The sequence below is a fragment of the Paraburkholderia sp. J11-2 genome (genome assembly GCF_905220185.1).
In the GTDB taxonomy this organism is placed as follows: Bacteria; Pseudomonadota; Gammaproteobacteria; order Burkholderiales; family Burkholderiaceae; genus Paraburkholderia.
The window spans coordinates 1-115,343 of record NZ_CAJMYY010000014.1 but is presented as its reverse complement, the minus strand read 5'-3'; the positions used below and the strand labels follow the sequence as shown (position 1 = coordinate 115,343).

Annotated in this window: 97 protein-coding genes and 1 pseudogene (1 of these 98 running past the window's edge); 49 read left to right on the top strand and 49 right to left on the bottom strand. The window is 61.7% G+C overall.

From position 1 onward, the window contains the following. From U5A57_RS20545 to U5A57_RS20525, 5 genes are all read right to left on the bottom strand, one after another. Positions 1-1,249, bottom strand: partial view of an IucA/IucC family protein gene (locus U5A57_RS20545; protein ID WP_415774648.1) — the 5' portion only. The gene continues 644 nt to the left of window position 1, outside the view; the window shows 1,249 of its 1,893 coding nt (coding positions 1-1,249); the start codon lies at positions 1,247-1,249; its stop codon lies off the left edge, out of view. 21 nt (positions 1,250-1,270) lie between these two features. Next, the gene (locus tag U5A57_RS20540) at positions 1,271-1,870 is read right to left on the bottom strand and encodes a GNAT family N-acetyltransferase (RefSeq protein ID WP_321913505.1); all 600 of its coding nucleotides are present in this window, start codon (positions 1,868-1,870) and stop codon (positions 1,271-1,273) included. Further along, positions 1,860-3,083: an MFS transporter gene (locus U5A57_RS20535; protein WP_321913504.1), complete on the bottom strand. Its 1,224-nt coding sequence runs from the start codon at positions 3,081-3,083 to the stop codon at positions 1,860-1,862. Before U5A57_RS20535 ends, U5A57_RS20540 begins: the two co-directional genes overlap by 11 nt. Further along, entirely contained in the window at positions 3,080-4,435 is a 1,356-nt protein-coding gene (locus U5A57_RS20530; protein WP_321913503.1) for a lysine N(6)-hydroxylase/L-ornithine N(5)-oxygenase family protein, read from the bottom strand. The genes U5A57_RS20535 and U5A57_RS20530 overlap by 4 nt, the downstream gene beginning before the upstream one ends. Before the next feature lie 498 nt (positions 4,436-4,933). Then, positions 4,934-5,401, bottom strand: coding sequence for a YaiI/YqxD family protein (locus U5A57_RS20525; protein WP_321913502.1), 468 nt, complete (start codon positions 5,399-5,401; stop codon positions 4,934-4,936). A 186-nt stretch (positions 5,402-5,587) separates the two neighbouring features. Between U5A57_RS20525 and arcD the strand changes: the two genes are divergently transcribed. Continuing rightward, positions 5,588-7,051 (top strand): arginine-ornithine antiporter, encoded by a 1,464-nt coding sequence (arcD, locus tag U5A57_RS20520; RefSeq protein ID WP_321913501.1) that lies wholly within the window; start codon positions 5,588-5,590, stop codon positions 7,049-7,051. Between the two features lie 35 nt (positions 7,052-7,086). On the opposite strand, the gene U5A57_RS20515 is transcribed toward arcD, so the two are convergent. Together U5A57_RS20515 and U5A57_RS20510 are read right to left on the bottom strand one after the other, a co-directional pair. Continuing rightward, complete coding sequence (locus U5A57_RS20515) at positions 7,087-7,677, bottom strand: dimethylsulfonioproprionate lyase family protein (protein ID WP_321913500.1); 591 nt, start codon at positions 7,675-7,677, stop codon at positions 7,087-7,089. Positions 7,678-7,713: 36 nt separating this feature from the next. Continuing rightward, a complete protein-coding gene (locus U5A57_RS20510) occupies positions 7,714-8,640 on the bottom strand; it encodes a LysR substrate-binding domain-containing protein (RefSeq protein WP_321913499.1) in 927 nt (308 codons plus the stop codon). 219 nt (positions 8,641-8,859) lie between these two features. Here U5A57_RS20510 and U5A57_RS20505 point away from each other — a divergent pair, with 219 nt between their 5' ends. The 11 genes from U5A57_RS20505 to U5A57_RS20455 all read left to right on the top strand — a co-directional run bounded on the left by U5A57_RS20505 (position 8,860) and on the right by U5A57_RS20455 (position 22,528). Next, the gene (locus U5A57_RS20505; protein ID WP_321913498.1) at positions 8,860-10,119 is read left to right on the top strand and encodes an aromatic ring-hydroxylating dioxygenase subunit alpha; all 1,260 of its coding nucleotides are present in this window, start codon (positions 8,860-8,862) and stop codon (positions 10,117-10,119) included. A 52-nt stretch (positions 10,120-10,171) separates the two neighbouring features. Then, complete coding sequence (locus U5A57_RS20500) at positions 10,172-11,263, top strand: hybrid-cluster NAD(P)-dependent oxidoreductase (RefSeq protein ID WP_321913497.1); 1,092 nt, start codon at positions 10,172-10,174, stop codon at positions 11,261-11,263. Between the two features lie 550 nt (positions 11,264-11,813). Next, positions 11,814-13,103, top strand: coding sequence for a glycine betaine/L-proline ABC transporter ATP-binding protein (locus tag U5A57_RS20495; RefSeq protein WP_321913496.1), 1,290 nt, complete (start codon positions 11,814-11,816; stop codon positions 13,101-13,103). Further along, positions 13,100-13,981, top strand: a complete 882-nt coding sequence (locus U5A57_RS20490; protein WP_321913495.1) for a proline/glycine betaine ABC transporter permease — start codon at positions 13,100-13,102, stop codon at positions 13,979-13,981. Before U5A57_RS20495 ends, U5A57_RS20490 begins: the two co-directional genes overlap by 4 nt. 77 nt (positions 13,982-14,058) lie before the next feature. Next, entirely contained in the window at positions 14,059-14,940 is an 882-nt protein-coding gene (locus U5A57_RS20485; RefSeq protein ID WP_321913494.1) for a glycine betaine ABC transporter substrate-binding protein, read from the top strand. Between the two features lie 100 nt (positions 14,941-15,040). Continuing rightward, the gene (glyA, locus tag U5A57_RS20480) at positions 15,041-16,336 is read left to right on the top strand and encodes a serine hydroxymethyltransferase (protein ID WP_321913493.1); all 1,296 of its coding nucleotides are present in this window, start codon (positions 15,041-15,043) and stop codon (positions 16,334-16,336) included. Between the two features lie 74 nt (positions 16,337-16,410). Further along, entirely contained in the window at positions 16,411-17,298 is an 888-nt protein-coding gene (locus tag U5A57_RS20475) for a dihydrodipicolinate synthase family protein (RefSeq protein WP_321913492.1), read from the top strand. A 9-nt stretch (positions 17,299-17,307) separates the two neighbouring features. Beyond that, a complete protein-coding gene (locus U5A57_RS20470; RefSeq protein WP_321913491.1) occupies positions 17,308-18,639 on the top strand; it encodes an FAD-binding oxidoreductase in 1,332 nt (443 codons plus the stop codon). A 17-nt stretch (positions 18,640-18,656) separates the two neighbouring features. Further along, positions 18,657-20,150 (top strand): aldehyde dehydrogenase, encoded by a 1,494-nt coding sequence (locus U5A57_RS20465; RefSeq protein WP_321913490.1) that lies wholly within the window; start codon positions 18,657-18,659, stop codon positions 20,148-20,150. A 211-nt stretch (positions 20,151-20,361) separates the two neighbouring features. Next, entirely contained in the window at positions 20,362-21,363 is a 1,002-nt protein-coding gene (locus U5A57_RS20460; RefSeq protein WP_321913489.1) for a LysR substrate-binding domain-containing protein, read from the top strand. 64 nt (positions 21,364-21,427) lie between these two features. Next, the gene (locus U5A57_RS20455; RefSeq protein WP_321913488.1) at positions 21,428-22,528 is read left to right on the top strand and encodes a GlxA family transcriptional regulator; all 1,101 of its coding nucleotides are present in this window, start codon (positions 21,428-21,430) and stop codon (positions 22,526-22,528) included. Positions 22,529-22,576: 48 nt separating this feature from the next. Here the strand turns inward: U5A57_RS20455 and fghA are convergent, their stop codons facing one another. Genes fghA through frmR form a run of 4 tightly spaced genes read right to left on the bottom strand, consistent with a single transcriptional unit; the run spans position 22,577 to position 25,463 of the window. Further along, a complete protein-coding gene (gene fghA, locus U5A57_RS20450) occupies positions 22,577-23,419 on the bottom strand; it encodes an S-formylglutathione hydrolase (protein ID WP_321913487.1) in 843 nt (280 codons plus the stop codon). Positions 23,420-23,426: 7 nt separating this feature from the next. Beyond that, positions 23,427-24,002 (bottom strand): S-(hydroxymethyl)glutathione synthase, encoded by a 576-nt coding sequence (gfa, locus tag U5A57_RS20445; RefSeq protein ID WP_321913486.1) that lies wholly within the window; start codon positions 24,000-24,002, stop codon positions 23,427-23,429. Positions 24,003-24,024: 22 nt separating this feature from the next. Continuing rightward, positions 24,025-25,134, bottom strand: a complete 1,110-nt coding sequence (locus U5A57_RS20440) for an S-(hydroxymethyl)glutathione dehydrogenase/class III alcohol dehydrogenase (protein WP_233888494.1) — start codon at positions 25,132-25,134, stop codon at positions 24,025-24,027. Positions 25,135-25,190: 56 nt separating this feature from the next. Further along, on the bottom strand, positions 25,191-25,463 hold the full coding sequence (gene frmR, locus U5A57_RS20435; RefSeq protein WP_028221606.1) for a formaldehyde-responsive transcriptional repressor FrmR: 273 nt from the start codon (positions 25,461-25,463) through the stop codon (positions 25,191-25,193). A gap of 163 nt (positions 25,464-25,626) precedes the next feature. Between frmR and U5A57_RS20430 the strand changes: the two genes are divergently transcribed. The 3 genes from U5A57_RS20430 to U5A57_RS20420 all read left to right on the top strand — a co-directional run bounded on the left by U5A57_RS20430 (position 25,627) and on the right by U5A57_RS20420 (position 27,810). Then, complete coding sequence (locus U5A57_RS20430) at positions 25,627-26,688, top strand: patatin-like phospholipase family protein (RefSeq protein ID WP_321913485.1); 1,062 nt, start codon at positions 25,627-25,629, stop codon at positions 26,686-26,688. Positions 26,689-26,716: 28 nt separating this feature from the next. Continuing rightward, positions 26,717-27,340, top strand: a complete 624-nt coding sequence (locus U5A57_RS20425; RefSeq protein ID WP_321913484.1) for a hypothetical protein — start codon at positions 26,717-26,719, stop codon at positions 27,338-27,340. A 173-nt stretch (positions 27,341-27,513) separates the two neighbouring features. Continuing rightward, positions 27,514-27,810: a hypothetical protein gene (locus U5A57_RS20420; protein WP_321913483.1), complete on the top strand. Its 297-nt coding sequence runs from the start codon at positions 27,514-27,516 to the stop codon at positions 27,808-27,810. Here the strand turns inward: U5A57_RS20420 and U5A57_RS20415 are convergent, their stop codons facing one another. Both U5A57_RS20415 and U5A57_RS20410 read right to left on the bottom strand, forming a co-directional pair. Beyond that, a complete protein-coding gene (locus tag U5A57_RS20415) occupies positions 27,811-29,694 on the bottom strand; it encodes a PAS domain S-box protein (protein ID WP_321913482.1) in 1,884 nt (627 codons plus the stop codon). Beyond that, on the bottom strand, positions 29,694-30,815 hold the full coding sequence (locus U5A57_RS20410; protein WP_321913481.1) for an ABC transporter substrate-binding protein: 1,122 nt from the start codon (positions 30,813-30,815) through the stop codon (positions 29,694-29,696). Before U5A57_RS20410 ends, U5A57_RS20415 begins: the two co-directional genes overlap by 1 nt. 287 nt (positions 30,816-31,102) lie before the next feature. On the opposite strand from U5A57_RS20410, the gene U5A57_RS20405 reads away from it, so the two are divergent. The 5 genes from U5A57_RS20405 (at position 31,103) to U5A57_RS20385 (ending at position 34,287) form a co-directional block, all read left to right on the top strand. Beyond that, positions 31,103-31,411, top strand: a complete 309-nt coding sequence (locus tag U5A57_RS20405) for a hypothetical protein (protein WP_321913480.1) — start codon at positions 31,103-31,105, stop codon at positions 31,409-31,411. A gap of 124 nt (positions 31,412-31,535) precedes the next feature. Beyond that, positions 31,536-33,050, top strand: coding sequence for a histidine kinase (locus U5A57_RS20400; RefSeq protein ID WP_321913479.1), 1,515 nt, complete (start codon positions 31,536-31,538; stop codon positions 33,048-33,050). After that, positions 33,025-33,657 (top strand): response regulator transcription factor, encoded by a 633-nt coding sequence (locus tag U5A57_RS20395; protein WP_321913478.1) that lies wholly within the window; start codon positions 33,025-33,027, stop codon positions 33,655-33,657. Before U5A57_RS20400 ends, U5A57_RS20395 begins: the two co-directional genes overlap by 26 nt. Positions 33,658-33,826: 169 nt before the next feature. Beyond that, a complete protein-coding gene (locus U5A57_RS20390) occupies positions 33,827-34,033 on the top strand; it encodes a hypothetical protein (RefSeq protein ID WP_321913477.1) in 207 nt (68 codons plus the stop codon). A gap of 41 nt (positions 34,034-34,074) precedes the next feature. Then, positions 34,075-34,287, top strand: a complete 213-nt coding sequence (locus tag U5A57_RS20385) for a hypothetical protein (protein ID WP_321913476.1) — start codon at positions 34,075-34,077, stop codon at positions 34,285-34,287. A 24-nt stretch (positions 34,288-34,311) separates the two neighbouring features. On the opposite strand, the gene U5A57_RS20380 is transcribed toward U5A57_RS20385, so the two are convergent. The 3 genes from U5A57_RS20380 to U5A57_RS20370 form a co-directional block, all read right to left on the bottom strand. After that, on the bottom strand, positions 34,312-34,695 hold the full coding sequence (locus tag U5A57_RS20380) for a hypothetical protein (protein WP_321913475.1): 384 nt from the start codon (positions 34,693-34,695) through the stop codon (positions 34,312-34,314). Positions 34,696-34,944: 249 nt separating this feature from the next. Next, positions 34,945-37,263 carry a sigma-54 dependent transcriptional regulator gene (locus U5A57_RS20375; protein ID WP_321913474.1) on the bottom strand — a complete coding sequence of 773 codons (2,319 nt, stop codon included), beginning with the start codon at positions 37,261-37,263 and terminating at the stop codon, positions 34,945-34,947. 154 nt (positions 37,264-37,417) lie between these two features. Beyond that, a complete protein-coding gene (locus tag U5A57_RS20370; protein WP_321913473.1) occupies positions 37,418-38,449 on the bottom strand; it encodes an AraC family transcriptional regulator in 1,032 nt (343 codons plus the stop codon). A 114-nt stretch (positions 38,450-38,563) separates the two neighbouring features. On the opposite strand from U5A57_RS20370, the gene U5A57_RS20365 reads away from it, so the two are divergent. Together U5A57_RS20365 and U5A57_RS20360 are read left to right on the top strand one after the other, a co-directional pair. Beyond that, a complete protein-coding gene (locus U5A57_RS20365; RefSeq protein ID WP_321913472.1) occupies positions 38,564-38,782 on the top strand; it encodes a hypothetical protein in 219 nt (72 codons plus the stop codon). A 251-nt stretch (positions 38,783-39,033) separates the two neighbouring features. Next, positions 39,034-41,172 (top strand): beta-glucosidase family protein, encoded by a 2,139-nt coding sequence (locus U5A57_RS20360; RefSeq protein ID WP_321913657.1) that lies wholly within the window; start codon positions 39,034-39,036, stop codon positions 41,170-41,172. 47 nt (positions 41,173-41,219) lie between these two features. On the opposite strand, the gene U5A57_RS20355 is transcribed toward U5A57_RS20360, so the two are convergent. Beyond that, the gene (locus tag U5A57_RS20355) at positions 41,220-41,990 is read right to left on the bottom strand and encodes a hypothetical protein (RefSeq protein WP_321913471.1); all 771 of its coding nucleotides are present in this window, start codon (positions 41,988-41,990) and stop codon (positions 41,220-41,222) included. Positions 41,991-42,379: 389 nt separating this feature from the next. On the opposite strand from U5A57_RS20355, the gene U5A57_RS20350 reads away from it, so the two are divergent. Together U5A57_RS20350 and U5A57_RS20345 are read left to right on the top strand one after the other, a co-directional pair. Further along, a complete protein-coding gene (locus U5A57_RS20350; RefSeq protein WP_321913470.1) occupies positions 42,380-51,949 on the top strand; it encodes a YDG domain-containing protein in 9,570 nt (3,189 codons plus the stop codon). A gap of 62 nt (positions 51,950-52,011) precedes the next feature. Further along, complete coding sequence (locus U5A57_RS20345) at positions 52,012-53,712, top strand: ShlB/FhaC/HecB family hemolysin secretion/activation protein (protein WP_321913469.1); 1,701 nt, start codon at positions 52,012-52,014, stop codon at positions 53,710-53,712. 31 nt (positions 53,713-53,743) lie between these two features. Here U5A57_RS20345 and U5A57_RS20340 read toward each other — a convergent pair whose 3' ends face one another. From U5A57_RS20340 to U5A57_RS20330, 3 genes are all read right to left on the bottom strand, one after another. Beyond that, positions 53,744-54,262, bottom strand: a complete 519-nt coding sequence (locus U5A57_RS20340) for a hypothetical protein (RefSeq protein WP_321913468.1) — start codon at positions 54,260-54,262, stop codon at positions 53,744-53,746. Positions 54,263-54,378: 116 nt separating this feature from the next. After that, positions 54,379-54,894, bottom strand: coding sequence for a hypothetical protein (locus tag U5A57_RS20335; protein WP_321913467.1), 516 nt, complete (start codon positions 54,892-54,894; stop codon positions 54,379-54,381). Positions 54,895-54,913: 19 nt separating this feature from the next. Beyond that, complete coding sequence (locus U5A57_RS20330) at positions 54,914-55,687, bottom strand: DUF2092 domain-containing protein (RefSeq protein WP_321913466.1); 774 nt, start codon at positions 55,685-55,687, stop codon at positions 54,914-54,916. A 416-nt stretch (positions 55,688-56,103) separates the two neighbouring features. On the opposite strand from U5A57_RS20330, the gene U5A57_RS20325 reads away from it, so the two are divergent. Both U5A57_RS20325 and U5A57_RS20320 read left to right on the top strand, forming a co-directional pair. After that, positions 56,104-56,472, top strand: a complete 369-nt coding sequence (locus U5A57_RS20325; protein ID WP_321913465.1) for a response regulator — start codon at positions 56,104-56,106, stop codon at positions 56,470-56,472. A gap of 515 nt (positions 56,473-56,987) precedes the next feature. Then, entirely contained in the window at positions 56,988-57,593 is a 606-nt protein-coding gene (locus U5A57_RS20320; protein ID WP_321913464.1) for a response regulator transcription factor, read from the top strand. Positions 57,594-57,867: 274 nt separating this feature from the next. Here the strand turns inward: U5A57_RS20320 and U5A57_RS20315 are convergent, their stop codons facing one another. Then, positions 57,868-58,278 carry a hypothetical protein gene (locus U5A57_RS20315; protein WP_321913463.1) on the bottom strand — a complete coding sequence of 137 codons (411 nt, stop codon included), beginning with the start codon at positions 58,276-58,278 and terminating at the stop codon, positions 57,868-57,870. A 32-nt stretch (positions 58,279-58,310) separates the two neighbouring features. After that, the gene (locus tag U5A57_RS20310; RefSeq protein WP_321913462.1) at positions 58,311-59,768 is read right to left on the bottom strand and encodes a DUF1254 domain-containing protein; all 1,458 of its coding nucleotides are present in this window, start codon (positions 59,766-59,768) and stop codon (positions 58,311-58,313) included. 360 nt (positions 59,769-60,128) lie between these two features. Here U5A57_RS20310 and U5A57_RS20305 point away from each other — a divergent pair, with 360 nt between their 5' ends. Both U5A57_RS20305 and U5A57_RS20300 read left to right on the top strand, forming a co-directional pair. Continuing rightward, on the top strand, positions 60,129-61,172 hold the full coding sequence (locus U5A57_RS20305; RefSeq protein ID WP_321913461.1) for a hypothetical protein: 1,044 nt from the start codon (positions 60,129-60,131) through the stop codon (positions 61,170-61,172). A 106-nt stretch (positions 61,173-61,278) separates the two neighbouring features. Next, positions 61,279-62,412, top strand: a complete 1,134-nt coding sequence (locus U5A57_RS20300; protein WP_321913460.1) for a transporter substrate-binding domain-containing protein — start codon at positions 61,279-61,281, stop codon at positions 62,410-62,412. A 92-nt stretch (positions 62,413-62,504) separates the two neighbouring features. Here U5A57_RS20300 and U5A57_RS20295 read toward each other — a convergent pair whose 3' ends face one another. Together U5A57_RS20295 and U5A57_RS20290 are read right to left on the bottom strand one after the other, a co-directional pair. Then, positions 62,505-63,029, bottom strand: coding sequence for a hypothetical protein (locus tag U5A57_RS20295; RefSeq protein ID WP_321913459.1), 525 nt, complete (start codon positions 63,027-63,029; stop codon positions 62,505-62,507). Between the two features lie 9 nt (positions 63,030-63,038). After that, positions 63,039-65,093 carry an alkyl/aryl-sulfatase gene (locus U5A57_RS20290; RefSeq protein WP_321913458.1) on the bottom strand — a complete coding sequence of 685 codons (2,055 nt, stop codon included), beginning with the start codon at positions 65,091-65,093 and terminating at the stop codon, positions 63,039-63,041. A 325-nt stretch (positions 65,094-65,418) separates the two neighbouring features. Here U5A57_RS20290 and U5A57_RS20285 point away from each other — a divergent pair, with 325 nt between their 5' ends. The 3 genes from U5A57_RS20285 (at position 65,419) to U5A57_RS20275 (ending at position 69,168) form a co-directional block, all read left to right on the top strand. Continuing rightward, positions 65,419-66,831: a DUF2252 domain-containing protein gene (locus U5A57_RS20285; RefSeq protein WP_321913457.1), complete on the top strand. Its 1,413-nt coding sequence runs from the start codon at positions 65,419-65,421 to the stop codon at positions 66,829-66,831. A 380-nt stretch (positions 66,832-67,211) separates the two neighbouring features. Beyond that, positions 67,212-67,904 carry a DUF1223 domain-containing protein gene (locus U5A57_RS20280; protein WP_321913456.1) on the top strand — a complete coding sequence of 231 codons (693 nt, stop codon included), beginning with the start codon at positions 67,212-67,214 and terminating at the stop codon, positions 67,902-67,904. A 40-nt stretch (positions 67,905-67,944) separates the two neighbouring features. Beyond that, positions 67,945-69,168: a lactonase family protein gene (locus U5A57_RS20275; RefSeq protein ID WP_321913455.1), complete on the top strand. Its 1,224-nt coding sequence runs from the start codon at positions 67,945-67,947 to the stop codon at positions 69,166-69,168. Positions 69,169-69,238: 70 nt separating this feature from the next. Here U5A57_RS20275 and U5A57_RS20270 read toward each other — a convergent pair whose 3' ends face one another. The 3 genes from U5A57_RS20270 to U5A57_RS20260 are packed head-to-tail and all read right to left on the bottom strand — an operon-like array spanning position 69,239 to position 73,464. Next, the gene (locus U5A57_RS20270) at positions 69,239-70,630 is read right to left on the bottom strand and encodes an FAD-binding oxidoreductase (RefSeq protein ID WP_321913454.1); all 1,392 of its coding nucleotides are present in this window, start codon (positions 70,628-70,630) and stop codon (positions 69,239-69,241) included. Positions 70,631-70,669: 39 nt separating this feature from the next. Then, positions 70,670-71,974 carry an MFS transporter gene (locus U5A57_RS20265; protein WP_321913453.1) on the bottom strand — a complete coding sequence of 435 codons (1,305 nt, stop codon included), beginning with the start codon at positions 71,972-71,974 and terminating at the stop codon, positions 70,670-70,672. A gap of 59 nt (positions 71,975-72,033) precedes the next feature. Further along, complete coding sequence (locus U5A57_RS20260; protein ID WP_321913452.1) at positions 72,034-73,464, bottom strand: sulfatase-like hydrolase/transferase; 1,431 nt, start codon at positions 73,462-73,464, stop codon at positions 72,034-72,036. A gap of 144 nt (positions 73,465-73,608) precedes the next feature. Here U5A57_RS20260 and U5A57_RS20255 point away from each other — a divergent pair, with 144 nt between their 5' ends. The 3 genes from U5A57_RS20255 to U5A57_RS20245 all read left to right on the top strand — a co-directional run bounded on the left by U5A57_RS20255 (position 73,609) and on the right by U5A57_RS20245 (position 76,349). Further along, a complete protein-coding gene (locus tag U5A57_RS20255; RefSeq protein WP_321913451.1) occupies positions 73,609-74,544 on the top strand; it encodes a LysR family transcriptional regulator in 936 nt (311 codons plus the stop codon). Between the two features lie 676 nt (positions 74,545-75,220). Continuing rightward, on the top strand, positions 75,221-75,763 hold the full coding sequence (locus U5A57_RS20250; RefSeq protein WP_321913656.1) for a glycine zipper domain-containing protein: 543 nt from the start codon (positions 75,221-75,223) through the stop codon (positions 75,761-75,763). 64 nt (positions 75,764-75,827) lie between these two features. Further along, a complete protein-coding gene (locus tag U5A57_RS20245; protein ID WP_321913450.1) occupies positions 75,828-76,349 on the top strand; it encodes a hypothetical protein in 522 nt (173 codons plus the stop codon). Between the two features lie 139 nt (positions 76,350-76,488). Here U5A57_RS20245 and U5A57_RS20240 read toward each other — a convergent pair whose 3' ends face one another. The 5 genes from U5A57_RS20240 to U5A57_RS20220 form a co-directional block, all read right to left on the bottom strand. Beyond that, positions 76,489-77,754: a leucine-rich repeat domain-containing protein gene (locus U5A57_RS20240; protein ID WP_321913449.1), complete on the bottom strand. Its 1,266-nt coding sequence runs from the start codon at positions 77,752-77,754 to the stop codon at positions 76,489-76,491. Between the two features lie 251 nt (positions 77,755-78,005). Then, positions 78,006-78,203 carry a hypothetical protein gene (locus tag U5A57_RS20235; RefSeq protein WP_321913448.1) on the bottom strand — a complete coding sequence of 66 codons (198 nt, stop codon included), beginning with the start codon at positions 78,201-78,203 and terminating at the stop codon, positions 78,006-78,008. A 169-nt stretch (positions 78,204-78,372) separates the two neighbouring features. Then, the gene (locus U5A57_RS20230; RefSeq protein ID WP_321913447.1) at positions 78,373-79,641 is read right to left on the bottom strand and encodes an RNA polymerase sigma factor; all 1,269 of its coding nucleotides are present in this window, start codon (positions 79,639-79,641) and stop codon (positions 78,373-78,375) included. Beyond that, positions 79,638-80,009: a YciI family protein gene (locus U5A57_RS20225; RefSeq protein WP_321913446.1), complete on the bottom strand. Its 372-nt coding sequence runs from the start codon at positions 80,007-80,009 to the stop codon at positions 79,638-79,640. Before U5A57_RS20225 ends, U5A57_RS20230 begins: the two co-directional genes overlap by 4 nt. 157 nt (positions 80,010-80,166) lie before the next feature. Further along, the gene (locus tag U5A57_RS20220) at positions 80,167-81,633 is read right to left on the bottom strand and encodes a hypothetical protein (protein ID WP_321913445.1); all 1,467 of its coding nucleotides are present in this window, start codon (positions 81,631-81,633) and stop codon (positions 80,167-80,169) included. A 555-nt stretch (positions 81,634-82,188) separates the two neighbouring features. Here U5A57_RS20220 and U5A57_RS20215 point away from each other — a divergent pair. Further along, on the top strand, positions 82,189-82,536 hold the full coding sequence (locus U5A57_RS20215) for a hypothetical protein (RefSeq protein WP_321913444.1): 348 nt from the start codon (positions 82,189-82,191) through the stop codon (positions 82,534-82,536). Positions 82,537-82,569: 33 nt separating this feature from the next. Continuing rightward, positions 82,570-83,028 carry a hypothetical protein gene (locus U5A57_RS20210; RefSeq protein ID WP_321913443.1) on the top strand — a complete coding sequence of 153 codons (459 nt, stop codon included), beginning with the start codon at positions 82,570-82,572 and terminating at the stop codon, positions 83,026-83,028. A gap of 417 nt (positions 83,029-83,445) precedes the next feature. Here the strand turns inward: U5A57_RS20210 and U5A57_RS20205 are convergent, their stop codons facing one another. From U5A57_RS20205 to U5A57_RS20185, 5 genes are all read right to left on the bottom strand, one after another. Then, positions 83,446-84,000 (bottom strand): GNAT family N-acetyltransferase, encoded by a 555-nt coding sequence (locus U5A57_RS20205; RefSeq protein ID WP_321913442.1) that lies wholly within the window; start codon positions 83,998-84,000, stop codon positions 83,446-83,448. A 431-nt stretch (positions 84,001-84,431) separates the two neighbouring features. Beyond that, positions 84,432-84,827 (bottom strand): chemotaxis response regulator CheY, encoded by a 396-nt coding sequence (gene cheY / locus U5A57_RS20200; protein ID WP_321913441.1) that lies wholly within the window; start codon positions 84,825-84,827, stop codon positions 84,432-84,434. Between the two features lie 547 nt (positions 84,828-85,374). After that, positions 85,375-86,400, bottom strand: a complete 1,026-nt coding sequence (locus U5A57_RS20195; RefSeq protein WP_321913440.1) for a hypothetical protein — start codon at positions 86,398-86,400, stop codon at positions 85,375-85,377. Further along, positions 86,400-87,743, bottom strand: coding sequence for a glycosyltransferase (locus U5A57_RS20190; protein ID WP_321913439.1), 1,344 nt, complete (start codon positions 87,741-87,743; stop codon positions 86,400-86,402). The genes U5A57_RS20195 and U5A57_RS20190 overlap by 1 nt, the downstream gene beginning before the upstream one ends. Positions 87,744-87,814: 71 nt before the next feature. Further along, positions 87,815-88,576, bottom strand: a complete 762-nt coding sequence (locus U5A57_RS20185) for a M48 family metallopeptidase (protein WP_321913438.1) — start codon at positions 88,574-88,576, stop codon at positions 87,815-87,817. A gap of 654 nt (positions 88,577-89,230) precedes the next feature. Here U5A57_RS20185 and U5A57_RS20180 point away from each other — a divergent pair. Genes U5A57_RS20180 through fabI form a run of 4 tightly spaced genes read left to right on the top strand, consistent with a single transcriptional unit; the run spans position 89,231 to position 94,551 of the window. Next, positions 89,231-91,621, top strand: coding sequence for a DUF3141 domain-containing protein (locus U5A57_RS20180; RefSeq protein WP_321913437.1), 2,391 nt, complete (start codon positions 89,231-89,233; stop codon positions 91,619-91,621). Continuing rightward, complete coding sequence (locus tag U5A57_RS20175; RefSeq protein WP_321913436.1) at positions 91,618-92,556, top strand: phosphate acetyltransferase; 939 nt, start codon at positions 91,618-91,620, stop codon at positions 92,554-92,556. Before U5A57_RS20180 ends, U5A57_RS20175 begins: the two co-directional genes overlap by 4 nt. A gap of 4 nt (positions 92,557-92,560) precedes the next feature. Beyond that, positions 92,561-93,739 (top strand): acetate/propionate family kinase, encoded by a 1,179-nt coding sequence (locus tag U5A57_RS20170; protein WP_321913435.1) that lies wholly within the window; start codon positions 92,561-92,563, stop codon positions 93,737-93,739. A 29-nt stretch (positions 93,740-93,768) separates the two neighbouring features. Next, complete coding sequence (fabI, locus tag U5A57_RS20165; RefSeq protein ID WP_321913434.1) at positions 93,769-94,551, top strand: enoyl-ACP reductase FabI; 783 nt, start codon at positions 93,769-93,771, stop codon at positions 94,549-94,551. A 313-nt stretch (positions 94,552-94,864) separates the two neighbouring features. Here fabI and U5A57_RS20160 read toward each other — a convergent pair. Beyond that, positions 94,865-95,042: pseudogene (locus tag U5A57_RS20160) on the bottom strand (integrase); the annotation flags it as partial. A 519-nt stretch (positions 95,043-95,561) separates the two neighbouring features. Here U5A57_RS20160 and U5A57_RS20155 point away from each other — a divergent pair. The 3 genes from U5A57_RS20155 (at position 95,562) to U5A57_RS20145 (ending at position 97,953) form a co-directional block, all read left to right on the top strand. Further along, the gene (locus U5A57_RS20155) at positions 95,562-95,990 is read left to right on the top strand and encodes a hypothetical protein (protein WP_321913433.1); all 429 of its coding nucleotides are present in this window, start codon (positions 95,562-95,564) and stop codon (positions 95,988-95,990) included. A 256-nt stretch (positions 95,991-96,246) separates the two neighbouring features. Further along, positions 96,247-97,110 carry an ion transporter gene (locus U5A57_RS20150; protein WP_321913432.1) on the top strand — a complete coding sequence of 288 codons (864 nt, stop codon included), beginning with the start codon at positions 96,247-96,249 and terminating at the stop codon, positions 97,108-97,110. An 84-nt stretch (positions 97,111-97,194) separates the two neighbouring features. After that, positions 97,195-97,953 (top strand): TerC family protein, encoded by a 759-nt coding sequence (locus tag U5A57_RS20145; RefSeq protein WP_321913431.1) that lies wholly within the window; start codon positions 97,195-97,197, stop codon positions 97,951-97,953. Between the two features lie 458 nt (positions 97,954-98,411). Here U5A57_RS20145 and U5A57_RS20140 read toward each other — a convergent pair whose 3' ends face one another. Then, on the bottom strand, positions 98,412-98,852 hold the full coding sequence (locus U5A57_RS20140; protein WP_321913430.1) for a potassium channel family protein: 441 nt from the start codon (positions 98,850-98,852) through the stop codon (positions 98,412-98,414). A 427-nt stretch (positions 98,853-99,279) separates the two neighbouring features. Between U5A57_RS20140 and U5A57_RS41695 the strand changes: the two genes are divergently transcribed. Continuing rightward, positions 99,280-100,032, top strand: coding sequence for a hypothetical protein (locus U5A57_RS41695; RefSeq protein ID WP_415774647.1), 753 nt, complete (start codon positions 99,280-99,282; stop codon positions 100,030-100,032). Positions 100,033-100,135: 103 nt separating this feature from the next. Here U5A57_RS41695 and U5A57_RS20130 read toward each other — a convergent pair whose 3' ends face one another. The 3 genes from U5A57_RS20130 to U5A57_RS20120 form a co-directional block, all read right to left on the bottom strand. Continuing rightward, the gene (locus U5A57_RS20130) at positions 100,136-100,375 is read right to left on the bottom strand and encodes a hypothetical protein (protein WP_321913428.1); all 240 of its coding nucleotides are present in this window, start codon (positions 100,373-100,375) and stop codon (positions 100,136-100,138) included. Between the two features lie 308 nt (positions 100,376-100,683). Then, positions 100,684-100,785, bottom strand: coding sequence for an ion channel (locus U5A57_RS20125; RefSeq protein ID WP_321913655.1), 102 nt, complete (start codon positions 100,783-100,785; stop codon positions 100,684-100,686). Positions 100,786-101,212: 427 nt separating this feature from the next. Beyond that, complete coding sequence (locus U5A57_RS20120) at positions 101,213-102,121, bottom strand: YihY/virulence factor BrkB family protein (protein ID WP_321913427.1); 909 nt, start codon at positions 102,119-102,121, stop codon at positions 101,213-101,215. 721 nt (positions 102,122-102,842) lie between these two features. Between U5A57_RS20120 and U5A57_RS20115 the strand changes: the two genes are divergently transcribed. Further along, on the top strand, positions 102,843-103,256 hold the full coding sequence (locus U5A57_RS20115; RefSeq protein ID WP_321913426.1) for a hypothetical protein: 414 nt from the start codon (positions 102,843-102,845) through the stop codon (positions 103,254-103,256). A 168-nt stretch (positions 103,257-103,424) separates the two neighbouring features. On the opposite strand, the gene U5A57_RS20110 is transcribed toward U5A57_RS20115, so the two are convergent. The 4 genes from U5A57_RS20110 to U5A57_RS20095 all read right to left on the bottom strand — a co-directional run bounded on the left by U5A57_RS20110 (position 103,425) and on the right by U5A57_RS20095 (position 108,665). After that, positions 103,425-103,907 (bottom strand): hypothetical protein, encoded by a 483-nt coding sequence (locus U5A57_RS20110; protein WP_321913425.1) that lies wholly within the window; start codon positions 103,905-103,907, stop codon positions 103,425-103,427. 1,223 nt (positions 103,908-105,130) lie between these two features. Then, positions 105,131-106,405 (bottom strand): APC family permease, encoded by a 1,275-nt coding sequence (locus U5A57_RS20105; protein WP_321913424.1) that lies wholly within the window; start codon positions 106,403-106,405, stop codon positions 105,131-105,133. A gap of 628 nt (positions 106,406-107,033) precedes the next feature. After that, the gene (locus tag U5A57_RS20100; protein WP_321913423.1) at positions 107,034-107,558 is read right to left on the bottom strand and encodes a helix-turn-helix transcriptional regulator; all 525 of its coding nucleotides are present in this window, start codon (positions 107,556-107,558) and stop codon (positions 107,034-107,036) included. A 3-nt stretch (positions 107,559-107,561) separates the two neighbouring features. Next, a complete protein-coding gene (locus U5A57_RS20095; protein ID WP_321913422.1) occupies positions 107,562-108,665 on the bottom strand; it encodes a helix-turn-helix transcriptional regulator in 1,104 nt (367 codons plus the stop codon). Positions 108,666-108,922: 257 nt separating this feature from the next. On the opposite strand from U5A57_RS20095, the gene U5A57_RS20090 reads away from it, so the two are divergent. Both U5A57_RS20090 and U5A57_RS20085 read left to right on the top strand, forming a co-directional pair. After that, positions 108,923-109,900, top strand: coding sequence for a transporter (locus U5A57_RS20090; RefSeq protein ID WP_321913654.1), 978 nt, complete (start codon positions 108,923-108,925; stop codon positions 109,898-109,900). Between the two features lie 1,292 nt (positions 109,901-111,192). Beyond that, positions 111,193-111,981, top strand: a complete 789-nt coding sequence (locus tag U5A57_RS20085; RefSeq protein WP_321913421.1) for a hypothetical protein — start codon at positions 111,193-111,195, stop codon at positions 111,979-111,981. Between the two features lie 43 nt (positions 111,982-112,024). Here the strand turns inward: U5A57_RS20085 and U5A57_RS20080 are convergent, their stop codons facing one another. Together U5A57_RS20080 and U5A57_RS20075 are read right to left on the bottom strand one after the other, a co-directional pair. Beyond that, complete coding sequence (locus tag U5A57_RS20080; RefSeq protein ID WP_321913420.1) at positions 112,025-112,201, bottom strand: hypothetical protein; 177 nt, start codon at positions 112,199-112,201, stop codon at positions 112,025-112,027. A 386-nt stretch (positions 112,202-112,587) separates the two neighbouring features. After that, positions 112,588-112,725: a hypothetical protein gene (locus U5A57_RS20075; RefSeq protein ID WP_321913419.1), complete on the bottom strand. Its 138-nt coding sequence runs from the start codon at positions 112,723-112,725 to the stop codon at positions 112,588-112,590. Between the two features lie 450 nt (positions 112,726-113,175). Here U5A57_RS20075 and U5A57_RS20070 point away from each other — a divergent pair, with 450 nt between their 5' ends. Beyond that, positions 113,176-113,934: a hypothetical protein gene (locus tag U5A57_RS20070; RefSeq protein WP_321913418.1), complete on the top strand. Its 759-nt coding sequence runs from the start codon at positions 113,176-113,178 to the stop codon at positions 113,932-113,934. Between the two features lie 648 nt (positions 113,935-114,582). Further along, the gene (locus U5A57_RS20065) at positions 114,583-114,837 is read left to right on the top strand and encodes a hypothetical protein (protein ID WP_321913417.1); all 255 of its coding nucleotides are present in this window, start codon (positions 114,583-114,585) and stop codon (positions 114,835-114,837) included. A gap of 95 nt (positions 114,838-114,932) precedes the next feature. Here the strand turns inward: U5A57_RS20065 and U5A57_RS20060 are convergent, their stop codons facing one another. After that, positions 114,933-115,295, bottom strand: coding sequence for an HdeA/HdeB family chaperone (locus U5A57_RS20060; protein WP_321913416.1), 363 nt, complete (start codon positions 115,293-115,295; stop codon positions 114,933-114,935). Positions 115,296-115,343 lie beyond the last annotated feature (48 nt).

Below are 115,343 nucleotides of genomic sequence, written 5' to 3'. Positions count from 1 at the left end.
GCGCCGCGCCGTGGCGGTCCGTATGCAGCAGCGCGGCCATGGTCATGAGCCGCTGGCCTTCTCCGGCGAGGTTCAGCGGATTCTCGCGCCAGAGCGCCGAGAACATCTTCTTGTAGGGGCTATCCGCCTGCACGGCCGCTTCGTAATAACGATTTCGAAAGCCGATGGACGCGACTTCACGCAGGATAGTGAACCCTTGGTCCTGCAGATACGGGTCGCTCGCTACCAGGCCCTTGATGTAGTCGTTGATGGCGGGCGTGCCCGACATGTAGTACGGCGAGAGGCCGCGCATGAAGCCCATGTTGAGAATCGAGAGTGACGTTTTCACATAGCGCTTCGAACGATCCGAGAGATTGAAAAACGTGCGGATCGACTGCTGGGCCGAATAACGGTCGTCGCCGTAGCCGAGGCAAATGATGCGATGGGTCGCGACATAGCTTGCGAACGCGATCGAAAGCTTGTTGAACCACTGCCATGGGTGCGCCGGCATCAGCCGATAGTCGTCGAAGTCCACGCCGCGCGCTTCGACCGTCGAGCGAAAGCGCGCGATGGTTTCCGTGCCCAGTTCTTCTTCCATCAGCTGTTCGTAATCGAGGTCGGCGGCGCTGTGGAACGCGGCGTTCTCTTTGTGCACGGCGAGCCAGACGACCTGGACCGGCGAGCCTGCCTCGGGAGCGAATGCGCGATAGTCGCCTGCGTCGAAGCCGAGCCGTCCGTTGTTGGCGACGAAGCCCGGATGGCCTTCGCTCATGGCGGTTTCAATCGCCTGGAAGTCGGCATTCAGGAGTTCGGGCGTGTTCGGGCCGTCCTTCACGGCTTTGTAGGCGGCGCCATACAGCGTGCTGCTGATTTCATCGAGGTAGATGGGCAGCATTTCCTCCTTGATGCCAAGCCGCGCTTTCACGTCGAGAATGAAGGCGAGCGCGTCGAGCGGTTGAGGCGAACCATCCTGCGAACACACGATCGTTTCGGCGCGAATGCTCCAGTGGCGCAGCGCGAGCAGGCGCGCGTCGAACGTGTAGACGCGCGTGCCGTCGTCGGATTCGAGCGCATAGCGAGCGTAGTGCTCGCCGGGGGCGTCGCCCACGCGCTGCGGCTCGACAATCAACTCGTGCGCGTACTCGGCAATGGCCTTGCGTACCAGCATGCGGTTTGCGCGCTGCCAGACTTCGGGGGTGAGGTGGGCGGCGGCCTCGTGGGGCGCGAGGAGAATGTGTTGCATGGAAGCCTGAGCTGCGACGTGATTCATGATGCGATGTCCTTATTGAATTTAGTGATCCTGCGTAATGGCTGCGTAAAAATCAGCGCGCGTGCAAAACGCGAGCGAGGCGATCTTTTCGCGGAACGCGACGTCCTTCGTGTAGACGAAGCCCATCGCACGATTCAGGGCGTGGATGCGTGCGTTGCGCGCATCGGGCTCGACAACGACGCGTTGGGCGCCAAGGCGCTCGAACAGGAACGCCATGAGCGTTTCGAACACGTGGCGGGTATAGCCGGACCTTCGTATGGCGGCGGGCCCGACGAACAGGTGCATGCCGAGATCGCCCGTACGCACGTCGTAGTGACCGCCAATCTCTTCGTGCGCCGGGTCGTAGCTTTCGAACAGGAAGGCGGGCGCGCCATCGTGCAGCCCGAGCCAGGCGCGTGCGTGCCCCGAGTCCTCGATAGCCTGATAGAACGCGGCCACGTCCGCCACGCTCTTGTCGCGCATGTTCCAGAATGCCGCGCGTTCTTCGACGAACCAGCGGTGCAGCGTGGGCGCGTCGCGTTGCGCGTCGAGCGCCCGGATATGAAAGGCCTCTGGCCTGGCGATGCGTGCAGCCGCGACATGACGCAACGCGACTTCGTCGGCAGCGATTTCAGTTCGCACGAGCGGTGACTCCTGTTTCGGCAATCGGGTTGGAGAGGGCGGCGCCTTGGGCGCGTGGCAGGGCGAGCAGCCAGACGCTCGCGAGCGCCGTGACAATGAGGCCTGCTGAGGCCACGAAGAACGGTGCGCGCAAGCCGGCTTCATCGACAATGGCGCCGGCCGCGAACGAGGCCAGCAGCACACCAAGGTTCTGGAAGAAGTTGATGACGCTGTAATCGGCGGCATAGGAGGCGGGCGTGCTCAGTGCGAACATCGTCACGTCGAGCTTCACGACAATCTGGAACAACGCCCAGCCGAACATCACGCGACCCACGACGATCCACAGCGGCGCTTCCACGCCTTGCAGCAGCATGCCGGCGGTGCAGAGCAGCAGGTTCGCGAGCATGTGGTCGGGCACGCGTTTGCCTTGCGCGGCGAGCCGCTTGTTCAGGCGCAGCGCGACGAGCGCAACCATGCCGGGAATGGCGAACACGAGCCCCGGAACCAGCTCGCCGGGTGCATGGGTGACCGCCTGCCAGTACGACGCCATGAACGGGCGGATGAGATAGACACAGAAGTCGAAGGCGAGCATGAGCAGGGCGAGGCACAGGATCGGCATGCGCGCACGCAGGCCCGGCTTTGACTGGGCATCAGCGGATTCGCCGGCAAACCGGCAGCGCCGCGCAATGCCATGCGTGCGGATCAGCGCAAAGCAGATCGCCATCTGCACGAAGTCGCCTGCGGCCATCGCGAAGATGCAGTGATGCGCGTCCCAGACCTGCATGACGAAGCCGCCCGCCACTGCACCCGCAATCGCGCCGAAATGCACGACCACGGAAAGCACGCCGATGGTATGCGCGTGCGATTCTTTCGCTTCGAGCCGCATCATGTACGGGTACATCAGCAGATAGCTGCTTTTGCACATGAACATGGCAAGCGAGAGCACCCAGAAGAGCGCCACCGTGGGCGCGAAATAGCTGGCCACCGAGAGCACGCCCGCGGCACATTGCGTGTAGACGAGCAGATGCATGGCGTCGAGCCGCTTCGCAATGCGCGCCCAGAGCGGCAGCGTGAGCATCACGACGATCGAGATGAACGCCACGTAAGCGCCCGCATGCACTGGGCTCGTCACGCCATAGCGCGCCGCGAAGAATTGCGGGTAGAACGGAATCAGGATTGCGTCGCTGATAACGGCAAAGGTCGTCATCAGGATGATCGTGCTGCGCAGCTTCATTGCGCCTCCAGCGGCACTTTCACGAACGCTTCCGTGTCGGGCACCGAGAAGTCCTGCAGCGCGATGCGCCGCTCGATCTTGTAGTGTTCGACACCGGTCAGCTCGCGCAGAATGCAGGAGTTGCGATAGCAGCTCATGCCAAGGTCGGGGTTGGTCAGCCCGTGGCTGTAGAGCCCCGCGTTTTGCACGAAGATCTCGCGCCCGCTCACGTCGATCGCATAGTTGCGCGAGAGGCGGTAGCGCCCTTTGTCGTCCCAGCGAATGCGGGCGCGAATGCCGTCGATGAAGCCGGGCACATTTTGCCCATAGCCGGTCGCGAAGATCGCACCGTCGGTGATATGCGTGTATTGCACGCCCTCGTCGCGCTGGACGAAGCGCAGGTGAAAGCGGTCGTCTACGCGGTCGTAGTGGCACGCGCTCAGCTCGGAATTGGTGATGAGGCGCGCGCTGTTGCTGCCGCGGCTGCGCCGGTCGTCGAGCAGGTCGTAGATCTGGTTGATGAGCGAGGCGTTGACGCCTTTGTAGAGACTGTCCTGCTTGGCGATGATGTTTTCGCGCACACCGACCGGCAGGTTGTAGAAGTAGTCGATGTAGTCGGGCGAGATCATTTCCAGCGTAAGCTTCGTGTTCTCCATCTGGAAGAAGCGTGGCGAGCGTGTGATCCACGTGAGCGAGTAGTCGTGCTCGTCGCTCTCCTTGAGCAGGTCGTAGAAGATCTCGGCGGCGCTCTGGCCGCTGCCGATCACGGCGATCGAACGCTTTTGCTGCAACTCGGTTTTGCGCGTGACGTAATGTGCGCTATGGATGCAGCGCTCATGCAGCTCGCCGCAACACGGCGGCAATTGCGGCACCGAGCCCACGCCGATCACGAGACGCAACGCGCGATGCGTGAACGGCTGCCCGGTGCGAGTGTGCCGCCCGCTCACCACGTAGTAGCCGTGCTGGGCATCGTATTCAACGTGCTCCACACTCGAGCCGAACGCGATGCTCGAAAGCTGGCTGATGGCCCATTTGCAGTAACGGTTATATTCGGCGCGGCTCAGATAAAAGCGCTCGCGAATGTAATACGCATAGAGCTTGCCTTCCTGCTTGCAGTAGTTGAGAAAACTGAACTTGCTTTTGGGGTCGGCGAGACTCACGAGGTCGGCGAGAAACGGGTTTTGCAGCGTGGTGTCGTCGATCAGCATGCCCGGATGCCAGTCGAAATCCTCGTTGCGTTCGAGGAACAGGCCGCGCAGATCGCGGATCGGGTCGGCCAGGCAGGCGAGGCTCAGGTTGAACGGCCCGAGGCCGATCGCCACGAAGTCGAGCACGCGCGAGGACGGACCCGGCTGGATATTAGTTGTACTCATGATTGAACTTTCACCTGGTGCGGAAAGGACCATGTCGAGTTACCTCATCGAAGGACGAATACGGCGAGAAAGCTCACGAGACGCAACCGCGCAACCGTTTGCGCGGGCGGGTGGTGTTCCGGTGCGAATGAGAGTGATTCGCGTTTGAGGATCATAGGAAAGTCGCCGCCCAATGGCAAGCGCGAAACGCATCCGGTCAGGATTCCAAACTATCGTGTCTGCCCAATACGCATCGCGGCCGGCCTGTGCGATCGGCGGCAAAGTCAGGCTGCACCGAGGCGCGCGCCGAATCGGCTGCGGTAAGGAAAGCGTAGGCTTCGCCGCTCCGGCGCCCCATTTTTGGCGTCAAATCATCCTGCGAAAGACCCTGTGCGTTGCAGGGGTTACATGCGCGCGGGGAATATTTCGGCTCTAATCGCGCGCGATTCGCCTGTGCGAGGCCACGAGCTTTGGGAAATCGTGATGCGATGATCTCAAACGTCCACGTGCGCTACGCGCTCACGCAGGTTTGCGCGGCGGCGGGCTATGCCGTGCGAGAAATCGATCGAGCTGCCCGGCGAACGTCTTGCTATCACGCGCGCTGAACGGCGCCGGACCGCCCGTTTCAATGCCTGCATTGCGCAGTTGATCCATCACGTCGCGCATCGTCAGCCATTCCTGAATATTTTCGCGTGTGAACCAGTTGCCTCGCGGATCGAGTGCCTGTGCGCTTTTGTCGAGCACGGCGGCGGCAAGCGGTATGTCCGCCGTGATCACGAGATCGCCCGGCTCGACCAGTTCGACAATGCGGGCATCGGCCGCGTCGAATCCCGCCGGCACCTGAACCGACTTGATGAAGGGCGACGGCGGTGTGCGCAGATATTGGTTTGCAACCAGCGTTACCTGGACTTCGGCACGCCGCGCGGCCCGAAACAGCATGTCCTTGATGACGGCGGGGCAGGCGTCAGCGTCGACCAGCACTTGCATAGAGGGATTCCCGGCATAGTAAAGCGCGATCATATCGCACTGCGGGAGATGCGCCGCGCATTGCGCGACGTGTCCGGTAGCTTCGTGCGGCACTGCGTTTTCCTTGCAATTGCCTGCGTTCGTGCCAACAATGAGTTCGCAATGGAGCCGCATGCCCCGACCTGATACTGCGAAGACGGAGCGGATATGAGCGACGCTGCCCACGGATTCGATGCCGCTGGGGAACACAGGGACTCAAACGGGCTGCGGCTGGGCGCGCTTGTTGCCCTCGTCGTGGGGTCGATGATCGGCGGCGGCATATTTTCGTTGCCGCAGAATATGGCCGCTTCCGCAGGCGTGGGCGCCGTTCTGATTGGCTGGGTCATTACCGCCTTCGGCATGCTGGCGCTCGCGCTGGTGTTCCAGACACTCGCCAACCGCAAGCCGAATCTCGACGGCGGCGTCTACGCTTACGCCAAGGCCGGATTCGGCAATTACATGGGCTTCGCCTCGGCCTGGGGCTACTGGATCAGCGCGTGGCTTGGCAACGTTGGCTACTACGTGCTGCTCTTCAGCACGCTCGGGTATTTTTTCCCCGTATTCGGCGAGGGCAATACGCTGCCCGCTATCGCCTGCTCTTCAGTGCTGCTGTGGAGCGTGCATTTTCTGGTGCTGCGCGGCATCAAGGAAGCGAGTTTCATCAATCAGATCACGACGATTGCGAAGATCGTTCCGCTCGTTCTGTTCATTCTCATTTGCCTGCTTGCGTTCAGGCTGGATGTCTTTTCGGCAGATATCTGGGCGAGCACGAATCCGTCACTGGGCAGCGTGCTGGATCAGGTCCGCAACATGATGCTCGTCACGGTGTGGGTGTTCGTCGGCATAGAAGGGGCGACCGTTTTCTCGGCGCGCGCGGCGGACCGCAAGAGCGTTGGCAAGGCGACCGTCATCGGCTTCTTCATCGTTCTTCTTGTGCTGGTGCTCGTCAACGTGCTGGCGCTCGGCATCATGAACCAGCGTCAACTCGCCGGACTGAAGAATCCGTCGATGGCAGGCGTGCTCGAACACGTTATCGGACATTGGGGCGTGGTGCTGGTGAGCGTGGGGCTGGCCATTTCGCTGGCCGGCGCGTTGCTGTCGTGGGTCATGCTGTGCGCGGAGATTTTGTTCTCGGCCGCGCGGGACCGCACGATGCCTGCGTTCCTGCGCAAGGAAAACGCGAGCCAGGTGCCGGCAAACGCGTTATGGCTAACCAACGGCATGGTGCAGGTGTTTTTGCTCATTACGCTGGTGTCGAAAGGCACGTACCTCTCGCTGATCTATCTCGCGACCTCGATGATTCTCGTGCCTTACTTCTGGTCGGCGATCTATGCGTTACTGCTCGCCATTCGTGGCGAGACCTACGAGCTGTCAAACAAGGACCGCCGCAGGGATTTGTTGATTGCCGCGGTTTCCGTGCTGTACGCGGCCTGGCTGCTGTATGCAGGCGGCGTGAAATACCTTCTGCTTTCGTCGCTGCTTTATGCGCCGAGCGTCATCTTGTTCGCCAAGGCGAGGCGCGAAGCCGGGCAGCCAGTGTTTACTCATCTGGAGAAAGTCGTCTTTGCGGCCGTGCTTGTTGCCGCCGCCGTGGCCGGCTACGGTTTGTATCGCGGGCTGCTGAGTCTTTGATTGCCCGGCCGATAGCCGATACGCGCTTATACCGCTTACACCAGGAGACACCACAGCGCAAAGAGCGGGGTGGCCCCCGAACGCATGGCGTGCAGGCTGTTGGGTGTGTTGTGCAGGCCGCCGCCGATGCCCGGATCGAACCAGTCTCCTTCACGTTGGCGGAATTCCCCCGCGCTGAGCAGCACATAGGCTTCTTCAGGGGGATGCCGATGATCGGGGTATCGCGTGTGAGGCGCGAGCAGCGAAAAGCCTAGCTGGACGTCGTAACGGCTCTCCATGCCACTCGGGCCGCAAATCATGCCGTGCACGTGTTTCTCGACATAGTCTTCGCTGCCATTCGATCCGGAAGTGCGCCGCTGCCAACCCATAGCGGGTTCGAGCAGCTTGATCGCGCGAGCCGCGTCGCCGAGTCCAGTGGTGTCGTCAAGCAGCGGCGCGAGCGCGGAGTCGAGGAGGGCACACGCGGGATAGCGTGTGCTGTTGCACCTGCCGTCGTCGGACGGCTGTTCAAGGCGCTCGAATACTTTCACGGCCAACTGGCGGCCCGCTTCCGGCAACGCTGCTGACTGAAACAGCGTTCGGGCAATGCGAATGAATTGCTCGAGGTTCTCATGTCGCTGATACACGGGGGCTCCTGTAATCTTTCGATAGTGCTTACAAGGTCAGCGCGGCGCCGGGTCGCCTCGCAGCCACTCAATGAGCTGCATGATGACCGGCGTGATGGTCCGGCCGTGAGGCACCACGACGAACCAGGCATCGCTGGGGCGCAATGTTGCGACGTCGATGCGGACCAGCTCTCCGGAACGAAGCAGATCGTCGACGAGGCGGTTCCAGCCCAGTGTAATGCCCTGTCCATAGCGCACTGCCTGAATCGCGTCGGTGTAGAGGCTGCACCGCAGCACCGTATTCAAACGCGTGGGCCGATACCCGACGGCGCGAAACCATTCGCTCCACACCATCCATCCTTCGGACGTTGCATCCGACTCCACGAGCGCCATCTTCGCCAGTTCGTCGAGCGAGCGGGGCATCCCGTACTCCTGAAGAAACTGCGGCGAGCAAACCGGAAAGACTTCTGCATCGAACAGCAAGGTCGAGGTCCCGTCCGGCCAGTTGCCGTCACCATAGCGCACGGCGACGTCGACCTCGACATGCCGAAGGTCGGCCGTAAACATCTCGGTCGACAACCGCAGCTGCAACGGGGGATCGAGCTTCTTCAGCTTTGCGAGCCGAGGCAAGAGCCGCAATTGCGAAAATGCGGCGGTCGATGCCAGCACCAGTTCTCTTTGCTCGGTTCCGCTCACCAGCCGATCGAACACGCCTGCGATCTTTTGCATGGACTCCGCGACGACCCGGTAGAGCGCTTCGCCTTCGCTCGTCAGATCGATCGAACGGTGCAGCCGGTGAAAGAGCGGCACGCCCAGTGTTGCTTCGAGGAACTTGACCTGTCTGCTCACGGCGGACTGCGTGACGCCCAGTTCGCTTGCCGCATAGGTGAAGCTCCCCAGCCGCGCTACGGCTTCGAACTCGACAAGGGCGGTCAGCGAGGGAACGATGCGGCGATAGCCTTTCGTTGCTTTGGTGGTTTTCATCCGCACTCACATCTGTCGACGGGTATTCCTGGTCTGACAATTCGTGCCAAACGGCCCGCGAGGCGCATTCGGACACCGCGTTTCCGGCGCATTTTCGCATGATTTAAATGAATGTGAAGCAGCTTATAAAGCGCGTTGACGGTGGAATTCGGCGGTCCAATACTTCACGCCATACCAGCGTCCCACGCGCTACGAAGCGCGCTCATCATGAGGCTCACCATGTCCGAGGTTCAAGTTCAAACGCACCGTGAACTACTCAATAGCCGCAAGAAAGGGCACGGCATGCCCGGTGAATTGTTCGGGCGGCAGGACGTCTTCGAAACGGATGTCGAGGTGTTCTTTCACAAGCTGTGGATTCTGGTTGGCGTGACGGCCGACGTGCCGGAGCCGGGCGATGTTCACACGGTGGATATCGGCCGGGCGTCGATCATCATCGTGCGCGACGACGACGAGAACGTGCGTGCTTATCGCAACGTGTGCCGCCATCGCGGCTCGCGCATCATGAAGAAGGCGGGCAAGGCGAGCGTGGGTAGGCTCGTGTGTCCGTACCATCAGTGGACGTACGATCTCGACGGGAGCCTCATGCATTCGACGCACATGGGCAAGGACTTCGACTCAGGCTGTCACAGCCTGATTCCGGTCCATGTGAAGACGGTCGGCGCGCATGTTTTCGTTTGCCTCGCCGACGTGCCACCCGCCGACTTCGAAAAGCTCGAAGCGGTCATGACGCCGCGCTTCGCGCCGTACGACCTCACGCGCACGAAGATCGCCCATGAAATGGAGATCGTGGAAAACGGCAACTGGAAGCTCGTCATGGAAAACAACCGCGAGTGCTATCACTGTGCGGGCACGCATCCGGAATTGACGAACTCGTTTCTTGCGGAGGACTTCGGCTTTTGCCCGGACGGCCAGAGCGACGAATCGCTGCAGGCCTATGACGGTTACCTGAAGCGCAATTCGGCATGCCAGGAGAACTGGGAAAAGGCCGGCTATGTTTGCGGCACGGTCGAAGCGCTCGACGAAAGCGTGGATACCAATTTCCGGACTCAGCGCCTCGTCATCTCGGGCGCAAACGAATCGCAGACGCTCGACACGAAAGTCGCCTGCACGAAGCTGCTCGGTGAGGTGCAACGGCGCGATCTCGGCGACGTGCACATGTGGGGCCATCATTCGTGGACGCACGTGATGAGCGACCATGCCGTGATTGCCTATGGCTTGCCGCTTGCGCCCGACAAGACGCTCGTGCGCACGGTCTGGTTAGTCCACGCCGACGCGGTTGAAGGCGTGGACTACGACCTGAAAAGGCTCACCGAAGTGTGGGTCGCAACGACGACCCAGGACGCCGAGCTCGTAGGGAACACGCATGCCGGAACGCAGGATCCTGCCTATATTCCGGGGCCTTTCTCGAACTTTACCGAGGCAGCGTTGGACCAGTTTTCGCGCTGGTACGACGCGAAGCTGAAGGCTCACGGAATTTGAGGTCGCCATGAGCGTAGCAGCAGATACCTGTTTCATCGCGCGGAGTGGGGAGATGCCCGATCGCTTTTGCAGTGCGAGCACGTGGGAGCGCGCAGACTCGCAGTGGCCGAGTCACGAGCGACGCACGCTCGCGTGCACGCGAGTGTCCGCCGAGACCCATGACGTGCGCACGTTCGTGTTCGGCACACAGGATGGCCGGCTTTTCAGCTTCGAGCCGGGGCAATTCATTACCGTGTCCGCCGAGATCGACGGCAAGGAGGTCAGCCGTTGCTACACGATCTCTTCGCCGCCTACACGGCCCTATACGCTTTCCATCACGGTCAAGCGGGTACCGGGCGGCGTCATGTCGAACTGGCTGCACGAGAACATGAGAGAGGGCGTCGAATTGAAGGCGTTCGGGCCGTCTGGCGTATTCACGCCTGCTTCGGGGCCGGCTGCCAGGAGTCTTTATCTTTCTGCGGGGTCGGGTGTCACGCCGTTGATGTCGATGACGCGAGCCGCGCTCGACCTGGGACTGAACCGCGACATCGTGTTCATTCATAGCGCGCGAACACCGGAGGACATTATCTTCCGCCACGAGCTTGCGCATTTGTGCGCGCTCTCGGACAAGCTGCGGGTCGTCCACGTGTGCGAGGCGCACGGGGGCGAGCCGGCCTGGTCGGGTCCTGTGGGGCGTCTCAGTCTCGATCTGCTGATCGACCATGTGCCTGACTACCGTGACCGCGAGGTGTTTGTCTGCGGCCCCGCCGGTTATATGGAAGCTTCCAGAAAGATGCTCGCGGAGGGTGGCCACGACCCCTCGCGCTACCACCAGGAAAGCTTCAACTTCGCGCAGACGGTGGAGTGCACTCAGGAGCCGGTTGCCGATCCGGCCGCTCAATCCGGCTTTACGGTGCAACTGGCGCGCTCGGGCCGCTCGTTCACCATGGACGCCTCGCAAACCGTGCTCGCCGCAGCGCGCAAGGCCGGCGTGCCCTTGCCGTCGTCATGCAGCCAGGGCATATGCGGGACCTGCAAGACGAGAGTGCTCGAAGGTGCCGTGGACATGAAACACAATGGCGGCATTCGCCCGCGCGAAATCGAGAAGGGTATGCGGTTAATGTGCTGCAGCCGCCCGACTTCAAACCTGGTTCTCGATTTGTAGCAGAAGGAGCGCGGTCTGAGCTGTTTCGACGGCTGCTTAGCCTGACCTGAAATGATCCTGTGCCCCGTAATGGGGCAATTCCTTTTTTGTCGTCTGAACTTTCGCTCCTTCCTCGCGGTTTTCGCGCATTTTCCTGGTAATTTCCCTGACTGAATCCCGCCAGGGCTTTCCCTTGTTCGACACGGTGGGCCCCGTCTGGCGAGGACTGGCCGGACGGCGCCGTTTCCGGCACTCAATTTCCTGCAAAGCCCCGGCCTATATAGCGAATGCGCACTACGTGCGTATTCGCTAAACATTTCATCGCCTTCTGCGTGCCTAGCACGCATTACCAAAGGTATGGGAAAGGGTCGAAAAAATGTAGCTGGAGCGCGCAATTTGGATTGCTACGCTGCAATCACTGCATCAGCGACTGCGCCGGAACCGGAATCAACAAAGGATTGGATTCGACGCCAGGCAGACGTTAATGCGAGCTGAATCGCCGCGCTAGAACTTCTGGTCGTAACGGAGTTCGCCAGCATCAATTTTCTGAACCAGCCAGTTGGGATGACAAATGGCCCCTCATCTGACGTTCGCACCGGGCGACGCAATGCCGCCAGGCGCAATCAACACAGCGGGTACGCCTTCGGTGGCCCGGCCCATTGCCCTATCAGGCACTGACATTCTCACGGTCAAGAACCTGTCGAAGATCTTCGGTCCGAAGCCCGAGATTGCCGCGCAACTGGTCAAGCAGGGGCTGGGCCGCGATGAAGTCTTCAAGCGCACCGGCAACATGGTGGCGGTCAACAACGTCAGCCTCAACGTGAAGGCCGGCGAGATCTTCGTCATCATGGGCCTCTCGGGTTCCGGTAAATCGACGCTCGTGCGCCTGCTCAACCGGCTCATTGAACCGACGTCCGGCCAGGTCGTCCTCGAAGGCCGCGATATCGCGCCCATGTCCACGCCGGAGCTGCGTGAAGTGCGCCGCAAGAAGATGGCGATGGTGTTCCAGTCGTTTGCGCTGCTGCCGAACCGCACGGTGCTCGACAACATTGCGTATGGCCTCGAAGTCGCGGGCATGAAAAAGTCCGAGCGCTATGCAATCGCTCGCGCCGCGCTCACGCGCGTGGGTCTTGGCTCGTACGAAAAGCTTTTGCCCGGCGAACTCTCGGGCGGTATGCAGCAACGGGTCGGTCTTGCGCGCGCCCTCGCGGTCAATCCTGCCGTGCTGCTGATGGACGAAGCTTTCTCGGCACTCGATCCGCTCATCCGCTTCGAAATGCAAAGCGAATTGCTGCGGCTTCAGAAGGAAGAGCAGCGAACCATCGTCTTCATTTCGCACGATATCGAAGAGGCCATCAAGATCGGCGGCCGTATCGGCATCATGAAAGACGGCTGCCTGATCCAGGTCGGCACGCCGGCTGAACTCATCCAGTCGCCGGCAGACGACTACGTGCGGGACTTTTTCCGTCACGTCGACGTTTCGCGCTTCCTCAAGGCCGACCGCCTGATGACCCGCGTCGAGCGTGGACTCATTGCCGGCGACGTCGGTGCGCCGGCCGAGCGTTACCTCAATCAACTGATCGACAGCGGCGCCGAGTGTGGCTATGTGTGCGATCAAGCCGGCCGCTACCAGGGCTGCGTCACGCCCGCTTCGTTGCACAAGGCGGGCGCCCAACCGCTGCGCGAAGCGCTGCTCAAGGACCTGAGCACGGTCTCGCTGGACACCGACCTGCACGAACTCAGCGCGATCGCATTGAGCCAGCAACACGACGTGCCGGTCACGGACGCGGCAGGCAAGCTCGCGGGCGTCGTGTCGTGCCGAACGATACTCAAACAGGTTATGGAGCGGAGGGCAGCATGAATTCGTCAGGCATCGGCAAGTTCGCAGAGAACGCCGTCAATTTTCTCTTCAATCACTTCCAGGGCGGGTTCAACGCGTTTTCCGCGGCGCTCGGCGCTGTCGTCAAACTGCTCGAGGACGGTCTGGGCGCCATCCCATTCCTCGCGATGCTGGTGTTTCTTGTGGCGTTTGCGTTGTGGCGCCGTGGCATCGCGTTCGCGGTGTTCGTCGGCGTCGCGCTGATGCTCATTCACTACATGGGGCTGTGGCCGCAAACCGTTGCGACGCTCGCGCTCGTCGTGGCCGCGACGGTGTTCAGTCTGATTGTCGGCGTGCCGCTCGGCATCTGGGGCGCGCGAAACAAGCGCGTGGAAATGATCCTGCGCTCACTGCTCGATTTCATGCAGACCATGCCGGCGTTCGTTTATCTGATCCCTGCCGTGATCCTGTTCGGGCTGGGCCGCGTGCCTGCCGTGATCGCAACGGTCGTGTTCGCCATGCCGCCTGTCGTGCGACTCACGACGCTCGGCATTCGCCAGGTGCGCGAGGAACTGCTGGAAGCGGGCCGCTCGTTCGGCAGCACGGACGCGCAACTGCTCTGGAAAATCCAGCTGCCGAATGCATTGCCGTCCATCATGGCCGGTGTGAACCAGACCATCATGATGTCGCTTTCGATGGTCGTGATCGCCTCGATGATCGGCGCGGGCGGCCTGGGTGAGTATGTGTTGAGCGGCATTCAGCGCCTCGACATCGGCATCGGCTTCGAAGGCGGGCTCGGTGTCGTGCTGCTCGCCATCGTGCTGGACCGCCTGACGGAGACGTTTGGCGCGAAGGCGAAGAAGAGGAGATCTGTCGCGAAAGTGAGCAAGGGCAGCACCACCGAAGCCGCGCATAGCTGACCAGCCGGTTACCTGCAAGTCACAGGCAGGTAACCGTGAAGGAACGGGTAGTTTCCACATCAATACGGAGTACTAACATGATTAGCGATGTTTTCAAATCACTCGTGACGAAGGTTGCGCTATCGACGGTTCTCGCCATGAGTGTCGGCGTCGGGTCTGCCGTGGCCGCGGAGCCGATCAAGATGGCGGTCACGGACTGGGCGGATGTACTCGCCACGGCCAATGTCGCCAAATACGTGCTCGAGACCAAACTGAACCAGCCGGTCAAGTTCGTCAATGCCGATATCGGCATTCAGTTTCAGGGCGTGGCGCGCGGCGATCTGGACATCATGGTGGGCGGCTGGCTGCCGGTGACGCACGCCGTGTACTACGCGAAGTACAAGAACGATCTGGACGATGTCGGCGTGATCTACACGGGCGGCAGAAACGGCTGGGCCGTGCCTGCATACGTGCCGGAGTCCCAGGTTTCGTCGATTTCCGATCTGAACAAGCCGGAAGTCAAGAGCAAGCTCGACGGCACGATTCAGGGCATTGGTCCGGGTGCGGGCCTGATGCAAGCCTCGCAGAAGTCGGTTGAGGCATACAACCTGAACGGCTACAACCTCCAGTCATCGAGCGAAGCCGGCATGCTCGCCGCCGTGTCGCGTGCGTATCAAACGAAGCAATGGGTCGTGGCCACGGTCTGGAGCCCGCACTGGCTTTGGCAGAAATGGCAGATGCGCTATTTGAAGGACCCCAAGGGCACGCTGGGCGGCGAAGAGCAGATTCACGCGTTCGCGTCCAAACAGTTCGCCACGAAGTTTCCCCGCGCCGATGTGTTCTTCAAGCATTTCAAGCTGACGCTGGCGGATGTCGAAGCGATCGAGCTCGAAGGCAACAGCACGAACGACTACGCGAGCGCTGCGAAGAAGTTCGTCGACGCCCACCCGGACAAGCTGAAAGCCTGGCTGCAGCAGTAAGCCGGCGATCCATATTCAAGGGGCAGGAAGGGCCCGCTGCCCCGGCGATTTTCAAGTTCCAGCAGGGCCTGCAAGACACGATTACTTCCTGGAGTGACCCGTGAGCGAAAACTCGTGCTTCTTTTCTGAAACGCTCCAAAGCCGTGACCCGGTCATCGCATCCGAGATCGCGCTCGAATTGCGCCGCCAGCAAACGCAGATCGAATTGATCGCCTCCGAGAATATCGTTTCGGCGGCGGTGATGGAAGCGCAAGGGACGGTGCTGACCAACAAGTATGCCGAGGGCTACCCGTCGAAGCGCTATTACGGCGGCTGCGAACACGTGGACCGCGTCGAGGCGCTCGCCATCGACCGCGTGAAGGCGCTGTTCGACGCCGAGTACGCCAATGTGCAGCCGCATTCCGGCGCGCAGGCAAACGGTGCGGTCATGCTCGCCCTGGTGAAGCCCGGCGACACGGTGATGGGCATGTCGCTCGACGCGGGCGGCCACCTCACGCACGGCGCGCGACCGGCGCTTTCCGGCAAGTGGTTCAACGCGGTGCAGTATGGCGTGAGCCCCCAGACGTACCGTATCGACTACGACGCGGTGCGCAGGCAGGCGCAGGAGCACCGCCCGAAGCTCATGATCGCGGGCTATTCCGCGTATCCGCGCGCGCTCGACTTTGCGGCTTTCCGTGAAATCGCCGATAGCGTCGGTGCGCTGCTCATGGTCGACATGGCGCATATCGCGGGCATTGTCGCGGCCGGACGGCACGACAACCCGATCAAGTACGCGGACGTGGTGACGTCGACCACGCACAAGACGCTTCGTGGTCCGCGCGGCGGCTTCATCCTCACCAACAACCCCGACATCGCGAAGAAGATCAACTCCGCCGTGTTCCCCGGCCTGCAGGGTGGTCCGCTCATGCACGTCATTGCGGGCAAGGCGGTGGCGTTCGGCGAAGCGCTGCGTCCGGAGTTCGCGAGCTACATCGACCGCGTGCTGCGCAACGCCGCGGCGCTGGGCAACGTGCTGCAATCGGGCGGGCTTTCGCTCGTCACGGGCGGCACCGACAACCATCTGCTGCTCGTCGATCTTCGTTCCAAACGCATCACGGGCACGCAGGCCGAAAAAGCGCTCGAGCGCGCGGGCATCACCTGCAACAAGAACGGCATTCCGTTCGACACGGAGAATCCGACCGTGACCTCAGGCATCCGGCTTGGCACGCCTGCCGGCACGACGCGCGGATTCGGCACGGCCCAGTTCGAGCAGATTGGCGAAATGATTCTTGAAGTGTTGGCGGGACTGGAGCGCGAGCCCGGCGGCGACGAGCAGGTCGAGCGCGCCGTGCGCAGCCGCGTGAGAGACCTGTGCCACCAGTTCCCGATTTATTCGCACGCCGACGCCCTGGCGTAAGCCAGGCGCTCAGGGCCGCGAATGCAGTGAATATCCGATTATCTGTTTGAAGATTATTGAAGAGAGGAATCAAAATGAGCTTCGAGGGCGTACATACTCCGCTGGTCACGCCGTTTAAAGAGGACGGTGAAATCGACCACGCTTTGCTCGGCAAGCATGCAGCGAATCTCGCAGGCCGCGTTGCGGGCCTTGGAATCGGCGGCACCACGGGCGAATACTATGCGTTGAGTTTCGAGGAACGCGTCAAGACGTTCAACACCGTTGCCGAGGCGGCGGGCGGCAAAACGTATCTGACTGCGGGGATCAACGCGACCACGACGAAGGAGGTGATTCGCCTGGGCCTGGAGGCGAAGCGTGCTGGTCTGTCGTCGCTGCTGGTTGCCGCGCCTTACTACGCGCAGCCGACGCAGGAGGAACTGCTCAGCCACATGCTGAAGGTGGACGACGCGCTCGACATGCCGATCATGCTGTACAACTTTCCGGCCCGCACGGGAACGGAGATCAGCGACGGCGTGCTGGCAACGCTGCTGGAGCGTCCGAACTTTATCGCCATGAAGGAAAGCACCGGCGATATTTCACATCTGCATCATCTCGTCACGCACTTCAAGGACCGCTTGGTGCTCAGTTGCGGCATGGACGACCAGGCGCTCGAATTCTTTGCGTGGGGCGCGAAGAGCTGGGTTGGCGGCGCATCGAACTTCCTGCCGGAAGCGCACACGGCGCTTTTCGACGCGTGCGTCAAACACAACGACTTCGTGCTGGGCCGCCAACTGATGTCGCAATTGCTGCCGGTGCTCGAACTACTCGAGCGCAGCGGAAAATTCATCCAGTACGTGCGCTATGGTTGCGAACTGGTGGGGCTGCCGGTTGGCGTGGCGCGTGCACCGCTCGGTTCGCTCACGCAAGAGGAACGCAGCGCATTTGCGCAGCTTGTGAAACCGCTCATTCGCAACGCCCAGTAACAACAGAAAATGGTCTCGAACCTGGAATTCGCGCGCTTTCCTGCGCCAGACGGCGTCAACGGGTGGTGGGAAAGTCTCCCGCCAGCGCGGCCTGCCAAAACGGTGTCGGCTGAGCTTCGATACGACTGGGTCGTTGTGGGCGGTGGGATCACCGGGCTTTGTGCCGCGCGGCGGCTTGCCGAGTTGTCGCCCGATGCGTCGATCGCGCTGGTCGAGGCCGATCGCATTGGGCGCACGACGGCAGGACGCAATTCCGGATTCTTCGTCGATTTGCCGCACGACATCAGCAGTGAAAGCTATTCGCGCAGCGTGGCGGAGGACAAGGCCGACGTGCGTTTCCAGCGGCACGGCATCGACTACGTGCGCTCGATCGTACGCGCGCACAACATCGACTGCGATTGGCGCGACGACGGTAAATTCCACGCCAGCGTCAACAAGAAAGGGCTCGACGCGCTAAAGCATTTTGCGCAGGGGCTGACGCGCATCGACGAAGCATTCGAATGGCTCGATCAACCCGCCATTCGTGCGGTGACCGGCACGGACTTTTACCAGGGCGCGCTATTCACGCCGGGATGCAGCACGGTGCAGCCGGCGGCGCTCATGCGAGGACTGGCGGCTACGCAACCGGAAAACGTCACGGTGTTCGAAATGAGCGCGGTGACGCAGGTCGAGCAGCGCGGCAACGAGAAAGTCCTGCATTTCGCCCGGGGAAAGATCGTCGCCAAACAGGTGATTCTCTGTACGAACGCGTACGCGGCGACGTTCGGTATTCACCCCAATGGCTTGCTGCCCGTGTACACGTTTGCGTCGATGACTCGCGTCATGAATGCCGCCGAGGTTGAAAAGCTGGGCGGCACGCGATCGTGGTCGCTGATTCCGGCGGACCCCATGGGCACGACGGTGCGCCGTCTGGCCACGGACCGTATTTGCGTGCGCAACCATTTCGCGTTCAGGCCCGGGTTGCAAGTCTCGGAATCCGATCTCACGAAGGCGAAAGCGCTGCATCAACGTTCGTTCGACCGCCGGTTCCCCATGCTCAAGGGTGTCGAACTCGAGTACACGTGGGGCGGTCCGTTGTGTCTTTCGGCGAACAACGGCGCGCTATTCGGTCGCCGCGACGACGGCATCCTGGAAGCGGTGGGATGCAATGGCCTCGGGCTGAGCAGAGGCTCTTCGTCGGGCAAGCTGATCGCCGAATACGCGCTAGGCCAGACCAACGATCTGATCCAGCAGCTTCTGAAGCAGCCGCACCCGCGTTCGCTGCCGGTTCGGCCGATCGTCGACATGGCGGTGTCGGCGACGATCTGGGCGAAGGAAATGTCGGCGGGAGCCGAGCTTTAATTAACCAAGGACACGAGATGACGACGCATCAAGAGTGGAAGCAGAAAGCAGCGGCACTATCGCTCGACGGACGGGCATTCATTGCTGGAGAGCGGTGTGGAGCGGCATCGAGCGAAACGTTCGCCACGCTCAATCCCGCATCGGGCCAGGTGCTCGCGGAAGTGGCGAAATGCGGCGAAAAGGATGTGGACCACGCTGTCGCGGCCGCGCGCAATGCATTCGAATCCGGCGTATGGTCGAAGGCCGCGCCGGCGCATCGCAAGGCGGTGCTGCTTCGCCTCGCGCAATTGATCGAGGCGCATACGGACGAACTGGCGCTACTCGAAGCGCTGGAAGCGGGCAAGCCGATCAGCGAATGTCTCGCGCTTGATATTCCCGAGTCGGCAGCTTGTATTCGTTGGCATGCCGAAGTGACGGACAAGCGTTACGACGCGCTGTCGCCTTCCGGCGCGGATGTCGTCAGCATGATTACGCGCGAGCCGATAGGCGTAGTGGGCGCGGTGCTGCCGTGGAATTTCCCCGCGCTGATGCTGGCCTGGAAAATCGGGCCGGCTTTGTCGGTCGGCAATAGCGTGATCGTGAAGCCGGCGGAGCAAACGTCACTCTCTACGCTGCGCATTGCCGATCTCGCTCTCGAAGCGGGCGTGCCCGCGGGCGTATTCAGCGTCGTCACGGGCTTTGGGGAAAGTGCGGGACAGGCGCTGGGCCGCCATCCCGATGTTGACCTCGTTGCGTTCACCGGGTCGACGGCGACCGGCAAGCGCTTTCTGCATTATTCCGCGGATACCAATCTGAAGCGGGTGCTGCTCGAATGCGGCGGGAAGAACCCCCAGGTGATTCTGCCCGATGTCGCGAATCTCGATGCGGTCGCCGAACAGGCTGTTGCCGCGGCATTCTGGAACATGGGGGAAAACTGCAGCGCCGGCTCGCGCATTCTCGTGCCTTCGAGCAAGCGGGCGGAACTGGTGGAGAAAGTCCAGGCCGTACTGGCGGGCTGGAGGACCGGCGATCCGCTCGACCCCGACGTCAAGCTTGGCGCGCTGATCGAGCAGAAGCACTACGAGAAAGTGCTCGCGCACATCGAGAAAGCGAAGGAGCAGGGCGCGCGCGCGGTGTGCGGCGGGCGTGCCGCGCTAACCGAAACGGGCGGATGGTTCGTCGAGCCCACGATCTTCGATCAGGTCACGCCGGACATGGCCATCGCGCGGGAAGAAGTGTTCGGGCCTGTCGTGTGCTTTATCGAATACGACGACGTGGAAGACGCCATCCGCATCGCGAACGACACGTGCTACGGTCTGGCCGCTTCGTTGTGGACGGATAACGTGAACAGCGCGCATAAGGTCGCTTCGCGTATCCGCGCAGGCACGGTCACGGTAAACTGTTTCGGCGAAGGTGACCTTTCGACGCCATTCGGCGGATTCAAGCAATCGGGCTTTGGTGGGCGCGACAAGTCTGTCTATGCACACGACCAGTATTGCGAGCTAAAGACCACCTGGCTGAAGCTGGCGTGAATGGGTAGCGATAAAGCGGGAGAGCGGGCCGTCAGGCCCGTGCACACACGATGAAGGGGGAGCGGGTTGTTGGCGGAACGTAAGCCACGGTATGAACCACATCACTTGCCACCGGGAATACGGACTCGCACACTATTCTCATCCGAATCCCTTTATGGTTCGTGGCGCGCTTGAACGCGCCATGCGGGCACCCGTTTAAAGAGCGCAAGCCATGTTAAAGAAGCAGCTATTCGCAGACAGACTCCTCGCCCAGATGCCGTCGCTGCGGGCGCTCCGGTGCTTCGTGACCGCGGCGCGCTACGAAAGCTTCACCCAGGCGGCGGAGGTGCTTTGCGTCACGCAGGCCGCAATCAGCAGACAAATCAAGGAGCTGGAAGATTCGCTCGATGTCGCGCTGTTCGAGCGCACCGGCCGGCATATCGCGCTGACCGATGCGGGACGCATCCTGTACAACGCGTCGTACCTCTCCATCATGAATATCGCCGAGGCGGCGGAGGCAGTGCGCCGCACGGACCGGCACGCGTTGACGATTTGCGTCTCCCATACGTTCTCGGCCCTGTGGCTGTCGCAGCGCCTGCCGGCGTTTCGCGAGCGCTTTCCAGAGATCCAGCTGAATGTGATGGTCACGGAGCACTTCATGGAGTTGGACGAACTCATGGAGCCCGACATCATCATCACGAAGAATCCACCGCGTGAGCCGGAATACGAGGTGGAGCCGTTATTTCATGATGTCGTTTACCCGGTTTGCAGCCCGACGTTTTACGACCGGCATTTTCGCGGCAAGAAACTCAAGCCGCTCGATCTGCTTTCGCAACCCACGTTGAATCTTTCGTTGCTCGGGCGCGCCCAGGTTTGTGAACACGTGGACTGGCGCGTGTGGCGCAACTGGTTTCAGCAGGGCGACGGCACGGACATGCTGACTGAAAACAGACATCTGGAGAGCAACGACTATCGGCTTCTGGTCGCGCAGGCGGAAGCCGGCGAAGGCACGCTGCTGGGCTGGCACCACTTACTCCACCACCAGGTCGAGCAAGGCCGCCTGATACGGCCAGTGCCCGATGCGCTCGTCTTTAGAGACCGCTACCACTATTTGATTACGCACCGGAACGCGCGGCCACGCACCGAGTATCTGCAGTTTCGAAACTGGCTGACCGAAGAAGCCGGCACAATGATGCGCGACTGGCTCGACGCCGGCGTTGCGGTCACAGGCTAACGGGTAGCGGATAACAGCTTTCGACCGTATCGATTGTTTGAAATGTATTTGCACAGGCGGCCCCATGGTTCACCCCACGATTGACAGCGAAGCCACGGCCACAAGGCGGCTGCGTTTCGGGATCGTGCTATTGCCCAACTTCACGTTGACCGCCTTTTCCGGCTTCGTCGACCTGCTCAGGCTCGCAAGCGACGAAGGCGATATGAGCCGGCCGGTGCGGTGCTCATGGACCATCGTCGGAGAAAATCTCGTGCCGGTTCGCGCGAGCTGCGGCATCCAGATCACGCCGTGGACGACTTTCGAGGAGGCCGAGGCGTTCGACTATGTCGTGATCGTAGGCGGACTGCTGCATTCGGGGCCGCCTGCCAGCGACGCGACACTCGCCTTCATTCGCGCCATGGCCGAGACGCCGGCCACGCTCGTCGGACTCTGCACCGGGGCATTCGCGCTCGCGAGAGCCGGCGTGATGAACGGATATCGCATATGCGTGAGCTGGTTCCACTACTGGGATTTCGTGGAGCGTTTCCCGCAAGTCGATGAGCGTGACCTCGTTGCCGACCGGCTCTTTGTGATCGACAGAAGGCGCATTACGTGTTCGGGCGGCCGTGCGTCGATCGACGTTGCCGCGGCGATTCTGCTGCGCCATGTCGAGGCCACCATCGTGCGCAAGGCGCTGCGTATTCTGCTCGTGGACGATGCGCAAAAAGGCAATGCGCCGCAACCGCATCCTCCGGGTCTCGAGCCCGCCACGCATCCCAAGGTCAGGCGCGCGATTCTGCTGATGGAGCAGCACGTGGGCCAGCCGCTGAGTCTGCCGGATCTGGCCCATCGGCTCGATGTTTCGGTGCGCCAGCTCGAACGCCTTTTCACGACGGAGACCGGCAAATCTCCGGGCGCATACGCGCGGCAGATTCGCCTGCGCATGGCGTCGTGGCTGTTGACGAGTTCGGACCGCACCGTTGCGGATATTGCGTCGTCATGCGGTTTTTCCGACGCTTCGCACCTCGGCCGCGAGTTCCGCAAGGAGTTTGGCGCGTCGCCCAACGAATATCGCACGACGCGGCTGCCGAGTTCGCATGAGGCGCTACTGGGCACGCCGGAGCCGGATACGCCGTTGCCTGCTGACTATGTCGAGGCACCCGCTCAGCAACTGGGCGCGCCGTAACAAGCGCGACGTGTGGCGCTGAATGCCGCACGTCGGGCCGGGCCCGCGTCAAGCCAACGCTTTGGCGTGATACGCCATATGCTCGCCAATAAAGCTGGCGATGAAGTAGTAGCTGTGGTCGTAGCCCTCGCGAACGTTGAGATGCAGCGGATGTCCCGCTTTCTCGCAGGCCGCCTGCAGCAGTTCCGGCCGCAACTGCGTGCTCAGGAAATCGTCGCCGCCGCCTTGCTCCACGAGCAGCGGCAGCTTTTCGCTTGCGCTTTTGCCCCCGTTAGCGACCAGATCCACGGCGTCATACTGCTGCCACGTTGCGCGGTCGTCGCCAAGATAGGCGGCAAGCGCCTTTTGTCCCCACGGCACCTGGCTTGGCGCGACGATTGGCGAGAACGCGGAGACGCTGCGATAACGGCCCGGATTGCGCAGCGCAACGACCAGTGCGCCGTGCCCGCCCATCGAGTGCCCGCTGATCGAGCGTGCGTCGCTTGCCGCAAACCCGGCCTCGACAACGGCCGGCAATTCGGTGACCACGTAGTCGTACATGCGGAAGTGCTTCGCCCACGGTTCGCGCGTGGCGTTCACGTAGAAGCCTGCACCCTGACCGAGATCGTAGTCGGGTGAATCGGCCACGTCGCTGCCGCGCGGACTCGTATCTGGCGCGACGACGATGATCCCGTGTTGCGCCGCGTAACGTTGCACGCCGGCCTTGGTGATGAAGTTTTGTTCGGTGCAGGTGAGGCCCGAAAGCCAGTACAGCACGGGGCATTTCTGCCCGCGCAACGCGGCCTCGGGCAGATAGATACCAAACTTCATTTCGCCGCCGACGGTGGAAGAGGCGTGCTTCCACACCTCCTGGCTGCCGCCGTGGCTGACGTGTTTTTCAATGCGCTCCATAAGCGTTTCAGGCCTCCCGGTAAGTGCCTTTGGCCTTCGCGGCCTGGGTGGAGAGAAGATCCATGAGCGTGGGGCTCAGGCAGTCGTACGGCTCGAGGCCCTTGTCGCGCAGCGTTTGGCGCACGTCGGCCATGGCCGAAGGCGGCGTGCCGCTCTCGATGATCGAGGAGACGAAGGCCGCAAAGCCGGGGCCGTCCCAGCCCGCTTCCTTCGACAGCTCGGTGTGAATGAAGTCGAGCCCGTAGAACGCGTGATCCTTGTTCTCGATGCGGCCATACAGATGCGTGCCGCAGCCGGTACAGGCATGGCGCCGGATCGTGGCCTTCTCGTCCACGACCTTCAGCTTTTCCCCGTGCGCCGTGACCGTCAACTTGTCGCGCGGCACGACGCCGACGACGGAAAACAGCGCGCCTGCGGGCTTCCAGCACTGGGTGCAGCCGCAGGCATGGTTGAACAGGACCTGCGAGTCAATGCGGACTTCGACCGGGTCTTGTGCGCACTGGCAGCGCAGCGTGCCGCCTGCGAAATTCTCGGCGCCTTTCTGAATGCCGCGATCAACCGTTGGGTGAATAGCTGAGGCCATGGTCTCTCTCCTTCCTTGCGTGTCAGTAATGAACGACGGTCCGGATCGATTTGCCCTCGTGCATCAAGTCGAACGCTTCGTTGATGCCCGAAAGCGGCTTTGTGTGCGTGACGAACGGCGCGAGCTGGATCTTGCCTGCCATCGCGTCTTCAACCATGCCCGGCAACTGCGAGCGGCCTTTCACGCCGCCAAAGGCCGTGCCCAGCCAGCGGCGGCCGGTCACGAGCTGGAACGGGCGCGTGGAGATCTCCTGACCCGCGCCCGCCACGCCGATCACGACCGACTGGCCCCAGCCGCGGTGCGCGCATTCGAGCGCCGCGCGCATGACGTTGACGTTGCCGATACATTCGAAGCTGTGATCCACGCCCCAGCCCGTCATGTCGACGATCACCTGCTGAATGGGCTTTTCGTGATCCTTGGGGTTCACGCAGTCGGTGGCGCCAAAGGCGCGCGCCAGATCGAATTTGCCCGGATTGGTGTCGACGGCGATGATGCGGCCGGCCTTGGCGAGCTTCGCGCCCTGAATCACCGCCAGTCCGATGCCGCCCAGACCGAATACGGCGACGGTATCGCCTTCCTGCACCTTGGCGGTGTTCTTCACCGCGCCCAAACCCGTGGTCACGCCGCAGCCGAGCAGGCACACTTGCTCGGGATTGGCTTGCGGGTTGATCTTGGCGAGCGACACTTCGGCCACCACGGTGTACTCGCTGAACGTGGAGCAGCCCATGTAGTGGTAGAGGGGCTGGCCGTTGTAGCTGAACCGGCTCGTGCCGTCGGGCATCACGCCCTTGCCCTGGGTCGCGCGCACGGACACGCACAGATTGGTTTTGCCACTCTTGCAGAAGAGGCACTCGCCGCATTCGGCGGTGTAGAGCGGGATCACGTGGTCGCCGGGCTTCACGCTGGTCACGCCTTCGCCCACTTCCACGACGATCCCGGCGCCCTCGTGGCCGAGCACGACGGGGAAGAGGCCTTCGGGGTCGTCGCCCGAGAGCGTGAAGGCGTCGGTGTGACAAACGCCGGTATGCGTGATCTTCACCAGCACCTCGCCCTTGCGGGGCGGTTCGACGTCGATCTCGACGATCTCGAGGGGCTTGCCCGGCGCAAACGCTACTGCAGCACGCGATTTCATAGTAGTCCTGTAAAAAAAGGGTTCAGCCAAATCGGGGCGGGAAAACCCGCGGTGAGTTAGCGTAAGTAGGTTCGAACGAGGGTCACGACGTCGTCGATCGATCCCGGAGATTCCGCTGATCCTGCAAGGTGGGTGAACTCTTCGCGCAGGTGGCTTTCGAGCACACCGGCCATCACGCCATTGATCGCGCCGCGAATCGCCGCCAGTTGCTGGAGCACGGGCGCGCAGTCGGCGCCTTCCTCCAGCGCGCGCTCGAGCGCGTCCAGCTGGCCGCGAACCCGGCGCACGCGCGTGAGCACGCGCTTCTTTTCTTCGGGGGAATGAGGCATGACCGCATCGATAATGGGGATACTGTGGGGCAGTATAGGGCAATACTGCTGGGGAGTATACGTTTGCATCGATTTTGCTGCTGGAATGCCAGTTGAATAGGGGGCTGTTCCCGCAGGGCATGCGGCGCATAATGGACGCGCGTACCGCCCGAGGAGGCGACTCATGGCGACGAAGCGAACAAGAAGCCAGAAAAGAGAGCACGACCCCGCGGCGCCCAGGCAGATCGCGCTGGCGTTGCAGGGCGGTGGGATGCACGGCGCGTTCACATGGGGTGTGCTCGACCGCCTGCTCGAAGACGAACGGCTCGCGATCGAAGGCGTGAGCGCGACCAGCGCCGGCGCCATGAACGGCGCGGTGCTTGCGTATGGGCTCATGAAGGGCGGTGTGGGCGGCGCGCGCGAGGCGCTCGATCGCTTCTGGCATGCGGTTGCCGAGTCGGCCGAACGCTACAACCCGCTGCGCTGGGTGCCGTGGCTCAAGGGCTCGCACAGCTTTGGGCTCGATCATTCGCCGCTCTATGCGGTTGCCGACATGATGCTGCGCGTGTTTTCGCCTTATCAGTTCAATCCGGGCAACCTGAACCCGTTGCGCGAGGTGCTGGAAAGCCAGGTCGACTTTGCCGCGCTGCGCAAGGCCTGCCCCATTTTGCTGTACCTGTGCGCGACCAACGTGGAGACGGGCAAGATACGCCTCTTCACGGGTGAGGATATCTGCGCGGACGCCGTGCTCGCCTCAGCATGCGTGCCAACGCTGTTCCATGCCGTCACGGTCGCGGGTGAGCACTACTGGGACGGCGGCTATATGGGCAACCCGGCCATTTATCCGCTGATCTATCACTGCAAGACGCGCGACGTGGTGATCGTCCACATCAACCCGCTCGTGCGGCCAGGTGTGCCGGTCACGGCGGCGGACATTCTGAACCGCATCAGCGAAATCAGTTTCAACTCGTCGCTCATGCGCGAAATGCGTGCCATTGCCTTCGTGACGGAGTTGATCCAGCAACACAAACTCGCTCAGGACGAGATGAAGGAAATGCTGATCCATTCGATCCGCTCCGACGCCGCCATGTGTGCGCTCAGCGTGTCGAGCAAATACAACGCGGATTGGGATTTTCTGTGCGAGCTGCGCGACAACGGCCGCAAGGAAGCCGACGCGTGGCTCACGCAGCATTATGCGGATATCGGTCAGCGCTCGAGCATCGACATTCGCAAGGAATTTCTCTGAAAATCGCGCAGTGCGCAAAGGAGCAGCGGTGAACAGCACGCAGGAACGCTTCGTCGCGTTATGGTCGCGCAGTGGGGGCGCGAACGCGGAGAGCGTCTGCGCCGATCTCGTGCGCCGCTATGGGGAACCGGGGCGCCACTATCACACGTTGCAGCACGTGCGCCGTTGCCTGCGCGATTTCGATCTGGCGCGCGAGGTCATTGCGCATGGCGATCTCGTGGAACTCGCGTTGTGGTGCCACGATGTGATCTATGTTCCGGGCGCGAGAGATAACGAACAGCGCAGTGCGGACTGGCTTCGGCGCTGCGCCGCCAATCGCATTGCGGCATGCGAGCGCATTTGCGAGGCGATTCTCGCGACCTGCCATCACCGCGTTCCCGATGATCTCGATGCGTGCTTCGTTTGCGACATCGATCTCGCTTCACTCGGCGCGCCGCGCCGCCAGTTTTGCGACAACGGTGTGCGCTTGAGAGCCGAGCGCCCGGACCTCGACGAGCACGCGTACGCCATGCAGGAGCGAAAGTTGTTGCAAGGCCTGCTTGCGCGGCCGCGCATTTACCTGACCGATTACTTTCATTCACAGTGCGAGGCGGCGGCACGCGAGAATCTCACGTGGCGCCTCGCGCAGCCTCTGCCGGGCGCTGCGTTATGAAGTCAGGTACGCAATTCAGGATTTCCTGACCCAAAATTCAGCAAACCCCCGCGCCAATTTACGGCTTAATCGCATTTAGACGTGCCGCACCCATGCCGTTATGTCAGTCATGATGCAAACGAGCGAGAGCACCGTATGCGTATCCATCCTGCGAACCTGGAACACGTGTGATCATGACCGGTAGCAAAGACATGCTGAGCGTGCTCAGGTCGCAAGTGGCGGAAACGACCATCAAGATCTCGCAGCTCGCGGCCAGGTCGCTGGTCATGCAAAAATTCATCGAGCTGGCGTTGCCGAAACTGACACCGGCGCAATGCGGCGAGATCCAGGGGGCGCTCAGGCAAGTGCTCGAAGACGTCATGTCGGTGATGGACGATGTCGCGCTTCCCGGCGCCTATCACGCCGCGTTTCTCGACAAGACCAACGAGATGCTGCGTGCGCTCGAAAAGCGCCAGGCAGATGAGCCATAGCTACCTGAGTTCGTTGTCGGCGGGCAGGTCGCGGCTAACGACATCTTGCGTTTCGCTGAATACGATACGAACCCTCGAACCCGTTCCGTCCCGGCTTTCGATATGAAACTGCGCGCCGATCATTCGCGCGCGCTCCCGCATGCCCTGCAGCCCATACGAATTGCCGCGGATCGCGTTCGCCACATCGAACCCGTTTCCGTCGTCGTGAACCTCGAGTTCGAAATGATGGTGGGTGCAACGCAGGACGACTTCGGCACGCGAGGCCTGCGCGTGCCGGCTGACGTTGGTGAGCGCCTCCTGCACGATGCGGAAAACAGCGGTGGCGCGGTCGTCGCTCACGGAAGGTTCGCGGCCTTCGAGCCGGAACGTGCAAACCGTTGCATTGTGGCGGGTGAAGTCCTGAACGAGCCATTCGAGCGCGGAAAGGAGTCCGAAGTTCAGTGCGGCCGGCCGCAGGTGACTCGCGACGTTGCGCACGATGTCGATGGTCCGCTCGGCCAGGCTTCCGATATCGCCGACCTTTTGTTTCCACTCGGCGCCCTGACTCAGCGCGAGCTTGAGCAAAGCAACGTTGATCTTGATGGCGGTGAGCAATTGCCCCAGTTCGTCGTGGATGGTCATGGCGATCTGCCGCCGCTCTTCTTCGCGGATCGATTCCTGATGGGACGAGAGCTGCCGCAGCTGTTCGCGCGAATGCCGCAGCAACTGCTCGGTTCGCGTGCGTTCGCGAACTTCCTCCTCGAGTTGATCGCGATGGCGCGTGAGTATCTCCATTGCGTGCTTGCGCCCGGAGATATCGGTCAGCTGCCCTTCGAGGCATTGTGGTCCCGCTCCGTCGTAGCGTATGCCGCGGGCGTTGAGCTGGCACCACACCGTGGTGCCGTCGGCGCGAGTCAGTTCGATTTCCATCCCCGCGATCTTGCCGGCGATTTGCAGCATGGCGAACAGTTGCGTCGTGTTTTCGCCGGAGAATGACGACGGGGCATGCACCGCGCACGCGTTATCGCCAAGCGCTGCCTTCATGCCCTGAACGTCGCGATAGCCGAGCAGTTGAGCCATCGCGGGATTGGCGTCGCGCAGCTTGCCATGGCGATCGAGTACGAAGAAGCCTTCGAGTGAGTGCTCAATGATGCTGCGGTATTTGCGCTCGCTCTCTCTGAGCGATGCGGTCGAATCGCTCAGGCGTTCGGCCATCACGTTCACGCGCGCCGCCAGCCGGCCAAGTTCGGCACTGGATTCGATTGCGCACCGGCTGTCCAGATCGCCGCTTGCGATGCGGTCGACCATGTCCTCCAGGCGCCGGATGGGTTCGCGCACCAGGTGCTTGATCAGCAGAAAGGTCGTGGCGTACACCACGGCGAGCACGAGCGCGAGGGTGCCCAGCACCGCCGCGCGTGCGGTCGCGAATCCCCGGTCGGCAGCGGCTCTCGTCAATACCACGCGCACTTCGCCGATCTTTTCGGGCGGCGCGTTGCCGGGCGGCGTGAATTCGATCGGCCGCACGCGAACCACGCGCGCCCGCGGGTCGGGCATCGGCGCGTTGCTCGCGTCGGCGAGCACGCCATAATTGATCGCGGTAACGGTGAAGCTCACCACCTCGGGATTCGGTTTCAGCACGTTCAGTTGCCGCGCAATCGCCTCGCGATCGACATTCCATAGCGGCTGCGCAAGCGATTGACTCAGCAGATCGGCAATGCGGTTCGCGCGATCGTCGAGTTCCGCAATCCGGCGTTCGCGCGCATGCTCGAGCAGGAAGAAAGCCGACGTGCCGGCCACCAGCGTACAGAGCACCAGCAGCGAGAGCACGAGTTGCGCGTGCAGGCTGCGTGGAAAGCGTAATCGGGAAAGGGCCTGCAAAGGGGCTTGCAGCGGGGTTTGCAACATCAGGCGGCCTTTGAAGCGGAATTGAGCAGGGCGTCGAGATCGAACGTGTAGGCGCCTGTGCGCCGACTTTGAAGGCGTGAAAAGCCGCTGAAATCGAGGGCCGTGCGGCCTTGAAATGCAATCTCGGCGTAACGCTGCGCGTCGCTGCCGTCTAGCACTTTCAGATAGTCGAGCCGCTGACGCGGTCCGCCGACTTGCGCAAAGTCCGCGCCGTAGTGGTAGTCGTGAAGGAGGACCATCGCGCAGGCGCCGATGAACTGGTCCCCCGCCACGATCGCGGCCAGTTCGCCGCGCACGACCGACGCCACAGCTTCGGGCAGTGCGCCCAGACCGCCAACGATGGTCGAAAGATGCCGTTCCCGCACCGCGCTCAATGCGCCAAGCGTCATCGAATCGTTAGCAGCCCAGAGGATGTTGGCGTCCGGATAGCGTGAGAGCAGCACACGTGCCTTGTCGCGCCCGTCGGAAAAACTCCAGTCGCCATAGACAAGCTGGTCGATACGGTCCTGCGGCCGGCGCGCCAGCGCGGCTTGCACGCCCGCGGCGCGCTGCGCCGAAACAGGCGTGGCGGGGTCGCCCGTAATGCCGATCACGCGTGCTGGCGCGCTGCCGTTCAAACGGCTCAGGTAGTCCATGAGCCGAAAGCTTCCGCGCTCGGCATCGGCGGTGACGGTGCCGATCCAGTTCGCGATCCGGCCGCGCTCGTTGCCCGTTTGCGCGCGCTGGGCCTCGGTCAGATCGTTGTGGATCAGCAGCACCCTGGCTCGCGAGCGCGCCAGCGTTTGCAGCATCTGGGGCGCGGCCATCTTCTCGTTGACGATCACCACATAGTCGGGGGCGGCCGAACGCGCGGCCACCGCTTCGGCCTGGCGCAGCATCAGCAGATGATCGCGCTGGGCGTAAAGCACTTCCAGCTGCATGCCGAAACGTCTTGCCGTCGTGGCCATGAAGCGCGACACGAGTTGCCAGTGCTGGCCTGTATCGTGTTCCACGCTTTCGCCCGGATTCAGAAATACGACGCTTGCCGGCGGGCGGTTGACTGGCAACGCCATGGTCGAGCGCATCGTCATGAGGCTCGCGCCTATGCCGACGCATTGCGCGATCATCTGTCTTCTGTTCATACGAAATCAGCGTATGCCATGCGCGGCATTGTGTGGAACGGAAGGGGCGGTCGCGCGCAGCATAGCGCGACGTAATCTCGCCGACAATCCGCTTTACTTCGGGCGAGCGTCATAATCGAACGCGGAGATTCAAGGGCGCGATTGGCGATCGCAGCCTGATGTTCAGGATTTCCTGACACGAAATTCAGCATTCCCCTTGGCCGTTTGCAGTCGTGGACGACTGCACGCGATCATTGGCGGGCTCATCATGACGTCAGCACATTTCGAAGCGGCAGAGGCGACGCGCGATGATTTCCGAGTGGGGCGACGGTCTGGCGCGCGTTCAGGACGTGAACACGATCTGCACGCGGCTGTTCGATACGTGGTGCGAATCGCGCAATCTCACACCGTTGGCTTATCTGATGCACTGCTGGCCGCTGCTGGACAGCCGCGCCGGCACGCTACGTCGTTTGCAGGAAAGCATGAAAGACTTGCGCCGCAATCATGCGGACAAACTCGATCTGTATGCGTTGTCCGCGCTTGGCGAACTCGCTCGCAGTCTCGATGAACTGATCGACCGTGCGGAAACCTCCATGCGTCAGTCGTTCGCCACGTAGCGCACGCAGGGTTAGCGGGGGCTGGGCGACGTATTACCTGCATACGTGAGAAAGGGTTGCCGAAGGGCCATGGCTTCGGCAGCGAGGACAATACAAAGGAACCAGGGCCGGAGCGACCGTGGGCATGATGACTGATTCGCAGGCCACGACAGCGAGCCTCTGCACGATTCTGGTTGCAGGCGCTACGCCGAACGAGACCCGTTTGATCGCCGATCATCTCGTATGGGAAGGCTTTCAGGTGCTCGCGGCGAACAACGGCCTCGAAGTGCTGGAGCGCGCGTGCATGTCCCAGCCTCAACTGATTTTGCTCGATGCAGAGGCCGCCTGCGTGAGCGCCCTGGCCACCTGCCGCAGCCTGAAGTCGGACGAGCGCACGCGCGATATTCCGGTGGTGCTCATGATGCCGGCAAGCAATCATCGAGACCTGGCCGATGGGTTCCGGGCCGGCGCAGCCGACCATGTACGCAAGCCCGTGCACGTCGAAGCACTGATGGCCAGCGTGCGCACGCATATCGCGTTGCGCTCGGCCCACCAGCGGATCGCAATACAGCAGCGCCGCCTGCAGGCGTGCGAAACGCGCTTTCGCGCCATCGTCGAATCGGGCCCGGTGGCGATGGGCATCACCTCGATGCCCGACGGCCATCTGCTCTATTCGAACGCGCGGTTTCGCGAGTTGTTTCGCGTGGATGAAGCGGCGTGCGCGACCGTCAATATTGTCGACTTCTACGTCGATCCGAAGGATCGCGACCGGCTGGTGCGCTGTCTCGCCGCGCAAGGCAGCTTCGGCGACGCGGAGGTGAGACTGCGCCGTCCGGACGGGACGCAGTTCTGGGCCATGGCCACAGCGCGGTTGTCCAACTACGACGGCGCGCCCGCCATTTACGTGGGCCTGCATGACATTTCCGGCCGCAAGTGCGTGGAGGACGAACTCGTGCGCGCGCGCGAGCAGCAGCGCGCACTGTCGGCCTATCTGGAAGGGATGCGCGAAGACGAACGCAAGCGCAGCGCGCGGGAGATCCAGGACGAACTGGGCCAGTTGCTCACCGCGCTGAAAATGGATGTCTCGCTGTTGAGGATGCGGCTCACCGACGATCCCGAGGCGATCGGCCGGGCTGACGACATGCGCGAACTGGTCGAAGGCACGATCTGGATGGTCCGCAACGTGGCCAGCCACCTGCGGCCCGCCGCGCTCAATTTCGGCCTTGTTTCGGCGCTCGAATGGCTGACCGGTCAATGGAGCCGGCACAACGCCATTCCTTGCGAACTGCACACTTCGAGTGGCGAGCCCGCGTTGCCGGACACTCAGGCCACGGCGCTCTTTCGCATCGTGGAGGCCGCATTGACGAACGTCGCGCGCCACGCGGCGGCGCAGCGCGTCGAGGTCACGCTCATCGCAGGGCGCGGTTCGCTCGACTTGCGTGTTCGCGACGATGGCCGTGGATTCGACGTAGCGGCCGCGTATGCGAAGTATGCTTACGGTCTGCTTGGCATGACCGAGCGTGCGAGGCTGATTGGTGGTACGTTGAGAATCGACAGTCAGCCTTGCAAAGATCCCACCATTGGCATTGCGTCCGGCACCACGATTTCGATTCATGTTCCGCTCGAAAACAACCATGATCAGGATACTTATCGCCGATGACCATGCCATCGTGCGTGGCGGACTCAAGCAGATCCTCGCGACGACTGCCGACATGGTCGTGACGGCGGAGGCCGGGCAGGGTTCGGAGGTGATCGAAAAGCTGCGGACCTGTGAGATCGACCTGTTGCTGCTGGACATGACGATGCCGGGCATCAGCGGCGTCGATCTCATCCGCCGCGTACGCGCCGAGGAACCCGCGTTGCCGGTGCTCGTGCTCAGCATCCATAACGAAGCGCAGGTCGCGTCGCGCGCGCTGCGGGCGGGCGCCACGGGCTATGTGACGAAGGACAGCGATCCCGACGTGCTGCTGGCCGCGATTCGCAAGCTCGCAGACGGCGGGCGCTTTATCGACCCGAAGCTCGTCGACGCCATGGTGTTCGAGAAGCACTCGGGCGACGTGCCTCCACACGAGGTGCTCTCCGACCGCGAATTCCAGGTGCTGCAAATGCTCGCGTCGGGCAAGAGCATCAACGACATTGCCGACGCGTGCGCACTCAGCGCCAAGACGATCAGCACGCACAAGATGCGGCTCATGCAAAAGCTCGGCCTGGGCAATAACGCCGAGGTGATCCGCTATGCGATCCGGCACGGTCTGGTTGGCGAGTAGACGGCGGCCATGCGCGTCGAGAAGGAAATCCTGACAAGCGAACCAGCCATTCCCGAGGGAACTATCTACCCGTCCCGATGGCGGCCGGTTTAGCGGCTGCCTACGATGATCTCACGTGAAGCGTGGGGGGAAAGCGATGGCGGTGCGGCAGTCGTTAGGGGCAGCGGTCGTGAAGTGGCTGAACCCCACCAGCAGACAGACAGTGCGGGTCGTGACGGTGCATCGCGCGCCGTCCGGGCGGATTGCGAGCGTGTTCATCGAGGCGCAGACAACGGACGGGCCACGCGCGCTGTTTTTCTTCCGCCATCCCGACCGTGGGTGGCAAGTGTTTCCCCCCGACGTCCTGCGTCCTTCGATGGGGTGGCGCGCGGAGTGACAGGAAATTGGCGGCAGTTGAGCCGCGAGCGGAGATTGCGCATGGAAGAGATCGCGCCGGACGAATTGCCGTCCCAATACGAAACGAAACTCCGCGACTGGATGAGCAAGTGGTACGACCACGCTGTAGCGCAAGGGCTCGTGCGTCCGCCGTTCCTGCTCGACGACGCCAAGGCCGAGCGCCTCGAAGGCTATTTCGTTGCCGGGCTGACACCCTCGGAGGGTGCGCAGGCCTTCTTTGGTCCTGCGCACTGACGCCTTTGTGATGTGGCGTTGCGCTCAAGCGCCTGCGTGCAGACGCTCGTCGTTGAGCCGATCCAGCAAGTGCCGAAGGCGGCAGGCCTGGGCGGGCATGATCTCCGGCGTGGACGCGATTCGCTGGACGCGCGCGAGCCAATAGCGGCGGCCGAACACGGCGATGTTGTCATCGACGGTGATGGCGGTTTCCAGGTGCGTGATGGCCGCATCGAGGTTTTTCGCCGTATAGGCACTTTGTCCCCGAGCCCCGCTTTTAGCGTCCTCGCGTGTCGTCACGCCTTTCACATCGGGATTGACGGACTGTGGTCGCTGGAATGTTTCTGGTTCAATTGCAATTATCATTATTTTGCCTTGCCGTCGAATATCTCTGCCGTGCGCGCGCGAATTACGTTTTGCGATTTGCATCGCGACCCCGTCGTGATTTCGATGCGCGCGTGTTGCCGTTCATTCCGGTCCCGAATACCGGAAGTAAGCAACGATCGCGCCAACGCTGCGCAGCCCCATGGCGAAGGGCTCCGGCAGCGAGTGAGAGGGTGGCGCAGGACGATTTCGTCCGCAGAGATGGCCGGGAGTGGACGATTTCGTCCAGATCCCGGCGTGACTGTGCAGCGTGTTTTATCGGGGGGACTTAACTGGGTGACTTAACTGGGTGACTTAGCCGCCCGCGGCAGTTCCCTGGTCGCTCGCTTCGCGAGACGCCTCGTGGCGCAGTTCGGCCAGCAACGCCATGGCGAGCGCAATACGGCTGGTGGAATCCGCCGTCTGGTCCCGCAGCCCGCGAGCGAGCGTGTCGACTGCTTCGGCGCGGCGGCCGGTGGCGCGCAAGAGGTCGGCCAGATAGTGCGCGGCCTCCACACGCGCGGGCACCGACCCGAACGCGAGCGCCGTAGAAAGGGCGGTGCGCAATCCCTGCTCGGCGGACGTGAGATCGCCTAGCGCCCACTGCGCCCGCGCGCGCGTGACCAGCAGCTCGCCAAGATGGGCGCGCTCCTGGCGCGCGAGGGTTTCGTCGACTGCGGCGGCCAGCATCGTTTCGCATTGCTGAGCACGGCCGGAACGCAGCAGCAGTTCGCCGTGCCGCCACATCTTGAACGAATAGAACAGCGCGCCGCCGTTGCAGACCATGTGGTTGTCGTAGCCGTCGAGCATGACGGCTTCGGCTTCCGTGTTCATGCCTAGCTCGCTGAGATGGCAGCCACGGAGTATCTGCCCCATGCCGCGATAGAACGTGAAGCCGTTGGCGATCGACACCGACTCGAGCTCGCTTGCGAGCGGCCCGCGCCGCGCCTGATCGTCGAAAAGGCACGCGAGCCACGCGGCGCCCTGCAGATTGACGGCATGCGCCAAGGCATGCGTACCCGGCTCGCTTGCGCGCAGGATCAGCATTTCCATCGCGCGCCGCGCTTGCGCGAACTCGCCGATCTGGTAGGCGGCCAGCCCCTCGAAGGTCAGCGCGAGGCTTGCCAGATCGATGCCCTGCGAGCCCGTGCGCACATCGTCTCGCGTTACGCCGAGCAGATGGCCTCGTGCGAGGCAGGCCAGTGCTTCTTCGCTGTCGCCGAGCCAGTACAGGGTGTTGGCCATCGCAACGTGTGCTTCGTCGAGCGACACGCGCTCCCCGCTGTTCTGGGCGCGCTGCAGCATCTCCTGTGCGCTCGCGCGCGCCTGCTTGAGTTGAAGCGTGGTCAACTGGGTGGTCCACACGCCGAACTGGATGGCGGCGATTTCGCCAGGTTCGCAGATCCCTTCGCCGATCTCGAGCGCCGCGGCGTAGCACGCCGTTGCTTCCGCGTACAGCCAGCCGTGCACGCTGCGCAGGCTCATGCCGAGCAGCCGGTAGGCGTCGAACTGGGCGCGCCGCGTGGCGGCCTCGTCGCGGCTTGTCTGCAGCACATCGAGGCAACGCCGCAAATGCGCAATGGCTTCGGAAAAGCGCGATGCTTCGATCAGCGCGCGTGCATGTTCGAGACTCTTGTGTGCTTCGCGATGGTCTTCCTCGCGCGACTTGAGGCGCCGCTCGACCGTCTTGCGCCCGACACCGAGCAAGCTGGCGGCGGCGCTCTTGTTCCCCGCGGTTCGCTCCAGCGCGCGGTCGATGAGGAGGTCTTCGGCGGCGGCGAGCTTGTCGCGTCCCTCGAGTTGCAGCAGCATGTCGGCGAGCGCCGCGCGCGAAACCGCTCCGGCCGTTTCGCTGAGAAGAAACGGCTCCAGCGTGTCTTCATCGATCAGTGGCTTTTCGGCGAGCACGCTTAGCTGACTGATCAAATTACGCAATTGCCGGATATGGCCCGGCCACGCATGCCGGCCGAGCCGCCTGAGGGCGGCCGGCGAAAACTCGATGCGGCGCGCTTGTTGCGCGGCGAAATGGGCGACGAGCGCAGGAATGTCCTCGACGCGCTGGTCGAGCCCGGGCACGGCCAGCACGAACACCGCGAGCCGGTAAAACAGGTCCTCGCGAAACAGCCCCTGGTGCGCGAGTTCGCGCAGATCCCGGTGAGTCGATGCGACTACTCGGCCCTCGAAACGCAGGCTCGACGAGCCGCCGACCGGGCGGAACGTCCGCGTTTCGAGTGCGCGCAGGAGCTTGGGCTGCAGCGCGAGCGGCAACTCGCCGATCTCGTCGAGCAGCAGCGTGCCTTTGCCGACCTGCTGCAAGAGCCCCGGGCGCGTCTCGCCGGCGCCGGTAAACGCGCCTTTGACATGCCCGAACAGTTCCGCTTCGACGAGATGCTCGGGAATCGCACCGCAGTTGATGTCGACGAACGGTTGATCGTGGCGCGCGCTGCGCGTGTGCACGCGGCGCGCGACCCCTTCCTTGCCCGACCCGGTGGGCCCGATGATGAGCAAGGCGTGATCGGTGGGCGCGACGCGGTCGATCATCCTGACCAGCTGACGAAACGCCGGCGCCTCGCCAATGAACGCATCGTCGCTGGCCTTTTCTCCGGAAAGCGGAACGAAGGGGAAGGTACTCATTGCCTCGTGGGCTCCCGATAAACGCGTGGCATTTTTTTGTGTTTGTCCCGGAGATAACGATCGGTGACGGCGCATCGATCCCGCGCGCGCACCCGCCCTCCGGCTATCGATTCGAACGCGGACAGCGCAATCACAGTGTGTCTGAAAAACCCAACTAGAACCGGCAGTTTTCGAATTTGTAGCGCGAAGGAGACTTGCCGCTGTTCTCGAGAAAGAAACGCGAGAACGCGGAAGGAGAGGAAAAGCCGAGAAGATCGCTCACTGCCGCAACCGAATAATCGGCCAGCGGCAGCAGGCGCCTCGCTTCCTCGAGCCGCGCATGGGAGAGGATCGCCTGGAAGTTCGTTCCTTCACCCTGCAAGCGCCGGTGCAGGGTTGAGCGTGAAATGCCAAGCCGGCCGCAGACTTCCTCCATCGGGTTCGAAAATGGCAGGCCGGCATGCGCCTCGCGAATCATCTTCGTCACGAAATCTTCGATCCGCGAAGAAAAGGAATGGCCGATAAGAAAGCGCCGGATATCGGCATCGGCCTGAGCGCAGAGAATATTTTCCGTGATCTCGTTGTACTTTCGATACGGCATGTCCGCCGCCCCGGTTTTCATCAGCATGCGGTTGCGGCTTTGCCTGAATTTCACCGTCGCGCCGCTCAGGTGCGATAGCTGGGAAACCGGCGCAAATGCGTCGCCAGTCAGCTCGATCTGGGTGGGGTACGGTTCGTCGTCGTTGTACTGTTCGGCCAGGCGGGTGAGCAGCAGAAAATTGTAGAAGGCGCTCGACGAACTCTTGCGCGCGCCGTCCTGCACGTATTCGAATTCGAAAGTCAGGCCAGCGCGCTTGACTTTCACGGTATCGACATTTCCGATCAGGACCCGGTAACGCAGGAACTGCTCAAAGGCCTTTGTGAGTGTCGGGCTATTCGTGACGATGGCCAATAACGTGCTAATGGGCGCGCGAAAGGAGTAACTGGAAAAAATTTCGAGCCGCTCCGAAGCCTGGTAGCCAGGCTCAAGCAGATTGAGCATCGCAATGTGCTTGTGCGCCGGTATGCGTCCGTCGGGATGCGCGAGTTCGGCCTCCGTGATGCCAGTTAGGCGCGTGAAATCGTGCGGCGACATGCCGTGTTCAACTGCGGATTTGAGTGAAAGTTGGGCAAGGACGTTTGAAACGGTCTTTTGATCGGTCGTCATGGGAGACACCATGGAACGGGGAAACGTCGCCTCGGCTAACCGCTGGTAGCTGCTGACTTTAGCATCCTTGTTTCAAACCTCAAATGGCCTCATGCGCCCGCGTTTTGAGCGGGCATGATTCGATTCGCATGGGCCGTGAGCCTGCGCGACAAAACCGTAATCTGCCTGCAAGGTGGCGGCGAATTGGCCGATGACGCAGGGTTAAGGCAAACCCTGATCTCGCGACGCAAGGTTAAGTTCCGCGACGGCACGATAAGCGCAAACGTTTCTCCGGGTGATATCGTCATCACGCTACGTAGGGTAATTCAACACAAAACAAGAAGAAAAATGTAGTCCGATTACGGCCCCGCAATCCTGCGGGTCATCGCTCATACAATCGGCAAATCTGGAGAGACACTGTGAGGAATGCGAAGCAAATAGCGATTGCGGTCGCCGGCACATTGTGCGCCGGCTCCGTGGCATACGCGGATCAAGCCGCCACCGGCAACACCTGGGGCGCCAACCCATTTTCGATTGTGTCGCAGTTCTTTTCCCAGGCTTCAGGTGCGGCACAGCCGGCCGCCGAATGGAAAGAAAAGGGCGATATTGCCGACCGGCGCGCGGCAGTGCTGGTCTCCCAACTGACGCTCGACGAGAAAATCCAGTTGGTGCACGGAACGGGTATTCCCACCGTCGGTCTCGGTGGCCCGTTTCCTTCGTGGGTGCAGGGCGCCGGTTACATTCCCGGCGTGAGCCGTCTGGGCATTCCTGCGTTGGCTACCGCCGATTCGGCTGGCGGCGTGAACGTGCAGAACGCGCATACCACGGCCTTTCCTGCGCCGATCGGGCTTGCCTCGAGCTGGGACGTGGCGCTCGCGGGAGCCTACGGTGCGCGTATTGCGCGCGAGCTGCGCGTGCTCGGCTATGCGGAGGGATTAGGGGGCGGCGTCAATCTCGCACGTGAGCCGCGTGACGGCCGCACGTTCGAGTACATGGGCGAAGATCCGGTCCTGAGCGGCACGATGAGCGCCGCCCGCACCATGGGGACGCAGTCGCAGAACGTGATCGCGACGGTGAAGCACTACGCGATGAACGACCAGGAAACGAACCGGATGACGAGTAACTCCGTGGTCGATGAACGGACGATGCGGGAAACGGAGCTGCTGGCATTCGAAATTGCCGTGCGCGAGGGGCATCCCGGCAACGTGATGTGCTCGTACAACCTGATCAACGGCGTGTATGCGTGCCAGAACCCGGAACTCCTCACGACCATCCTGAAGACCGAGTGGGGATTCAAGGGCAAGGTTCAATCGGACTGGACGGCCAACCATACTACCGTCGCGTCCGCGCTGGCGGGTCTCGATGAAGAACAGCCCGGCGACCTTGGCGCGGCAGGGGCGGGCTTTGGCATTCAGTCCTATTTCAGCAGCGCACTCAAGGCCGCGGTCCAGGCCGGTAGCGTTCCGGTTTCCCGCCTGAACGACATGGTCTTTCGCAAGCTTCGCACCATGATCGCCCTTGGCGTCATGGACAATCCGCCGACCCCCGGCGGCTCGGTCGACCAGACGGCAGGCAACCGTGACGCTTTGGCCGTGGCGCACGAGTCAATCGTTCTACTGAAGAATGGCGCGGCAGCGGGCAGCAATCAGCCGGTCCTTCCGCTCGCCGCTGGCGGCCTGCACTCGATCGTCGTCATTGGCGGGCATGCCGACGTTGGCGTGCTGTCCGGTGGCGGGTCGGGCGGCGTGCCCGCGGCAGACGGCAATGCGGTAGCGGGGTGTCAGTCCGGCAATCCGCTGCTATCGAGTTGTGCGACCTGGTATAAGTCCTCGCCGTACAACGCGATCAAGGCCAAGGCGCCGCAGGCTACTGTCACGTTCTTCGACGGCACGAATGCTGCGGCAGCGGCGAGCGCAGCGGCCAGCGCCGACGTGGCGATCGTGTTCGCCACGCAGTGGGAGAGCGAGGGCACGGACCTGGCCAGCTTGTCCTTGCCGGACAACAAGGTGGACCCGAGCAATCAGCTTTACGACCAGAACGCGCTGATCAACGCAGTGGCCGCGAAGGCCAAGCGGATCATCGTCGTGCTGGAGAACGGGAGTCCGGTCACGATGCCATGGCTCGCCAGCGTTCACGGCGTAGTGGAATCGTGGTATCCGGGCGTGCAAGGCGGTCAGGCGATTGCGGACATCCTGTTCGGTGACGTGAATCCGTCCGCCAAGCTTCCGGTCACGTTCCCGCGGCAGGAAGCCGATCTGCCGCAGCCGACGATCGACCCCAACAATCTCAACGTCGTTTATAGCGAAGGACTGCTGATGGGATACCGCTGGTACGATGCGAAAAACATCGACCCCTTGTTCCCATTCGGCTACGGCCTCTCCTATACGACATATTCGTACTCTGGGCTCAGAACGCGTACCGATCATGGCGGCAACGTGATCGCCACGTTCACCGTTGCCAACACGGGCTCGCGTGCCGGGGCGGAAGTGGCCCAGGTGTATGCAACGCTGCCGCCGGGGTTGGGCGAGCCGCCGCAGCGCCTCGTGGGCTGGGCGAAGGTCGCTTTGCGGCCTGGGCAGTCGCAACAGGTGAGTGTGGTCATTCCGGCGCGGCGCCTTGCGACATGGAATGCCACGACGCACGCGTGGCAGGTGCATGGCGGAAGCTATGAGATCCGGGCCGCGTCGTCGTCGCGTGACACGAATGCGCTGTCCGATCGCGTGAGCGTTGGAGACATGCACTAAGGTGGGGGCGGCCTGGGCAGCGCAAGCGCCCAGGCCTGCTGCACGCGTTATGGCGTCGAGCCAAATGACTGTTGCAGCGAAATCAGATTGACGGGCACGACACGAATCAGTCCACCGCGCGGACTATCGATATCGGCAATCAGCGACAACGAAAGCGCGACGGTAATAGGCAGTGCGAACAACAAGACACGCCGCCCCGTGCTGCCACGCGAGCCATATCCCTGCATGAGATTGCTGAAGAAAGCGATCGCCATCATCAATCCCCAGGCAGAAAGCGGAATGCGGTTTAGCCACGCCGCCTGCGTATAGCCCTGAGAATTCAGCACGTCGTTCATGCCGGACACCACGAGCGCCGAGATCGGCGTGGGCCGCGCGATAGCCGGGTCACGCACACTTGCCCACAACTGCCCCTGAAGGCTGGACGTTGCGTTGTTGAGCGTTTCGAGTTCGTTTGTGTCGCGCGTCTTGTAGTAGGCAATGCGCAGCGCGACATATTTCGCGAGCAGTGCTCTGACCTTCGGCGCATCGGCTTCGCCGAGCAGGTCTGCGCGCAGATATTGCGTGCCGATCGCGTTGGCTTCCTCTTCCTCGTAGTTCTTGCGCTGGTCGTACCGGCTCACGGCCATGGACAGCGTAAAACCAATCAATAGCGCGAGCAGCGTGAGGGTGGCGCCCTGTATGACGTTGTAGTTGTCCCGTGAGTCGTCCGCGAGCGGAAAGACACGTTGCAAGACAAGCGCGCCGAGCGCGGCAGCGACGCAGAGCAGCACGATCAGCAGGACAAACAAATAGACGGGGTGGTGGACCAGCTGTGCCATCTCAACTCCTCAAACGTTGTTGTGTAGTCAGGGGTCGGACCGCATTGATTCTAAGGCACGTGGCAAGCATTGGCACTCCGGATGACAGAAAGGAAAAAACTACGGAGTCCATGGTTTGACTCGACAACGTTCCGGAATCCGCGCCGCATCATCCCGCCTTGTCGCCAGCGATTGCCCCATCGGGCAACGGATTTGCCCTTAATCCCTATGGCAGCGTTGCGTCGAATTACCAAAACTTACACAACGCGCTACTGGGATCGATGATTCGAACCCGGCAACCGGATGCGGACTGCCACGGCGAGCGGGTTGGCGTGCGGCTCGTCATGGGTCTCGCCTGCATCCGCTGCTGCGTTGTCTGGTCCGGTACCACGCTGAGGATGGGCGATGCCATGAATCACATCTACCAGTTGTGCTGGAACCGGTCGCTCAGGCAATGGGTCGTCGTTTCGGAACTCGCGTGCCGGCGTGCGGGCAGCGGCGCTTGTCGAACCCGCAACGGTGTCCGCCGCCTTGTCGCGATCGTTCTCGCGGGCGCGCCGCTTCTGTGGGTGGGCGCGGCGTACGCAGCAGGCGGACCGAGCGGCGGCCAGATCGTTTCGGGCGCCGGTTCGATCCAGCAGTCGGGCTCGACGACCACGATCCAGCAAACCAGCCAGACGCTGCAGCTGAACTGGCGCAGCTTCAATGTGGGTGCGGGCCAGACGGTCGACTTCGTTCAGCCTGGCAGCAGTTCGCTCGCGGTCAACCGTATCCTCGGCAGCACGCCGAGCGCCGTTCTCGGCAATCTCAACGCGAACGGCCAGGTCTGGCTCATCAATCCCAACGGCGTGCTGTTCGGCCCGTCTGCGCGCGTGAACGTCGGCGGCATCGTGGCCTCCGCGCTCGACGTCGACCCCGCCAGCCTCGGCAGCAACAACCGCCGCTTCAGCGGCAGCGGGCAGGGCAGCGTCGTCAATCAGGGCACGATTACCGCGGCCGATGGGGGATATGTCGCACTCCTTGGCAACCGCGTATCGAACCAGGGCGTCATCAGCGCGCGGCTCGGCACGGTCGCCCTCGCGGGGGGAAGCGCGGCAACCCTCACGTTCGACGGTTCACGCCTCGTCCACATTCAGGTCGATGCGAGCACACTCGACAACCTCGCCGAGAACCGGCAACTGATCGTGGCCGACGGCGGGCAGGTCATCATGACCGCTGGCGCGAAAGACGCGCTTCTCGCCAGTGCAGTCAACAACACCGGCAAGATTCGCGCCCAGACGGTGGCCGATCAAGAGGGCAAGATCGTCCTGCTGGGCGGCATGACAGCCGGGCAGGTCAACGTTGGCGGCACGCTGGATGCGAGCGCACCGAACGGCGGCGATGGGGGCTCGATCGAAACATCGGCGGCGCATTTCAACATTGCGCCCGACGCGCACATCACGGCGGCGGCGCCGTTCGGGCGGGCCGGCACCTGGCTCGTCGACCCGACGGACCTGACCATCGACGCCAATGCGGCCAGCCAGATTTCGAGCACGCTGAACGGCGGCACGAACGTCGTGGAGCAGACAACGGCAACGGGCACCTCGGGCGCCGGCGTGCAATCGCCCGGCGCGGGCGACATCAACGTCAACGCGGCCATCAGCTGGACCAACGCAGCCGCGAGCCTGACGCTCGAGGCGCTCAACGCGATCTTCGTGAACGCGCCCGTGACCGGCGCGGGCGCCGTCAACATGCAGGCGGGCACGGGCAACCTGACGATCGCCGCGGGCGGCGCGGTGACGGGCGGCGCTGGCGTCGTGCTGGCGACGAAAGCGAATTTCGTGAACAACGCGGGCAGCGCGGCCGTGAGCACGGGCACCTCGGCGCCCTGGCTGATCTACTCGAGCGACCCGCGGCTCGACACGACCGGCGGTCTCGCGCCCTCGTACATCCAGTACAACGCGCCCTATGGCACGACGCCTGCGGCCTCCGGCAACGGCTTTCTCTACAGCCTTGCGCCGACGATCACGCTGACCGGCCTCACGGGCAACGTGACCAAGGTCTACGACGGCACGACCACGGCGAACCTGACCAACGCGAATCTGCAAACCACGGGGCTTGTGAACGGCGATGTCGTCGCGAGCGCCACGGGCACCTATGCGACCTCCAACGCGGGCACGAACATCACCGTGAACTCGCCGACGACGTTTGCGGGCGTCGTCATCAACACGTCGACCGGCATTCCGGCTTACGGCTACCAGGCCAAAGGCACGGCCTCGGCCGATATCGGCACGATCACGCCCGCGCCGCTCACGGTCAGCATCGTCAACAACCCGACCAAGGTGTACGACGGCACGGCCTCGGCGCCGCTCACGGCCAGCAACTACAGCTTCACGGGCTTTGTGGCCGGGCAGGGCGCGAGCGTGAACCAGGCCAGTTCCGTTTCGTACGCGAGCGTGGATGCCGGCACGGGCATTGCGGTCAACGCGAGCTTCACATCGACCAATTTCGCGGCGAACACCGGCACGAACCTTGCCAACTACACGCTGCCGACCTCGGCGACGGGCACGGGCACCATCACGCCCGCGCCGCTCAACGTGACCGGGCTCATCGCCAGCAACAAGGTGTATGACGGCACGCGCGCCGCCACGGTCGACGCGAGCGGCGCCGCGCTCTTCGGTCTCGTCAGTTCGGACAGCGGGCAGGTCTCGCTCGACGCGAGCAACGCGGCTGGCCTGTTCGCCACGTCCAATGTGGGCAATGCGATTTCCGTGGTCCCCACGGGTCTCACGCTGACCGGCGCCAAGGCCGGCGACTATACGATCTCGGTGCCGGCCTACCTCAACGCCAACATCACGCCGAAACTCCTGACCGTTACGGGCGTGAGCGCGAACGACAAGGTGTACGACGCCACGACCACTGCGACGCTGAACGTCGGCGGCGCGGCGGTCTCGGGGATCATTGCCTCCGACGCAGGCAACGTCACGCTTTCGTCGAGCACGTCCACGGGTACGTTCAGCCAGTCCAACGTGGGCAACAATCTCACTGTCTCGGTCGGCGGCCTGACGCTGTCCGGCACGGCGGCGGGCAACTATTCCATTGCGCCGATCACGGGCCTCACCGCGAACATCACCCCGGCGCCACTGACGATCACCTTCCTCGGCTCGCCGACCAAGGTCTACGACGGCACCACAGCGGTCCAGCTGAACCAGTCGAACTACACCATTTCGGGCTTCGTGGGCGGCCAGAGCGCGACCATCGGCCAGGTGTCGGGAGGGTATGCGACGCAGCATGCGGGCACCAACATCCCGATTGACGCGGCGCTCACCGCTTCCGATTTCGTGCCGGCGGCCGGCACGTCGATGTCGAACTACACGTTCCCGGCCACCGTGACCAGCACGAGCGGTGTCATCACGCCCGCACCGGTCGAAGTAAGCATCATCAACAACCCGACCAAGGTGTACGACGGCACCGCGACCGCCTCGCTCAGCAGCAACAACTACCAGGTGACCGGCGCCATTCCCGGCGAGTTCATCACCCTGAATCCCTACCCGCCGACGGGCACCTACGCGACGCCCAACGTCGGCTATCAGGGCGTAAGCGCGACCATACCGGGCAGCGCCTACCAGGCCGGCCCGAACACGCTCCTCTCCGACTACGCGTTGCCGACCACCGCGACGGGCATGGGCACGATCGTGAAGCGGCCGATCAGCGGCGAGGTAACGGCGCAGATCACGGACAACCCGTCGAAGACCTATGACGGCAACACGATCGCCACGATTCCCGCGAGCGATTTCACGTTTACAGGCTTCGTTGGGACCGACAGCGCGACGGTCAATCAAACCATTACCGGGAACTATGCAACGAAGAACGCAGGGTCCCAGGCGGTTACGGCGAGCCTTACGCAGTCCGAACTGACACCCGGCGCCGGCACCAACCTCAACAACTATTCGTTCCCGATCTCGGCCTACGGCACGGGCACGATTCTGCCCGCCCCGCTCACGGTCGCGATCATCGGCCTGCCCAGGAAGGTCTATAACGGGACCACGCTCGCGCCGGTGGGCAGCAGCAACCTGCAGGTCATCGGCATGGTGAGCGGCGAGGGCGCGACCATTACACCGACCACGCAGTTCAATTACGCGAGCGCGAACGCGGGCAACTGGATCGTCAGCGGATCGCTCGTGCCGGGCAACTACACCGCCAACAGCGGCACGCTGCTCAGCAACTACCTGTTGCCCACCACGGCCTCGGGCCCGGGGATCATCACGCCTGCGCCGCTGTACGTCATCAACGCGCACGCGACCAACAAGGTCTACGACACGACGACCGCCGACACGCTCGACGTGAGCAGCGCGGCGCTCTCGGGTCTGGTGCCATCCGATGCGGGCAACGTCACACTCACCACGTCCACCTCGGGCACCTTCGCCCAGTCCAACGTCGGCAACGGCATTGCCGTGACGGCAAACGGCTTCAGCATTTCCGGCAGCGCGGCCAGCAATTACACGTTGCAGACCATCACCGGGCTGAGCGCGAATATCACGCCCGCGCCGCTCACCATCAACGGTGCGGTGGCGAACAACAAGGTGTACGACAGCACGACGGCCGCTACGATCAGCACCGGCAACGTCACGCTCGCGGGCGTGCTCGGCACCGACCAGGTCACGCTCTCGTCGGGCAGCGCAACGGGGCAGTTCAGTACGCCGAACGTGGGCACCAACCTGGCGGTGAGCGCGGCCGGCTTCACCCTGGGCGGCGCGCAGGCGGGCAACTACAGCGTCTCGCAGCCGTCGAACCTGTTCGCGAACATCACGCCGGCGCCGCTCACGGTGAGCATCACCGGCAACCCCATCAAGCAGTACGATGGTACGACGTCGGTCACGCTCGGCGCGTCGGACTTCACCATTACGGGCTTCGTGGGCAACCAGAGCGCGACGATTACGCAGACTGCGGCGAGCGGCTACTTCTCGCCGAATGTGGGTACGCATGTGGGCGTGAGCGCGACGCTCGAGCCATCGGACTATACGTCGCCGGTCGGCACGAACCTCTCGAACTACAGCCTGCCGACCCAGGCCACCGGCACGCTCGGCGAGATCACGGCGAAGATCATCAACCTCACCGGCACGCGCGTGTACGACGCCACGACGGGCGCCAACGCGAGTCTGTTCTCGAGCGCGGGCGTGATCGACGGCGTCAATGGCGAGACACTCACGCTCACGGGCACCGGTACGTTGACCAGCAAGAACGTGGGCACCCAGGTGCCGTTTTCGAATCTCGGCACGCTGGCGCTTGCCAACGGCACGGGCCTTGCGAGCAACTACACGCTCGCAGGCGGCACCGACTGGGTGACCATCACGCCCGCCATGCTCACGGTGCTCAATACGACCGCGCTCGACAAGGTCTACGACGGCACGCGAACGGCGACCTTGCAGAACGCCCTGCTGAGCGGGGTGATCGGCAGCGACACCGTCGTGCTCGGCAACGACGCGACGGGGCTGTTCAATACCAAGGACGTCGGTACCAACAAGCCGGTTTCCACCCAGATGACGATTTCGGGCACGGACGCCGGCAACTACACGCTGATCCAGCCGACCGGCATTTTCGCGAGCATCACGCCATTGGGCGTGACGATCACGGCCACCGGCATCAACAAGCAGTACGACGGCACGACCACGGCACAGGTCAATCTGTCCAGCGCCGCCGTGGTGGCGGGCGACCAGGTGACGTTCAGCGACCAGGCGGCCAACTTTTCCCAGTCTGACGTGGGCAACAACCTCGCGGTGCACGTGACCGGCATTTCGGCGAGCGGCGCCGACGCGGCCAACTACACGTTCGCCAACACTACCGCGGACACCACGGCCAATATCACGCCACGCGTATTGAACTTGCAGGGCACGCGGGTGTACGACACCACGGCCACTGCCGCTGCGACCCTGTTCGGCACCAACGGCGTGCTGCAAGGGCAGAATGGCGAGACGCTCACACTCACCGGCACCGGCCAGCTGGTGGACAAGAACGTGGGCAACCAGAAGCCATTCGCGACGAACGGCCTGAGCGGCTACACGTTGACCGCCGACGGCGCGGCGAAGACGAGCAACTACACGCTCGTCGGCGGCACCGACTGGGTCACCGTCACGCCCGCCACGCTGAATGTGCTCAACACGGTCGCCCAAAACAAGGTCTACGACGGCAATGCCATTGCGCAATTGCTCGGCGCCACGCTCAGCGGGGTGCTTGGTTCGGACACCGTAGCGCTGGGCAACGACTCCCAGGGTCTGTTCAACGACAAGAACGTAGGCAGCGCAAAGCCGGTGACCACGAGCATGACGATCTCGGGCACCGACGCGGGCAACTACGTGCTGGTGCAGCCCAGCGGCCTCACGGCCAACATCACGCCGCTTGGCGTCACGGTGCAGGCCACGGCCAGCAACAAGGTCTACGATGGCACGACCACGGCCACTGTGCAGCTCGGCAGCCCCGGCATCGTGCAGGGCGACCAGGTGAGCTTCAGCGATCAGTCCGCCGATTTCGATACGAAGAACGTGGGTACGGGCAAGACGGTGACGGTTCTGGGCATCAACGAATCGGGCGCCGACGCAGGCAATTACACGTTCACGAATACGACCGCCACGACCACGGCCAACATTACGCCCTATGTGCTGAACCTCACCGGCACGCGCGTGTACGACTCCACGACCAGCGCCGCCGCGAGCCTGTTCGGCAACAATGGCACGTTGACGGGCGTGGCCGGCGAAACGCTCACGCTCTCAGGCACCGGTACGCTCGCGAGCAAGAACGTGAACACGCAGCAGGCGTTCGCTGCGAACGGCCTTGCGGGCTTCACACTCACGGGCAACGGCAGCGCGCTGGCCAGCAACTACACGTTCGCGGGCGGCGCGGACTGGGTCAACATTACGCCGGCGACGCTCACCGTCAACGGCACCTCGGTGAACACGAAGGTCTATGACGCCACGACGAACGCCACGCTGAGCGGCGCGACGCTCGCCGGTGTGTTCGCGGGCGACAGCGTGACGCTCGGCAACGACACCACGGGCACGTTCTCCGACAAGAACGTGGGCACCGGCAAGTCCGTCACGGCGGCGACGATGACCATCAGCGGGACCGACGCCGGCAACTACGTGCTCACGCAACCCACCGGCTTGACAGGCGATATCACGGCGCGGCCCATCGTCGTGAGCGCGACCGCGCAGAACAAGACCTACGACGGCACGACGGCCGCCACGGCGACGATCGGCAGCAACGGCGTGCTCACGGGCGACACCGTGAATTTCGGCTTCGGCAGTGCGAATTTCGCCACGCCGAACGCAGGCAACGGCATTACCGTCACGGTGAACGGCATCACGGCGAGCGGCGCGGACGCGGGCAACTACACGTACAACGCCGTTGCGCTGGCGACGGCGAACATCCTGCCCGTCGTGCTGAACCTCACCGGCTCGCGCACCTACGACGGCACCGCGGGCGCCGCTGCGAGCCTGTTCGGCAGCAGTGGCGTGCTCACGGGCGTGAACGGCGAAACGCTCACGCTCTCGGGCACCGGCACGCTCTCAACGAAGAACGCGGGCTCGCAGGTGCCGTTCGCGGCCAATGGCCTTGCTGGCTTCACGCTCACGGGCAACGGCGCCGCTCTGGCCAGCAACTACACGTTCGCGGGCGGCACCGACTGGGTGACCATCAATCCCCTTGCGATCACGGTCAGCGCGACGGCGCAAAGCCGCTACTACAACGGCACGACCGCGGCCACGGCGACGATCACGCCAACTGGCGTGCTGGCGGGCGACACCGTGAATTTCGGCTTCAGTAGTGCGAACTTCTCCACGCCGAACGCGGGCACGGGTATTCCGGTCACGATAAGCGGCATCACGGCGAGCGGCGCTGACGCGGGCAACTACACCTACAACGCCACCGCAACGGCCAGCGCGGACATCTTGCCGTACATCCTGATCCTGCAGGGCACGCGCGTGTACGACGGCACGACCGGCGCTGCCGCCAGTCTGTTCGGCAATAACGGCGTGCTCACCGGCGTGAACGGCGAAACGCTTACGCTCTCCGGCACTGGCACGCTTGCGAGCAAGAACGTGAACGTCCAGCAGCCATTTGCCGCGAACGGCCTCTCGGGCTATACGCTCAGCGGCAACAATGGCGCGCTGTCCGGCAACTACACGCTCGGCAGCGGCGTGGGCGACTGGGTCAACATCACGCCGAAGCCGGTGACGATCGCGGCCGTGGGCGAGAACAAGGTCTACGACGGCACGACCACCGCGCAGCTCAGCAGCTTCACCGTGACTGGCCTCGTGGCGGGCGACAACGCCTCGGTGGGCTACAACTCGGCGAACTTCCTCACGGCCAACGTCGGTACGGCCATTCCCATCACAGTGGGTCTGTACGGCAACGGCACGGACATCAGCAACTATACGTTCGGCAGCCGGGTCGTCACGACGAGCGCGGACATCACCCCGCGTGCGCTGACGATCACGGCCAGCGCACAGAACAAGACCTATGACGCCACCACCACGGCAGTGCTCAACGGATTGACCGTGAGCGGCCTCGTGGCGGGGGACACGGCCACCTTCACCGCGGGCAGCGCGAATTTCGCCACGCCGAACGCGGGCAACGGCATTGCGGTCAACGTGGCGGGCATCACGGGCACGGGCAGCGATCTCTCGAACTACACGTTCAACACGTCGACAGTCACGACGGCCAACATTCTGCCGTTCGTCCTGAACCTGACCGGCACCCGGGTCTACGACGGCACGAACCAGGCCGACGCGAACCTGTTCGGCAACGGTGGGCAACTCACGGGCGTAGATGGTCAAACGCTCACGCTCACAGGCTTCGGCAATCTTCTGAATCGCGACGCCGGGCAGAGCAAACCGTTCGCGCTGGGTGCGCTCAATGGCTTCAAGCTCACTGGCAACGGCTCGACGCTCGCCAGCAACTACACGCTCATTGGCGGCGTAGACTGGCTGACCATCACGCCGCTTGCGATTACCGTGACCGCAACGGGCACGAGCAAGAGTTACGACGGCACGCGCACTGCCTCGGTCGGCCTCGCGAGCAGCGGAATTCTGAGCGGCGACAGCGTGAGTTTCAGCGCGCAATCGTCGAACTTCGTCACGCCGAATGCCGGCAACGGCATTCCCATTCTCGTGACGGGCATTGCGGGCAGCGGCGCCGACGCCGGCAACTACACGTTCAACACGGCGGCGACCACGTCGGCCAACATCACGCCTGCCGTGCTCGATCTCACGGGCAGCCGCGTGTATGACGCAACCACGGGCGCGGCGCCGAGCCTCTTTGGCGCGAACGGCGTGCTCCAGGGCGTGAACGGCGAGACGCTCACGCTTTCCGGCAGCGGCACGCTTTCCACGAAGAACGTCGGCACTCAGATCGCATTCGCACCCGGCGGGACCGGCGGCTACACGCTGACCGGCAACGGCGCGGCGCTCGCCAGCAACTACACGCTGGCGGGCGGCGTGGACTGGGTGACGGTCACGCCCGCGCCGCTCGTCGTGGTGGACACGCGCACGACCAACCGGACTTATGACGGCACCGTGCTCGACGCGCTTTCGGGCTCGACGCTTTCCGGCGTGCTCGGCCACGACAGCGTGACGCTCGGCAACAGCGCCGTAGGCTACTTCTACGATCCGGCTATCGGCTTCAACAAGCCGGTCAGCACGGCGATGACCGCCAGCGGCGCCGACTCGGGCAATTACGTGCTTGTGCAGCCCACCGGACTGACCGCCGACATCATCACACCGGTCGCGCCGGTGCCTGCGGGCACGCTCGTGAGCGTCCAGGCGCCGCTCGCACCGAACGACGTGGCAACGCCGTATGGCACCGCTTCCGACACCGCACAGGGCGGTTACGCGGGCAACCAGAAGCAGGAAGACCATCCCAACGAGCGCAATCTGGCGCGCGCGGACTTCCATCCCGGACTCGCGCTCACGGTCCTCAACGGCGGGGTACGGCTGCCGACGAATTGACGCCTCCGGGTGGAGGAGAAGAACAACGCACGCGCGCAAGCGCCCCACGACCTCTTCATGCCATGATCGAGATTCGCTCGAAGCGCCTGTGCAGAACACGAATCAGTCTTGCCGTCGCGCTCGCGGCGACGGCCTTTGCCGCCCACGGACAAGTGCGGGTGCCGACGCCGCCGAATAGCGGCCAGTTGCTTCAGCAGGCGCCACAGCCGCAGTTGCAGCCGCCGCCCTCGAATCTCGACCTCACGATCCAGCCGCCGAAGAACGCGCCGGCCGACAACACGAAGACGTTTCCAGTGCGCCAGATCGAGATCACGGGCAACACGCAATTGCCCGCCGACATGCTGCACGCCATCGTCGCGCCGAGCGAGGGGAAGAACCTCACGTTGAGCGACCTGAACGCGCTCGCCGACCAGATCAGCGAGGTGTACCACCAGCACGGCTTCCCGCTCGCGACGGCCTATGTGCCCGCGCAGACGATCGAGAACGGCGTCGTGCGCATCGACGTGGCGGAGGCGCGCTACGGCGCCGTCTTGTTGAACAACCAGAGCCGCGTATCGGACCGTGTGCTGAACAATACGCTGGCGGCATTGCAGTCGGGGCAGCCGGTGAGCGAGTTCGAGCTCGAGCGCACGCTGCTGCTTTTGCAGGACATTCCGGGCGCGCTGGTCAGTTCGACGATGCGGCCCGGGCAGCAGGTGGGCACGTCCGATCTGCTCGTCGACGTCACGCCCCAGCAGCGCGTGACCGGCGACGCCGGGGTGGACAACTTCGGCGACCCCTATAGCGGTCGCGTGCGCGGCAGCGGCAACCTGAACATCAACGGCCTGTTCGACCAGGGCGACCTGCTCGACTTCAGCGCGCTGACGACGGGCCCCGGCATGACCTACGGACGCATGGATTATCGTTACCTGCTCAACGGGCAGGGTACGACGCTCGGGGCCACGGTGTCGGGCCTGAACTACCATCTGCGCAACGATCTCTCCGATCTCGACGCGCACGGGTCGGCCTTCGTTGGCGGCGTGGTGCTGGCGCAGCCGCTGATCCGCAATACGCGGGGCAATCTCTACGGGCAGATCGAATATGACTTTCGCCGGCTGAACGACAACATCGATATCATCGGACTCCAGAACGATCGCCACACGAACAGCGTGACCACCACGCTCGCGGGCGACCAGCTCGATTCGATGGGCGTGAGCAATGCGCGCGTTGCGCTGACCTACGGCGTACTCGCGGCGAACAATCTGCAAACCGATATCATCGACCAGCTTGGCGCGGATACCGCGGGCCACTACGTCAAGCTCGCGCTGTCGCTGTCGCGTCTGCAGCAGTTCACGCACAGCGATGCGCTGTACTTCGGCTTCTCCGGGCAGACGTCGAGCAAGAACCTCGACACCTCCGAGCAGTTCTACCTGGGCGGCCCCGATAGCGTGCGCGGCTACGACGTTGGCGTGCTGTCCGGCTCGCGGGGCTATCTGGCGACGGTCGAATACCGGCACGACGCCGCGTTCCAGAACATTCCGGGCATCTGGCAGTTTTCCGTTTTCGTCGATACGGGGTGGGTGCAGCAGTACAAGAACCCGTTCGTTCCCGGACCCAACACAGGCCAGTTGAGCAGCGCCGGCTTTGGCGTGCAATGGAACGGACCCTACAAGCTTCTGCTGAGCGCGAGTGTGGCCTTCCCGTTTGGACGCACGCCGGAAATACTCAGCGCGAACGCCAACACGTCCGTCCACTGCTGGGTGCAGTTGCGCAAGGCTTTCTAGGGGGCAGGCGCGGGAACGCGCCGCGTCGTTGCTATGAACGGCCCGGCGATACGGGCAGCGGGCCGAAGAACATCCTCTTGAGCCGACTCTTGCCGAGCGCGCGTCCCAGCTCCGCGATCACGCAGTAGTTGAAGACCAGCGTCACCAGCAGGATCTGGATGGCCCAGAAGCGCGGCCAGCTGATCTGGAGGAACATCTCGTGGTTTGCGCCGGCGAAACTGCCGGCTTCTTTCCAGAAGTCATAGAGGCGCTCCAGATAATGAATGACGAGCGCGACGATCGTGTACATCAGCGTTTTCCATGCGACGTTCCAGACGAGCGGTTTGTCGGGAAAGCGGTTGATGAAGGGCAGCATGTCGGCGAGCAGCACGGACTTGCCGAGGATGAGCGAGGCAATCAGCACGGACCCCGAGGCAGGCAACGTGATGCCGGTCTCCTTGACCATCAGCGTACGAACCAGCGCGATGATGTGGAGAATGACGAAGAAAAAGATCGTCGGCGGCAAGACCTTCTTGAACTCTTCCTTTAGCTTTTCCATCAGCGAGTGCATGGCGGACTCCAGTCATCGGCGATGTTCGCGAAGGCACCGCCCCGCGGGCGTATGCCCCCGGGGCGGTGCGAACATCCTAACTGTACGCGTTACGCTGATGGAAGCGGCATGGCAGGTCAATACGGCGCGTTGACCACGACGTACTGTGCGCCTTGCGGCTGGTACCAGGTACCGCCGCATTGCTGGTACACCATGCCGCCATAGTTCACCGGCACACAGTTGGACGGCACCGAGCGGACGATGGAGCCGACCACCGCGGACGTCACGCCCACGGCGGCCGTGACGGCGGCCGCCGTGGCGACCGGGTGGTAGTCGTCGTCCCAGCCGCCGTGGTGGTCGTTCTGGACGTTCACATTGACGTTGCGATTCACGTTGACATTGCGATTCGCGTTGACGTTGTTCACGCTCGTGTTGCGCACGTTGCGCGTGCGTGCGTCGGCATTCACGTTGTTCACGGGCGGGTGGTTGGCGCGTGCGCCGCCACCGCCGCCTGCGTGCATACCACCGCCCCCGCCTGGGTGCACGCCGCCACCGCCACCGCCGCCGCCTCTAAAGGCGCTCGCGGAAGGCGGCACCGTGAAGGCAACGCAGGCAGCGACCACGACAGGAAGGAGCCGGACGGGATTTCGCATGAGTGTGGTCTTCATGGGCCTACCCCTTGTTCTTGACCGGAACGATTTCGATCTTCTTCGCGCCAGCGGGCGGATGGAACGAGAACGTGGCGTCGTTGAAGGTGGCGTGCGTCGTCCAGTCAATGACTGAACTGGACTGCGGGCGTGCGTCGTCGTCGCGGCGCGTGATCACGATCTTGCGCGGCAATGGACTTTCCCCGACCTTGATCCAGATTTGCCAGTCAAGATCCTTCTGGCGGAATGCGTAGTGATTGCACAGGTCTGAACCGATATAGTCCTGGCCCGCGAACATGGCGGACTCGAACTGCTCAGCGGGCGCGTTCGGCGTTCCCCAGATGAACAGATCGGCGAGCGGGAACTCCACACCATAGTTCTCGTTGAGCTTGTCGATCAAACCCGCGATCGTGCCGTCGAACGCGACGCTCGAGTAGTACTTCTGGGCCGGAGAAAAAAGCGTAACCGTTTTGCCGTCGAAGATGATCTCGCGCTCGCTTCGTGCACTCGACATGAGTGCGCGTATGCGGTGCGGCCGATCGACGTCTACGTCCGCCGTTGCCGTGTGCTGGAGCTTCTGGCCGTCTTCCAGCACGCGCTCGCCGGTGAGTTCGGTCGAAACGCTGAAGCGTTTGAGTGACTGAAGGTAGGCCCCCATCTTCTTGAGCGCTTCGACTGCCGCTGGATCGACTGGATTGGCAACGCTGCTTGCCGCGACCGGCGCGGAAGCCTGTGCGAAAGCCTGTGGCGCAACGAGTGTCGCGGCCAGTACGGCCACGCATGTAACCCTTCTCTTCATCGTGTTCTCCCGGCATATGAGCGAGAAGCCGCAGAAACGTGAAAGCATCGTTTTAGCAGGCGCTTTCGCAGCGTCGCGCTGCGCGCTTGCAGTGCCTAATGTAATGGCCGGAATCGCGAAAGGGAAGGCTTCTGCCCAATATTGCCCAAAGGGGAAATGGGATTGCCCCAAGTCCCGATGTTGCAACTCGCGTAACCGCGCAATGCTTTACCGAAGGTCCATGTCGTACACATGCTCGATAGATGGGTTGGCGATGCATCTGCTTCATCTGTCTCTTTCGTGGATCGTGCATCGAGGTAATGAATTGCATAGGATTGCAATGTAATCGAACGACTCCAGCGGAGCAGGCCCCGACCCCGTACGGCGTTGTGCGCGCGTCTGTACAAGACTCGATGTACCGGTGAGGTGGGTGTCGTATGAACGTGATGCGGCAGATGATCGTGATCGTGGAGGACGACGCCGGCTTGCGGCGCGCCCTCGAGCGGCTGCTGCGGTATTCGGGCTTTCGCACGCGGTCGTTTCGCAGCGCCGAGGACGCCAATCTATTCGAACTCGCCTCCACAGCGCGCTGCCTCGTCATCGACGTTCAACTGCCGGGCTTATCGGGGCCAGCCTTCTACGATACATTGCATGCGCCGCGGCCGCCCGCGGTGTTCATGACGGCGTACGACGGCGCACGCATGCGTGGCGCCGTCGAAAGCACCGGCGCGCATGCGCTGCTGACCAAGCCGTTCCCCGGCGAGGTGCTGGTCGAGGCGATTGCCAAAGCGACCGCAACGGCGTGACGCAAACCGGCTGCGCTGCAGCCGTGTCGAGGATTACGGTGAACCGTGACGTTCCCACGTCGCGTCGCCGTTTCTGCCGTATTGGGGCCTCAGCGTGAATGGCCCGCCGCCGCCCTGCACAGTCACAACCACGATCGAATGCCTGGTTCCCTGCCTGATTGTTTTCGCAATGCCACGCGTGGCCATTGAGATTTCGGCAAACGATTTTGCCGTTTTGGGCAATCCCAATCCCTATTCACTCCTTCATACGGAAGCCAACGCATTGCCAGTTATTTTCAACGGCAGCGCAGGAAAATAATACCGTTCATAAATGACAATAATCGAGAATTAGTCAAATTTTCCGCATGAATCCTCAAAAAACGATAGTGACGCCAATCGCGCAGGGTTTCTGAAAAGTTGCTATAAACCGATATAAGTTAGACGCATTCAAGAAGTCAGTTGCGACGATTGCGCGCTGTAGCCATTGCACGAACCTGGAATATCGTCGCATCGCACGATGAACGGCGGAGAAAAGCGTGACGGATCTTGAACAGACGGTGATTCATATTATCGATGACGACGCGGCAATGCGGACTGCATTATCGCGGCTTGTGAGGAGCGCCGGCTTCGAGGCGCGTGTGTATGCCTCCGCGGGAGACTTCCTGGTGAGCGCCCTGGACAACCGTCCGGGATGCATTCTTTTGGACCTCGAACTGGGCGGCCCGAGCGGCCTGGAACTGCAGCAGGCGTTGCTGCGCGACGCGCGGGCATTGCCCATTGTGTTCATGAGTGCCTACAGCGACGTGCCGCGCACCGTGCAAGCGATGAAGGCAGGTGCTGTCGATTTCCTGCTCAAGCCGTTCGAGCGGCAAGCGTTGTTCGACGCGATCGGCACGGCGTTGCGTGCGAACGCGATGCAGGCGCCCGTGCGGCACCCAGCGGCGGTGCAGCTTGCGGACCGTGAGCAGGTTGTGTTGCGCGGCATCGCCGCCGGACTTCGAAACAAGCAGATCGCAGCGGAACTCGGGTTGTCCGAACGCACGATCAAGTCTTGTCGCGCCGACCTGATGCGCAAGGTTGGCGCGACGTCACTCGCTGAGTTGCTGCGCCGCACACAAGCGATGGTCAGTTTGCCTGCTTAAAAGCGTGAAGGACGAACAGCGCCTGCGATGTTGTCGTGATCGCCGCACGGACAGATTGGCGAGCTAACGCCGCTTTTGGCGCGAATGAAATTTTTAGTTGTTGCGGATATTGAGTGTGTTCGGTGCATCGTAGTTATCTGATAGGCATTTTAGGCATTTTTCATCGTCGATTTACTGCTTTGCTAGCAAACATATAAATTCAGAAGATTCCGGCGAATCAGTCAGGCTGCATTTGCATTGATCATGGCAGATGCATGCTCTGAAGAGATCTTCTTCAGTTCTTTTTTTGCAGTTGCCATGGCCCGTTGCCCGTTCGGCAGTAGCGCGGATGCAGATTGAGCGTTTGCCCCTTCGCATTCAGGACCACATCGACGATGCGGCAAGTCCGGTCACCGGTCTTCGAGGTGTCGTGAGGCGTCAATGTGGCGTCGATCTTCACGCCGTTGCCCAAGCCTTCATTCGTCCACTGCGCCGATTCGCCGTCGCTTTTCGAGTTCAGTGCGGCGATGGCCGCCTGCTTGACCGAGTCGATGTCTTTCTGCTTCATGTAACTGAGCGGCGTGTCGTGCAGAAACTCGAGGTTCGCAGCAAAGGCGCTGTGCACGTAGAGGAGCAGGGCGCAGGCAGTTGTCGCCGCGTGCGCCAACGCGCGTACTGGTGAAGTCTTCCGGCTGTGCGAGATCATGGGTCCCTTCCTTGAGCATGGCCTGTTGACGCTTACCCCCGCTTGTGAATTTGCGGTGGCTTCCACGAACCGTCCAGAATGGGCTCCTTGCCCCAGTAGGCCCGGATATAGAGCGAGAACGTGCCGTCCGGGGCAGGCAGCCAGTTCGACTCCCGGTCGGCGCCCGGCGACTTCGAGCCAGCATAGAGCGTGAGAGAGCCATCGGCGTTGCGGTTCAACGTCGTGTTCTTGGTGCCGAGCGAATAGCGCTTGAGGTCGTTGGCGTGAAAGAGATGCTTGTCGTTGTAAAGCGTGAGCGACCAGAAGCCGTTGACAGGGGGCTCTTCGCCTTTCGCAAAGGCGATCTCGTAGGTGTTCGCACCGCTGAGTGGTGCGCCGGTCGCGTCCAGGTCCGTATAGAAGTACTGCGTTTCGCTGGGGCGATTGTCGAACATGTTCGACTTTGCCGTGCCCGTGCGGTCGAAATAATCGAAGCCCGTTTGCGCGTTATTGGCCGAGCGGTTCCAGCCGTTGCCGGCCGGCACGCCGTTGCGACGCCACGCGAAGAATGGGGCGATCACTTCCCGCTCCGTGTCGACGGCGCTGGAGACGAGCGCCTTTTTAATTTCGGGGTCGCGGTTCGCAACTTCCATGAGCGAGCGGAATTGCGCATGGAGCGCCTCCTCGCCGGGCAGCGGCGCTACGGTATCCAGCACCTCGCCGAATTGCTCGAAGAATTGTTCCGGGACGACCCACTTGGTTTCTCCGCCGTCGGCGCTGTCGTTTTGCGCCTGTGCAGGTGGCTTGATGATCGGCGCCTGATTCCAGACTATCGTCTTCATCTGGCCATCGAATTGCGTGAGCGGATAAAACACGATCTGATTGAGCACGGGCTGAATCGCCTGCTTGTCCTCAGGTGTGTCGTTCTGGAACACGCGCGGAATGGCATTGGCGAGCGCCGTTGGGCAACGAATGATTTCGGTGATACCCGAGGGCTTGCTCCCTTTCCAGTTTGGCCCGACGAGCAGGTAAAAGCCGTGGCGCGACTGGTACGCCTTGCCGAGATGTCCGAACTGGTTGGTGCGCGCGTCGTAGAGCGCGTAGACCCAGAAGCGCTCGCCGAAATCGGGCACCTGTGCGACAACGGGCTCGTCGTCGAGCGAGAAGAAGCCGAGGCCGTAGACGACGTCCTGGTTTGGGCAGGTTACGAACGTCTGGGCCGGATCAATGTAATCATGAAGCATGCCAACCTGGCCGCGCGGCGCCGCCGGAAGCACGCCATTGAGCAAGCCAGGGTATGGCGCCCTGGTGATACGTGCGCTCCGGTTGAGCATGTTCACCATTGGCCAGCCCCACACATAGGCCATGCGCGCAATCACTTGCGCATATTCGGGGTGCATGTTGATCCCCGACGGTGGAGACGCCTGCGCGGACGCGCTGGGCGCGGCGGCTTGGGCATCTTTCGCCGCCGCTAGTTTGCGTGTCGGGTTCATTTCATCTTGATCGGGCATGTCACTCTCGCTTTGTCGATCATGGCGTCGATAACTGCGCTGGCAACTCGGCATACCGGTGGCAGATGCACTGCGCTTTGTGCGCCTTCTCCGTTCAGGACTTTCATTCGGCGAGGCGAGCCCATAGCGCTTCATCGTGCGGCTGCATGGCAGTCCGCAGGGCCAGTTTTGCTCAGGCACCGAACTGAGGCGATAGGGAGTTCGGGCAATTGGATTGCCCTTTGGTGCAATCTGGCGCTTAACCCTTTATTTTCGTTGGGGGCGCCGCTAAATTACGCGCTGAAGGACGAACGGAAGGACGAACGGAAGGACGAACTGAAGGACAAATCGAGCGTCTCGCGCGAAGATGGAGAGCCCGAAATGATGCCGGCCACCGACACCAGGAATCCGGGCAACACGTACCGTTCTGAAGCGCGCTCTTTCCGACGCGCGCGCCGCACACATGGGACGGCCGTGCATGCGGCCGCAGCCGTGCTTCTGGCGGCGAGCCAGTTGCTCATGCCCGCCGCGGCGACGGCGCAAACGTCCCTCCCGGAATTTACAGGACCGAACGTACAAAAGCGCGCAAATGCCGTGCTTGCCTTGCTGTCCTTTACCGTCACGCCGGACCTTTCCGCGAGCACGCTCGGCATTCGCAACGGCTCCACGGGCGACCCCTCGCTGAGCATGACGCAGTTCGGCGGCGGCTTTACGCTGAGCCAGAGTTTTCCGCTCTATCTGGAGGGGGCGATCGGCGGGTCCCGCTACGATCCCACGTTCGTCGCCACGGACGGCCAGCAGGAGCGCGCGCTGCCCACCCGCTGGACCAACGTGGCGGCCACGGGCGGCATAGGCTGGGACTTTCCGCTCAACGAAAAGAAGGATCTCGTGATCCGGCCGATCTTCAACTTCTCGCTCGGCGAGGTGATCAGCGACGCGACCGCGGCGCAATTCCTCGTCAACCGGAAGACCGACAAGAACATCGACTTCATCCAGAACGGCAGGCTCAATGCGTATGGACTTGGCGGCTCACTGATGATTGGCTGGTATCCCCGCCAGGAGCCTTACGAGTTCGACCTCGAACTGCGCTACACCGACATCTATCTGCAGAGCTTTGGATCGTCCAGCGGCGTGCGCGGGACCGCGAATGCGCAGTCCACGAATCTCTACGCGCGCTGGCGCGCACCGACCGGGCTGCTCGCGTTCAACCGGCCGCTGCGCTATGTCCTCGAACTGTCGCACTCGGATTACCTCGGCAGTCAGGCTGACATCCTCGGCTTCAATCAGCTTACGTCGCTCGGCGCAGGTATCGAAATCGACACCGGCGCGGTCACCAAGCTCTTCTCGCGTTTGCGCATCGTGGCCCGCTACGCGTTCGGCAAGGATGTGACGGGCGCGTCGCTCGGTGTTGCGCTCAGTTTCTGAGTGGTACCGGTCATTGTCACGAAGGCGCCGCTACCCGCCAGGGGTGACGGTTCTTATACTGGATCTCATCGCTGCAACGCACGCAAGTCGCCTCTGGAGGGACGCCATGACGAAGCCGGCCTGGTGGCTGTTCATGCTCTGCCTGGTCCTGTTTGCGCCGGCACCATCCGGCGCCGCCGCCGAAGCCGCACAGCCATCTCAGGCGGCCGCCGCCGCGCCTGCGAGCGCGAGCACTGCGCCAGGCGGCGCGCTGCGGGTGGCGATCGCCACGGTCGCCCCGTTCGTGTTGCCGGAGACGGCAACCCCGGTGGGCTTCAGCATCGACATATGGTATGAGATTGCGCGCCGCATGCATGTCGATTTCACATGGGATCGCGTCGCGAACCAGCCTGATCTGCTGAGCGTCGTACAGCGTGGCGATGCGGATGTCGCCATCGCGGCGATCACCCTGACGCCGGAACGCGAAAAGCGCGTCGACTTCTCGCTGCCGTATTTCGATTCCGGTTTGCAGATCATGGTGCGCGCGCAAAGCGACAGCTCGTTCGTCGCTTCGCTCCGTTCGGTTCCGTGGCTCGCCCTCGGGCAGTTCCTTGCCGTCTCCGTCGTGATCGTCTTCGTTCTCGCCAATCTCGTATGGTTGATCGAGCGCCGCAACGATCCCAACTTCCAGAAGCCCTGGCTGCGCGCAGTCGGCGAAGGGCTCTGGGTGACCATGCTGATCATCGCGACTGGCGAACATGGCGAGCGCGAGAGCGCCGGGCTCTGGAAAAGGATACTGGTGCCCGCAATGTGGCTGATCGGGGTGGTGCTGATCGCGCAGTTCACGGCGACCGTGACGTCATTGCAAACAGTGGCGCGGCTGCAGTCGAATATTCGCGGACCGGACGATCTTCCAGGCAAGACAATCGGCACAGTGCCCGGCACGGTTGCCGCACAGTACCTCACCGGGCGCGGCTTGCCGTTCGTGAGCGTCAACAGCGCCGCCGACGGTTTCCGCATGCTGATGCGCGGCGACGTGCAGGCCATTGTCTACGACGCGCCCACGCTGCAGTATTGGGCAGGCCGGCTCGGCAACGGGAAGCTGGCAGTAGTGGGCCCGATATTCCTGCCTGCAAAGTATGGGATCGCGGTTGCGAACGGCAGCCCGTTGCGCAAGACCATCAACGAGACCTTGCTCGGGATGTACGAGGACGGAAGCTATGAACAGATTTACCAGAAATGGTTTGCGGCGAGCAAATAATCGTCGCGGCCTGGCAGGCGAAAGTTGAACCGCGCAGCCGTATCGTTTTGCCTCGGCGCGGCCGTCATGCTGAAGCGGCCGCGCCGAAGGCGTCAGGGTGCGACGGTGGCAGGCTCCGTGGCGTAGAACATCCGGGTTAGCGAGTCGGCGTGAATCTGCGGACCGTCGATCACGAAAAGCGACTCGCGAAACGCGTGCTCAACGTCGAATCGACCGGCTAACCAGCCGCGCAATGCGGCTTCGGACATGATGACAATATTGCTGCGTTTCGCCTCTTCCGTTGTCGTCACGTCGGGGATCTCCGGAACGATGTCCGGATCGAAGCCTTCCGTGGTGGCGTGGAAAAAGCCCCACGTATCGTTTTCGATGAGCAGGACATAAAAGTCAGGCAAGTCGAGGAGACACGCCTCCGTGTGCGCGTCTTCAATGCGCGCTTGCAGCAGATTCAACGCCTCGACCGCGGCCATGCGCTTTCGCGCCGCGGCGAGCGCGCCCTCGTCGATGTCGATCGCTTCGATCAGATCCGCCTCGATCGCCTTTCGCGTTGCAACGGCCACGCTCAGCGCGAGCGGGTGGCTGATACCGAACTCGATCTTGAACTCACAGACTGCGCACATGGCGGAACCTCACGGCGTAACGATGTTGAACCAGAAGTCGAAGGTGTCGAGCCACGAAACGAACTCACCGAGTTTCTGGCTATTGCCGTCGACCTTCACGTCGCCAGCCATGACGAGCTTCTGCATGTTGGTCTTGCCCATCATGATGTCGTTGAGGTTGGCGCGTGTCATCGTAACTGTCGCGTCGGCCGCTTTCGAGTTCTTGTTCCTCGAATAGTGCAGCGCGCTGTTCTCGACGCCCAGCACGTAGTTCTCTTTCGTATCGGTCAGATTGAGGTTGAACTCGGCCGTCTTGCCGGCCGCACGGTCGCCGTTGAGCCGGATGCCGAGGTAATCGAGGAACATGTCGAGCGGCATGGCCTGGATGGTGTCCGGGCTTTGCGGCTGCGGGGCGGGCAGTTGCTGAATGCCTTTACGCAGCTCCATGGCGCCGGTCAGATAGAAGTTGCGCCATGACGCCGATTCGGACTGGTAGCCGAGTTGCTCGTAGGTGTCGGCGAGGAGTTGCTTCGCGGCCGTGTTTTGCGGCTCCGCGAACACCACGTGATTCACGACTTCCGCGACCCAACGGTACTCGCCCTTGCTGTAATACCCGTGCGCCTTGCTGAGGACGGCGGCCGAGCCGCCCATGAACTCGACGTAACGCTTGCCGGCGTCGGTCGGCGGCAGGCGGTGCAGATTCGCCGGTACGCCGTCGAAGAAGCCGAGCCGCAGGTTGTACTGCGCAACGGCGTCGTGATAGACCGTGCCGTAGTAGCCGCGGCAGAACCAGTGTTTCGCGAGGCTGTCGGGTAGCCGCATCGCTTCGCCGATCTCCAGCGGCGTCATGCCCTTGTTGGCCATGCGCAGCACCTGGTCGTGCATGTAGCGGTACATGTCGCGTTGCGCGCGCAGGAAGGCGACAACGCGATCGTTGCCCCACGTGGGCCAGTAGTGCGAGGCGAAAACCACCTGCATGTCGTCGCCGAACATGTCGAGCGACGACTGCAGGTACTTCGACCAGAGGAGGGCGTCGCGAACCTTGGCGCCTCGCAGCGTGTACAGATTGTGCAGCGTGTGGGTGGCGTCTTCCGCGGCGCAGAACGCCTTGTACTTCGGCAGATAGAACATGAACTCCGAAGGCGCCTCCGATTCCGGCGCCATCAGTACCACGAGTTCCACGCCATCCAGCGTCAACTTCTGTCCGGTCTTTTCGGCGAACATGGAGGGCACGGCCAACGTGATCGTGCCGACCGAAGTCGTCTTGCCGAGGCCGCCGTCGACAATGCCCGTGGGGCTGCGCGGCAGCAGCGAGCCGTACATGTAGCTCGCACGGCGCCCCATGGCGTTCCCGGCGATGATGTTCTCGCCCACGGCCGCTTCGGTGAAGCCGGCGGGCGCCACGATCTGAACTTTGCCGGACTTCAGGTCGTCGTCGCTCACGAGCCCGCGTACGCCGCCGTAGTGATCTACGTGGCTGTGCGTATAGACGACGTGCGTGATGGGCTTGTCGCCAAGATGCGGAATGACGAGTTGCTTCCAGACTGCCGAGGCCACGTCGGTCGTGATGAACGGATCGACCACGATATAGCCGTGGTCGCCGCGAATGATGCTCATGACGGAGAGGTCGTAGCCGCGCACCTGCCAGACGCCGTCGACCACCGCGAAGAGACCGTGATTCATGTTCAGCTTGGCGTTGCGCCAGAGGCTCGGGTTCACGGTCGGTGGCGAGTTGTTCTCAGGCCCACCGCTCACGAACGCGAACTGCTGAAGGTCCCACGCCGGGGTGCCGTTTGCCTGCTTGATGATGACGGGTTCGGGGAGCGTTGCGATGAGCCCGCGTTTGGCGTCTTCGAAGTCCTGTGCGTCTTCGAAGGAAAGGAAGTCGGCATATTGCTTGTTCACCGCGATGGTCGCGGCCGAAGCCGGCTTCGACGCGCCGCCCGTCGGGGTTGCGCTCGAACCGGCTTGCGCCAGCGCCTCGCCTACCGCGCCGGGAAGCGTCGTGGCCACCCCGGCCACTGCCACGTTCTTCAGGAATGTTCTGCGTCCGCTCGCTTTTGCCGCGTCATCCGGTTCAGACATGATCACCTCCGGGTTAGGGGTGGAAATATCAGGCGCAGGCGGCCTGCGAGATCGATCAAGACCTCTGGTAACACTTTTCGCAGAGTCTCCCGATTGCGGCTATAGGTGCTTGGGGCAATATCATTGCCCGTTGGTGCAATACGATTCATACGGCAAATTCGACACCTGAAGGAAGGGATATTGCGCGACGTTTGCGAACGAAAACGCGCGAGTAGCAACGATTGCATGGCCATCAAATAGGGCAGTACAACGAACGACTCGATGCTAGACTGAATGGGGTCGGCTGAACGCGCATCAAAAAACTTACCCAGAACGAGGTGGGCAAATGGCGGGCACGCAAACATTGGCTGAAAGGCAGGCAGCGGGGCGTCAGGCGCGCGAACGTGCGAAGCGTTCCCGGCACGCGGAGATCGGCAACACCGAACGCGACCCCGTCGAACTGCTTCGGGCAAACAGCGCAGGACGGGTCGACGCGCTTGTGCCGTTGCGCTATGGACGCATGTCCCTCTCTCCGTTCACGTTCTATCGTGGCAGCGCAATCATCCAGGCTCACGATCTCGCCGGAACGGTCAACTCCGGAATTGCCTTTCCCATATGCGGCGACGCACACCTCATGAACTTCGGCGGCTTCGCGACGCCGGAGCGGCAACTGGTGTTCGACCTGAACGACTTCGACGAGGTCGCAAACGGACCATGGGAATGGGACCTCAAGCGGCTCGTTGCGAGCTTCGCCATTGCCGGCGAGCACATGGGCATGGGGCGCGGTCCCATCGGCGAGTTCGTATCGGCCGCGGTTCACGAATACGCCGAGCGCATGCGCGAGTACTCGGAATACAGCACGCTGGACTTGTGGCACGAGATCATCTCGTTCGAACGCATGATGGAGACCGCCGCGACCGAAGAAGGCCGGGCGCTCATCGCCAAGACGAGCAAAAAGGCGGCTTCGCGAACGCACGAAAGCGTGCTCGCCAAGATGGCGACGCTGCGCGACGGCCGCTGGACGATTCAGGACGCACCGCCCGCGCTGTTCCATCCCACCGGGCCGAATTCGCTGCTCGGCAAGGATAGCAACTGGTCCAACGCCGAAGCGTGGCAAGGCAAACTCGCCAAGGCGTTCGACGAATACCTGAGCACGCTTTCGACCGAGCGCCGCATGATGATCGGTCAATACGAGCTTCACGATATCGCGTTCAAGGTGGTGGGCGTTGGGAGTGTCGGCACGTTCTGCCTTGTCATGCTGTTCGTGGACGGTCACGGGAAGCCGCTGTTCCTGCAGGTCAAGGAGGCGCGCGGGTCCGTGATCGCCAGATACTACGAGGCGCCCGGCCTCGAGCATCAGGGCCAGCGTGTGGTTGTCGGCCAGCGGCTGCTGCAGGCGGCCAGCGATTCGTTCCTCGGCTGGACTTCGGGGCCTGCCGGCAGGAACTTCTATTTCCGCCAATTGCGCGACATGAAGGTGTCGGCGGAAGTGGAGCGGATGAACAGCACCTTGATGCAAGGCTACGCGCGCCTTTGCGGTTGGGCGCTCGCTCGCGCGCATGCCAAGGCGAGCGGAAAGGCTGTCGAGATCGCGGCCTATCTCGGCAATGGCGACCGCCTCGCCGAAGCGCTAACCGAGTATTCGTTGGCGTACGCCGCGCAGAACGAGGCCGATTACAAGGCGTTCATGCAAGCCTGCCGCTCCGGAAAACTCGAGGCGCGCAGCGACGAAGACATGGCGGCGGATTTTCGCGTGTGACTTTCCGCGTTCGGCAGCGAGCTTTGGCGGAGCCGGCAGCAGGCCGGCTCGCCGCTTGATCGACGTGACATTCCCCACCCCGTGCGTGAGACTCGGTTGCGGCCGGCCGACCAACGGCGCGCTCCCGTCGCCCTGTAAGCATTGGGCGACCCTCGATCCGAAATCACCTATCCCGCCTGGTCTCGCAAAAAAAACTTCTCCGGCTGTAACCAGAAAGCGTTACCCAACGAACTAACGGTCTCGGGCAACGAATGTCCGTGGCTGAACGCGGCTTGTTGGTGCCCCTGAATGCAGTGGGTATGCGGGTCTGCCTGGAGCGGTGGACTCAGTGAGCGCGCGCGACGAATTCAACGGCAATCCCGTCGCCCTGGAGATCGATCATGCTTGTACGGCTCGTTGCTGTCGCGTCCTTCCTGCTTGTCGCCCCCATTGTGGCGTCAGCCCGCCCAGTCGTTGTCGAGTTGTTTACTTCCGAAGGGTGCTCCTCTTGCCCTCCGGCCGATGCTTTTTTGTCGGAGCTCTCTCGTGATCGCCCTGAGTTGCTTCCACTCGCCTTTCATGTGACGTACTGGAACAGTCTGGGCTGGCAGGACCCTTACTCTTTGGAGGCGGCCACACAGCGCCAGGCCGAGTACAGCGCCCGCTTCGGCGACAGTCCCTATACGCCGCAAATGGTCATCGACGGTCAGAAGGGACTGGTTGGTTCGAACCGGCGTGCCGCCGAAGCGGCGATCGCGAAAGCCCAAAAAGCTGATGAAGCCGCGGTGGCGGTGAGTGCTGTGCGTCACGGCAGGACGATATCGGTCACGGTTGGGCGCGGCGCCGGCCATGCGCAAGTCGTGCTGGTTGGCTATGACGCCGGGCACGTGACGAACGTTGCGCGAGGCGAAAACACAGGTCGCACGCTCAGGGAATCGAATATCGTTCGCTCGATACAAACCGTCGGCGAATGGACGGGTGCGCCGCTGAAGCTTGAAAGCGCGACCCCTGCCGGTGAACAGGCGGCAATTCTGATTCAATCAACGGACGGTGCGATTATCGGTGCGGCGCGAGTCGCCAGCATAGGGCTCTGAGCAGGTCGGGAAGATTGGAATGACGTGGAATTCTTTTCGAATGTTTGATAAGGATTCCAAATCACATATTGACGCGCCGGGAGAAGCACCGGCGCTCAGTGCAGTGGCGGTACCTTCAGTGAAATCGAGTCTACCGAATCAGGAGTTCGCCATGTCATATGTCACCCGCAGGTCATCGTTTCTCTATCGAACCATCGCGCTCACAGCGGCGTTGGGATTCGCTTCAATTAGTGTTGCGCGAGCGGATTCTGAGGCCGATGTGCGAGGGGCGGTCTACGTCCTGACAAATCAGCCATCCGGAAACTCGGTCATGGTCTTTTCTCGCGCTGGAAACGGAACACTGACCTACGCGGCCAGCTACTCAACCGGCGGAAAAGGCGCGGGCACCGGAGCCGATCCGCTAGGCTCGCAAGGTTCGCTGACGCTGGACTCGGGTTTTCTGCTCGCCGTGAATGCCGGCAGCAACGATGTTTCGCTCTTTGCGGTCGACGGCGACAAGCTGACTCTGCTCGACAGAGCGCCATCGGGCGGTCAAATGCCTGTTAGCGTGACCATGAAGGGGCCCATAGCGTATGTGGTCAATGCCGGCGGTACACCGAACATCAGCGGTTACTTCGTCGACGCGTTCGGCAAGCACCTCGTTGCGCTACCCGGCTCGCAACGGCCGCTTGCTGGCGGAGCCAACGCCCAGCCTGCGCAGGTCAAGTTCGCACCGGAAGGCAACGAATTGCTGGTGACCGAAAAAGGTACGCAACTCATAGACACCTATGCCGTTGGTTTTACCGGTTACGCTTCGACTGCGACACCTCATGCTTCAAACGGCGTGACTCCGTTCGGCTTTTCGATCACGGCACGCGGTTATGCAGTCGTCTCCGAAGCCGGGTCCGGGTCGGTTTCCTCATATGACGTCGTGGACGGCAAGCATCTCGATTCGATCACCGCTTCGATCCATCTGGGACAGTCCGCGCCGTGCTGGCTCGTCACAACCGGCGACGGACGTTATGCCTATACCGCCAATGCGGGCAGCGGCACGATCAGCAGTCTGCAGATTGGCGCGGACGGCACGCTAAGCTTGCTCAATCCAGCAGCAGGGACGCTCAGCGCGCCACTCGACATGGCGCTCAGCAGCCGCAGCAAGTTCCTGTACGTGCGGGAGGGAAACGGCGCGGTAAGCGGCTTTCGCGTGAAGCCTGACGGCGCGCTCGAACCGATTGGATCAGTGACCGGCGTACCGCCCGGAGCCCAGGGGATCGCAGCGCGCTAGGCGCGTCTATCCGATGGCCGCTTCAGGGGTCTGGCGATTGATGAGCGGGGCCGCCGATCCTCCAGGCGGCTCAAGGAATGACCCGTCCGCTGTTAAGGATGTTCGACGGGTCTATCGCGGTTTTGAGCTTGCGCATCAGGTCAAGCTCTGCATCCGAGCGTGTCAGTCCGAGAAAGGCGCGCTTGACCACGCCGATGCCGTGCTCCGCCGAGATGCAGCCGCCCGCTTCGCGCACCGTCTCGTAGACGAGCGCCTCGACATCGAGCAGCGCGGATTCGTCGGCGTATGGGCCGCTTAGTACGTGCAGATTGCCGTCGCCGAGATGGCCGAAGAACAGATGCTTCTGCTGTGCAAACTTCTCTTCGAGCCGCGCGCGCAGCGTCGCGACGCAACGTTCCATCTCTTCCATCGGCACACCCACGTCGAAGGCCGCGTGCGGGCGCGTGGCGGCCAGCAACTCGCCGACCGACTCGCGCGCGGCCCACAACTGCTTTGCCTGCTCCAGCGACTGCGCGACGATCACGTCGTCGATCGTGCCTGCTTCGAGTGCGTCGCCAAGCGCTTCTTCGAGCGCGCGCTGAGCGTCGTCGTTGGCTTCGCCCAGTGTTTCGACGAGGGCGTAGACCGGATAACGCGTCGAAAAGGCAGGCTTAAGCCTGGCCACGTCGCAGGCGGCCAGCATGAAGTCGTCCCACATCAGCTCGAACGACGAAAGGCCCGGCAAGCGCATGCGCAATGTCTTGAGCAAGCGCGCGGCCGCATCGAACGAGCCGAGCGCGCACAGCGCCGTTTGCGCGGCGGCGGGCTTCGGTTCGAGCTTGAGCACGAGGCGCGTGATGACGCCGAGCAACCCCTCCGAGCCGATGAACAACTGCTTGAGATCGATGCCCGTGGTGTTCTTCGTCACGCGATTGAGCATCGGCAGCACGGTGCCGTCGGGCAGGGCGACTTCGAGACCGAGAATACGCTCGCGCATGGTGCCGAAGCGCACGACGCGATTGCCGCCCGCATTCGTTGCCGCGTTGCCACCCAACTGGCACGAGCCGCGCGCGCCCAGATCGAGCGGGAAGAACCAGCCTTCGGCTTCGACGTGCGTTTGCAACTGCTCGAGGAGCACGCCGGCTTGCACGGTCACGGTGCCGCCGGTCGTATCGAACGCCTCGAGCGCATTCAGGCGCGCAAGCGAAAGCGCCACTTCGCCCGCCTGCGGCGTGGCCGCGCCAGCGAGGCCGGTCAAGCCGCCTTGCACGACCACCGGCTGCCGGTATTGCGAGAGCACGGCGAGCGCACGCGCGACTTCCTCGGGTGTGCGCGGCAGGATCACGAGCGGCGGCGCGCAGCGCGGCGCGTCGCTCCAGTCGGCCGCGTGCGAGTTGGCGACGGCCGGATCGGTGCTCACGCGGTCGGCGCCAAGCGCATTCGCTAGTGCGTCGGGAAGGGACATCGGAGGCGAGGCTTGCATGGTTTGGTCGGTTGGGATCGAAGGAGTCGGGGGTGTCGCCTAGCCGGTCTGATGCATGCGCTCGACCTTGCCGCCAAGCCGCTTGAGCGCGAGCCCCGCAACGAGCCCGATGCACGCAATCGCCGTCATGTAGAGGCCGGGCGCGACAGGTCCGACGCGATGCAGCAGATCGGTCACGACGAGCGGCGTGATGCCCGTGAACAGCACGGTCGCGAGATTGAGCGAGAGCGCGATGCCGGAGAAGCGGACGTGGGTCGGAAAGAGATCGGCGAGCAGGAACGCGTAGGTACCGTTCACGAAGCCGCCGACGAAGCCAATTACGGCGAACGTCGTGAACGGATCGATGCCATGCGCGGCCACGAGCCGGTAAAACGGATAGCTGCCCGCAAGCATGATGAGCGCGCCCGCGCGATGCACGAGGCGCGGCGGGATGCGGTCGCCGAGCCACGCGCAGGCGAGCAGCGACGCGGACATCGTCGCGATGCCGACGTTTTGCGCCGCGCTCGCGATAGCCGGCGAATAGTGCAGCACGGTCGTGAGGTACGACGGCAATACGACGAAGAGCAGGCTGTTCGCCGCGTTGACGATGCCCGCCACGCCCACGCCCGCCGCCACTTGCCACGCAAACGTGCGCAGCACCGTGCGAAACGGACGCTTGGCCTTGTGGCTGCGCAGGCGCTGGAATTCCGCCGATTCTTCGAGCGACGTGCGCAGCCAGTACGAGAGGAGCCCGATCAGTCCGCCAAAAATGAACGCGATGCGCCAGCCGTACGCAATGACGTCGGCGGCGTCGAGCGTTGCGTGCAGCGCGAAGCTCATCAGCGTCGCCGTAAGCACACCTGAATTGAGGCAGAACACGACGAGGCCGCCGACAAGGCTCGCGCGCTGCGGCATCTCTTCAACGACGTACGTGATCGAACACGGCAATTCGCCCGCGAGAAAGAAGCCTTGCGCGAGGCGCAGCAACACGAGCAGCACGGGCGCGAATACGCCGATGCTCGCGTAGCCGGGAATGAGGCCGATGCCGATCGTCGAGGCCGACATCGCAAGCACGGAGACGAGAAAGATCGCGCGCCGGCCGAAGCGGTCGCCGAGGCTCGAAAGCACGATGCCGCCGAGCGGCCGTGAGACGTAGCCGATCGCGAATACGCTGAACGTGCTGATGAGCGAGGCGATGGGATCGGCGGCGGGGAAGAACTGCCTCGCGATCTCGCGCGCGAACACGCCGTAGATGATGAAGTCGTAGATTTCGAGCGAGCCGCCGAGGCTCGCGAGTATCACCGTCTTCCACTTGCGCTTGAGGCCGGCCGGCGTGGCGGCCGCGGCGAGTCCGGCTGATGGCATGGTCGTCTCCAGTTTGTCTTTGTCGTCTTTTCTTGTCGGTCAGTGCGCGGTGGCGCGCACTATGCCGCCGGTACCGGCGTCGCGGCGGGCGTGCCGGTCCTGAGCGCGGCTTCGCGTCCGCCGAACGATTCGATCAGCCGTGCCTGATCGGCCTTCGCGGCGGCATCGACGGCTTCGGGATCGAGCAGTGCGCGCAACTGCGCTTCGAAGCGCGCGAGCACGTGCGCGTAGGCGGGATCGGCGGCCACGTCGTCGAGTTCTTCGGGGTCTCGTTCGAGATCGAACAACTCGGGGCGCAGGCCAACGTAATAGTGAAACTTGTAGCGCGCGTCGGCGAGCAGATAGGCCGCCGCTTCCGAGCCCACGGCGTGATACTCGCTGAACGCGAGCCGCTCGCGCTGCGCGGGCGCGTTCGCCAGTTGCGCGAGCGAGGTGCCAGGGCCCGTCATCAGCGTCTTGGGGCAGCCGGTCAGGTCGAGCAGCGTGTTCTGGACATCGACGAGCGACACCGGTGTCTCGCTGACCTTGCTTGCGGGAATGCCCGGCCCGGCGACGATCATCGGCACGCCCGTGGATTCCCGGTACATCAGGCACTTGTTCCACATGCCGCGCTTGCCCAGATTGTCGCCGTGGTCGCTGCTGTAGATCACGGTGGTCGTCTCTTCGAGACCGTTGGCGCGCAGCGCGTCGAGCACCTTGCCGGCCTGCGCGTCCATGAACGAAACGAGCGCAAGATAGCACGCCACTGCGAGACGCCGCCGCTCCTCGCTGCCGATGGCCGAATCGTGGTCCATATGGCGCGCCTGGCGCTCGACCCACGGGTGCCGCACATAACCCGTCGACGGATGCAGCAGCGGCAGATCGAGCGATTCTGGCGGATACAGATCGAGCCACTCCTGCGGCACGACGAGCGGGAAATGCGGCGCGACGAGACCCACATACAGCGCCCACGGACGGTCGTCGCGCGCGTGCTCGCCGAGCCACGTCACCGCCGTGTCGGCCACGCGCATGTCGAAGCGGTTGTAGCTCGAGGTGCCCGCGCCGATCTTGTCGTACAGCGGCGAGCGCCCCATCGTTTCGGGCAGCGGCTCGCGCACCGAACCCCAGACCTGGCCGATGCCGTCGAGGATGTGCACCGCGTGATGCTGCTGGTGAAAGCCCACGGGCGCGTCGTCCGAGCGGTAGTGAAGCTTGCCGACCGACTCGCACAGCACGTCGTGATCGGCGAGGTGATGCGCCCAGCCGCGCGGCACGCCGTCGTAGGCGAGGGCGTTGTCCCAGCAGCGAATGTCGTGCACGTGGCGGCCGGTCGCGAGACTCGCCCGCGCGGGCACGCAGATCGGCGAGGGCGTGTAGGCGTTCGAAAAACGCGTGCCGCGCGCGGCGAGCGCGTCGAGATTGGGAGTGCGGATGAACGGATGGCCCGCGCAGCCCATGAGGCCGTGCTGATGCTCGTCCGAGAGGATGAAAAGGACGTTCGTGGGTCGCATGATCGATTTGTCGGGCCGTCTGGCATAGGGCGCGGCCGTGTCTCCTGCCCTCAATAGTGGTACGCTCACGCATGAGAGGCAAGTGAGCATTTTTCAAAAGCGAATAACTTTTTGTTATTCGCAGCAGGCCAGCGGCAAGCGACCATGGACCCGATCGAGCGATTCTTCGAGGCTGGACTGAAACTCAGTCATTTGCGCCTGCTCACGCTGTTCGACAGCGTCGGGCAGATCCGTCTCGTGGCCGAGCGCCTGAATCTCACGCAGCCTGCGGTGTCGAAGCAGCTCGCCGATCTGGAGGCGGGCATCGGCACGCCGGTGCTCGAGCGCGTGGGCAACCGGTTGCGCTTCACGGCGGTGGGCGACGTGCTGCTGCGGCATGCACGCGAGGTGTTTCATCAAATCGAGCGGGCGCGCTACGAGGTCGATGCGCTCACGAGCGGACTCTCGGGGCGCATTGCCGTGGGTGCGGTGCCAACCGTGCTGCCAGTGTTCGCGCCCGAACTCGTGCTCGAACTGAAAAAGCGCGCGCCCCACGTCAACGTGTCGTTTTTTGAAGCGACGAGCGACCGGCTATTCCTGATGCTCGCCGCGGGCAGCCTCGATATCGTGCTGAGCCGCACCGAACCGCAGGAGGGTGTGGGTGCGCTGGCCTCGCGCGCGTTGCTGGACGATCCTATCGTGATCGTGTGCGGACGCGACCATCCGCTCGCGGCGCGGCGTTCCGTCAAGCGCGCCGATCTTGCTGGCTTGCCGTGGATTCTGCCACCGCGCGAGGCGCCCACCTTCGTCGCCCTCGAACGCTGGATGCAACGCGGCGGCCTCGAGTTGCCGGCGGGCTGCGTGCAGTCGGTTTCGATTCAGGCGAACGAGACGATGCTCGGCCTGTATCCGTTTCTCGCATTGATGCCGTTGACCGTGGCACGGCGCGGCACGCTCGCCATCCTGCCGATCGAAGGCGCGCGCTTTCTTGAAACTGTGCGGCTCTACTACGGCGAAGTTTCGCCAAATCCCGTGCTGGCTACGGCACTGGATTGCGTGGCCTCCGTGAAGGTGCGGATTGCCGCTTCGCTGCATGCCTGAGCGCTAATGTGCCGGGGCGCGAATCGAATCATGGAAAAAACGGGGGACGACGGCAACGAACGTCTCCATGGCTGTCATGCGATCCGTCGTTGTCAGCGAAATGACGGACGTCGACGCTTGTGCGTTCGACGGCGCGGTCAACCGCATCTCATTCTCGCGGACCGCACAACACGCCGGGAATATTCGAAGCCCCATTTCGTTTTAGCAGGATGCGAGTCGCACGCAGCAACGCTGCGCTGTGGCTGCGTGACGAACGAGCGTGCGAGCAGACTGCCATTGAACGGTCACATTGCGTCGTCCTGAAGAAGTCATGCCGCTCGAAGCTACGCACGAGCGGCGAACAGTCATCACGATGCATCGCGACACCTGGCGAATCACCTACCTCAAATAGAGGAGGTTGACCTATCGCGATTCTGATTGCGCGCTTGCACAATGAGGACGATAGCCGTACCGACGAGACAAGGTGAATCAACCGTTTTTTCGCTCGCGAGCGGCAATTTGCGCCACAGCCGCAAGGCGTAGTGGTCCATAGCGGACGGTTCAGCGTGGACGGTATGGAACCCGATCGCGGCACCACGCCATAGTCGCGACGCGTGCCATCGCATGCACATAGGTCGGCGCGGGTGAGGTGGGGCGGTACGCCTGCAACCGCCGCTCAACGATGGATGGAGGCCACATGTCACTCATCGTCGCAGCACGCTTTACGACGTTCCCCGCAGCTGAAGACGCGGCACAACGGGTCATCACTGCCGGCTTCGTCGAAGAGGACGTCACACTGTTTTTCGTCAATCCGTGCGGCCAGCACGGATTCGAAACCATCACAGACGCAAACGCGAGGGAGGCGCCGGCGGGTGCCGAGATAGGCATCACGATTGGCGCAGTGGTTGGCGCTCTGGTCGGCGTCGGGGTCTTCGCAGTGTTTTCGCCGCCGCTTATCGTGTCGCTGATCGCGACGGGGGTGAGTGCGTATATCGGCTCATTGGTCGGCGCGATGGTGCGCACGCGCGAAGCCAGCAACGAAGAAACCCGTGAATCCGGCGTGCTGGTGGCCGTACACGTGTCGCCGGACAGCCAGTTGGACGCCGCACGGGTGCTGCGCGATGCGGGAGGCGCGGCGATCGAACGCGCGACCGGCTGCTGGCAACAAGGGCGGTGGGCCGACTTCGATCCGCTCAAGCAGCCTGTGCCGCTCAACGAATTCAGAGAGAAGCACGCCTGATTTGAAGGTGTTTTTCGCTGAAGTTTTCTCCGAATCAATCAGGAGACAAATTGTGCACCTTCACATGGATTTCCATCATTTCACACACGGCCAGCTCGACTGTCGGGCCGCCGTGCTGGCAGGCGTCATCGCCGGCACTGTGTTCCTGGTGTTAGGGGTCGTCCTGATGGCACTGATGACTGGCGGCAGTCTGCTGGAGCCCCCACGCATGGTCGCCGCGATCATTCTGGGACGAGGCGCATTGCAATCGCCGCAAGCATTCTCGCCTGGCATCGTGCTCGCGGCCTTTGTGGTGCATTTTGCCCTTGCCATCGTGTTCGCACTTGCCCTCGGTCTGGTCATGACGTCATTCGACCTGGACTCGAGCATGGGGATGGCTTCGCTGGCGGGTGGCGCATTCGCTGTAGCCGTTTATCTTATTAATTTCTACGGCATGACACGGCTTTTTCCGTGGTTCGCAGAGGGGCGCAACCTGGCGAGCGTGTTCGTTCACATCGTCTTCGGTATCGTGGCAGCGAACCTGTACATGAGACTGGAGCGCAACACATCGCGCAGGGTCAGGGTGGTCGCGGGCGGCCCGTCGTAGTCCGGTGCCGTGCTGATCGACCGGTCTCCAGAGTGCCCGAGTGCACTAACAATGTTGATGCATTTAGATATCCCAGGTATTCGACACAAGTCTTGATCGTAGTTTAGTTCGAGTCGTGCGAGCGGGGCAAACCGGGTGATCACCATACAACTCGAGTGTTTGGTAAGGCCGCTTTGAGTTCATCGACATTCCGGGCCTTGGTACCATAGAGAACGAGCTCCCGCAGCCCGGTCAGGCCTTTCAGTACGTCGACGTCCTTGACTGGCGTATTCGCGAGATAGAGCTCTTGTAGCCCCTTCAGTCTCTTTAGCGCGTCGATGTCTTGAACGTCGGTGCGAAAGAGATTGAGTGTTCGAAGGGCAGTAAGATTGCTCAGCGCATCAATGTTCTCGACGCGGGTGTCGGAGAGATTGAGCCGTTGCAGGCCAGTCAGGCCTTTCAGGGCGTCGATATTCGTGACTGGCGTGCGGGCAAGAACGAGTGTTTCCATCTCGCGCAATCCCCGCACCGCCTCGATATTCTCGACTTTGGAGCCGTCGAGCACGAGCGTCTTCAGGTGTGGCATGCCCATCAGCACATCGATGTCACGAACAGACGTGTTCGCGAGATAGAGCGCCTGAAGATCGTGAAGATTCTTCAAGGGATCGAGGTGCTCGACTTGCGTCTCGTTGAGATCGAGCGTTATCAACGTGGTCAATTGACCGAGTGGCTCGATGTCCCTGACATTTCTCGCGCCACCCAGTTTGAGTGCTTCCAGACGAGGTAGCTTCGCCAGCGCTTCGAGGTCCCGAACCTGCGTATCCCGAAGGTCGAGTTGGCGCAACTCAGTCAAGTCCCTCAGTGCTTCGAGATTCGAAACGCGGGTGTCCCAGAGATTGAGCAATTGGAGACTGGTCGATTCTCGAAGCGCATCGATGTTCTGGACCTGGGTGCGGTGTATCACGAGTCTTTTCAGGGAACGCATTCCCTTCAGCACGTCGATGTTCCAGACCGGCGTGCCCGTGAGGTCGAGCGATACCACATCATCCAGCTCTTTCAGCGAGTCGATGTTATCAACGGAGCTGCCCGCCAGACTCAATTCGAGTTTCAGGTGAAGCTTGGCCAGGTGGGGGACCGCGGCGGCGAGCTGAGACGTTGTCACTGTCGGTTTTGCCCGCAATGCCAGGCATCCCGACTCGGGTGTGGCAGTTGAATCGCCACGGTCATCGCATGCGCCCGTGAAAAATCCCAGGCCGCTCAGCGCCCGTTCATCCAGTTTTTCCCGATCAGGGGCGAAGATCACCAGCAGGCTCACGAGCAAAAGGCCGATGCCGCCGCAGAGGGCCCAAAGCCTGACAGGACGCGAGACCGAAGTGCGCGCACCTTCGGTAACTGGCTTTGAGGTGGACGGTGGGGTTTCGGCCACGGCGGGCTCCGTTTGTCTTGGGTAGCCTCATTTATACACGAAGACCGAGGGCGCAATTCCCCGCCGATTGCGGCCCCACGCCTGAAGCTGTCACTGATTGACCCGGGCAAATTGTCCGGTTGGGGAGCACCAACAGAAACCCGCCGGTCCTCGCGGGAGGACGTGGCGGGCGGGTGTTGCAGGTGGATATTACAGGCCCACGCCAAGCGACGGAGCCTCGCGCCACGGCGCCTCGGCACGGCGGTGCCGAATCAGTTGTCGTCGCTTCTGGACGGGAGATGCTCGTGAGCCTCGGGCTCGGCCGCGTTGGCGTCTGGCAGGTCGTCGGGAGCCGGAGTTTGCAGGCCCGTCGGACCGGATGGGCGATCGGGCTGGCGAGTCGTGCCGGCGGAAGGGCGCGCGGTGTCGGGAGCGGTGCCGGTCGGCGCGGCCAACGGATGGGAGATCATGATGGGCTCCTGCGCTGATGAATGCAGCACCATTATGATAGACCGCCTGGCCGGTCCGCGGGAGACGCGCGGGCAAGCCGGGGAAAACAGTCGGCGCGGCCGCTCAAACTCCAAACATGATCTGTAGTGTCAAGCGTTCCATTGCGGGCGTTCGCATAGCCACACGTTACTAGCTGCTCGCAGATGCAAGCTCCAGTTTCTTGCGCTGCAGGAACCGGCGCACCGCCGGATCGCGCTCGAGGCCGATTGCAAGATCGTACGCGTCAAGCGCATCGGTCGTAGCGCCGGCGCGCGCGAGCAGATTGGCGCGTGCCGCCCAGTATGGCTGGTAGTCAGTCAGCCGCGGATCGTTCGCATACGGCGCGAGCGCGTCGAGCGCCGCCTGTGCGCCGTCGCGCTCCGCCAGTGCGAGTGCGCGGTTCACCGCGATCACGGGCGAAGCTGCTATGGCGAGCAGCCCGTCGTAGAGTTGCACGATCTCGTCCCAGTTCGGGCAATGCGATCGGCAGCGATGCACATGTGCCGACTGCAGTGCGGCCTCGAGTTGAAAGCGACCGATTGAATTAAACGCGTTCGCGCGCCGCAGCAGTGCGTTGGCTGCGTCGATCATCGGTGCGTTCCATGTCGCCGGGTCCTGAGCCGACAGCGGCACGTAATCGCCGGCCGCATCGCGTCGGGCATCGCGCCGCGCCTGCGCAAACAGCATCAGCGCAAGCAGACCCAGCGTCTCGGCTTCCTCGGGCAGCAGTTCGACGAGCAATTGCGCAAGATACAGCGCCTCGTCGGCTAGATCGCGCCGTTCGGTATCGCCGCCGACCGGGTCCGTCCAACCTTCCGCATACGCGGCATAGACAGCTTCAAGCACCGAGTCGAGCCGGCCGGGCAGTTCCTCACGCTCGGGCACGCTGAACGGAATGCCCGCTTCGCGGATCTTGGTCTTCGCGCGCACGAGGCGCTTGCTCATGGCGGCGGGAGACATCAGAAACGCGGATGCAATCGTCTTCGCTTCCAGGCCCAGCACGACCTGCAGCATCAGCGGCGTGCGAATCGCGGCCTCGAGTGCGGGGTGTGTGCATGCGAAGAGCAGCGCGAGCCGCCGGTCGGGCAACGCGCCGGGTTCACACTCGTCGATCTCATCTGCGAGGATCGCGAGCTGGTTCACCACTGTGTCGCCGACATGGCGATGGCGTGCGCCATCTATCGCCCGGCGGCGCGCAACGGTCATCAGCCAGGCTTCGGGGCTTGCGGGGCAGCCGTGCTCCGGCCAGTCCGCGAGTGCCGCCGCAAACGCGTCGGCGAGTGCGTCCTCGGCCGCGGCGACGTCGCGCGTACGCATCGCCAACAGCGCGACGAGCTTGCCATAACTGCGGCGCGCGACTGCCTCGGCAATGGAATGTGCGGCAGCGTCAGCGTGACGGCCGCCGCCGGACTGGCTCATGCAGCAGATGGCGCATCGTACGGAGCGGTCCAGACCGGGCGCACTTCCATGATGCCGTGAGCCGCGCCGGGACACCGCGACGCCCACGCCATCGCCGCGTCCAGGTTGGGCACGTCGATCAGGTAGTAGCCCGCGAGTTGCTCCTTCGAATCGGAATACGGTCCGTCGAGCACTTGCGGCTTGCCGTCGACCAACCGCACTGTCGTGGCCGTATTCGTGTGCTGCAGCCGGTTGGCGCCCACCAGCGCCCCCGCTTTCTGGAGCGATTCGGTGTACGCGTGATAAGCGGCGACGCCTTGCTGCCGCTCACTGTCGGTCATCTGGCTCCAGCCGTTTTCTTGCGAATAGATCATCAAGAGGTATTCCATTTGAGCCTCCGTCATGGGGTTGAGGCGGATGAATTACATCGTGCCGCCATCATAATGACGCTCACACGCCTTGCTGACGGACAAGGCGCATCAAAAAAAATTGCGGAGGGCAGATGGCCGCTGGTGAATACGCAGGCGGTTTGCCGTGTGACAGGCACTAATCGTCTTCGGCATCATCATGCTGGCGATGTTTCCAGCCCTTGTGCCGGCCGTTGTCGTGCCATTGCCGATGGTCCCAGTACTCACCCCCATAGCCGCGGCCGTATGCGACGGGCGCTTGCGCGTACACAACCGGAGGCCCCACGTACACACCGGGAGGCGCAGCGTACACGACCGGGGCCGCTTCGACGACGTCGCCTGGCCGCGCTTCATCGACGGGAACCTGTTGCACCGAACGGCGGCGATTTTGCGTGGCGAAATCGTCCGCGGTACCGGGCCAACCTGTGGCGACGCGCGGTGCCGGGAAATCCCGGCGTTGTGCAGCGCCGTGATTGAACGGAGGGGAAGGGACACGCCTGACGATCTCAGCACGGCCAACCGCAGTTCCACGAGCAGAGGCCGACCTTGGTGGTGCGCCATGGCCGGACGCAAGTGTCTGTCGCTTTGGCGATGTTGATCGGGGGATGCCGAGCGCTTGCCGCAAGCTTGTCATAAAGCGCGACGCCCAATGCCCGCGATTTTGGGCCGCGACGTTGCCGGCCTTACCCACTCGCCCTGTGGCCATCCGCGGTGCAGCACCGTCGCGGGAAGGTGCCGCGCTGCGGCCAGGCGAAGTGGAAGGCGTAGGTGGGGCGAGTTCCGCACGAGCGATTGCGGTTGCGCGAGCAGGAACTGCTGTTGCTGGCGAGACCTGAGCGGACGAAGACCCTTGTGGGATCGGCGATGCCGGTCTGATTATCCCGAACGCCTGTCGTGCGCTTGCGTTTGATTCGACGCCAGCGTTCTGATCATGGTCGGACCAGAGATCATACGTGACGGCACCCGCGGCCCCGAACGCCACTACGCTCGCCGGCGCAACCCAAAGTGCAAGGCGTCCGAGTCGCATAGGCGGTGTAGTGGGGACAGGATCAACCGCAAGATTGGCGCCCCCAGCCAGGCTGCGTCCGCCTAGATGCAGCAGCCCCAACTGTCCAGACACGGCTTCGGGTTTCCACTCATTTTGTCTGATGTTTCGATAGACCTTACTTGCACCTGTGTGCAGGCGCGGAAACCGCCTGAACAGGATGATGAGCGAAACAATGACGCACATCAGCGTATTGGCCAGATTCATCCAAAACATCCCATTCGGGATTCCCCGGCTCATTTCGAGGAGCATGAGTGCGAATGTGCCATTGCTGAAAGCCCAGCAGCCCCAGCTCAACAGACTGTGGCTGCGCATGTCTGCTTCCCTCGCGAGGAGTTTGCCGATCGTCGGAAGGTACGTGAGGATGCGCGCCCCATTCCAGAACAGGAACATCGCGCTAAGTGCCTGGATGTAGAGTTCGTGAGACATCTCGACTCCCTTGCCGTCCATGGCGGGCGGGCCACGTGTTACAGCGCCGGTATCCAACAGGCGATCGTCGTATGCCAGCATCGCTTCCGCCGGTCTCAATTGCCGGGTGCGCGCGAGTAGCAACGTTTCCATAGCTAATGCGCCTATGGTAGAAAATTTATTGCAACATCGCTGATCGCTGTCTTTTAGTGCCTATTGATGTGCCGAGAAAGTCGGTGAATCCAGGGCGGCCCGGCGACTTGAAGGTGGAAAGTTCACAAAGATTTCTTCGCGCTTGCGCCTGACGCTGGGCCTGAACGTCCGACCGAGGATGCAGGCGAACGGCGGGTCTTCGCCGACGACTGCCTGATGGGGCGGCCGAAGGCGACCCGCCCGAGTATGGGGGTTCGGACAGGTGGAATAGCCTGGCCTCGGCGGCGTACGGTCAACATGTGCCGGCGGCCCAGGAGGTGTAACGGGCGTTTTCGCACGGGACAATGTGGCGAGTCGTCGCCGCGCTGAACCTATCCTCGTGAATGCGTTTTGCATGATTTTGACAAGGTTCGTCGTTTGGATCTACAGACTCGTGCGCAGATGCCGATAAAGAAGGGTTGGGCGAGAGAAGGCAACGGATCTCGGAGATTTGCCAGTGGTACTTTTTGTAGCGACCAACCGCGGAAAGAGGAAAAAAACAAGGAGAAGACGAGAATGGATCGGGCGACTTTATCGCTGCTGCGTCAAACGATTGACGACCTGGAACGCTTATCAGTGACGCTTCCCCAAAAGAGCGAGGGAGTCATATTCCTCGGTCGGATCATTCACCAGTTGCAGATCCTTCAGGACACGGTCATTGCGGGGGATGCCCGCGAAACTGTATTTGTGTGCTCAGAGCAGATTGCGTCGATCGGGCGCTCGCATGAGACTTTCGTGCATGTTGCTGGCCTCGACCTGTATGCCCAGACCGTTGAGATTCTGACGGCGCTACAGAAGGAGGCGCACGTCTTCGCCGCCATTCAGCCGCAACAACACGGACCTCGCAAAATGATTCACGGGTAATCAACGCACTTGCAACGGACAACGAGAAGAAAGATGAAGGCATCGGTTGTTGGAGCGGTTATGCTCGCCTCAGTCTTGACTGCAGGTCCCGCGGTGGCTGAGCAACCGGTAGAGCCGGAGCAGAAGCTCTCGCACGAGGCAGCTTGGTGGTCTCGTGACGTGGTCCTCGAACGAAGGGCAACTGACGGCAGTTGGACTGTTCGATGGTTTGACGATCTTACGGTGCGCGGGGCATCGAAGGGCTACGCGGGAAATGAGAAGGAAGAGCCGCTCGTCGAGATTGCTGCGCTTCGCTTCGAGGGTGACGCCATTGCCTCGCGTGCGATCACTGTCAGCTGCTTGGGTCATTACGAAAAGCGGGTCATCGTAGCCGCCGATGTGGTTGATGGGGACGAGCTCAAGCAGGTCTGGATGCAGCAGTTCAGATGCGGCGATAGTGAATGGCGAGTGAGAACCGCCAATGCGACCCGATTACCGTCGACCGACCACTGATAACAGAAAACAACAGGTGAACAAACCACTCTGTCAATTGCCACAGTTAGAGCGAATGCTGATCGTAGTAGGCGATTCCAATGCTGGAAAGAGCACAGCACTGCGCAGCATGTTCGTCGACCCGCGCTTCGGGACGAGAGGGTGACGATTTGCCAACGCATTAACAATGCGAAGGCGATCTATCGCAAGGCGATCGACCCGAGCGCGGTGGACGGCGAAGGAGCGGCTTGGTGGGATGAGGTTGCAGACGAGGTTCGCCACGTGACTACCGCGCGAACGTTGAGCGACGCCGGCGCAGCCATCGAATAGTGGCATCACGACCGATGCCTTCATGCAAAAAGCGTGAGTCGACCCTGAGCGGACTCTTGAGCAACCCGAACACGGTCGATCAAGCTCCCAGCGGAATCGTAATGGCAGTCAGCGACTGCTACTCCATTCCATTTTTTGCAGGTTGATCGCGGGTTGACCGGCGAGTGTTTCCCATTCCGGCAAGAATATAAAACCATGCCTTCTATAGAGGTCCGCAGCGCGGCCGTTTTCTGGCGAGACTCTCAATACGACTCTTCTATATCCGCGTTCAATCGCGCGCGCCTGGATTGCATTGACGAGACGGCCCCCAATTCCCATGCCTCGCCGCTTCGGATGAACCCACATGGCAATCAAGTGGTATTCGTGCGAACGGGTTATCCCGTCTCCGATCAGTCCGACTGCATGTCCTTGCTCCAAGGCTACCAGGTATAGTGGTTGCGTTTGAGCTGACGCGCAGTCGCGCCATTGCTGCTCGCTATACGCGGCCGCTGTGGCGTAACGCAAACCGAACGCCGTTGGACTGTCAGACAGCGCAGCAAGGAAGATCCCTTTCAAGATCTCCCAGTCTTCTTCAGTGGTTGGCCGAATACCCACAGGCCGCATGCCGGAAGCTCGTATTCCGGTGCGTGGCGTGCCACCCACGTTGTCATTCGTTTTGTTCAATTCAAGAGCTTAATTGCGCGGCTGTAGTCGTCGGAGCATCGGTTTATTTAAGCTGCCCGACTGCGTGAGGCCCGGTTTCCGGGTCCTCCAGGGTTGGCGTGATATGTCCAACCAGAAGGCCCATGCTGATAGAAGTGCGCACGTATTGCGTATCACCGGCATGCAACTTGAACGTTACGGCTGCAATGAGCATGTCCTCAGGTTGCGTGTAGTCTGTCGCGCTTTGTCAATCGCAGCACTTTGGTTGTCGCTTTACCGGTCTACTAGCGACGCTCCAGCAAAGCGCACGCAGTCTGACTGAACGACCGTAAGTGGCCGCGTCCTGTCCGATGCAGCCGGCACGTTCCGTTAAGGTTTATTCGACGCCTGCCGACATGTGCGGTGGCATGCACATTCCTGCGGCCAATGGCAGGCCTTAACGCTCATTCATTTCACTTTCCAGTCTTGCCCATTTTCTCGACAATTCGGCTCAGCTTCTCGTCCAGGAGGGACGCGGGAAACGGCTTGACTATGTAGCCGTTCGCACCGGCCTGAGCCGCTGCGATGATGTTTTCCTTCTTCGACTCGGCGGTGACCATCAGCACCGGAAGATGTGCAAGACTTGCATCTGCGCGAATCTCCTTCAGCATCTCAAGCCCGTTGAGGTTAGGCATGTTCCAGTCGGTAATCACGAAATCGAAGGGGCTCGCACGCAGATGCGCAAGCCCCATCACGCCGTCCTCCGCCTCATGGACGTTCGTATAACCCAGATCCCTCAACATGGTGCGGACAATTCGGCGCATCGTCGGAAAGTCATCCACCACCAGAATTCTCATACTCTTGTTCATATCACTCCGCACGTTTTAGCGCCTGAAACCAAACCGGCCTTACGGCAGTCTGGCTTGAAACTTTAGTGTTCGAGTGGTCAAAGTATCGGTATCGCAGTCAAGTCGGTACGAAGATGGGGCTGATCCGACCGATGAAGGGTTATCTCCCAAGATTCGAGACTTGAGTCTGAGTGCTAAAGCCGCAGAGCCTGGAGGAGTGCGGCGGCCTTGGAGCGCTGTATTCCAGTGAAGGAATCTCTGGGCGCCGTAAAGTGCTGTCCCAGCGGCTTTGCAAGGTAGCAGGCAGCGTGCGCATGATCTCCGCTGCTCAGCCATTGGCGCCAGTGATTTGCCGGATGCGACGTGTCGAAACGCGCCGACGCAAGCGTATCGGCACTGGTCTTGTCGCAGGTGTGACTGGCGGCGAGAGCCGACCCATCGCAGTCTTTCAGTCCTGCCTCAACGTCAGCTTCCAGGCATCTCCGGCCGTCCAGTGACCGACGTTGGGCCCGGGGGGGGCAGCCGGGGGAAAAAAGAGACCTGGCGCGCGTGCTGCGACGGCGAGAATTCAATTGGGTAACTGAGAAGACGCGAAAAGGCGATCGAGTGGCAATACGACGACGATTCTCAACATGCGCCACCCGTAATTCTCGTTGAGATTCTGGACTGCATCCGAATAGGAGCTTCGGCTGTAGGCGAACTGCACTGCTGCAGTGATGCCATTGCTGAAGGTGCGCCTGGCAGTGATTCCGAATTCTGCCGTCGGCTTGTCAATGTCGTGATCGATCCATTCGTGGCCCAACCGGGCATACGCATAAAACCGCCAATCGCCAAACGAACGCCGCAAGCGCAGTCCTGCCTCCGCCTTCCGGTATTCTTCGGGACTGAAATACAGCTGCTGCGATTGTCCGCTTCCATGAAAGCCCTGCCCCTTCAGTTCGATGCCGATCCCGCTCTCCGGCACCGGGGAAAGGATCAGCCAGGTTCGCCCGCCAAGCTGCTGGTTGCCATCGGTAAATCGGCGCCAGGTCGGCATGGCTATCATCGTCAGGTGCTCGGTGGGCGCGTAGTCGAAGCTTGCCGCAAGGAAATTGGAGAGGATGCCATTCTGGACCGCTGCTTCGCTCTCCACAGCGTCGCGATTCGCAATAAGCTCGACACCGCCACGCTCTCCAAAGCGTACGTTCCATGTGACCTCCCCGTGCCATTGAGGATGCCCGGTCGTGGTAACCGCCAATCGGCCGGTAATTCCTTCTGCCGTAAGCTGATTGACTTTCCGCCCTTCGATCAAAACGGAGTCAGCAATGCCAGTCCAATCGCCCTGGCGGAATTCGTCTCGAGACACGCCAAGGCTGACAAAGTCATACCGGGATGCATAGTGAACCATTCCGCCAAGACGGAGCGAATCCCGTTCGAATCCCGTCGTATCGCGGGTTCCGAAATAGTCGGTTGTCATCCCGGCCAAGGGGGCATACTCAGGCGACTCGAAGAGGTCTGGGCTCTGTCCGGGCGGGCGTTTGTCAATCACCTCATCGTATGCGGCCGCGCTGGCTGCGACCGCGAAGAGCAGCACCGGCAGCAAACGCAGGACCATTATTTGGTACCCCACGTTTTCGCCTGTCCGAACAATTCGGCGAGGTAGCCGCGCAAGCTGGCCGGATGATTGATGAGTCCGTAGGCCAGCGTATAGACGACAAGCGCCAGTGGATCCCACGCTATCTTGCAGCCTGCCTGGTGAAAGACCTTTGCGCTCATCCGGTACATCACGAAGCCGATAAAGCCGGCCGATGGGATCAGCGCCAGCGTCAATGGACCAACCAACCAGTAATGGCCGAACAGTGCGAGTACCAGGCCCGGAATAAACGCGAAGGTAAAGACCAGGTCTTGCCACGGGAAAAGCAGGTTCCAGACAACAAGAAATGTTGTGATTCGGCGCTGGCGCAGAATGCCCGGGTGATGACGGAAAGCCTCGATCATGCCTCTCGCCCAGCGAGCCCGCTGCCGTAGCAAGCCGCCGAAAGTTTCCGGCACGTTGGTGAAGCAGAGCGCCCGCTCGGCGTAGCCGACGTCGTATCCTCGGGACAGCAACGCCCAAGTGAGGACAATATCTTCGCCAAGGCTCTGTGGCCACCCTCCGATTTCTCGCAGCAGATCGGTACGGTACAGTGACATGGCACCTTGGGCGACCAGCGTTCCGCCATAGGCGGCCTGCGTTCGTTTGGTCGCCGCAATGCCGTGCAAGTAGTCCCAGTATTGGACGCGAGACGACCAACTCCTGTCCCTATTGCCTACGAATACGGCCCCGGCGACCGCTGCGGTATTGGCCGGTCCGTTCAAGTACTCCAGCACCAGATAGCGGAGCGCATCGGCGTGTAGCCAACTGTCGCCGTCAACGGTAACGACCAGAGAATGGTGCGCGACTGCAAGTCCACGATTGAGAGCTGCTGCCTTGCCCGCGTTACATGCCGAAACGATCACACGTACTTCCGGGAAAGTCTCGCGTACGATCGTTGCGGTTCCATCCTGAGAACCGTCGTCAATGACAATGATGTCCAATCGTGCAGAGTACTTCTGGCTTAGAAGAGAGTGCAAGGCATTGGCAATCTGGCCGGCCTCGTTATACGCCGCGATCAGGACTGTCAGGGCGGGGTAGGCAGTGGGTTCGCGGTAGCGACCGCTCGGACGTTGCAGGAGGGTCGCGGTCTGAAAGGCGTTCATGAACCCTGGCGCCAGCGCAATGCCGCCGACGACCAGCCACGTGGATACCGAGCCGATCTTTTCCGCAAGTTCGGCCACCCATGGCAGCGCCAACCAAAAAGAAACGCCAAGCCATGCAGTGGCCACGACCAGGGCGCAACCGAAGCCGCGGATGCCGAGTAGGCCTGGCCCGGCTCCAAACGGCCGGAAATGAACTGGGTCGACGTCTTCGATGCGCATGGCGTGGCCGGTTTCGAGTGGCGCGGCCGGGATATCGCGACAGCGCCAGATTCTGATCACCTTCCGCCGCATTACTTATTCGACGCGAGCCGCTCCTGGATGTGTTGCGCGCGCGCCGCCGACGCCGGGTGCGAACTCAGAATGCTCGACTTGCCGCCGTCAAATTTCGCGAGTTTGTTGAACGCGGTGACGAGACCGGACGGATCCAAGCCCTTTTTCTTCTGGATATCGAACGAATAGTCGTCCGCAGCCATTTCCTGCGATTGCGAGAACTGTGCGTTGATCAGTTTCTCGGAGAAGTCGCCGATTTGCGACGCAGAAATCGCGCCTGTCATGCCGCCCGCCGACGTCGCCACCGAGCGCAGCGCCGACGTCGAATACGCGACCTGCATCGCCTTCTTCGTGTGGCCGAGCGCGACGTGCCCCATCTCATGGCCGACGACGCCGCGCACTTCGTCGTCCGTCATCATGTCCATCAGACCGCTATAGACGCGTACACAGCCGTTCGCCATCGCCCACGCGTTGACGTCCTTCGTGATGTAGACCTTGTAGTTGACGGGCACGCCGTTAATGTTATTGCCAAGTTGCGCGGCGATTTTGTTCAGGCGCTGCGTGTACGGGCTGTCGGCGGCCGCGATCTGGTTTTCCGAGTCGAACTGTGCGCACGACTTGTCGGACAGCGTGCGCACATCCGCATCGGTGAGCGACGCGGCCTGAAATGCCTGTGAGCCGGATTGCGCGAGGGCATTGGGATCAAGGCTCATCCCCGAGCAAGCGGCGAGCATGCCGCACGCGGTGGCAGCGGCAGCGAGAGCAATGCAGGTCGTTTTCATGTCGAACGTCCTTTGACGGTTCTCGTAGCCTTCTACACAGGGAAGCATTCTTCCGCAACGACGATTTTAACCTCGCGACTTAACTATAGTGGGGAGGACACCAAGAGGGGAGGACACCGAGAGAATTTACTGCTCCATATGTCGTTGTCGTTCCCCCACGCATTTTTTCAATTCCTGTGAATGACAATGCTTTCCGTTTCAAAACGTGAACGCTAGCGCTAGACGGCTTATCCCCGGCAAGTGACCGCCCGGACCCAGGACTTATCGACCTCAACCGATGCTCGAACGGCCGCTACCTGCTACGAAGTTGACGTCCGGATACCCCGTAACGAATCTGTCACGTGCATCTGCCAGTGTTTTAAGAGATCGTATCCATGTGCATGTGGGCATCGGCTGAAACGAAATCATTGTCGAAAATATTTATAAGTATTCCTTTCATTGTATCGTCAAGAGGTGGCTGTGCTCGTTTTCGGGTCGTCGCTTGGTATCACGACTTGTCTTCCCGAAGATTTGCTTTAGATAGCTTGCCTGTTTGAGGAGAGACTCGCCCCGATCATCTCATTCCAAGCACGTCGCAGACGCCTGTGTCTGCCTGTACCTTCAAGGTAGAGGGCGTGTCTTTTCCCATTCGTTCGCTAATGACTAGGTGATGCCATGACAGACGTAGCCCATAAGTACGCACGTTGCCAGGAAGTCGGTAGCAGGGTTGCCCGGCTTTTCGCAAAGCGTTCCGAAGTCGCGCGCTCGCAATTCAATCGGCGTTTAGCGGATGCGGCGCGGCGAGTCGGAGGCAACGGTGCGCCGGCGCCTGGCAATCCGGCATGGACAACGGCGTTGGACCCCTGGGCCGGCTACCGCTACGCAGTGGATGTGGCCGAGCGTTCCGTCCTCTTCTGGGACACCCTGCGCCAGCGCGGAAATGCTTTCGTCGATCAGGCGCGCGAGGGTCTTCAACCGGTCTTGCATTTCGGTCATGAACTCGTGGTCGATGGTCGGAGGCTGCCTCGGCCAGTCAACTATGCGCTCGTGCGTCTGCTACCTCCCGATGGCGTGGTCATCGACGTTAGCAAGCGTCCCTATGTGATCATCGACCCTCGTGCGGGCCACGGTCCCGGCATAGGCGGCTTCAAGGACGATTCGCAGGCGGGAGTTGCGCTCAAAGCTGGCCACCCTGTGTATTTCATCATCTTCTTTCGCGACCCTGAGCCTGGCCAGACGTTGCTCGACGTTTGCGCGGCCGAAGAACAGTTCATCAGAAAGGTATGCGAACTGCATCCAGACAGCCCGAAACCGGCAATCATCGGAAATTGCCAGGGCGGCTGGGCCGCGATGATGCTGGCAAGCTCCGACCCGGACCATACGGGGCCGCTCGTCATCAATGGCGCTCCGATGTCATACTGGAGCGGCGCATGGAGCGAAGGTGAGGGCGACAATCCCATGCGCTACTCCGGCGGGATGCTGGGCGGCACCTGGCTCGCGTCGCTGACTGCGGATCTCGGCAACGGCAAGTTCGACGGCGCACATCTCGTGCAGAACTTCGAGAATCTCAACCCCGCCAACAGCCTCTGGGACAAGTACTATCACCTGTTCGACAACATCGATACGGAGCCACCGCGCTTCCTTGATTTCGAGCGCTGGTGGGGCGGCTACTACTTGATGAACCGTGAGGAGATCGAATGGATCACGCGCAACCTGTTCGTCGGTAACAAGCTGTGGTCGGGCGAGGTTCGGGGTCTTGATGGAGCGGCGTTCGATCTACGGCAGATCAAGTCGCCGATCATCCTGTTCGCGTCGCTTGGCGACAACATCACGCCGCCCCAGCAGGCATTCAACTGGGTCGCCGACATCTACGGAAGCACGGAGGAGATCAAGGCGCGCGGTCAGGTGATTGTCGGGCTCGTGCACCAGAGCATCGGCCATCTCGGCATTTTTGTTTCGGGCAAGGTCGCGAAGAAGGAACACCGTGAGATCGCATCCGTGCTCGAAGCGATCGAGGCGTTCCCGCCCGGTCTCTACGGGATGCATATCGCCGAGCACACCGGCGAGGACGGCAAGACGGAGTATGACGTCTCATTCCAGGAGTATTGGCTCGAAGATATCGCCGCGCGGCTGAACCGGTTCGAGCGCATTGACGAGCAGCCGTTCGAGGCCGTCAAGCGCGTATCGGAGTTGAATCAGCGCGCGTATGAGCTATTCCTGCAACCCTGGGTACGCGCCGTGTCGAACGACGCGACAGCAAACCTGCAGCGGCAGTTCCATCCACTGCGCGCGCAACGCTGGATGTTTTCGGACATGAACCCGTGGCTCTCGTGGCTTGGGCCAACGGCGGAAGCGGTCAGGGCGAGACGGCATGCGCAAGCCCACGAGGACACCCGGTTGAGGGAGTTCGAGCACTATGGCTCGGCAATGATCAGTGCATCGCTCGACTTCTATCGCGCGATGCGCGACGCCATGACTGAAGGCGCATTCTTTTCTCTCTACGGGAATCTGTTCTCCGCCGATCAAAGTGAGCAAGCGCAAGCGAAAACCGCAGAGGCATCTGGAGATCGGCGTGATCTGCCCTTCGTGAGGGATGCGTTGGCGTCGATCAACGAGGGCGGCTACACAGAGGCGCTTGCTCGCGCCGCTTGCCTGCTCGCTCGTCACGGCGAGCCGCTTCCGTTGGCGCGGCTGAACCTGCGGCATGAACTCGCAAAGGACTATGCCGCCTATCTGCCCCAGCTTCCAGGCGACCAATGGAGGCGTGTGCGCGGTGAGCAGGAAATCATCGTGCATTACGAGCCGGATCAGGCGCTGGCCACGCTCCCGAATCTGCTAAGAGACCGGAAAGACCGGGAGAAGCTGCTGGAACTGGCTGAAAAGCTTCTCGCTGACAGGCGCGTTCAGGCAACGGAGCCGACCCCAGCCCAGCTCAGCATGCTCGATTCGATCCGCGCTTGCCTGCCGTTGGAGCGTGCAACCGCGCCACGGTCAGCGGCGTCGGTGCATCAGGTTTCGGAAGCACCGCCCTCCCGCCTGGCACCCGGACTCAAGGAGGCATCGTGAATCGCGAACACGAGAAGTATGAGGCGCTGATCGCCGTTTGCCGGTCCTTACCGCCGCTGGCCACCGCGGTCGTGCATCCCTGCGATCGAAGTTCTCTCGAAGGCGCGCTGCAGGCGAAGGAACTTGGCCTGATCGCCCCGATCCTCGTGGGGCCGCGCGAACGCATCGAAGAGATCGCCGCGCGCGAGCACCTGGACATTGCCGGCTGCGCGATCGAGGACGCACCACACAGTCATGCCGCGGCGGCAAGGGCGGTCGAACTGGTGCGCGAAGGGCGCGCCGAAGCGCTGATGAAAGGCAGCCTGCACACGGACGAACTCATGGGCGCAGTGGTGAGCCGCGATGGCGGCCTGAGAACGGAACGCCGCGTGAGCCATTGCTTCGTTATGGATGTGCCGCGCCACGAGAGCGCGCTGATCATCACCGACGCTGCGATCAACATCGCGCCCACGCTCGCCGAGAAGGGTGACATTCTGCAGAACGCGATCGATCTGGGGCACGCGCTGCGGCTGCCCGAAGTGCGGGTGGCAATCCTTTCGGCGATGGAGACGGTCAATCCCAAGGTGCCATCCACAGTGGAAGCCGCTGCCTTGTGCAAGATGGTCGACCGCCGCCAGATAACCGGCGCGCTGGTCGACGGCCCACTGGCGCTCGACAATGCCATCGATCCCGAAGCCGCGCGGATCAAGGGTATCGATTCACCGGTGGCGGGACGCGCGAATGTGCTCCTGGTGCCCGACCTCGAGGCGGGCAACATGCTGGCCAAGAGTCTGTCCTTCCTCGCTGGAGCGGACGCAGCCGGCATTGTGCTTGGCGCGAGGGTGCCGGTCATCCTGACGAGCCGCGCGGATTCCGTTGTCACGCGGCTTGCCTCGTGTGCCGTGGCGTCGCTCGTGGCCGCGAAGCGCAGGGAACATGCGTGGGTAAAGGGGTGACGCCATGGCCGACGTCATACTCGTTCTCAACGCCGGTTCTTCGAGCATCAAGTTCAGCGCATTCGATGCCCAGTCGGAGGACCTGGCGCTCATCATGCGCGGCCAGATGGAAGGCCTGCTTTCGGCGCCGCATTTCGCCGCATTCGACGGGAAGGGCAATCAAACCGGAGAGGAGGATTGGGGCGCGAGCCTCGAGCATGAAGAGGCGGTCGTCTACATCGCCCAGTTTCTGCGCAGCCATCGTGACGGCAACCAGGTCGTTGCAGTCGGGCATCGTGTGGTTCATGGGGGGCAGGCGTACTCGAAACCCGTGGCCGTCACGCCAGATGTGCTGGATGAACTCGCCAAGCTCACGCCGCTCGCTCCGCTGCATCAGCCGCACAACCTGAGACCGATTCGTGTCATCGCCGAGCGCAACCCGGACTTGCCACAGGTCGCGTGTTTCGACACGGCATTTCACGCTACACAGCCTGCACTCGCTTCGACGTTTGCGCTGCCGGCCGCGTTGACGCAGAAAGGTGTGCGGCGATATGGCTTCCACGGCCTTTCCTATGAGTACATCGCACGAACGCTGCCCGACGTTGCTCCCGATGCAGCGAAGGGCCGTACCGTCGTGGCGCACCTCGGCAATGGCGCCAGCATGTGTGCGATGGACGCAGGCCGGAGTGTCGCGAGCACGATGGGCTTTACCGCGGTCGATGGATTGCCCATGGGCACGCGTAGCGGCAATCTCGATCCCGGCGTGATCCTCTATCTGCTCGATGAGCTAAAAATGGATACGCGGGGCGTCGAGGACTTGCTCTACCGCCGCTCGGGGCTGCTGGGCGTATCGGGCATATCGGGCGACATGCGCGCGCTGCTTGCAAGTGACGACGCGCGTGCGGCCTTCGCCATCGAGCTGTACGCGTATCGAATCGCACGCGAGCTCGGGTCGCTCGCCGCCGCGCTGCAGGGGCTCGACGCACTGGTCTTTACAGCGGGCATCGGCGAGCACTCGCCTGAGATCCGGCACCGGGCTTGCGAACAGGCGCGCTGGTGCGGAGTGGAAATCGACAGCGGCGCGAACGCGGCCGGCGGCCCCTGCATCAGCACCGCATCGAGCAAGGTCGCCGTATGGGTTGTCCCGACCAATGAAGAACTGATGATCGCCCGCCACACGCGGGAGGTGGCGGGCATTGCGTGAATCTGCCCGATTGCGAAGGGAGGAGACAGATGAGCCTGAGCACTGAACATCCGGTCCTGAAGGGAAAAAAGGCGCTGGTCACGGGTATCGCCAACGAGCATTCGATCGCTTACGGCTGCGCCCAGGCGTTCCATGAACTGGGCGCGGATCTCGCGATCACTTATGCCGACGAGAAGGCGAGGTCTTACGTCGAGCCACTGGCAAAACATCTCGAGGCGCCCGTTTTCATGCCGCTGAACGTTTCACAACAAAATGAGCTGGAGGCGGTATTCGCGCGCATCGCGAATGAATGGGGCCAACTCGACATACTCGTGCATTCCGTTGCATGGGCGCCGAAGAGCGATTTGCAGGGCGGGCTGCTCAACTGCTCCGCTGATGGATTTGCAGCAGCCATGGACGTTTCATGCCATTCATTCGTGCGGATGGCCCGGCTCGCCGCGCCACTCATGAAGAACGGCGGCTCCATGTTTGCGATGAGCTACTACGGTGCGAACAAGGTGGTGCCCAACTACAACGTAATGGGGCCGGTCAAGGCGGCACTGGAGGCATGCGCGCGTTATCTTGCGTTTGAGCTGGGTCCGCAGCAGATTCGTGTGCACGCCATCTCACCGGGACCGCTGAAAACCCGAGCCGCATCCGGTTTGAAGGACTTCGATCTGCTGCTGACGCAAGCGGCAGAACGTGCACCGCTTGGCGAACTGGTGGATATCATGGACGTCGGCTATACCTGTGCGTTTCTCGCGACGCCCTATGCACGACGACTGTCCGGTGAGACGCTTTACGTAGACGGCGGCGTTCACATCATGGCGTAGCCGAACGACGGGCCCGCTACTTTGCCGGTGCGGCGATAGCGCAGCCGCCGCCATGAGCGCCGACCGGTGTTCTTCAGGCTGACCCGTGCCTGTCGTGGCCGGTTCCGATCGACTCGAAAATATCCGCGCGCGACCGCTGAAGGCGGCCTGAACATAGGTGCGAAAGACATGGTGTCCTCCTATGCCCCGCGGCGACTCTCGACCGTCCAGATGTCTGCGCGCGGCCACGTACATTGCTCATGATGCGCGCGTTTCCGGAAAAGAGCAGACGTACGCCTGATGGCGGCAAACCTCCGTGCGGCGAGCATGGCAGTCACTGCAACGCGCGAAGTTTCCCTGTTCGGCGGTATATCAATGGCGTTTTTGTGCGACGCATCGCGTGCGTGCCGTACGCAGTATCGTCAAGCCCGATGGAGGCGATCCGGCGGCGGGACCCTTCACGCGTATTGCCGCGTCGAGCCATCCGGTGATACATACAGTCGACTCGGGAATGGCGGCTTCCTTGGCGCGCAACCAATGCTGTGCGGAATCTAGCTCCCAGTACGGTAGCTGCACTCCTGGGCGCTAGATTGGCGGCTCTTTTCCTGCATGGCCGTTCACTCCATACGTCGTGCTTGAGCAACGGATCGTTACCCAAAGCGTCGGGGCTCAGAGTCAGTTTCGTGGCGCCTGGCTATCGGACGAAGGTCCGATATCACCGTCGATCGAGTGGCTCTAATCTGGATGTCCGCTACTTCGATCGAGGTTGCGATGCGTCCACGGTCCAACGGCCTCACGAGTCCGGTTGCGGCCTTTTCCGGACGTGTCGCGTTACTCGCGTTCCGGGTCCCGACGGCCGGGGTAGAGCCGCAGCCCCCAACTTCGCATCACACAGCCCCGATGACCAGCCTGGCTCGCGGGGCACGCCCCTCGGGGAGAGCGCCGATGAGACGTACAAGCGACGCGGCGATGGCGAACCGCAGCATTGACGTAGATCCACTCGATGCATTTTTCGTCGAGGGGAGAATGCAATGAGTCTCACATGTGGCAAGCGGCAATCTCGCACCGTCGGCGCGGGCATCATGCGAAAAGGTCCAGCGATAGGCGGCCAGACGGCTCTTAAGCGCCTTCTGAATGTCAGCCTCCTTGGTTCTTTCGTGCTTCTCACGGGATGCCCTTACTACGTGGCGCCAGCCGGAACCGTCGTCATGATCCCGGCCAGTTTCGACCGGTCCTTTGCCGCCGCGTCCGGCGCAATGCGCGACGAAGGACTAACCATCACGACCCAGGATTCAGCCAGCGGAATCATCGTCGGTGGACGTGATGGCACCACCGTGACTGCGAGCGTGCGCCAGCAAGCAGACGGTAGCGTAGTCGTGCAGTTCCACTCGGGCGACGAGGGAGACCCCACATTGCTCCAGCGTGTTTCGCAAAGCTACGACCGGCGTATGGGCCGCTGACGGTGCGCTGTTGTATTGCGCGAGAGACGTGCTTTCAGATGCAATTCAGAACCTTGTGACGGCAGTCACGTCACGGTTACTCATTGCACGGCGAGACGCAATCACCATAAGCGGTAATATTTCATGCTTTTCGCTACATGAAGTCTAATTACCGCTGCCGGCTGACTGTGCTCGCGATCGGCTACTTCGTACGTGCACTGGTGGCGACGGTTTCGTTGCCTGTCGCGTACACACTCGCAGCGGTTTGATCTCGACCATGAACGTCGTTCGCCCACTTAAACGTGATTTTGGCAGACCCGATCATGGTTGGCGGCGGCGCATGTATGCCATCCTGGTTGATGCCGAGACGGATGCCGCACGCCGCTTCAATGCCGCGATGCTGTCGGCAATCATATTCAGCGTCGCAGTCGTTATGTTGGACAGTGTTGAGGCTGTTCGCGCCCGTGAGCTCGTGGTCCTCGATTTTCTGGAGTGGTTCTTTACACTCCTGTTCACCGCCGAATACATTTTCCGGCTCCTCTGCGTGGAGCGTCCGTTGCGTTACGCGCTGAGCTTCTTCGGCATCATTGACCTCGTGTCGATCCTGCCAACCTATCTTGGCTTACTCTTGCCAGGCTTCCATGTCCTTGTCGACGTCAGGTTGTTGCGCATGCTGCGCATTTTCCGGATCGTGAAGCTGCCTCTCTACTTCAACGAGTCCCAGGTTCTCTGGCGCGGACTCGTCAGGAGCCGGCACAGGATCATGGTATTCCTTGGCGTCGTGCTGATTCTGATCGTGGTTCTTGGCACTGTCATGTATCTTGTCGAGGGACCATCGAACGGATTCACCAGCATCCCGGTCAGCATGTACTGGGCGGTGGTTACGATGACCACCACAGGCTACGGTGACATTCATCCGAAGACGCCGCTCGGGCAATTCATCACTTCGCTGGCCATACTGCTGGGGTATGGCGTAATAGCCTTCCCGGCGGCCATGGTTGGCGCCGAAGTGGCGACGGCGACGCGCCAACCACGGCGGCATCCCCGCGTCTGCCTGCGATGCCATAGTGAAGGGCATGAAGTGGATGCAGCGTATTGCAGGCGCTGTGGCGAACCGCTTCCCCCAAGTGATGCTCAATAGTCGGCTCCCCGAGTGCAAGGAGCCTTGCAATCAACAGACGGCCCAACAAGACGTGATACTCGTTCTTCGGAGAATCTCGTAGCCATGGACTCCCTCGTCACCCTCGTTTCCGACCCCGCTGCCTGGATTGCACTTGTGACGCTCGTGGTCATGGAAGTCGTGCTCGGCATCGACAACCTCGTATTCATCTCGATTCTCACCAACAAGTTGCCGGTGACGCAGCGCCCGAGGGCCCAGCGGATTGGCATCGGCCTTGCCCTCGTGATGCGCCTGGCGCTGCTTGGCACGGTGGCATGGATTACGCGTTTGACGCAGCCTGCACTCTCGCTGTTTGGCCATGCTTTTTCCTGGCGCGATCTCGTCCTGCTGAGCGGGGGCCTCTTTCTTGTCTGGAAGGCGACGAGCGAGATCCACCATAACGTCTCTGGAGATGAGGATGATCAGTCGAGTGGCGCCGCGCTTTCCGCGCTCACCGAGCGAGCAGCCATTGCGCAGATCCTGATGCTGGATCTGGTGTTTTCCATCGATAGCATCGTGACAGCAGTCGGGATGACCGAGCACGTGGCAATCATGTATGTTGCTGTGATCGTGGCTGTTGCCGCGATGCTGTTTTCAGCCGGTCCGTTGTCGCGTTTCATCGACCGCAATCCAACTATTGTGATGCTCGCACTGAGTTTTCTTCTGGTGATCGGTATGACGTTAATTGCCGAAGGATTCGGCTCGCACGTCCCGAAGGGCTATATCTACGCGGCAATGGCATTCTCCGCATTCGTCGAAAGCATGAACATGCTTGTGCGCCGTGCAAAGCGGCACCGTCGTGAGGGTGGTCCACTGCGCGACTGACGGCTCTGGTCAACAGCTTGACCAACGCATTCACGCAGGAAGGCCCGCTCAGGCGAGCGGACCTCACGCGCATGATTGCGCGACTGCGCAGGTGAGCGGTGCCATTTGGCCGCCTGCTGCCCTATGCGGTCGGACGGGATCGCCCCAGCTATTGCACTGGGGCAGGGAATTTTCATACGCTCAACGTGACGAGTCAGCACGAAAGGGACGTGCAGGCTGACATCCGTGAGCGAATCGCCTGCTGATGGTGGTTGAGTCCGATGTGCCAGCAGCGTGCATTGCGCGTGGCGCACTTGCACCGCAAACTCGAAAAGTCGGCGCAAGCATAGCCGTGCTGCACACACGGTTGAATAGGACCATGGTCGGATTGCCCTGTTGACGACTGGTGCTGCGGGGCGCGGCGACACGACAAATCGCCACGTTGATGTCATCGGTTGCCTTGAGGCTTGCTTTCGTGGCTACTCCTGTTGCAGCCGGGCATGATGGTACTTAATCACATCCATGACCGCAGCCGTCATCACCGAGGTCGAGACTCCGAACATAAGGATGCCGTTGGCAGCTTCGATTGGGCCCAGCATGCGCCATTGCTTGGACATGACGATGTCGCCGTAGCCCAGCGTGATGAAATTGACCGCGGAGTGATACAGAGCAGTGGCGAAATCGGAAAACTCACCCAGGAACATGAACAGCGCAGCCCAGATTGCCATTTGGGCGAAATTGCAGAGCAAGGTCAGCAGCATCACGCTTATCAATAGCAGAACGTCCACCCATAGCAGGTCTTGATTTTTGACGTTGCGCCGGAAGCGCGCGTACCGGCGCAGGCAGATGGCTACCACCACGCCTTGCAACAGCAGGCACAGGATCATGGCCGGAGCGGCGGCCAGTATATTGTGGAGCATGGTTGACTCCGTCTTCAGGGGAAGCGTGCAGGAAAAAAGGCGCCCCGTTCGGGACGCGGAGATCGCAAGTTTGAAACGCGCAAACGCGTCCAATCATAGGAAAGCTCGCATATCGATGTCGAATGGCCGGCTGCCGGGGATTCTCCCTACTGGCTAAATTCAGGATCGGAGAAAGCACACTGTGCGACTCGCAGGACGCACAACGGTCATATGGCGACGCGTGAAGTGCTTGCGAACATCCACTCCCGTATGCGGCCGACGTGCGGCAGTATCCAGCCGGCATTGGGGCCCTTGCGCTGCCCCCCGGCGCTGCCAGTCCATCAAAACGTGGGTACCGAACTATCGACTCTTTCATATACAGCTCGCACCAACATCCCTCGTTGGCAGCTAGCGCGACGTCTCGTTGTCTACATCGAGTCGAGGCCATATGAGCACTATCATGCCGGCGGGTCGTGTCGAACCCGAACGGCGCGAACCAATTCTCAATACGGTCGACCGTGTCTGCGAAATATGTTTTGGTCTGTTCATGGCGCTGACGTTCGTCGACGCCGTCAAGGCGGTCACCGCAGGCGAAGACGAGGGGGACAAGATGTTCTTCGCCGCACTCGGATGCAATCTTGCGTGGGGCCTTGCCGGCGCCGAGATGTATCTCGTCCGTACGCTCGCTGATCGGGGGCAGCGTCTGCAACTCGCGCAGACCGTCAAGCGCGAGCAGGACCAGGCGGTCGCCGTACGGGCGTTGCGCGATGCATTGACCGAGAAACTGGCATCGCTCGTCGAAGATGCCGACCTTGAGCGGATCCGCGTGCGCCTCGCGGCCGCCTCGACGCTGTCACCTCGGGCGAATTTCGTCAGGGGGATTTTGTCGGCCTGCTGGGCATCTTTCTGCTTGTCGTTCTGGGAACGTTTCCGGTCGCGTTGCCGTTTCTCGTCGTCAAGGCCCCGACCACACTGCTGCTGGATACTCACGCAACCAGCGCTAATACTTGATGTCCCGTTTCTGCTGGCGACCTTCCTGCTTCGCGTTGCGTTTGTCCTGCCGGCATTGGGAGTTGCTCTTCTGGTTTGCAGCCCGGCAGTCGACCTTGCCCGCTCGCGCTTGCTGTTTGGCAGCCTGGTTGACGTTCCTGCCTTGTTGGCGCTGCTGCGACTGGGTGGTGGCCAAAGCAGCGCTCGATAGCGCCATGAGTCCGGCGGTAGCCAGCATTGCGCCCGCCCGCTTCCAAAGTCCGTTTCTTGATTCGACCATTGTCACTCTCCTTCGCGCCTGGTTGAAACCACGATCAGCTGTCGCTGCGCGGCGCCCTGTAAAGCGTCAAGTCCCGGACCGAAGAGGGTGCAGAGACAAGACCAATCAATGCGGCAACAATGGTGCAATCCATGTCGACGCATTCAGCCTCGTTCTGCGATTGGAACGCATTGGCTGAGAGTGTTAGTTCGCGGTCAATCACAATGCCGAAATGGCGCCCGCTCGACACAATGCCCGCTAGCAGGCCGAAAAGACGATGAATGGATGATGTCATGCGCGAATTCGGTGTCAATTGGACCTTGGTCCTACAGCATGCAGGGAGGTAGCGGCCTGCCTTGCAAACTTCGGTCCTTCGCGGATTTTTTTCGAACGACGTTGGCCAACATTTAGGCCACTGGTCCACCTGAGGCGCGAAGTATCGGGTACGGCCCAGCTTGGCGTCCGGGCGCCCGCCGTGTACTTGCTTTCGCAGCTACTCCTCCTGCTGCCGGGCATGATGGTACTTGATCACATCCATGACCGCAGCCGTCATCACCGAGGTCCGCACACGCCGTTGGCAGCTTCGATTGGGCCAAGCATGAGTCATTGCATTGACACGACAATGTCGCCGTAGCCCAGCGTGATGAAGTTGACCGCGGAATGGTACAGAGCAGTGGCGAAATCGGAAAACTTTCCCAGGAACATGAACCTCGCAGCCCAGATCGCCATTTAGGCGAAAATGCACAGCAGGGTCGGCAGCATCACAGTTAGCAATAGCAGGACGTCCACCCATAGCAAGTCCTGACTCTTAACGTTACCTCGGAAGGCGTGACGAGCGGCGAGGGCCGACCCAGAGCAGCTTCTTAGACTGGTAGTACGTCAATGCATGCTTCCGAGGGCACAACTGCCCGCGATGACGATCGAGCAACAGTCTTTATTTCACACTCCTCAGAGCAATCCGCCGTCCTGGAAAAGCCGTTTTGCTAAGAGTCGTTTGACATAGCTGCACCGCACTTTGCAGTGTGGCCGGTACAACAGCGAATACTCGTGGAATTCATCGGCACCCAAAAACCGGTGCCACCGCGCCGATTGGTTGAAGCCACAACGAGCATGCTCAACGCGCCGCCGCTGGTCAGCCCGTTTCCATCGACTCCGCTGCAGGGTCGCCGCGCATATTGAGGCGCTCGTATTCGGCGATCAGTTGCGCGCCAAACAACATCAGCGTCGCGAGCGCTTCGAGGCCGAACAGCACAACGATCGCTGTCGTCAGCGACCCATAGACGACGTTCACCTGCGAAAGCTTCGCGAAGTACCAAACTAGCACGCGTCTTGTGATTTCCCACAGAACGGTGGCCGCGACCGCGCCGACGACCGCATGCCGTAGTGTCGTGCGTCCCGCCGGGATCACAAAATAGATTGCCGTTAGCACGAATATCTCGCCCGCAAGGCCGCACAGATATAGCACGACGCGGGTCACGCCAGTCAGTAACACCCCATGGCCGAACAGATCGATGCTACCGGTCGCAACAGCCCGCAGGCCGCTCGAGACGAGCGTCACGAGCAGCACACCGATACCTAGTGACAGACTGAAGAGATAGGGCAGGATTGCCGACAGCAGGAAGTGCCTTCGCCGGACCTCAACGCGATGCACGAAGATGATTGACAGGGCATTCTCCAGAACCGTGAACGCAAGCGAACTGAAAAAGATCATCGTGATGACGAGGTACCAGCCGACCACGGAGCGATGCTCGAAAAAGGTCGCAAGCTCGCGCACGAGCGTTTTTGACTGCCCCGGTATCAGCCATTCGAGCAGACGTCCGAGCGTGTCGAACAGCAACTGCTCGCCGATGAAGTGACCGAACGCGATTACAACGAGAATGAGCAGCGGCACGATTGACAACAAAGCGTAATAGGCGATCGCGCCCGCGAGCAGCAGCCCCTGGTTTTTACGGAATGCGGTGCAGACCTGGAATATGAATCGCGCTGGATGCGCCGCAACAAAGCGCAACGCGCGCTTGCCTGTCTCATCGGTTGTGTTCACATCAGGCTCCGCTCGTTCATTGCACTCGCGCCGCCCTCATCGTACGCGTTCAACGCGGCGCACGCAGTTCACTCCGAGCAAGCCGCCGCACCGTCACGCCAGGCACCAAGCCATTGCAGTTGCGCGCGGCAGCACCGCAAGCCCGTGCGCCGACAGCCCATCGCGCGCGAGATCCGTTGCATCCGCGCATCACTACCGCGCCTTGCCGCGCAACTCGCCTGTCTTGGCCTCCAACCGCGCGTTACTGGTAGGCGAGCCGATCGTTTCCTTCACGTTTCCAGCAGCTTCGCGGATTGCAAGATCGAACTTGCCACCCCGACCAATCATCGGACACGTTGCGGCAGCCGCACCCAGCCTTGTCTCGAACTAACTATTGCGCCCGCGGGACGGTTGCTTACTGAGCGAAGCAGCCGCCCGAATGTCTGAGTGCGGATGCAGACGAACGACGGCTCATAGCCGAAGCCCGCCGGTCGTCCCGTCGCGCGTGAGCTACCCGGCCGTGCGTCCGCCGTCGGACTGTGAACGACCCCAAGCGGCCATTACGACTACAGCCCACGAGTGGCCGCTCATCGAACTACTCCCGTCGTCGAGAGGCGCAGCCGAGCTACACTGATACCGAGTCTGGCTTCGGTTAAACAGATGCCTGGTGTGCCGGGCCACATGAACAGAATCGCTTACTATCCTGTCGACAAAACTCATCAAAAGACTACTTGGGCGCATCTTGAGACCTCTTGACGACGAAGCGCGGACAGAATTGCTCTGCTTCCTTGTGGTCGGCCAGCTCTTCGCATTCTCACGTGAAGGCGTGTGGATGCGCGCGGATCACCTGATCGAATCGGCGCAGATCTGGTCGAGTTCGAACAGCGCTGAATGCGACTGGCTGGAGCGCGCCAAGCTTGTAGATGCTTCACGCGTGATCGCCAAGCAAGAGAGTGCGCGCCCCTTTCCGACGGACGACGCGGATCTTCATCGATTGTTCGATCTCCAAACTGACTGGTTCCTCGATTACTGTTCGCCCGTCGTCCAGCGGACTCACGCACTCTGCACCGCTTACCTGAAGGCATCCACTAATGTTCGTTTTGGTCACTTAGACTGGGAGTGCGCGCAACTGCGCGAGAAGCTCATCCGGAACTGAGGTCCGAAGACCGGCACACAGCAGGCAGAATGTTTTCATCGATGTCATCTCGTCGTGGGCACCATACCCACAAATAGCAGCGACATCTAAAAACCGGCAATACGATTACAAACGAGCCGGATGCCAGCGGCTACTTCGCCTGGAATCCCCGGAAGAGCTGTTCTGTAGCTACGTCGCATACAGAACCAAGGCGGCGGAGTACATGTTTTCTATATCGTCGCCATAGGTTGCCTCTTGCAAAGGCTCCCATTTGACCCATCTCTGATTCAGATGCCCATCACCGACGATAACAATAAACTTTTCAATGTTAGTGTAAGTTTTGAAATGATTCACATAATCAGTGATGTTCTTCTTTTGTGCAGCATGCCTTTGGAGACTGAGCGCCGGTCCTTTTCCGTCAAAGCCATAAACCGAATATGCGTTGGCCATAAGATTCTCTAACGCAAGCGCATCCGCGCTATTTATTTTATCTTTAAGAATAATAGCGCGAGTATCCTCGAATTCGTCCTTCCTGATTGGCTCATTGGACACCTCTTCTTCCAGCAAGAGGATGTAGCTGTTGGGCTTGAGTTGCCCCAGTGTTTGCACGCCAAATAAAATGCATCCGTCTTTAGTGTGGTCATCACCAATAAATATCAATTTTTTAGCCATTGCCATTCCTTGTAAAGAACACACCGACCTCTTACGAGTTACCGAACGTTGTCTCAAATCGAGCAGATCGTTTCTGAGCCATTCAATGCTAGTGCAAAGTTCAGGGGATTGTCGGCATTCTGCCTTGCGCGGTGCGCGACGCGCCGAACAGCCTGCGCGCGGTCATAGATGTGGGGGGCAGCGGCCGGATCGCCGCCACCCATCCGCAGGTAGGCTCGCGTCGTGTTCGTTCTGGCAGCCCTCTGGTTACGCGGCACTACGCGCGTTGGCAGAGCTTCGCAACTGTGATTGTTGGATCTTCGAATGCCTGGATAACTCGTGAGAGTTGATGGAGGGTTTCCTGGGTTCGGTAAAGAAGCTTGTCGCTGTCCTTGCAGGCAGTAGACGGCAAACAGCTGTTCCGCCCACAAGAGCTGATTGACATTGTCCTGTGTTGGATTGGCCATCACTTTGCGGGACGCGTCCAGCATGTCCTCGGCGTATTCCGAGGGATGGCGTTCTAGGGAAGACTTGTCTCAGCCCCGATGGATCGGCGGCGCGGGGAGGCGGGCGCAGTTCGTTGTGGCGCTGGCAGAAGGGGAAGGTGAAGTGAGCCCGTCGTCGTTTGGCTCGGTGACTTCGAACGGCACAAGCATTGCGTGCCAGATGCGGGATGTAAACCAGTAGACGACACGAACCAAACGATGCTGTCAACGAGCGCCTGGCACCTGAAAATCGGTGGCAGGCGCGGGTGAGATCGAGGCTGATAGGTTACGCGCCAGGCCACACCTCCTAAAAGCGTTTCGGTCTTCTGCGAGAAGGGTTGGCGGGGAGGCCAACCTCCTCCATGAAACGCTTCTAAGCCCCGGGGGAGAAACGCTTCTGTTTCTCAAGGACACGTGGTCTACTAGTCTTCCGCCCCGGTGCCAGCGCGAACGTCTGTTGATTGATACGGAGCTGCCGTTTGAATGGCCATCTGAGCGTGCGGGCGAACGGCCGCATCTGGCCGCACTGCGCCCTACGGTCGGATGCGACGATCGTCTGCAGCGCGCATTTCACGCAAAAGGCATAACCCAACGTATTGCGGCCCTTGAGCCAACTGACGGTGCTACCGCAGAGCGGACGGCCGCCAAGATAGCCTTGCCATGCAATGACCGCAGAACATGTTCGCGCTCGCTATATCGTCCGTCATGTTTGCGGGGTAACAAAATTAGGCCAGGTGAACTACTTTCCCGACACTCTCGCTACGGCCCCTCCGAAGAAAGGTGTCGAGATGGCGCTGTGACGAACTGACACAGCATCCCCAGTATCAGCAGGGCAATCGGATAAAGAATCGTATAGCTGAAGCCGGCAAGGAGGAAACCGCTGGACAGCAGTGCGAGCGGAGCTAAAAGCCATCGCTGTGCTCTGCGTCCAGTCTTCCAGAAAGCAAAGATACACACCAGATAGAGCACCAGGAAGTTCTGGTTGGCGACGATCAGCAGATCCGGTACATCTAACTGAAAAACGGTCGACGCTGCCAGGACAATCAAAAAGCAAGCGGCCAGTAACAGAATCGCGTTGCGCGGAGTGCCTTGACGGTCTACGCGCGCGAAGACTTCAGGCAGAAGACCGCTCCTTCCGGCAGCGTAGAAAAGACGACTGGCAGCGAAAACCCATGCGTTGGCTGTCGCCTGAATGATCGCAAGCGTCATGAGTGCGAAAGCCGGTTGCCAGCGTGACGGAATGAGTATGGCGATGCCGTCCGTCGTGTTCACGGACGCACCTTCAACCGATGCGCCGTTTATGGTCCCTGCCAGCAGGAAATACAGCACCACCACCACGAGATAGCTGAGCAGATAAACGCGCTTGATCGTTCGCTGCGGTTCGCGGAACTCTTCGAGACCGAACGAGACGTTCTCCCAGCCAATGAATGCCCAGAAAAGCAAAGCGCTTGCTTTCCATACCTGTGACAGCGTCATGCCCGCCCAGTCCGGACGCGTCCACAACGCTATGCCGGCGTCGAGATCGGCGCGCCTCAACACGCTCAGCACGAGTACGGCAGCGACGATGAATATCAACGAAAGTGAATTGACGAATGCAGTCGTGCGAATCCCGGACAGATTGAATGCCAACGCAATGAACAGAATCGATGCCGACACGGGAACGAGCGCGCCCGGACGAAGCCCGAAGGCCACAAGCGCATAACTTGCGCCGATAATCGACTGGGCGGGAACGGTAAGCGGAAAGGTGCCGCACATGAGGGCCGCGACGGCGAACTCCGCACGTTTTCCGAGTGCTGCCTCCGCGTAACGCGAAACGCCGGCAGCAGAGGCGTCACGCGTGCCGAGGATAGCGAATATCCACACCAGCGGAAGGCAGGCGATCGCGCACGCCAGCCATCCGAACGCTGCGGCCTGCGGCGAAACAAGCCGAAGCGCAAGGCCCGGTAGACCGAAGATGCCAGACCCGACGACCATTCCGACAGCCAAAGCCGTGCCCCCGAACAGCGATAATTGCCGACGTAGTCCAGCGGCCATATCTTCTCCTTAGCCGGCGGTCTGATGCACGGCCCCAACGCAGTCATCGATGCCCGCAAGCGGGCGCCTGTTCGATTGGCCTTGCGGTGCAGTAAAGAGGTCCAAAGCCCACCGGCGATGAAGCGTTCGATACAACGTTCTCAGCGCAATCGCTCTGCATGGGGCCGCCAGCGTATCCGGGCAAGCTGGAACGCAGCATCGTCGCGGGATGCGGGGTCTGGCGCGAGGGAGCAATACAGATCGGGCATGCACAACGCGAGCGCGCTATCTACGATGCCGGGCGATGCCTCTCGGTCGGCAGGCCCGGATGGATGAAAACTGACTGAGGGAAACGGCAGCGGCCGCAATACGTATGGCCCGTACGAACCGCTCAGCATGTCGTCATCCTCTGCCGCATGCATGGCACATACCGTCAGCGAAGCGCACGTCAGACAGGCGCACGCGACGGCCTGCATCGTTTTGCTTGCGTTCACGATGTCCGCCTCATTCATTTCTCGCCTTGCCAGTCCTCTTCACTGGCTTCGACTTGTGCGAGTCGTGAGCCAAGCTTATCTGCGTGCGCGATAGCTCGGGCCCCTTGCGCAGGGGATATCCATGCGAACGGCCATGCGGAAACGAAAAGGTGACGCTACGAGAGTTTTCTTCTGAGCGCGTTACGCGAATGGATGCCGAGTTTCTCGTAGATCCGGCGCGCGTGATCGATCACGGTGCTTTCCTTGATACCCAGCACGCGACCGATTTCCGCATACGATGCGCCGTTCAGAATTTCGATACACACGCGCCGCTGGCGTGCGCTCAGCCCGTACTTTGAGGCGATCGCATCGATCGCATCGGCACCGTTCTCATAGTGATCGATGCAGACGGAGATAAGGGCGGTTTCGCGGGTCGGGCGCAGGCCTTTCAGCGGATAGGCGCGCACCACGAAGCGTCCGGCGGGCGTGATGCGCTCGACCGGTTGGGGGGGAATGGGGCGTCTCGCAGAAGTGCCATCGAGCTCGTGCAGAATCGGTGCGAGCCAATCAGGCAACGAGGTCGCCGTCGCGCCATCCTCAGTCCCGCGGTCGGCGAGGGCGAGCAGACGCGCGCTGCCGGCATCCAGCCTCACGATTCTGCCGGTCCAGTCGACGAAAAATATCCCCGAGCGGATTGTCACAAGCTATTCGGCCAACACTGAATCCCCAAGCGACGGGAAGCGCGTGTGGAGTGCCGCGCGGTCGTGGATCTCGAGTTTGCGGAACATCTCGCGAGCATGGGTGACAACCGTGCTTTCGCGGATCGCCCTGCGTCGCGAGACCTCCGCGTAAGTCAGGCCCTCGAGAAGGTCGCCGCAAAGATCTCTCTGACGTTCGCTTAGCCCGAACCGGAAACCAAGCGTTTCGACCTGCAACGCAAGCGGCGGATGATGCTCGACATGAACCGCGATCGTAGGGAGATCGCCATTCGATGCATGCTCATCGAAGCAATACGCGCGGATGCGGAACAGGCCCGTCGAATTGCGCCGTACCATCAGGCAAGGTGGCCTGTCCTGCCCATTCCAAAGTGCGATGAAGTTGGCGATCAGTGCCCGCAGCCAGAGCGGTACTTGTTCTCGTCCACAAAAGCCAGGTGGTCCGCCGTTCGCGAGGGCGACGCACTGAAGCGCCTCGGGGCTCGCAAGCAGCAGCTTGCCTGTCGCGTCGGTAACAAGGACACCCGATGATCCGCTCGCAGCGTAGTCCGTCACCGGCATGTCTGGCGCAGTCAGTGCGTGCGCGAGATGGGTGCGGAAGATCGCGAGCGTTGCTTCGTCATGCTCGGAGAACGGACGGCTTCCGGGCGGGCGCTGTAACTGAATGGCGCCCCAACCCCTGCCGTTATACGACGCGGTTTGCTCCAACGCGTGGCGGATGCCGAGCGGGCGCATGATGTACTCGTAGCCCGCGCCTTCGAAGACAGCATGGCCATACCAATCCGTATTGCCGTATCCACGGCCTCGGCGCATTGCGTCGCTGAAGCGCACGCCGAGGACGTCCTGCGCCGGCGAATTATGGATCTCCGCTAAATATTGCGGCAGGACGTCGAAGAACGCCGGATTCTCGCTGTAGACGTCACTGAGTTCGAATTGGGCGTCGGCGAAATAAAAGAAGCCCCATTCGGCGCGCACAAGTTCGCGCAGCGCGGCTACGACCGGCGGAATCACAACTTTGGGGTTCAGGCCACTTGAACAAAGACGGCGCACATGCGCACCGAGCGCCGCGTTCTTGCGGTTGCTATTCATCATGTCCTGCCTGCCCTTCGGAAAGGTCTCCGCATGCTTTCAATCACGTTAGTACATCAAACCGGGAACTGATAGGAAAAATCATATGTTTTCGAATTGCCTCGGATGTAGTCGCGTGAAATTGCGCAAACGCTGTCAATACGACCTACCGTGGTGCACGGTTGAAATGCGTAACTAACGTCTTGCTTGCATTTTTCTAAACTGGTTTGAATACTGAATGCTCAACGCGACGCTTCGCGACGAGGAGCACACCTTTGTCAATGCGATTTTTATGCGCCGTGCCGACCTTTGTTTTCGTTGCATGGATCTCGACCTACGGCGTGACCTGTCCGGCTGCAGAGGCGATTCGCCCGGCCGGGCCAATTGGTGGAACGGACATACAACAGGCGCTGCTTCCTCCACCAGGTGTTTATGCCGCCGCGGTCGTCGTTCCCATCAATTTCTTCTCGTTCTCCACGAGCCGGGGTGCGACCCCTGCGTCCGGACATAGCCTCGATGCCGGTGTCGCAGTGTTGTGGGTGTATGACCTGCATCTATTCGGCGGAAGCATCGCGTCCTCCGTCTCACTTGCCTATGGGCATAGCTGCTTCCAGCTAGAACAGCAGCCGCGCTTTTGCTCGAAAGCGGGTCTCGACGACAGTTATGCCGACGTGTTCGTCTGGAGTCGCTTTTTCCCTTCAAAAGAATTTGACTCCGCGCGTAACCAGGTGAGTCGCATTCCGTTTGGTCTCGCAGTTCAGGCTGGACTGGGGATCATGTTTCCGACGGGCACGTATGATCCGAACCGCGTCGTCAACAATAGCGCGAACTTCTATGATTTCGCGCCGAACATTGCCTTAACCTATAACGTGCGTAGCCTGTTCGGGGAGCGCCTGGGAGACGCGACTGAGTTCAGCATGCGCATCTGGTTCAACAACTACACGCAAAATCATTCGACGCATTACCAGACCGGCCGCCTCCTCAACGTGGATTTCGCCATTACCCAGCGCATGGGCCATTGGCAATTCGGATTCACCGGCACAGCATTCAAGCAGATTGAGGACGACAAGATAGCCGGCATCAACGTGCCTGATGGCGGTGCGCGTTCGGACGGCGTTGCGATCGGACCGCTGATCTCGTATAGCTTCGTCGCTCACGCGCGTCCGTGGATCATCACGCTAAAAGGTCTGTACGCCGTTTCCGCGACAAATACCGCATGGCCGCGCGGCGTCGTCCTGCGTGTGGCTACGCGATTTTAGTGTCGGCACTCGACTAAGAACGGTGGTTCCGTTCCGGCCACCTGTTCACCCGCCAAAACCGTCCAACGTCATCCCATGAGGTAGATCGCGACCACAACGAAGCGAGGTAATAATGTTATTGAACGATCGACTGAGCCAAGTATGCCTTCACACCAGCGAAGCTGGTGCGGGGCGCGCGAAACCATGCTACATCGAGATTCGTGCCGCCGCTCTTCGGCGCGCTTCTCTTGGGACAAACCGGCGGACTTGTGCCGGCGTTGCTGTCGCAGAACAACCTTCTTCGGGGCCGCTTAGGTTCAGAATGCTGCCGGACCCGCAGTTCCGGTGGTGACATTCGCAAACCGGCGTCGACGAACGTCAGCTCTCGCCGCCATCGAGTTGGTCTTCGCGCTGAGAGCGGCCCTCCGGCCAGGCCACCACGACCGACCGAGATTTAGCCTATATGGGAAGCTTAGATTTTCTCTTTTAATGACCGTTCATGGCCGAAAGTCAGAGGTCGACAAACCGCGTTGGTAAGGCGCCGGGATCCCGAACTTCCGTAGTCGACCCATTTCAGCCGTTAGCGCGTTTCGCCGGCAACGGCCGTTTGCAAATGCGTAGCCGCCATTCGACACCGTTCGCGAGTTCCGCGATCAGCATCCCTGCCGCGGTATGCCCGACCCCGCGTTGGCGCTGTTCGGCCACGATTGAGGCGGGCACCTATCCATGCCATTCCGGTCCAGGGCGGTCGCGAGCGGTATGTAACGAACGGCAATGGCTTCGCGGTTGTGAAGCACGGCAAATATGTGGGCTACCAGTTCAGTGATGTCCGGAGACTTCACCGGGTGGATTACGCCAATTTCCCCCTGCGCGACCATCAAGCGTGTCATGGCGATTCATCCTTGTGTGTCGACTAGTCTCAGTCCACGCGGATGTGATGAACTGGCGCGGATTCGGAAGGCGAAGGCGGCTCGCCATGTCCTAGCGGCTCGTGCAAAACGGGCGACGCTGTCGGGGAGTCGCCTTGGAACATAATCGGCGAAAGCCGCTTAGTCCATATTTCCAAACGTCGCATTTGTTTCCTCGGCAACGTTCGCAGTCGAAACCACTCGGGGCATAGGCGGCGCTGGCTGTTCGGCTGGCTGTTCGCTCGGTGGCAAGTAACGTTTCGATTGCAGCGAGCGCGCGGCCGCGACGATCATTGTGTCGTCCTGCGTGTGCGCTGGCGCACCGAGCGCGGCTGCCGCACGTGCTATACGTCCTGTTCCTTCGGGCAGCATGGTGCGTGCCCGTCGTCCGCGCGGAGAGACACGGTGAGTGATCCGGAGAACGATCTCGAACGTCTCGTTAGACTGGCCGATGGCTACGCCCGTATGGTTGAAATGCCTGGTGGGCCGGAAAAGGCAGTCGCGCATGGCGAACTCACCGGTGAGCTGAAGGGAATGTTCGACGACCCGGTGTTTGCACCGCTTTCTCCCAAACAGAAAAAGGATCTGTTCCGGGCCCTGGTGGGCATCATCCAGGAGACCGGTGGTCTGGCAGCACGCGCCATCAAGCGGAGCGAAGAGGACCAGCGCGAATGTCAACGCCTGACGATGCTGTGCGACGAACTGCGCGCCGAGATCGACCGGCTCCGGGGGGAACTCCAGCTTCGGCGTGACGCGATTCCCCCAGACCCCGACCAGGTTGCTATCGACGGCGACGTGATTGCCTACGCCGGCCTCTTTGAAAAGGCCCTGCGCAGCGGCGAGGAGACGTTTATTGTCGTCGGGGTGAGTGCAAAGGCTGTCTGGCGCCGAACACGGCAGGATGCGCATGAACTTCTGTGTACCGAATCTGAGCGCTATGCCACGCTCCGCAGGCTTGCCAGGGCGTCTTCTTCTCTGGCCGCACTCGCGCTGTCGCAGGGCATCCTGACTCACTTCCCCGCGATTCCCGCGAAGTTCGCCGATGCGATAAGCCGGCTGTTCCTCTCGGTCTGCGACGGAGGCCGCGAAATCTGGTGCAAACGCTACGAGGCGAGCGAGCTCATCTCGCCCGACGAGCTCGCCAGGATGAAGGAGATCAGCGAGCGACCGCGTGATGCAGGCGCCGGCGCCTGACGCGGGCGCGATCGTGTGTGTTCTCCGTGGGTGTGGGAGCACGTCAGAAGAGCCCACCAGTCGATCCCGCCTGCTGCGGCTCGGCAATCATCGCGGCCGCCGGCAGCAGCAGCTGCAGGAACGAGCGGACCGCCCCCAGGTTCGTGGAGTGCAGCCATTCGTCATAGTCGTCGGGGCGCAGGATCACCACGGAGCGCTTTTCGTCATTCGGGCGGTGCATGCGCCCCATGACGGCGTGGCCAGCGGCGCTGGCTCAACATCGTGACGCCCGTCACGGGGCCCTGTGGCGTCTCGTAGCGCTTCCAGAGGCCTGCAACGGCGAACGGCTCCCAGTCGGCGAGGACACACTTGTGCCAGACGTTCTTTCCTGTCGACCATTCGGGCTCCACCCGTAGACCGTAATAATTGTGACACCGTTGCGGCGATAATTGTGTCACCACGCACGTGGCAATCGACACGCTACCAACCGGATGGATCCGAGGAACGGCCGCAGCAAACACCGCCGCCGGCTACTAATTTCCGGTGCGACCCACAAGGGACGTTCGATGTTGCCGAAAGCGGCCGTTCGAGAGCGCGCGCGGCGCCTATCGTGGCAGCCCCTCCAATTTATTGGAAGAGAATTGGCACATCGCTTTCGATGCTAACTTCCGCCAATCCGCGCAGACGTTCGATGAGTGCCTGACCGTCAATGTCAATGAAACAGTCCAGCAAGCTCTTTGGATCAATGCCGGCATCTTTCGCCACGCGCTTTTTCCAATCAGCGTTGCGGGATCAGCAACTGATCGCGCTCACGGAAGACAGGCTGTGGTTGACCCAGAACGACCCGCGGCGAAGCCCCGTGCGCAGGCCTTTCGACTGTTACAGCGAAATGTGCTCAAACGAACAGACTGGCGACTGACTCTCGTGGTCTCGTTGTGCGTTTGAATTCGCCGGCCTTCCAAGGAGCGGGTAGGGAGCGGAATACCTTGGGTACGCCACTCAATTCATGAGCATCAGAGCCACTTTGGCTGGGACCAGACGCTAAAGCCCGTGTTGACCGTGGCTCAGTGCGACATCGAACACCGGGGACTACTACCGTCTTGTATTTGATACGGTGTTTTCCAACGATTGACTACTCAATTTCGACTCCACGTCGAAGTTGAGAATGCATTGAAAGTTGAATGAGCGTCTTACGTGCATCGACAGGAGAGGCGCATGTCATACGACGACTATCACGGCGATTATCACGGCGACTACGATAGACCAGTACACCCCGAGGGAAAGTTGTTCGATCCAGACGGGTACGACTCCTATCAGCGCTTAAGAATGTTGTGGGGAATCATCTTCGGAATCTTCTTTGTCGCCGCACTCATATCCTTCGCTGGTTCATTGGGTTCGTCGGATGTCCCTGTAGGATTCATAGTTTGTATTGTGCTTTTGTTTATATCGGGGATCCCTATGGGAATCGCGATGAAGTCAGCCCGCGAGGCACATCTTACATCCGTAGCCTATGAAAAGGAACGGCGCGCCCGTGAGGTAGCGGAAAATGTCGTCCGTGCCAACTCACAACTCAACGAAATATCCAAACAATCTAAGGTGAAAACCGTGGTTAATAACGTAACGCTAAATTTCAGCGACGGGTCGTCGTTCACTGGGCCATTTGCAGTCGGTGAAAACGTCCGCATTTCTTACATCTCTGCGGGAGAGGCGGAGAATACTGACGTTCGATCAGCGCTCGAGAATCTTGTTAAGGAAGTGACGAAGTTGGTTGAACGACTAGATGATGACGGTCAAAAATCAGCGGCGTCCTCTCAGTTGAAGATGCTCGTAGAAGAAGCGAAGAAGCCGTCGCCCGACCATTGGACTCTCGATGTGTCATCCAAAGGGCTCATCGACGCGGCGAAGACCGTCGCAGAATTGGCCGTTCCTGTGACAACTGCGGTAAAGGCTGTGCTTGCGTTGTTCGCCCTTTGAACTCCGCCAATATGAACAACAACGCACTAGTATCCGGGATGGGCCTCGAATCGAGGAATACTATCCCGTTTGGCATTGGCGCAACTGTCTCCGTGATTTTTGACACTCTTGCCGCCGTGCTTGGGCGCACTCGGCCTGCAATGATACCGTCGCGCCGGACGCGAGTCCCAACAACCTGAAGCAGAACCGCCGAACTCGATAAGCGGGCGCCAGCTAGCCGACATCAAATGCGGCGAATGACCGAAACCCGCTCTCTCTCAGTTATAAGTCACCGTCTAGCGAGCGTCTCTTCATGGCCGAGGCTGTGTCAAAACGTGCGCCGCTTGTGCTCAGCGGAGATGTCGACTCACCAGAACGCGCTGTATCAGCTTCGTGGCACTTCGGGAGGGGTAAAGTGACACCCGAAAACCGAACAATTTCGAGTTTTGACACAGCCTCGGCGGGATACAGCCTGATGCAATCCGCATCCGCAGCCCGAGCTTCGTAATGCTGCGATCGGCGGCACGCGACGCGTTGCGGTCATAGTGCCCGGCGAAGAGCAGTCGTTCAGCCCGGGTGTTCGCTGGCGGCATAGCTTGCTGATACGGCCGCGTGACCCGCCCCATCCAGCCGGGGTGGCTATTACCGTGGTCGCGAAGGCGATGGGGCATGCGGGCCGACGTTCAAAAGGACGTAGGCAACGGAAAGGTCATATCGAACAAACTCGGCGCGGACAACTACATCAATCGCATTGTCGTGTTCATCGAAAGCGAGTCAGGCTCGGGCCGATTCGATGCCATCGTAGGGAGCCACCTTCGATTCGTTGGCGAGCGTTTAGATAGCGTCTTCGAGGCGGCGCAGAAGGGTTCGCACGCCAAGAGTGATGAGGAGGCTGATCGCTATGTCGTCTATACCTACTTGTAATGGGCGACGTACTGAGCTTGCTTACCTAAGCCCGGTCTACGTGGCGCTCGCGGTCCGTGTGGTCACTCGTCCCTTCCCGCGCCCGAAATCGCGCCCTACCTCAGCAGGTCGGGCTTCTTGCCTTGCTCGATCCGAAGTTTCCCGTACATCACCAATGATTGGGAAAAGAGCGGCCCTGTAGGCGAATTGGCGCACTCGTTGTCGAGCATCGCCTCGATAACGCTGGATGCCGGCAAGTTGATCATTTGATCCGCCTTCCTCGCCGTATTCATGCCGGAAAGAAAGCCCTGGACCCAGAGGACTGCAGACAACTGGTAAAGCTTGTTCTGCTCCCTTCGCGCCTTGATCCAATCTCCGCAAGAACTATCTTGCGCCCCGAGGCCAACAACAACTGCGTCCTGCGCGAACGCACCGCTCATTGCAAAAACCGCCACGGCGGCTGCAACAATCTTGCTCATTTGCCCTCCTCGGTACAGATTCTTGCATTGCGCTCCCCCTGGGCTATG

Excerpts from the sequence above, each read along its gene's own strand:
- U5A57_RS41695 (WP_415774647.1), top strand. The coding sequence starts at position 99,280 with ATGAGCACTATCATGCCGGCGGGTCGTGTCGAACCCGAACGGCGCGAA.
- U5A57_RS20455 (WP_321913488.1), top strand. The coding sequence starts at position 21,428 with ATGGTTCACCCCACGATTGACAGCGAAGCCACGGCCACAAGGCGGCTG.
- U5A57_RS20145 (WP_321913431.1), top strand. The coding sequence starts at position 97,195 with ATGGACTCCCTCGTCACCCTCGTTTCCGACCCCGCTGCCTGGATTGCA.
- U5A57_RS20395 (WP_321913478.1), top strand. The coding sequence starts at position 33,025 with ATGATCAGGATACTTATCGCCGATGACCATGCCATCGTGCGTGGCGGA.
- U5A57_RS20270 (WP_321913454.1), bottom strand. The coding sequence starts at position 70,630 with ATGCAAGCCTCGCCTCCGATGTCCCTTCCCGACGCACTAGCGAATGCG.
- frmR (WP_028221606.1), bottom strand. The coding sequence starts at position 25,463 with ATGCCTCATTCCCCCGAAGAAAAGAAGCGCGTGCTCACGCGCGTGCGC.
- U5A57_RS20275 (WP_321913455.1), top strand. The coding sequence starts at position 67,945 with ATGTTTGATAAGGATTCCAAATCACATATTGACGCGCCGGGAGAAGCA.
- U5A57_RS20355 (WP_321913471.1), bottom strand. The coding sequence starts at position 41,990 with ATGGCACAGCTGGTCCACCACCCCGTCTATTTGTTTGTCCTGCTGATC.
- U5A57_RS20090 (WP_321913654.1), top strand. The coding sequence starts at position 108,923 with ATGCGATTTTTATGCGCCGTGCCGACCTTTGTTTTCGTTGCATGGATC.
- U5A57_RS20230 (WP_321913447.1), bottom strand. The coding sequence starts at position 79,641 with ATGAGCCAGTCCGGCGGCGGCCGTCACGCTGACGCTGCCGCACATTCC.
- U5A57_RS20325 (WP_321913465.1), top strand. The coding sequence starts at position 56,104 with ATGAACGTGATGCGGCAGATGATCGTGATCGTGGAGGACGACGCCGGC.
- U5A57_RS20185 (WP_321913438.1), bottom strand. The coding sequence starts at position 88,576 with ATGAAAACGACCTGCATTGCTCTCGCTGCCGCTGCCACCGCGTGCGGC.
- U5A57_RS20420 (WP_321913483.1), top strand. The coding sequence starts at position 27,514 with ATGACCGGTAGCAAAGACATGCTGAGCGTGCTCAGGTCGCAAGTGGCG.
- U5A57_RS20110 (WP_321913425.1), bottom strand. The coding sequence starts at position 103,907 with ATGGCTAAAAAATTGATATTTATTGGTGATGACCACACTAAAGACGGA.
- U5A57_RS20130 (WP_321913428.1), bottom strand. The coding sequence starts at position 100,375 with ATGACATCATCCATTCATCGTCTTTTCGGCCTGCTAGCGGGCATTGTG.
- U5A57_RS20405 (WP_321913480.1), top strand. The coding sequence starts at position 31,103 with ATGATTTCCGAGTGGGGCGACGGTCTGGCGCGCGTTCAGGACGTGAAC.
- fghA (WP_321913487.1), bottom strand. The coding sequence starts at position 23,419 with ATGGAGCGCATTGAAAAACACGTCAGCCACGGCGGCAGCCAGGAGGTG.
- U5A57_RS20140 (WP_321913430.1), bottom strand. The coding sequence starts at position 98,852 with ATGCTCCACAATATACTGGCCGCCGCTCCGGCCATGATCCTGTGCCTG.
- U5A57_RS20380 (WP_321913475.1), bottom strand. The coding sequence starts at position 34,695 with ATGCAAATCGCAAAACGTAATTCGCGCGCGCACGGCAGAGATATTCGA.
- U5A57_RS20490 (WP_321913495.1), top strand. The coding sequence starts at position 13,100 with ATGAATTCGTCAGGCATCGGCAAGTTCGCAGAGAACGCCGTCAATTTT.
- U5A57_RS20330 (WP_321913466.1), bottom strand. The coding sequence starts at position 55,687 with ATGAAGAGAAGGGTTACATGCGTGGCCGTACTGGCCGCGACACTCGTT.
- U5A57_RS20345 (WP_321913469.1), top strand. The coding sequence starts at position 52,012 with ATGATCGAGATTCGCTCGAAGCGCCTGTGCAGAACACGAATCAGTCTT.
- U5A57_RS20375 (WP_321913474.1), bottom strand. The coding sequence starts at position 37,263 with ATGAGTACCTTCCCCTTCGTTCCGCTTTCCGGAGAAAAGGCCAGCGAC.
- U5A57_RS20470 (WP_321913491.1), top strand. The coding sequence starts at position 17,308 with ATGGTCTCGAACCTGGAATTCGCGCGCTTTCCTGCGCCAGACGGCGTC.
- U5A57_RS20525 (WP_321913502.1), bottom strand. The coding sequence starts at position 5,401 with ATGCAAGTGCTGGTCGACGCTGACGCCTGCCCCGCCGTCATCAAGGAC.
- U5A57_RS20125 (WP_321913655.1), bottom strand. The coding sequence starts at position 100,785 with ATGTTCCTGGGAAAGTTTTCCGATTTCGCCACTGCTCTGTACCATTCC.
- U5A57_RS20095 (WP_321913422.1), bottom strand. The coding sequence starts at position 108,665 with ATGATGAATAGCAACCGCAAGAACGCGGCGCTCGGTGCGCATGTGCGC.
- U5A57_RS20415 (WP_321913482.1), bottom strand. The coding sequence starts at position 29,694 with ATGTTGCAAACCCCGCTGCAAGCCCCTTTGCAGGCCCTTTCCCGATTA.
- U5A57_RS20170 (WP_321913435.1), top strand. The coding sequence starts at position 92,561 with ATGGCCGACGTCATACTCGTTCTCAACGCCGGTTCTTCGAGCATCAAG.
- U5A57_RS20530 (WP_321913503.1), bottom strand. The coding sequence starts at position 4,435 with ATGAGTACAACTAATATCCAGCCGGGTCCGTCCTCGCGCGTGCTCGAC.
- U5A57_RS20235 (WP_321913448.1), bottom strand. The coding sequence starts at position 78,203 with ATGATCTCCCATCCGTTGGCCGCGCCGACCGGCACCGCTCCCGACACC.
- U5A57_RS20065 (WP_321913417.1), top strand. The coding sequence starts at position 114,583 with ATGCGGGCCGACGTTCAAAAGGACGTAGGCAACGGAAAGGTCATATCG.
- U5A57_RS20280 (WP_321913456.1), top strand. The coding sequence starts at position 67,212 with ATGCTTGTACGGCTCGTTGCTGTCGCGTCCTTCCTGCTTGTCGCCCCC.
- U5A57_RS20300 (WP_321913460.1), top strand. The coding sequence starts at position 61,279 with ATGACGAAGCCGGCCTGGTGGCTGTTCATGCTCTGCCTGGTCCTGTTT.
- U5A57_RS20150 (WP_321913432.1), top strand. The coding sequence starts at position 96,247 with ATGAACGTCGTTCGCCCACTTAAACGTGATTTTGGCAGACCCGATCAT.
- U5A57_RS20315 (WP_321913463.1), bottom strand. The coding sequence starts at position 58,278 with ATGATCTCGCACAGCCGGAAGACTTCACCAGTACGCGCGTTGGCGCAC.
- U5A57_RS20500 (WP_321913497.1), top strand. The coding sequence starts at position 10,172 with ATGCCCGATCGCTTTTGCAGTGCGAGCACGTGGGAGCGCGCAGACTCG.
- U5A57_RS20365 (WP_321913472.1), top strand. The coding sequence starts at position 38,564 with ATGATTCGATTCGCATGGGCCGTGAGCCTGCGCGACAAAACCGTAATC.
- gfa (WP_321913486.1), bottom strand. The coding sequence starts at position 24,002 with ATGGCCTCAGCTATTCACCCAACGGTTGATCGCGGCATTCAGAAAGGC.
- U5A57_RS20215 (WP_321913444.1), top strand. The coding sequence starts at position 82,189 with ATGGATCGGGCGACTTTATCGCTGCTGCGTCAAACGATTGACGACCTG.
- U5A57_RS20370 (WP_321913473.1), bottom strand. The coding sequence starts at position 38,449 with ATGACGACCGATCAAAAGACCGTTTCAAACGTCCTTGCCCAACTTTCA.
- U5A57_RS20385 (WP_321913476.1), top strand. The coding sequence starts at position 34,075 with ATGGAAGAGATCGCGCCGGACGAATTGCCGTCCCAATACGAAACGAAA.
- U5A57_RS20220 (WP_321913445.1), bottom strand. The coding sequence starts at position 81,633 with ATGGAAACGTTGCTACTCGCGCGCACCCGGCAATTGAGACCGGCGGAA.
- U5A57_RS20475 (WP_321913492.1), top strand. The coding sequence starts at position 16,411 with ATGAGCTTCGAGGGCGTACATACTCCGCTGGTCACGCCGTTTAAAGAG.
- U5A57_RS20210 (WP_321913443.1), top strand. The coding sequence starts at position 82,570 with ATGAAGGCATCGGTTGTTGGAGCGGTTATGCTCGCCTCAGTCTTGACT.
- cheY (WP_321913441.1), bottom strand. The coding sequence starts at position 84,827 with ATGAACAAGAGTATGAGAATTCTGGTGGTGGATGACTTTCCGACGATG.
- U5A57_RS20295 (WP_321913459.1), bottom strand. The coding sequence starts at position 63,029 with ATGTGCGCAGTCTGTGAGTTCAAGATCGAGTTCGGTATCAGCCACCCG.
- U5A57_RS20285 (WP_321913457.1), top strand. The coding sequence starts at position 65,419 with ATGGCGGGCACGCAAACATTGGCTGAAAGGCAGGCAGCGGGGCGTCAG.
- U5A57_RS20155 (WP_321913433.1), top strand. The coding sequence starts at position 95,562 with ATGAGTCTCACATGTGGCAAGCGGCAATCTCGCACCGTCGGCGCGGGC.
- U5A57_RS20195 (WP_321913440.1), bottom strand. The coding sequence starts at position 86,400 with ATGGTCCTGCGTTTGCTGCCGGTGCTGCTCTTCGCGGTCGCAGCCAGC.
- U5A57_RS20335 (WP_321913467.1), bottom strand. The coding sequence starts at position 54,894 with ATGCGAAATCCCGTCCGGCTCCTTCCTGTCGTGGTCGCTGCCTGCGTT.
- U5A57_RS20250 (WP_321913656.1), top strand. The coding sequence starts at position 75,221 with ATGTCACTCATCGTCGCAGCACGCTTTACGACGTTCCCCGCAGCTGAA.
- U5A57_RS20245 (WP_321913450.1), top strand. The coding sequence starts at position 75,828 with ATGGATTTCCATCATTTCACACACGGCCAGCTCGACTGTCGGGCCGCC.
- U5A57_RS20535 (WP_321913504.1), bottom strand. The coding sequence starts at position 3,083 with ATGAAGCTGCGCAGCACGATCATCCTGATGACGACCTTTGCCGTTATC.
- U5A57_RS20350 (WP_321913470.1), top strand. The coding sequence starts at position 42,380 with ATGAATCACATCTACCAGTTGTGCTGGAACCGGTCGCTCAGGCAATGG.
- U5A57_RS20510 (WP_321913499.1), bottom strand. The coding sequence starts at position 8,640 with ATGAAAACCACCAAAGCAACGAAAGGCTATCGCCGCATCGTTCCCTCG.
- fabI (WP_321913434.1), top strand. The coding sequence starts at position 93,769 with ATGAGCCTGAGCACTGAACATCCGGTCCTGAAGGGAAAAAAGGCGCTG.
- U5A57_RS20305 (WP_321913461.1), top strand. The coding sequence starts at position 60,129 with ATGATGCCGGCCACCGACACCAGGAATCCGGGCAACACGTACCGTTCT.
- U5A57_RS20440 (WP_233888494.1), bottom strand. The coding sequence starts at position 25,134 with ATGAAATCGCGTGCTGCAGTAGCGTTTGCGCCGGGCAAGCCCCTCGAG.
- arcD (WP_321913501.1), top strand. The coding sequence starts at position 5,588 with ATGAGCGACGCTGCCCACGGATTCGATGCCGCTGGGGAACACAGGGAC.
- U5A57_RS20060 (WP_321913416.1), bottom strand. The coding sequence starts at position 115,295 with ATGAGCAAGATTGTTGCAGCCGCCGTGGCGGTTTTTGCAATGAGCGGT.
- U5A57_RS20400 (WP_321913479.1), top strand. The coding sequence starts at position 31,536 with ATGATGACTGATTCGCAGGCCACGACAGCGAGCCTCTGCACGATTCTG.
- U5A57_RS20225 (WP_321913446.1), bottom strand. The coding sequence starts at position 80,009 with ATGGAATACCTCTTGATGATCTATTCGCAAGAAAACGGCTGGAGCCAG.
- U5A57_RS20265 (WP_321913453.1), bottom strand. The coding sequence starts at position 71,974 with ATGCCATCAGCCGGACTCGCCGCGGCCGCCACGCCGGCCGGCCTCAAG.
- U5A57_RS20505 (WP_321913498.1), top strand. The coding sequence starts at position 8,860 with ATGTCCGAGGTTCAAGTTCAAACGCACCGTGAACTACTCAATAGCCGC.
- U5A57_RS20340 (WP_321913468.1), bottom strand. The coding sequence starts at position 54,262 with ATGCACTCGCTGATGGAAAAGCTAAAGGAAGAGTTCAAGAAGGTCTTG.
- U5A57_RS20190 (WP_321913439.1), bottom strand. The coding sequence starts at position 87,743 with ATGCGCATCGAAGACGTCGACCCAGTTCATTTCCGGCCGTTTGGAGCC.
- U5A57_RS20105 (WP_321913424.1), bottom strand. The coding sequence starts at position 106,405 with ATGGCCGCTGGACTACGTCGGCAATTATCGCTGTTCGGGGGCACGGCT.
- U5A57_RS20495 (WP_321913496.1), top strand. The coding sequence starts at position 11,814 with ATGGCCCCTCATCTGACGTTCGCACCGGGCGACGCAATGCCGCCAGGC.
- U5A57_RS20460 (WP_321913489.1), top strand. The coding sequence starts at position 20,362 with ATGTTAAAGAAGCAGCTATTCGCAGACAGACTCCTCGCCCAGATGCCG.
- U5A57_RS20290 (WP_321913458.1), bottom strand. The coding sequence starts at position 65,093 with ATGTCTGAACCGGATGACGCGGCAAAAGCGAGCGGACGCAGAACATTC.
- U5A57_RS20485 (WP_321913494.1), top strand. The coding sequence starts at position 14,059 with ATGATTAGCGATGTTTTCAAATCACTCGTGACGAAGGTTGCGCTATCG.
- U5A57_RS20180 (WP_321913437.1), top strand. The coding sequence starts at position 89,231 with ATGACAGACGTAGCCCATAAGTACGCACGTTGCCAGGAAGTCGGTAGC.
- U5A57_RS20080 (WP_321913420.1), bottom strand. The coding sequence starts at position 112,201 with ATGCACCGCCCGAATGACGAAAAGCGCTCCGTGGTGATCCTGCGCCCC.
- U5A57_RS20260 (WP_321913452.1), bottom strand. The coding sequence starts at position 73,464 with ATGCGACCCACGAACGTCCTTTTCATCCTCTCGGACGAGCATCAGCAC.
- U5A57_RS20430 (WP_321913485.1), top strand. The coding sequence starts at position 25,627 with ATGGCGACGAAGCGAACAAGAAGCCAGAAAAGAGAGCACGACCCCGCG.
- U5A57_RS20465 (WP_321913490.1), top strand. The coding sequence starts at position 18,657 with ATGACGACGCATCAAGAGTGGAAGCAGAAAGCAGCGGCACTATCGCTC.
- U5A57_RS20410 (WP_321913481.1), bottom strand. The coding sequence starts at position 30,815 with ATGAACAGAAGACAGATGATCGCGCAATGCGTCGGCATAGGCGCGAGC.
- U5A57_RS20070 (WP_321913418.1), top strand. The coding sequence starts at position 113,176 with ATGTCATACGACGACTATCACGGCGATTATCACGGCGACTACGATAGA.
- U5A57_RS20310 (WP_321913462.1), bottom strand. The coding sequence starts at position 59,768 with ATGCCCGATCAAGATGAAATGAACCCGACACGCAAACTAGCGGCGGCG.
- U5A57_RS20255 (WP_321913451.1), top strand. The coding sequence starts at position 73,609 with ATGGACCCGATCGAGCGATTCTTCGAGGCTGGACTGAAACTCAGTCAT.